The 115,343-nt window shown below is 47.9% G+C and carries 114 protein-coding genes, 1 tRNA gene, 2 pseudogenes and 2 riboswitches (2 of these 119 only partly in view); of the genes and pseudogenes, 37 read left to right on the top strand and 80 right to left on the bottom strand.

Annotated elements, in window-relative coordinates:
• From M1D71_RS07015 to M1D71_RS07005, 3 genes and pseudogenes are all read right to left on the bottom strand, one after another.
• Nucleotides 1–717 carry the 5' portion of a B12-binding domain-containing radical SAM protein gene (locus M1D71_RS07015; protein WP_458125826.1) on the bottom strand. It extends 1,326 nt beyond the left edge of the window, so the window shows 717 of its 2,043 coding nt (coding positions 1–717); it begins with the start codon at nt 715–717; the stop codon falls past the left edge of the window.
• Nucleotides 718–1,363: 646 nt separating this feature from the next.
• Nucleotides 1,364–3,244, bottom strand: coding sequence for a DNA helicase RecQ (recQ, locus tag M1D71_RS07010; protein WP_145320258.1), 1,881 nt, complete (start codon nt 3,242–3,244; stop codon nt 1,364–1,366).
• 308 nt (nt 3,245–3,552) lie between these two features.
• Nucleotides 3,553–4,365, bottom strand: a pseudogene (locus M1D71_RS07005) (Rpn family recombination-promoting nuclease/putative transposase).
• 329 nt (nt 4,366–4,694) lie between these two features.
• Here M1D71_RS07005 and M1D71_RS07000 point away from each other — a divergent pair.
• The gene (locus tag M1D71_RS07000; RefSeq protein ID WP_458125825.1) at nt 4,695–5,216 is read left to right on the top strand and encodes a DUF5412 family protein; all 522 of its coding nucleotides are present in this window, start codon (nt 4,695–4,697) and stop codon (nt 5,214–5,216) included.
• Between the two features lie 202 nt (nt 5,217–5,418).
• Here M1D71_RS07000 and M1D71_RS06995 read toward each other — a convergent pair whose 3' ends face one another.
• From M1D71_RS06995 to M1D71_RS06975, 5 genes are read right to left on the bottom strand one after another with little or no spacing between them, the layout of a single operon-like run.
• Nucleotides 5,419–6,549, bottom strand: a complete 1,131-nt coding sequence (locus tag M1D71_RS06995) for a glycosyltransferase (RefSeq protein ID WP_458125824.1) — start codon at nt 6,547–6,549, stop codon at nt 5,419–5,421.
• A gap of 58 nt (nt 6,550–6,607) precedes the next feature.
• Nucleotides 6,608–7,354, bottom strand: a complete 747-nt coding sequence (locus tag M1D71_RS06990; protein ID WP_458125823.1) for a class I SAM-dependent methyltransferase — start codon at nt 7,352–7,354, stop codon at nt 6,608–6,610.
• Nucleotides 7,341–8,744: a nucleotide sugar dehydrogenase gene (locus M1D71_RS06985; RefSeq protein ID WP_458125822.1), complete on the bottom strand. Its 1,404-nt coding sequence runs from the start codon at nt 8,742–8,744 to the stop codon at nt 7,341–7,343. Before M1D71_RS06985 ends, M1D71_RS06990 begins: the two co-directional genes overlap by 14 nt.
• Before the next feature lie 34 nt (nt 8,745–8,778).
• Nucleotides 8,779–9,768 carry a polysaccharide biosynthesis protein gene (locus tag M1D71_RS06980; protein ID WP_458125821.1) on the bottom strand — a complete coding sequence of 330 codons (990 nt, stop codon included), beginning with the start codon at nt 9,766–9,768 and terminating at the stop codon, nt 8,779–8,781.
• 18 nt (nt 9,769–9,786) lie between these two features.
• Nucleotides 9,787–10,476, bottom strand: coding sequence for a glycosyltransferase (locus tag M1D71_RS06975; RefSeq protein WP_458125820.1), 690 nt, complete (start codon nt 10,474–10,476; stop codon nt 9,787–9,789).
• A 318-nt stretch (nt 10,477–10,794) separates the two neighbouring features.
• On the opposite strand from M1D71_RS06975, the gene M1D71_RS06970 reads away from it, so the two are divergent.
• Entirely contained in the window at nt 10,795–11,505 is a 711-nt protein-coding gene (locus tag M1D71_RS06970; protein ID WP_458125819.1) for a GT-D fold domain-containing glycosyltransferase, read from the top strand.
• 109 nt (nt 11,506–11,614) lie between these two features.
• On the opposite strand, the gene M1D71_RS06965 is transcribed toward M1D71_RS06970, so the two are convergent.
• Nucleotides 11,615–12,016 (bottom strand): hypothetical protein, encoded by a 402-nt coding sequence (locus tag M1D71_RS06965; protein ID WP_458125818.1) that lies wholly within the window; start codon nt 12,014–12,016, stop codon nt 11,615–11,617.
• 191 nt (nt 12,017–12,207) lie between these two features.
• Here M1D71_RS06965 and M1D71_RS06960 point away from each other — a divergent pair, with 191 nt between their 5' ends.
• The 13 genes and pseudogenes from M1D71_RS06960 (at nt 12,208) to M1D71_RS06900 (ending at nt 22,437) form a co-directional block, all read left to right on the top strand.
• Entirely contained in the window at nt 12,208–13,356 is a 1,149-nt protein-coding gene (locus M1D71_RS06960; RefSeq protein WP_458125817.1) for an RluA family pseudouridine synthase, read from the top strand.
• Nucleotides 13,357–13,404: 48 nt separating this feature from the next.
• On the top strand, nt 13,405–13,983 hold the full coding sequence (locus M1D71_RS06955; protein ID WP_458127194.1) for a DUF1273 domain-containing protein: 579 nt from the start codon (nt 13,405–13,407) through the stop codon (nt 13,981–13,983).
• Nucleotides 13,984–14,112: 129 nt separating this feature from the next.
• Nucleotides 14,113–14,928, top strand: coding sequence for an adenosylmethionine decarboxylase (gene speD / locus M1D71_RS06950; protein WP_458125816.1), 816 nt, complete (start codon nt 14,113–14,115; stop codon nt 14,926–14,928).
• 188 nt (nt 14,929–15,116) lie between these two features.
• Nucleotides 15,117–15,527: a flagellar basal body rod protein FlgB gene (flgB, locus tag M1D71_RS06945; protein ID WP_458125815.1), complete on the top strand. Its 411-nt coding sequence runs from the start codon at nt 15,117–15,119 to the stop codon at nt 15,525–15,527.
• A 147-nt stretch (nt 15,528–15,674) separates the two neighbouring features.
• Nucleotides 15,675–16,115, top strand: a pseudogene (locus M1D71_RS06940) (GNAT family N-acetyltransferase); the annotation flags it as partial.
• A 207-nt stretch (nt 16,116–16,322) separates the two neighbouring features.
• Nucleotides 16,323–16,775, top strand: a complete 453-nt coding sequence (locus tag M1D71_RS06935; RefSeq protein WP_458127193.1) for an NUDIX domain-containing protein — start codon at nt 16,323–16,325, stop codon at nt 16,773–16,775.
• Nucleotides 16,776–16,901: 126 nt separating this feature from the next.
• The gene (locus M1D71_RS06930) at nt 16,902–17,423 is read left to right on the top strand and encodes an ankyrin repeat domain-containing protein (RefSeq protein WP_458125814.1); all 522 of its coding nucleotides are present in this window, start codon (nt 16,902–16,904) and stop codon (nt 17,421–17,423) included.
• Nucleotides 17,424–17,600: 177 nt separating this feature from the next.
• Nucleotides 17,601–18,116 (top strand): RNA polymerase sigma factor, encoded by a 516-nt coding sequence (locus M1D71_RS06925; RefSeq protein ID WP_458125813.1) that lies wholly within the window; start codon nt 17,601–17,603, stop codon nt 18,114–18,116.
• Nucleotides 18,113–19,450 carry a DUF4179 domain-containing protein gene (locus tag M1D71_RS06920; RefSeq protein ID WP_458125812.1) on the top strand — a complete coding sequence of 446 codons (1,338 nt, stop codon included), beginning with the start codon at nt 18,113–18,115 and terminating at the stop codon, nt 19,448–19,450. Before M1D71_RS06925 ends, M1D71_RS06920 begins: the two co-directional genes overlap by 4 nt.
• Nucleotides 19,451–19,548: 98 nt before the next feature.
• The gene (locus tag M1D71_RS06915) at nt 19,549–20,592 is read left to right on the top strand and encodes a S66 family peptidase (protein ID WP_458125811.1); all 1,044 of its coding nucleotides are present in this window, start codon (nt 19,549–19,551) and stop codon (nt 20,590–20,592) included.
• 64 nt (nt 20,593–20,656) lie between these two features.
• Nucleotides 20,657–20,962, top strand: a complete 306-nt coding sequence (locus tag M1D71_RS06910; protein WP_458125810.1) for a hypothetical protein — start codon at nt 20,657–20,659, stop codon at nt 20,960–20,962.
• Between the two features lie 236 nt (nt 20,963–21,198).
• Complete coding sequence (locus M1D71_RS06905; protein ID WP_458127192.1) at nt 21,199–21,960, top strand: threonine/serine exporter family protein; 762 nt, start codon at nt 21,199–21,201, stop codon at nt 21,958–21,960.
• An 18-nt stretch (nt 21,961–21,978) separates the two neighbouring features.
• Nucleotides 21,979–22,437, top strand: a complete 459-nt coding sequence (locus M1D71_RS06900; protein WP_458125809.1) for a threonine/serine exporter family protein — start codon at nt 21,979–21,981, stop codon at nt 22,435–22,437.
• 121 nt (nt 22,438–22,558) lie between these two features.
• Here the strand turns inward: M1D71_RS06900 and M1D71_RS06895 are convergent, their stop codons facing one another.
• The 11 genes from M1D71_RS06895 to M1D71_RS06845 all read right to left on the bottom strand — a co-directional run bounded on the left by M1D71_RS06895 (nt 22,559) and on the right by M1D71_RS06845 (nt 33,740).
• Complete coding sequence (locus M1D71_RS06895; protein WP_458125808.1) at nt 22,559–23,065, bottom strand: DUF2569 family protein; 507 nt, start codon at nt 23,063–23,065, stop codon at nt 22,559–22,561.
• Between the two features lie 48 nt (nt 23,066–23,113).
• Nucleotides 23,114–24,955: a transglycosylase domain-containing protein gene (locus M1D71_RS06890; protein WP_458125807.1), complete on the bottom strand. Its 1,842-nt coding sequence runs from the start codon at nt 24,953–24,955 to the stop codon at nt 23,114–23,116.
• Between the two features lie 20 nt (nt 24,956–24,975).
• Nucleotides 24,976–25,716 carry a hypothetical protein gene (locus tag M1D71_RS06885; protein WP_458125806.1) on the bottom strand — a complete coding sequence of 247 codons (741 nt, stop codon included), beginning with the start codon at nt 25,714–25,716 and terminating at the stop codon, nt 24,976–24,978.
• A 99-nt stretch (nt 25,717–25,815) separates the two neighbouring features.
• Nucleotides 25,816–26,949, bottom strand: a complete 1,134-nt coding sequence (locus M1D71_RS06880) for a sensor histidine kinase (RefSeq protein ID WP_458125805.1) — start codon at nt 26,947–26,949, stop codon at nt 25,816–25,818.
• Between the two features lie 54 nt (nt 26,950–27,003).
• Nucleotides 27,004–27,651, bottom strand: a complete 648-nt coding sequence (locus M1D71_RS06875) for a response regulator transcription factor (protein WP_458127191.1) — start codon at nt 27,649–27,651, stop codon at nt 27,004–27,006.
• 354 nt (nt 27,652–28,005) lie between these two features.
• A complete protein-coding gene (locus M1D71_RS06870) occupies nt 28,006–28,473 on the bottom strand; it encodes a DinB family protein (RefSeq protein ID WP_458125804.1) in 468 nt (155 codons plus the stop codon).
• 175 nt (nt 28,474–28,648) lie between these two features.
• On the bottom strand, nt 28,649–29,590 hold the full coding sequence (locus tag M1D71_RS06865) for a DUF1963 domain-containing protein (RefSeq protein ID WP_458125803.1): 942 nt from the start codon (nt 29,588–29,590) through the stop codon (nt 28,649–28,651).
• Between the two features lie 375 nt (nt 29,591–29,965).
• A complete protein-coding gene (locus M1D71_RS06860) occupies nt 29,966–31,255 on the bottom strand; it encodes an ammonium transporter (RefSeq protein WP_458125802.1) in 1,290 nt (429 codons plus the stop codon).
• Nucleotides 31,252–31,671 (bottom strand): hypothetical protein, encoded by a 420-nt coding sequence (locus M1D71_RS06855; RefSeq protein ID WP_458125801.1) that lies wholly within the window; start codon nt 31,669–31,671, stop codon nt 31,252–31,254. The genes M1D71_RS06860 and M1D71_RS06855 overlap by 4 nt, the downstream gene beginning before the upstream one ends.
• 367 nt (nt 31,672–32,038) lie before the next feature.
• Complete coding sequence (locus M1D71_RS06850; RefSeq protein WP_458125800.1) at nt 32,039–32,542, bottom strand: N-acetyltransferase family protein; 504 nt, start codon at nt 32,540–32,542, stop codon at nt 32,039–32,041.
• Nucleotides 32,543–32,639: 97 nt separating this feature from the next.
• Nucleotides 32,640–33,740 carry a peptidoglycan DD-metalloendopeptidase family protein gene (locus M1D71_RS06845; RefSeq protein WP_458125799.1) on the bottom strand — a complete coding sequence of 367 codons (1,101 nt, stop codon included), beginning with the start codon at nt 33,738–33,740 and terminating at the stop codon, nt 32,640–32,642.
• Between the two features lie 220 nt (nt 33,741–33,960).
• On the opposite strand from M1D71_RS06845, the gene M1D71_RS06840 reads away from it, so the two are divergent.
• From M1D71_RS06840 to thrS, 3 genes are all read left to right on the top strand, one after another.
• Nucleotides 33,961–34,722 carry a response regulator transcription factor gene (locus M1D71_RS06840; protein ID WP_458125798.1) on the top strand — a complete coding sequence of 254 codons (762 nt, stop codon included), beginning with the start codon at nt 33,961–33,963 and terminating at the stop codon, nt 34,720–34,722.
• Nucleotides 34,719–36,479 (top strand): sensor histidine kinase, encoded by a 1,761-nt coding sequence (locus M1D71_RS06835; protein ID WP_458125797.1) that lies wholly within the window; start codon nt 34,719–34,721, stop codon nt 36,477–36,479. The genes M1D71_RS06840 and M1D71_RS06835 overlap by 4 nt, the downstream gene beginning before the upstream one ends.
• Nucleotides 36,480–36,951: 472 nt before the next feature.
• Nucleotides 36,952–38,952: a threonine--tRNA ligase gene (gene thrS / locus M1D71_RS06830; protein WP_458125796.1), complete on the top strand. Its 2,001-nt coding sequence runs from the start codon at nt 36,952–36,954 to the stop codon at nt 38,950–38,952.
• Between the two features lie 12 nt (nt 38,953–38,964).
• Here the strand turns inward: thrS and M1D71_RS06825 are convergent, their stop codons facing one another.
• The gene (locus tag M1D71_RS06825) at nt 38,965–39,828 is read right to left on the bottom strand and encodes an SDR family oxidoreductase (protein ID WP_458125795.1); all 864 of its coding nucleotides are present in this window, start codon (nt 39,826–39,828) and stop codon (nt 38,965–38,967) included.
• 104 nt (nt 39,829–39,932) lie between these two features.
• Here M1D71_RS06825 and M1D71_RS06820 point away from each other — a divergent pair, with 104 nt between their 5' ends.
• Entirely contained in the window at nt 39,933–40,475 is a 543-nt protein-coding gene (locus M1D71_RS06820) for a hypothetical protein (protein WP_458125794.1), read from the top strand.
• Nucleotides 40,476–40,638: 163 nt separating this feature from the next.
• Here the strand turns inward: M1D71_RS06820 and M1D71_RS06815 are convergent, their stop codons facing one another.
• On the bottom strand, nt 40,639–41,844 hold the full coding sequence (locus M1D71_RS06815) for a PQQ-dependent sugar dehydrogenase (protein ID WP_458125793.1): 1,206 nt from the start codon (nt 41,842–41,844) through the stop codon (nt 40,639–40,641).
• A gap of 252 nt (nt 41,845–42,096) precedes the next feature.
• Between M1D71_RS06815 and M1D71_RS06810 the strand changes: the two genes are divergently transcribed.
• The gene (locus tag M1D71_RS06810; protein WP_458125792.1) at nt 42,097–43,185 is read left to right on the top strand and encodes a M24 family metallopeptidase; all 1,089 of its coding nucleotides are present in this window, start codon (nt 42,097–42,099) and stop codon (nt 43,183–43,185) included.
• A 292-nt stretch (nt 43,186–43,477) separates the two neighbouring features.
• Here the strand turns inward: M1D71_RS06810 and M1D71_RS06805 are convergent, their stop codons facing one another.
• From M1D71_RS06805 to M1D71_RS06795, 3 genes are all read right to left on the bottom strand, one after another.
• Nucleotides 43,478–43,831 carry a hypothetical protein gene (locus tag M1D71_RS06805; RefSeq protein ID WP_458125791.1) on the bottom strand — a complete coding sequence of 118 codons (354 nt, stop codon included), beginning with the start codon at nt 43,829–43,831 and terminating at the stop codon, nt 43,478–43,480.
• 205 nt (nt 43,832–44,036) lie between these two features.
• Complete coding sequence (locus M1D71_RS06800) at nt 44,037–44,720, bottom strand: queuosine precursor transporter (RefSeq protein WP_458125790.1); 684 nt, start codon at nt 44,718–44,720, stop codon at nt 44,037–44,039.
• Nucleotides 44,721–44,985: 265 nt separating this feature from the next.
• A complete protein-coding gene (locus tag M1D71_RS06795; protein WP_458125789.1) occupies nt 44,986–46,383 on the bottom strand; it encodes an L-cystine transporter in 1,398 nt (465 codons plus the stop codon).
• Between the two features lie 342 nt (nt 46,384–46,725).
• On the opposite strand from M1D71_RS06795, the gene M1D71_RS06790 reads away from it, so the two are divergent.
• Nucleotides 46,726–48,426, top strand: coding sequence for a methyl-accepting chemotaxis protein (locus tag M1D71_RS06790; RefSeq protein ID WP_458125788.1), 1,701 nt, complete (start codon nt 46,726–46,728; stop codon nt 48,424–48,426).
• A 159-nt stretch (nt 48,427–48,585) separates the two neighbouring features.
• Here the strand turns inward: M1D71_RS06790 and M1D71_RS06785 are convergent, their stop codons facing one another.
• The 11 genes from M1D71_RS06785 to cobD all read right to left on the bottom strand — a co-directional run bounded on the left by M1D71_RS06785 (nt 48,586) and on the right by cobD (nt 60,065).
• Nucleotides 48,586–50,130, bottom strand: coding sequence for a cobyric acid synthase (locus tag M1D71_RS06785; protein WP_458127190.1), 1,545 nt, complete (start codon nt 50,128–50,130; stop codon nt 48,586–48,588).
• 93 nt (nt 50,131–50,223) lie between these two features.
• A complete protein-coding gene (gene cobS / locus M1D71_RS06780) occupies nt 50,224–51,108 on the bottom strand; it encodes an adenosylcobinamide-GDP ribazoletransferase (protein WP_458125787.1) in 885 nt (294 codons plus the stop codon).
• Nucleotides 51,105–51,662 (bottom strand): bifunctional adenosylcobinamide kinase/adenosylcobinamide-phosphate guanylyltransferase, encoded by a 558-nt coding sequence (gene cobU, locus M1D71_RS06775; RefSeq protein ID WP_458125786.1) that lies wholly within the window; start codon nt 51,660–51,662, stop codon nt 51,105–51,107. Before cobU ends, cobS begins: the two co-directional genes overlap by 4 nt.
• Complete coding sequence (gene cobT / locus M1D71_RS06770; protein ID WP_458127189.1) at nt 51,659–52,816, bottom strand: nicotinate-nucleotide--dimethylbenzimidazole phosphoribosyltransferase; 1,158 nt, start codon at nt 52,814–52,816, stop codon at nt 51,659–51,661. The genes cobU and cobT overlap by 4 nt, the downstream gene beginning before the upstream one ends.
• 45 nt (nt 52,817–52,861) lie before the next feature.
• On the bottom strand, nt 52,862–53,665 hold the full coding sequence (locus M1D71_RS06765; protein WP_458125785.1) for an ABC transporter ATP-binding protein: 804 nt from the start codon (nt 53,663–53,665) through the stop codon (nt 52,862–52,864).
• The gene (locus M1D71_RS06760; RefSeq protein ID WP_458125784.1) at nt 53,662–54,708 is read right to left on the bottom strand and encodes a FecCD family ABC transporter permease; all 1,047 of its coding nucleotides are present in this window, start codon (nt 54,706–54,708) and stop codon (nt 53,662–53,664) included. Before M1D71_RS06760 ends, M1D71_RS06765 begins: the two co-directional genes overlap by 4 nt.
• Nucleotides 54,705–55,703: an ABC transporter substrate-binding protein gene (locus M1D71_RS06755; RefSeq protein ID WP_458125783.1), complete on the bottom strand. Its 999-nt coding sequence runs from the start codon at nt 55,701–55,703 to the stop codon at nt 54,705–54,707. The genes M1D71_RS06760 and M1D71_RS06755 overlap by 4 nt, the downstream gene beginning before the upstream one ends.
• Nucleotides 55,704–56,147: 444 nt before the next feature.
• Nucleotides 56,148–56,294: riboswitch (cobalamin riboswitch) on the bottom strand.
• A 139-nt stretch (nt 56,295–56,433) separates the two neighbouring features.
• Nucleotides 56,434–57,093: a histidine phosphatase family protein gene (locus M1D71_RS06750; protein ID WP_458125782.1), complete on the bottom strand. Its 660-nt coding sequence runs from the start codon at nt 57,091–57,093 to the stop codon at nt 56,434–56,436.
• Nucleotides 57,084–58,064, bottom strand: coding sequence for an adenosylcobinamide-phosphate synthase CbiB (gene cbiB, locus M1D71_RS06745; protein WP_458127188.1), 981 nt, complete (start codon nt 58,062–58,064; stop codon nt 57,084–57,086). The genes M1D71_RS06750 and cbiB overlap by 10 nt, the downstream gene beginning before the upstream one ends.
• 44 nt (nt 58,065–58,108) lie before the next feature.
• Nucleotides 58,109–58,930, bottom strand: coding sequence for an adenosylcobinamide amidohydrolase (locus tag M1D71_RS06740; protein ID WP_458125781.1), 822 nt, complete (start codon nt 58,928–58,930; stop codon nt 58,109–58,111).
• The gene (gene cobD / locus M1D71_RS06735) at nt 58,911–60,065 is read right to left on the bottom strand and encodes a threonine-phosphate decarboxylase CobD (RefSeq protein WP_458125780.1); all 1,155 of its coding nucleotides are present in this window, start codon (nt 60,063–60,065) and stop codon (nt 58,911–58,913) included. Before cobD ends, M1D71_RS06740 begins: the two co-directional genes overlap by 20 nt.
• A 219-nt stretch (nt 60,066–60,284) precedes the next feature.
• On the opposite strand from cobD, the gene M1D71_RS06730 reads away from it, so the two are divergent.
• Together M1D71_RS06730 and M1D71_RS06725 are read left to right on the top strand one after the other, a co-directional pair.
• Nucleotides 60,285–61,289 carry a lipoate--protein ligase gene (locus tag M1D71_RS06730; protein ID WP_458125779.1) on the top strand — a complete coding sequence of 335 codons (1,005 nt, stop codon included), beginning with the start codon at nt 60,285–60,287 and terminating at the stop codon, nt 61,287–61,289.
• A 281-nt stretch (nt 61,290–61,570) separates the two neighbouring features.
• On the top strand, nt 61,571–62,374 hold the full coding sequence (locus M1D71_RS06725) for a Cof-type HAD-IIB family hydrolase (RefSeq protein ID WP_145320352.1): 804 nt from the start codon (nt 61,571–61,573) through the stop codon (nt 62,372–62,374).
• Nucleotides 62,375–62,521: 147 nt separating this feature from the next.
• Here the strand turns inward: M1D71_RS06725 and M1D71_RS06720 are convergent, their stop codons facing one another.
• Nucleotides 62,522–62,833, bottom strand: a complete 312-nt coding sequence (locus M1D71_RS06720; protein ID WP_458125778.1) for a hypothetical protein — start codon at nt 62,831–62,833, stop codon at nt 62,522–62,524.
• A gap of 36 nt (nt 62,834–62,869) precedes the next feature.
• Nucleotides 62,870–63,808: a DMT family transporter gene (locus M1D71_RS06715; RefSeq protein ID WP_458125777.1), complete on the bottom strand. Its 939-nt coding sequence runs from the start codon at nt 63,806–63,808 to the stop codon at nt 62,870–62,872.
• A 119-nt stretch (nt 63,809–63,927) separates the two neighbouring features.
• On the opposite strand from M1D71_RS06715, the gene M1D71_RS06710 reads away from it, so the two are divergent.
• Nucleotides 63,928–65,349, top strand: a complete 1,422-nt coding sequence (locus M1D71_RS06710; protein WP_458125776.1) for an aminotransferase-like domain-containing protein — start codon at nt 63,928–63,930, stop codon at nt 65,347–65,349.
• Between the two features lie 133 nt (nt 65,350–65,482).
• Here the strand turns inward: M1D71_RS06710 and M1D71_RS06705 are convergent, their stop codons facing one another.
• From M1D71_RS06705 to cysT, 11 genes are all read right to left on the bottom strand, one after another.
• Complete coding sequence (locus M1D71_RS06705; protein ID WP_458125775.1) at nt 65,483–66,109, bottom strand: ABC-2 transporter permease; 627 nt, start codon at nt 66,107–66,109, stop codon at nt 65,483–65,485.
• Nucleotides 66,102–66,968, bottom strand: coding sequence for an ABC transporter ATP-binding protein (locus tag M1D71_RS06700; protein ID WP_458125774.1), 867 nt, complete (start codon nt 66,966–66,968; stop codon nt 66,102–66,104). The genes M1D71_RS06705 and M1D71_RS06700 overlap by 8 nt, the downstream gene beginning before the upstream one ends.
• Before the next feature lie 5 nt (nt 66,969–66,973).
• Nucleotides 66,974–67,348, bottom strand: a complete 375-nt coding sequence (locus tag M1D71_RS06695) for a GntR family transcriptional regulator (protein WP_339185364.1) — start codon at nt 67,346–67,348, stop codon at nt 66,974–66,976.
• Nucleotides 67,349–67,572: 224 nt separating this feature from the next.
• Nucleotides 67,573–68,154, bottom strand: a complete 582-nt coding sequence (gene clpP / locus M1D71_RS06690; protein ID WP_036610761.1) for an ATP-dependent Clp endopeptidase proteolytic subunit ClpP — start codon at nt 68,152–68,154, stop codon at nt 67,573–67,575.
• A gap of 18 nt (nt 68,155–68,172) precedes the next feature.
• The gene (locus tag M1D71_RS06685; RefSeq protein WP_458125773.1) at nt 68,173–69,045 is read right to left on the bottom strand and encodes an RNA polymerase sigma factor; all 873 of its coding nucleotides are present in this window, start codon (nt 69,043–69,045) and stop codon (nt 68,173–68,175) included.
• 99 nt (nt 69,046–69,144) lie between these two features.
• A complete protein-coding gene (locus tag M1D71_RS06680; protein WP_458125772.1) occupies nt 69,145–69,969 on the bottom strand; it encodes an MBL fold metallo-hydrolase in 825 nt (274 codons plus the stop codon).
• 109 nt (nt 69,970–70,078) lie between these two features.
• The gene (locus tag M1D71_RS06675) at nt 70,079–70,525 is read right to left on the bottom strand and encodes a hypothetical protein (protein WP_458125771.1); all 447 of its coding nucleotides are present in this window, start codon (nt 70,523–70,525) and stop codon (nt 70,079–70,081) included.
• 157 nt (nt 70,526–70,682) lie between these two features.
• On the bottom strand, nt 70,683–71,747 hold the full coding sequence (locus M1D71_RS06670; RefSeq protein ID WP_458125770.1) for a sulfate ABC transporter substrate-binding protein: 1,065 nt from the start codon (nt 71,745–71,747) through the stop codon (nt 70,683–70,685).
• A 24-nt stretch (nt 71,748–71,771) separates the two neighbouring features.
• A complete protein-coding gene (locus M1D71_RS06665) occupies nt 71,772–72,836 on the bottom strand; it encodes a sulfate/molybdate ABC transporter ATP-binding protein (RefSeq protein ID WP_458125769.1) in 1,065 nt (354 codons plus the stop codon).
• A 1-nt stretch (nt 72,837) separates the two neighbouring features.
• The gene (locus tag M1D71_RS06660; protein ID WP_145320371.1) at nt 72,838–73,635 is read right to left on the bottom strand and encodes a sulfate ABC transporter permease subunit; all 798 of its coding nucleotides are present in this window, start codon (nt 73,633–73,635) and stop codon (nt 72,838–72,840) included.
• Nucleotides 73,632–74,447 carry a sulfate ABC transporter permease subunit CysT gene (gene cysT / locus M1D71_RS06655; protein ID WP_458125768.1) on the bottom strand — a complete coding sequence of 272 codons (816 nt, stop codon included), beginning with the start codon at nt 74,445–74,447 and terminating at the stop codon, nt 73,632–73,634. Before cysT ends, M1D71_RS06660 begins: the two co-directional genes overlap by 4 nt.
• A 350-nt stretch (nt 74,448–74,797) precedes the next feature.
• Between cysT and M1D71_RS06650 the strand changes: the two genes are divergently transcribed.
• Entirely contained in the window at nt 74,798–75,199 is a 402-nt protein-coding gene (locus M1D71_RS06650) for a secondary thiamine-phosphate synthase enzyme YjbQ (protein WP_145320375.1), read from the top strand.
• 195 nt (nt 75,200–75,394) lie between these two features.
• Here the strand turns inward: M1D71_RS06650 and M1D71_RS06645 are convergent, their stop codons facing one another.
• The 5 genes from M1D71_RS06645 to tkt all read right to left on the bottom strand — a co-directional run bounded on the left by M1D71_RS06645 (nt 75,395) and on the right by tkt (nt 80,877).
• Nucleotides 75,395–75,997: a TetR/AcrR family transcriptional regulator gene (locus M1D71_RS06645; protein ID WP_458125767.1), complete on the bottom strand. Its 603-nt coding sequence runs from the start codon at nt 75,995–75,997 to the stop codon at nt 75,395–75,397.
• 5 nt (nt 75,998–76,002) lie between these two features.
• Nucleotides 76,003–76,635, bottom strand: a complete 633-nt coding sequence (locus M1D71_RS06640) for a YigZ family protein (RefSeq protein ID WP_458125766.1) — start codon at nt 76,633–76,635, stop codon at nt 76,003–76,005.
• 193 nt (nt 76,636–76,828) lie between these two features.
• Nucleotides 76,829–78,184 (bottom strand): glucose-6-phosphate isomerase, encoded by a 1,356-nt coding sequence (locus tag M1D71_RS06635; RefSeq protein ID WP_017689982.1) that lies wholly within the window; start codon nt 78,182–78,184, stop codon nt 76,829–76,831.
• A gap of 182 nt (nt 78,185–78,366) precedes the next feature.
• The gene (gene ppnP, locus M1D71_RS06630) at nt 78,367–78,684 is read right to left on the bottom strand and encodes a pyrimidine/purine nucleoside phosphorylase (protein ID WP_017689983.1); all 318 of its coding nucleotides are present in this window, start codon (nt 78,682–78,684) and stop codon (nt 78,367–78,369) included.
• 150 nt (nt 78,685–78,834) lie between these two features.
• Nucleotides 78,835–80,877, bottom strand: a complete 2,043-nt coding sequence (gene tkt, locus M1D71_RS06625; RefSeq protein WP_062833145.1) for a transketolase — start codon at nt 80,875–80,877, stop codon at nt 78,835–78,837.
• Nucleotides 80,878–81,305: 428 nt separating this feature from the next.
• On the opposite strand from tkt, the gene M1D71_RS06620 reads away from it, so the two are divergent.
• Entirely contained in the window at nt 81,306–81,782 is a 477-nt protein-coding gene (locus M1D71_RS06620; protein WP_458125765.1) for a hypothetical protein, read from the top strand.
• 74 nt (nt 81,783–81,856) lie between these two features.
• Here M1D71_RS06620 and purU read toward each other — a convergent pair whose 3' ends face one another.
• Both purU and M1D71_RS06610 read right to left on the bottom strand, forming a co-directional pair.
• Nucleotides 81,857–82,750, bottom strand: coding sequence for a formyltetrahydrofolate deformylase (purU, locus tag M1D71_RS06615; RefSeq protein WP_017689986.1), 894 nt, complete (start codon nt 82,748–82,750; stop codon nt 81,857–81,859).
• Nucleotides 82,751–82,793: 43 nt separating this feature from the next.
• On the bottom strand, nt 82,794–83,900 hold the full coding sequence (locus M1D71_RS06610) for a deoxyribonuclease IV (RefSeq protein WP_458125764.1): 1,107 nt from the start codon (nt 83,898–83,900) through the stop codon (nt 82,794–82,796).
• A gap of 170 nt (nt 83,901–84,070) precedes the next feature.
• Between M1D71_RS06610 and M1D71_RS06605 the strand changes: the two genes are divergently transcribed.
• Nucleotides 84,071–84,538, top strand: coding sequence for a DUF2621 domain-containing protein (locus M1D71_RS06605; RefSeq protein WP_145320381.1), 468 nt, complete (start codon nt 84,071–84,073; stop codon nt 84,536–84,538).
• A gap of 260 nt (nt 84,539–84,798) precedes the next feature.
• The gene (locus tag M1D71_RS06600; RefSeq protein WP_458125763.1) at nt 84,799–85,710 is read left to right on the top strand and encodes a TIGR01777 family oxidoreductase; all 912 of its coding nucleotides are present in this window, start codon (nt 84,799–84,801) and stop codon (nt 85,708–85,710) included.
• A 24-nt stretch (nt 85,711–85,734) separates the two neighbouring features.
• Here M1D71_RS06600 and M1D71_RS06595 read toward each other — a convergent pair whose 3' ends face one another.
• The 16 genes from M1D71_RS06595 to M1D71_RS06520 form a co-directional block, all read right to left on the bottom strand.
• Nucleotides 85,735–87,516 (bottom strand): DUF6382 domain-containing protein, encoded by a 1,782-nt coding sequence (locus M1D71_RS06595; protein ID WP_458125762.1) that lies wholly within the window; start codon nt 87,514–87,516, stop codon nt 85,735–85,737.
• 205 nt (nt 87,517–87,721) lie between these two features.
• Complete coding sequence (locus M1D71_RS06590) at nt 87,722–88,237, bottom strand: A24 family peptidase (protein ID WP_458127187.1); 516 nt, start codon at nt 88,235–88,237, stop codon at nt 87,722–87,724.
• Between the two features lie 11 nt (nt 88,238–88,248).
• Nucleotides 88,249–89,280 carry a pilus assembly protein gene (locus M1D71_RS06585; protein ID WP_458127186.1) on the bottom strand — a complete coding sequence of 344 codons (1,032 nt, stop codon included), beginning with the start codon at nt 89,278–89,280 and terminating at the stop codon, nt 88,249–88,251.
• A 29-nt stretch (nt 89,281–89,309) separates the two neighbouring features.
• The gene (locus M1D71_RS06580) at nt 89,310–91,535 is read right to left on the bottom strand and encodes a hypothetical protein (RefSeq protein ID WP_458125761.1); all 2,226 of its coding nucleotides are present in this window, start codon (nt 91,533–91,535) and stop codon (nt 89,310–89,312) included.
• Complete coding sequence (locus M1D71_RS06575) at nt 91,516–92,193, bottom strand: TadE/TadG family type IV pilus assembly protein (RefSeq protein WP_458125760.1); 678 nt, start codon at nt 92,191–92,193, stop codon at nt 91,516–91,518. The genes M1D71_RS06580 and M1D71_RS06575 overlap by 20 nt, the downstream gene beginning before the upstream one ends.
• Nucleotides 92,174–92,365, bottom strand: coding sequence for a Flp1 family type IVb pilin (locus M1D71_RS06570; RefSeq protein ID WP_336759555.1), 192 nt, complete (start codon nt 92,363–92,365; stop codon nt 92,174–92,176). The genes M1D71_RS06575 and M1D71_RS06570 overlap by 20 nt, the downstream gene beginning before the upstream one ends.
• A gap of 11 nt (nt 92,366–92,376) precedes the next feature.
• On the bottom strand, nt 92,377–93,246 hold the full coding sequence (locus M1D71_RS06565) for a type II secretion system F family protein (RefSeq protein WP_458125759.1): 870 nt from the start codon (nt 93,244–93,246) through the stop codon (nt 92,377–92,379).
• 12 nt (nt 93,247–93,258) lie between these two features.
• The gene (locus M1D71_RS06560) at nt 93,259–94,023 is read right to left on the bottom strand and encodes a type II secretion system F family protein (protein ID WP_458125758.1); all 765 of its coding nucleotides are present in this window, start codon (nt 94,021–94,023) and stop codon (nt 93,259–93,261) included.
• A 19-nt stretch (nt 94,024–94,042) separates the two neighbouring features.
• Nucleotides 94,043–95,347 carry a CpaF family protein gene (locus M1D71_RS06555; protein ID WP_458127185.1) on the bottom strand — a complete coding sequence of 435 codons (1,305 nt, stop codon included), beginning with the start codon at nt 95,345–95,347 and terminating at the stop codon, nt 94,043–94,045.
• A complete protein-coding gene (locus tag M1D71_RS06550; protein ID WP_458125757.1) occupies nt 95,344–96,564 on the bottom strand; it encodes a nucleotide-binding protein in 1,221 nt (406 codons plus the stop codon). The genes M1D71_RS06555 and M1D71_RS06550 overlap by 4 nt, the downstream gene beginning before the upstream one ends.
• A 163-nt stretch (nt 96,565–96,727) precedes the next feature.
• The gene (locus M1D71_RS06545) at nt 96,728–97,111 is read right to left on the bottom strand and encodes a VOC family protein (protein WP_062833131.1); all 384 of its coding nucleotides are present in this window, start codon (nt 97,109–97,111) and stop codon (nt 96,728–96,730) included.
• A 210-nt stretch (nt 97,112–97,321) separates the two neighbouring features.
• Complete coding sequence (locus tag M1D71_RS06540) at nt 97,322–98,185, bottom strand: DUF6612 family protein (protein ID WP_458125756.1); 864 nt, start codon at nt 98,183–98,185, stop codon at nt 97,322–97,324.
• 61 nt (nt 98,186–98,246) lie between these two features.
• Nucleotides 98,247–98,669, bottom strand: a complete 423-nt coding sequence (locus M1D71_RS06535) for a thiol-disulfide oxidoreductase DCC family protein (RefSeq protein WP_315938237.1) — start codon at nt 98,667–98,669, stop codon at nt 98,247–98,249.
• Between the two features lie 139 nt (nt 98,670–98,808).
• Nucleotides 98,809–99,087: a hypothetical protein gene (locus M1D71_RS06530; RefSeq protein ID WP_458125755.1), complete on the bottom strand. Its 279-nt coding sequence runs from the start codon at nt 99,085–99,087 to the stop codon at nt 98,809–98,811.
• A gap of 99 nt (nt 99,088–99,186) precedes the next feature.
• Nucleotides 99,187–99,432, bottom strand: a complete 246-nt coding sequence (locus M1D71_RS06525) for a zinc ribbon domain-containing protein (RefSeq protein WP_458125754.1) — start codon at nt 99,430–99,432, stop codon at nt 99,187–99,189.
• A 211-nt stretch (nt 99,433–99,643) separates the two neighbouring features.
• Nucleotides 99,644–100,063, bottom strand: a complete 420-nt coding sequence (locus M1D71_RS06520; protein ID WP_458125753.1) for an organic hydroperoxide resistance protein — start codon at nt 100,061–100,063, stop codon at nt 99,644–99,646.
• 400 nt (nt 100,064–100,463) lie between these two features.
• On the opposite strand from M1D71_RS06520, the gene M1D71_RS06515 reads away from it, so the two are divergent.
• Entirely contained in the window at nt 100,464–101,759 is a 1,296-nt protein-coding gene (locus tag M1D71_RS06515; RefSeq protein WP_458127184.1) for an Nramp family divalent metal transporter, read from the top strand.
• 123 nt (nt 101,760–101,882) lie between these two features.
• Nucleotides 101,883–103,444, top strand: a protein-coding gene (locus tag M1D71_RS06510; protein WP_458125752.1) for an IS3 family transposase whose coding sequence is annotated in 2 segments (ribosomal slippage) — nt 101,883–102,519 and nt 102,519–103,444 — 1,563 coding nt in all. Because the reading frame shifts where the segments join, the coding sequence is not laid out codon by codon here.
• A gap of 123 nt (nt 103,445–103,567) precedes the next feature.
• Here the strand turns inward: M1D71_RS06510 and M1D71_RS06505 are convergent.
• The gene (locus tag M1D71_RS06505; RefSeq protein ID WP_458125751.1) at nt 103,568–104,251 is read right to left on the bottom strand and encodes an HAD family hydrolase; all 684 of its coding nucleotides are present in this window, start codon (nt 104,249–104,251) and stop codon (nt 103,568–103,570) included.
• Nucleotides 104,252–104,398: 147 nt separating this feature from the next.
• Complete coding sequence (locus M1D71_RS06500) at nt 104,399–104,797, bottom strand: HAD family hydrolase (RefSeq protein ID WP_235193755.1); 399 nt, start codon at nt 104,795–104,797, stop codon at nt 104,399–104,401.
• 115 nt (nt 104,798–104,912) lie between these two features.
• A riboswitch (cyclic di-AMP (ydaO/yuaA leader) is annotated at nt 104,913–105,088 on the bottom strand.
• Nucleotides 105,089–105,458: 370 nt separating this feature from the next.
• Between M1D71_RS06500 and M1D71_RS06495 the strand changes: the two genes are divergently transcribed.
• Nucleotides 105,459–105,938 carry a glutathione peroxidase gene (locus M1D71_RS06495; protein ID WP_458125750.1) on the top strand — a complete coding sequence of 160 codons (480 nt, stop codon included), beginning with the start codon at nt 105,459–105,461 and terminating at the stop codon, nt 105,936–105,938.
• 145 nt (nt 105,939–106,083) lie between these two features.
• Here the strand turns inward: M1D71_RS06495 and M1D71_RS06490 are convergent.
• Nucleotides 106,084–106,166: transfer RNA gene (locus M1D71_RS06490), tRNA-Leu, on the bottom strand.
• Nucleotides 106,167–106,603: 437 nt separating this feature from the next.
• On the opposite strand from M1D71_RS06490, the gene M1D71_RS06485 reads away from it, so the two are divergent.
• From M1D71_RS06485 to M1D71_RS06475, 3 genes are all read left to right on the top strand, one after another.
• Entirely contained in the window at nt 106,604–107,305 is a 702-nt protein-coding gene (locus tag M1D71_RS06485) for an urease accessory protein UreF (RefSeq protein ID WP_458125749.1), read from the top strand.
• A gap of 266 nt (nt 107,306–107,571) precedes the next feature.
• A complete protein-coding gene (locus M1D71_RS06480; RefSeq protein ID WP_145320414.1) occupies nt 107,572–107,775 on the top strand; it encodes an XRE family transcriptional regulator in 204 nt (67 codons plus the stop codon).
• Between the two features lie 27 nt (nt 107,776–107,802).
• Complete coding sequence (locus M1D71_RS06475; RefSeq protein ID WP_458125748.1) at nt 107,803–108,438, top strand: hypothetical protein; 636 nt, start codon at nt 107,803–107,805, stop codon at nt 108,436–108,438.
• Between the two features lie 31 nt (nt 108,439–108,469).
• On the opposite strand, the gene urtE is transcribed toward M1D71_RS06475, so the two are convergent.
• From urtE to urtA, 5 genes are all read right to left on the bottom strand, one after another.
• On the bottom strand, nt 108,470–109,165 hold the full coding sequence (urtE, locus tag M1D71_RS06470) for an urea ABC transporter ATP-binding subunit UrtE (RefSeq protein WP_458125747.1): 696 nt from the start codon (nt 109,163–109,165) through the stop codon (nt 108,470–108,472).
• The gene (urtD, locus tag M1D71_RS06465; RefSeq protein ID WP_458125746.1) at nt 109,143–109,952 is read right to left on the bottom strand and encodes an urea ABC transporter ATP-binding protein UrtD; all 810 of its coding nucleotides are present in this window, start codon (nt 109,950–109,952) and stop codon (nt 109,143–109,145) included. The genes urtE and urtD overlap by 23 nt, the downstream gene beginning before the upstream one ends.
• Complete coding sequence (urtC, locus tag M1D71_RS06460) at nt 109,915–111,006, bottom strand: urea ABC transporter permease subunit UrtC (protein ID WP_145320422.1); 1,092 nt, start codon at nt 111,004–111,006, stop codon at nt 109,915–109,917. Before urtC ends, urtD begins: the two co-directional genes overlap by 38 nt.
• Before the next feature lie 21 nt (nt 111,007–111,027).
• Nucleotides 111,028–111,933, bottom strand: coding sequence for an urea ABC transporter permease subunit UrtB (gene urtB, locus M1D71_RS06455; protein ID WP_036610830.1), 906 nt, complete (start codon nt 111,931–111,933; stop codon nt 111,028–111,030).
• A 183-nt stretch (nt 111,934–112,116) separates the two neighbouring features.
• On the bottom strand, nt 112,117–113,367 hold the full coding sequence (gene urtA, locus M1D71_RS06450) for an urea ABC transporter substrate-binding protein (protein WP_458125745.1): 1,251 nt from the start codon (nt 113,365–113,367) through the stop codon (nt 112,117–112,119).
• A 261-nt stretch (nt 113,368–113,628) separates the two neighbouring features.
• Between urtA and M1D71_RS06445 the strand changes: the two genes are divergently transcribed.
• The 3 genes in view from M1D71_RS06445 to ureC are tightly spaced (at most 17 nt apart) and all read left to right on the top strand, a layout consistent with a single transcriptional unit that may run on beyond the window.
• Entirely contained in the window at nt 113,629–113,931 is a 303-nt protein-coding gene (locus M1D71_RS06445) for an urease subunit gamma (RefSeq protein WP_062833121.1), read from the top strand.
• A gap of 17 nt (nt 113,932–113,948) precedes the next feature.
• The gene (locus tag M1D71_RS06440; protein WP_458125744.1) at nt 113,949–114,338 is read left to right on the top strand and encodes an urease subunit beta; all 390 of its coding nucleotides are present in this window, start codon (nt 113,949–113,951) and stop codon (nt 114,336–114,338) included.
• On the top strand, nt 114,335–115,343 hold the 5' portion of the coding sequence (gene ureC, locus M1D71_RS06435) for an urease subunit alpha (protein WP_145320427.1). 710 nt of this gene lie beyond the right edge of the window; the window shows 1,009 of its 1,719 coding nt (coding positions 1–1,009); it begins with the start codon at nt 114,335–114,337; the stop codon falls past the right edge of the window. Before M1D71_RS06440 ends, ureC begins: the two co-directional genes overlap by 4 nt.

Raw genomic sequence — 115,343 nt, 5'->3', positions numbered from 1 at the left:
AAGTGCATAATCCCGCTTGATGTTGAATGTCCGGTCCACAAACTTGATCAGCTTCGCACCCTTCTCAATCAGGTACAGAATGTCCGACTTCGTCCGCTCAATATCGTAATACCGCACGCCGACCTCGATACTGGACAGACAGAACTGACAACTGAACGGACAGCCCCGACTGGTCTCAAAATAAACAACCCGCTTCCCGAGATCCGGGATATCCTCTTCAAATCGATGCGGTGACGGCAGATCATTCAGATCCGCTTTCGGCCGTCCTGGCATGAGAATGACCTCTTCCCCTTTGCGATACGCCAGTCCATACACAAAGTGGAACTTCTTACTCCCCTGCAGCTCCGTCAAAAGCTGATGCAGCGTCTCTTCCCCTTCACCCATCACGATGTAATCGACATTGGGAATCCGGTTCATCCAATATTCCGTGTCATAGGACACTTCCGGCCCGCCCAGTAGAATTTTCACGTTCGGCATAACCTTTTTCAGATTATCAATGACCTTGATCGTCTCTTCAATGTTCCAGATGTAACACGAGAACCCAATCACGTCCGCGCCGCGCTGATAAAGATCAGACACAATATTCATCACCGGGTCCTTGATCGTATACTCCGCCAGGTCAATATCAAAATCCTTCTCACTGTACGCCTTCAGACACCGCAAGGCCAAGGAGGTATGGATGTACTTTGCATTTAATGTAGAAAGAATAACCTTCATGGTTCACAACCTTTGCCTGGACACCCAGACCATATTTTTTTGGTAAAAGGAAAGCTGCACAGCCATCCTACCTCGGACGCTGTTCATGCAAACCTCTCTAATGATAGCCATTCCATCTCTCATGGACATATCTAACTTTTGTCTTTCAAAGAGTGGACACTCTTTTCAAAAAGACATATACATCTCGCCACCCACAAACCACAACATACAGCACAAAATACATACAATTAAACTACATGTTGTGCAGTCTACAGTCGGCCATTTCTAACGCCCATGTCCACCTTTTGAAAGACAATCCACCGTCTTATGTCCACACCGTAAAGACACCATAATCAACTTCAAACTCAACTTCAACTTGTAAAAGACCTCATTCGCGTTCCATCCACGATTCGATATCCACTTCTTACTGCCTTGAGCTTTGAGGCTTTAGCCAAAAACCTGTGCCAGTCACTTTCCCCGTATCATGGACAAGTCATCGAATAGCACGAGGCATATCTATCAACTTTTTAATCAATTAAGCTTTACGAGTCATGAACTTCAAAGACCTGAAAGCGCGAATGTAACAACAATTCTTACTCCATTCCAACCAGCCAAACTCGCCCATAATTGATCATACTCACTCATACTTACTTATACCTTCTCATACCTACTCATACTCGTAAAAAGCATCATCATCCGTATCCACTTCCTCGCCCGATTGCTTCTGGAAAAACTCCAGGAACGGCAGTCCGTACTTGCGGTACTTGACCTCACCGACCCCTTTGATATCCAGCATGTCACGTTCCGTCTGCGGACATACCACACTCATCTCGCGCAGGGTCGCATCATTGAAAATAATATAAGACGGTACATGCTCTTTCGCCGCCAGATCACGACGGATCAGACGCAGCTGTTCGAATACCGTCTCATTCACCGCAGACGGCATCGCATCACGACCACGACGTCCGCCATAGTTCGTACCCGAAGCCGTCGCCGCTGTCTTGCGGACCACACGCTGCATCACTTCACGCTGGCCTTTAAGTACTTCCACCGCCAGGGGCTGCAAACGCACAACCGGATATTGTCCCTCGGACAGCATCAGATAGCCTTCGGATACCATCACGTTGATGATCTCTGAAATCTCACGCTCTGTCCGATTGCCCATCACACCATAGGTTGGCAGAGAGTTGAAGCCGTAATCGAGCACTTTTTTGGCACGAGAACCTTTGAGCACCGAAGCGACCAAGGATACACCATACCGTTCACGCATGCGATGAATACAGCTAAATATTTTCTGCGCATCTATCGTCATGTCTACTAGCTCGCGATCGTCCGTACAAGAACTGCAAGTGCCGCACGGTTTATCGTCATGCACCTCACCGAAATAATCCAGTTGCGCGCTACGCAGACAGCGAGTTGTATAACAGTAATCCACCATCTGTTGCAGCTTCCGGTAATCGTTCTGTTTGCGGTCGCCCTCCATTGGGTTCTGCTCAATCAGAAACTTCTGGGTGATAATGTCCTGTGCCCCGAATAGCAGAATACACTGGCTTGGCTCACCGTCCCGTCCCGCACGTCCAGCTTCCTGCACATATGCTTCCATGTTCTTCGGCATGCTGTTATGAATCACGTAACGCACGTTCGATTTATCAATCCCCATGCCGAACGCATTGGTCGCCACCATCACTCGGATATCATCGTACAAAAAAGCTTCCTGGCTCTGGGACCGTTCATCGTCCGTCATCCCGGCATGATAGCGTCCTGCGGGCAACCCCGCCTGCAACAAACGCTGATGCAGATCGTCCACGTCCTTACGGGTCGCGGCGTACACAATCCCCGGCTCGCTGGCATGCTCGCGCGCATAATTCAGGACAAAGTCCTTCTTGCTCTCGCCGCGCAGCACGCTAAACGCCAGATTATCCCGCCCAAGTCCGGTCACGTATGTCTGCGGGTCCTGCAAACGCAGCAGCCGCAGAATATCGCCCATAACCTCGGGCGTCGCTGTAGCCGTAAAGGCCGCAACCACAGGCCGTTCCGGCAAACTATCCACAAACGGCGCTACCGCGAGGTAGCTTGTTCGAAAATCATGCCCCCACTGAGATACACAGTGGGCCTCATCCACGGCAACGCAAGAGATCGGCAAATAGCCCATCTCCTCGCGGAACCAATCCAGCTCCAGTCGCTCAGGCGCGACATAGAGCAACTTCAGCTCACCGCGCTGCGCCGCGCGGATGCGATCATTCACTTCTTTGCCGCTAAGTGTACTATTAATATACGCGGCAGCAATTCCGGCGGTCGTCAACGCATCGACCTGGTCCTTCATTAATGAGATCAACGGGGAGACGACAAGCGTCAGTCCCGAATATAACAGAGCGGGGATCTGATAACAGATCGACTTACCGCCCCCAGTTGGCATAATGCCAAGCGTATCTTCGCGTTCCAGCAGGCTGGCTACGATCTTTTTCTGTCCCTCACGGAAGTCGGGGTAGCCATAATATTTTTGCAGGAGACCCTGCGCTTCTTCTAATGTAGGTGTTTGCACACTCATGTAAAGACTCCTTACTTATCACCGGTGTTCTTCCACCAGCTTGGTCCGATCCGATTCTGACATCCGAAAGCGGGCATATACCGCATCCTTGACAACAAAATGGCGTTCTCATGACTTGTCCGTCAAGCAAACGCCGCTCCCTTTAGTTTAACGGCCCAGCCCCGAATGAGCAACCGCGTTTTACTGTAAAACGTTTGAAGCTTCTTCACCAAAATAAAAACAACCGTCCTGCCCTAGTTGGACAAAACGATTGCATTAATCTTGACAAACCCTAAGCCATCCAGCACTGTTTTGTAATGGATGCGCTTCTAATCTTTCAACGCCTCAACTTCAGACACAGTTAGACCACTTGTTTTGGCAATCACTGAAACTTCAATCCCAAATGAGAGCATGTTTTTTGCAATCTCAATCGCCTTCTTTGTTCCCCTTCTACTAGTCCCTTTTCTATCCCCTTGGCTATTCCCTTTTCCGTAGCCCACTCAATCATGGAAGCTTCGTCATGCAAATACTTCTGCCGCTCTTCATACAGGCGACGCGCTTCCTGATCCTGACTGAGAAACTCCAGCGTATCCATCGCTTTTTTCAACGTAGGTTCATTCATTTGCAGCACCTCCCAATTGGATTTGTCAGCACCCTTCAAGAATAAAAGCCAGTTGATCAGCCCACCTTCCATCGGAACGCGTTGATCGTCCAGTTTGGACAGCTCCATGAAATGCACTTCAAGATCATCACTCAATTCAAGTCCAGTGTGGTCTTCCCTCAGGTGAAACACATTATGATAACGCTCATTCGCGATAAACGAGTAATTCAAAATATTTATGGTAACACACTTTTTCAATTCCTTGTATGTTTGACCTTCCTGTAGCTGACTCGAATAACGCTTACTCCAGTAGTATAGGGTACGCTTTTCGATATCATATTTATTAAATAACTGCATTTCAATGTTGATCAGCTTACCTTCAGCTGTTTTCGCCGTTGAGAAGTACGATCTCTGTCAGTGGCTGCTCACCCGACTCTGCAAACGTTCGGTTCAAGAACACAAGCAGGACATCTTTATTTTCCTCACTGCCAAAAATACGCTTGAAAACAAAATCGTTTCGAGGATCGAGCAAATCAGACATCTGACCATCAACTCCGTTTCTTTCTATTATACCATGCTTGTCGTAAGTAATTGCAGCATTAACCACCTTTATATATGTTAAACATTCCACAACAAACTATTAATTCCCCTTGCTTCTTGTAACCCTAAATTTGCTATCAATGCCGTCTTCCTCCATTATAATTTAGTACCTCTTTATTTAAGGGTTATTTTATTATTTGTTATTAATTAATAAATGCAGTGTGTTACCATTAATTAATGAATACCTTCAGGAGAAGACATTTGGCATATCAATATCTCCATTTCCTTATATTGTTCCTACCCAACACCTCTAAAGGAGGGCAATTTATTATGAAACAATATCCACATGCTATTGATTCTTCAAACATCTCACCACCAAAATCTTGGATACGTAGACACCCGATTTTCACTACATTTACATTATTGATTCTTACGCTGTTTACCGCCATATTTCTGTATTTTTGGCTCCGTCCATACTTCTCCACGTTTGACCGTTCTGAGAAAGGAGAATTGAGCTATTCCATGCCTTCACAGAATGGTGAGTATACTGCCGAGATTTATGGTGTGCCCTATGGTGGTGCGGCAGGCGGGGTTACGATGTGGGTCGATGTGAAGAAGACGAATGCCCCTGAGCACTCCACAGCCCAAACGATATACCGTGCCGAGCACCACGGAAATAACCATCTGGAATGGGAAAGTGAAAACACACTACGAATTGAAAACTGGAATGAATACATAGATGAGACTATTACTCTCAACATGGATGATGAAATATATGACGGCTGGGGCTGGGCCTGCCAAAGCTTACGTATGAAGGATCAATATGTACGATGCTTGGTTCCCATAAAATAATGCAACTTATCAGCTAACATGTAACCCTGATTGCATGGCTGATTATCGTGATGCGTAGTGCTCATTGCATCACGCATCAGTAGCTTCACGATACAAGTGAAGTATATATCATAAAGCAAGCCCCGCTCACCGACTTTCTCGGTCAAGCGGGGCTGCTCTTGTTCTACATATTATCGTTCCTCTTCTGTCCCAGTTTGTCTTCCTACTTACGAGGTGAAACCTCACCACGTTCTTCCCGCTCCTTCATCTCCTTGCGCACTACCACTTCCAGCTTCTGCCGATTGGCAAGCAGCCCCGGATCGTCTGGCAGATACTCCCGGGCTTTGTTGTTATGCAATAATGCCTGTTCCCAGTTGCCCAGATGCGCATAACATATGGATAGCCGGGCATGTGGTAGCCAGGTACGGCAGGCAACGGGCACCGGGCGCAGACCCGGATCGTGGCTGCTCACATCGACCGCCTGCATATACCAGTAGATCGCAGAGACGGGTTCCTGCCGTTCATGGAAGCAGGCTGCAATGGCGCAGCAGAAATCGGCATGCGGCAGATCATATTGGAATGACTTCAGCAATGCGCCGAGCTTACGGCCCGGCTCGCCAAGTCGTTCATGACATTCCGCCAGCCGCGCACAGGCAATCAGGCGATCCTCGCGGTAACCGCTTGGCTGCTCCAGCAGCTTCGCGTACCCGCGTGCCGCCGCCGCATAACGCTTGCGGTCATAACATTCGCCTGCATAATAGAACAGCAGGCGACCTTGGGCTACGCCCTCTTCGGCGATCCATTTGCGCAGAATGCGCACGTTTCGCGCCGAATGATGTCCCGCTTCGCGGCGGTGCGTGACGGCAATATCTGCCGTAATCACCTCGCCCCGCGGGAAGCTAAGCTGCTCGTGCAGCCGGCCATGCCAGCGGCACCCGGCATCCCGCTTGACCAGGCGAAGCCGTCGGTCCGTCACGAGTGGACTTCCCTCCGGGCCCTCGGCAAGCGTGTAGTTCAAGATCACAGCCGCCGTCTCCCCCTCAGACGGCAACTGCTTCTTCAACATCTCCAGCTTCGCCCGTTCCGCGGGCAGCAGCACATCATCCGCATCCAGCCACAGGATATACTCCTGCGTAGCTTTGGCGAATGACTCATTCCGCGCTGCGGCAAAGTCTTCCTTCCATTCATACGTGTATACCTGGTCGGTATACTGCGCAGCGATGTCCATCGTACGATCCGATGAACCGGTATCCACAATGACGATCTCGTCCGCGATGCCGGCAACCGAATCAAGACAGCGCGCCAGCGTGCGTTCCTCGTTCTTCACAATCATGCACAGACTGATGGTGATCACGTTTTGAGCCCCTTCCTGTCGTACGCGTATTGCGAAATGTCGATCTTGCAAGGTCCCCCTATCCTTCCCCGTTCTCCTGACGGCGAAGCCGTCTCACCTGCTCCACCGCACTGTCCAGTGCCTTCTTGCGCTGCTTCATTACGCGAAGATGCTGTTGTTCCACCTCGGCAAAATGGACATGATCCAGCTCCATCCACTCTTTCAGTTGATCCATGGTTGGCAAGACACGTAGCTGCACTTCCCGCCGCCTTCGTGCCACACAACATAGATATTTATGATGGACTTCCAGTTTCATGACTTCAAAATACGGCATCAGGCACATCGCCAGGTTACCAGCATAGAACGTCTGTTTATGATCATAGAATGGATGATATCCGTAAGGGACCGTTACCACCAGTGTTCCTTTCACATGCAGCAGGTGATATATCTGCAACAATAACGTCTCTGGATGGGCAAAATGCTCCAATACTTCCCCAAGTAATATAGTGTCAAAGGTCGTCCTGACTTTCCATTGCGTAATGTCCAGCATCCGAAAATCCACATTGCTCCGAACCGGCTTAGACTCTTTGGCAAGCTCGGCTTGTGCATACCGAATGCTTTCTTCCTCCAGGTCTACCCCCGTTACACGAAAACCTTCACGCGCCAGCAGAATGGAGGCAATACCCTGACTGCACCCGACATCCAAAATCCGCGTACCCTTCGCTTCACGGCACATCCAGTGGATACGGGTTCTTGTCGCTTCATGAGAATCTTCCGAATTAATCTCGCCATAATAGCGTTCACTCACTCGGTCATGATTCGCCATAGGTATCCCCCTTTTTTCCTTGCCGAACGGGCTGGCCCAGCACCACAATATTTCCCCCGTGGCATCCAGCAGTTGCGTTGCGTGTATCAAAAATCAGCTTCGCATGATCCGCCATCTCCTGATAATCGAATGCCGAATGATCCGTCGTGATGATCACCAGATCAGCCCATGTCCACAATTCCGGCGTAGCAGGCCGGGATTGAAGCAACGTACCGTCATCCTTGCGGAAGACAGGCACCATTGGATCAGTGAAAACGACTTCTGCACCCGCTGCGCTCAGCAGCCGGAAGACATCCAATGCTGGTGATTCGCGCAGGTCGTCGATGTCTTTTTTATAAGCCATACCCGCCAGAACAACGCGCGCTCCCCGAACAGATACACCATTCTTCTCCAGCAGCTCCGCTGCACGCTTCACCACTCTCTCTGGCATCTGCCGATTGGTTGCATCCGCCAGCTGGATGAATTGCAGCTCCGCTCCCTGACGGCTTGCAGCCCAGGACAGATAGATCGGATCGATTGGGATACAATGTCCGCCGATGCCGGGACCGGGATAGAATGGCATATAACCAAACGGCTTGGTCGCCGCCGCACCCAGCACCTCCCAGATGTTTACACCCATCTGTTCACAGGCCGGAGTCAACTCATTCACCAGTGCAATGTTCACACTGCGAAATGTATTTTCGAACAGTTTTGCCGTTTCCGCTACTGTTGTTGAACTGACCGGAACAACTTCGTTGAGGAATGAACCGTAGAACTGTGTGCCATAGGTCAGACAAGCGGGTGTGGAGCCGCCAATGATCTTCGGGGTATTTTTCACACCATAATGTACACTGCCCGGATCTACACGCTCTGGAGAATAACAGACATAGAACTGTTCTCCAGCTCGCCAGCCGTTTGCTGCTTCAATGGGTTGTTTCACGCGTTCCTCGGTCGTTCCTGGATAAGTCGTACTCTCCAATATGACGAGACTGCCCTCCAGCAGATAAGGAGTCATACCATCCACCGCTGCCGAGATATAAGAGATATCCGGCTGATGCTCGGCGGTCAGCGGAGTGGGTACACAGATGACAATCACATTCGCCTGCGCCACTGCTGCATAATCGTCACTTGCCGTGAACAATCCTGTCTGCATAAGCGACTGCAGGACATCATCTTCTATACCGATGACATACGAATGCCCGGCGTTCAGCTTGGCTATCTTGGAGGTATCGATATCAATCCCGTGGACCTGATAACCTGCCTGTGCCATCTCCACGGCCATGGGTAAACCAACATAACCGAGACCGATGATAACAGCCTTCAGGGAGCGGTCATTGATGTGTTGAAGTGTATTATGTTGCTGCGGCCCTTCTTTTCCTTCGTGCTGCTCGTGCTGATGTTTCTCTTCCATCTCTTCCACCTCCAAATGCTCCGCCTCCCTTCGATTAGTCGATATAGCCCCCTGCACGCAAGAAATTGGCAATCGCTGGCTTGTTCATCATGGCACTGTCCGAACGATACTCGGAGAAGTTCACACGAGGCAGGCTGCTGTACTGATCTGTCAGCCCCTTGTCCGGGTGCTCCGGCAGGATCACGTAATACTGCGCATCATATTGACGAGTGCGCGGTGCTTCAAAAGGCGAGATCAGCACTTCATGCAATTTCTCACCTGGACGTATGCCCGTCACCTTATAGTCGAAGGATGGACGGCCCGCCTGTTCCAACATGACGGAGGCCAGTTCCGTCATCTTGCAAGCCTTCATTTTCATCACAAACGTCTCCCCGCCCACAGCAGCCTCAGCTGCCTTAAGCAGTAGATGTATGGCCTCGGTGCGCGTCAGGAAAAAGCGGGTCATACCTTTGTCCGTAATGGTCAGGCTCTTGCCTTCATCAATCTGACGTCGGAATAAAGGCACCACGCTACCACTGGTTCCAAGCACATTGCCTCCACGAATGCAGACAAACCGCGTACCTTTACTCAGCCAATTGGCACGAATCATCATTTTCTCACCCAAGGCCTTCGTCATCCCGTATACGTTAATCGGATCTACCGCCTTATCGGTGGACACATCAATGACTTTCGGAACCTGCATGCGAATGGCAGCACGAATAATATTCTGCGTCCCGATTACATTCGTCTTGAACGCTTCATCCGGCTGATCCTCACATACTGGAACATGTTTTAATGCTGCCAGATGGAAGATTACATCCACACCTTTGCATGCTTCCTCCACAGCCTGGTAATCCCTTATATCCCCGATCATAAGGCGTAAACGCGGGTCATGATTGAATTCTCGCTGCATCGCAATCTGAGCATATTCGTTACGTGACAGGAGGCGAATCTCTGCCGGGTCCTGTTCTAGAAGCACCTCGGTCAACTTTTGTCCCCAGGAGCCGGTGCCCCCGGTAACCAGAATCGTTTGTCCTTTAATCATGCATATACCCCTCCCTGATCAGTTCATGAATTCGCGTAATACCTGTGCCATCTCATCTCGGCTTAACCGGTCTTTAGCTGGTACCTTTTTGACCGAAGTATTGCTCGAATGAATGATATTGACGTAATTACGCGGCGCCAGCAGTTCATGCGGCAGATCGATAACATTGCCGTGTGTGCCTCGGCCTGGAAGCTTCACCCGATACCCGGATGCATACTCCGCCGTCTTGTACAGGTAGACATAGAATTGCGGAGAACGATGGAACGTCGGTGCCATCTCGTTATTCACACTATCCCACAGATAACCGTTCTGATTAATCAGCGCCATCGTCTGCGGCTGTGGCTGCACGTCATATAGCTGCTGTACAAAGGTCCGGTGATAGAAGTCATCCGAATCCAGACGGGCAATATAGATGTGCTCCGTCCCTTCAGCAAATGCCAAAATCGCCCGTACACTCTCAATATGAGTTCCGAAACGAATGTTGGCTGGCAACGGCTCCTGTTCCGCGAGAATCTCCTGCATTAATTCTCCCGACTCCTTGGATAATTTCACCACTGTCAAGAAATCCTGATTCGTCTGAGCTTTCAGGCAGTGCAATGTAAATGTGCGAAAAATGCCCATCCGCCGCTCCAGCCATTCTCTCGTCAATCGCTGCGGGTCAAACCCATAATTGTTGAAATTAATCTCAATAACCACTTTCCTGGACATGACACTCCTCCTCATTTTTTCTGCCATCTGTGTTCAGCGAGTACAAATTATTTTCATAGATTCAACAGATGCTTCCATACGAAACACAACTTCAAACTGTCGGGTAGCTGACAGCCATCCGCGTTTCGCTTGCGAATCCTGCCCGCTCTATAAGGTATGAGATGTTGATAGAAGCGGTTCGAGACATATGCACTGGATTCTAACGAAATAGATTGATATACACCCGAAGATTCGCCCTACAGGTCGAACGTACAGGACGTTGTCGAGGCAGTAACATAGAATAGAGTAGTTGAATTTATAAGGAGGCCAAATCCTGCCATGAATCCGATTTATCTTGAAATCGATGGTGTGCTTAATCAACTTGAGTTGGCGCTCAAAGAAAAGCGTCCTTTCTCCCTTGTCCGTGTCGGCGATGGCGAGAATATTGTCATGTCCCAGGATGTGATCTGGACCACAAAACAGGTCCTTCAGGAACGCTGGGCCATCAAGGCCAATCGGGGTCAAAAAGGGGTTCATCTGCCCAACTTTGAGCTCAGGGATTTGATTGCCGCTTCCCTGCAACGGGCCAGTCTTGTAGGGGTGCTTCCACTAGGTGACCTTACAATCAGTGCTCCGGAATATCTCAAAAGACCGCTGACCGACATGTTGTTTGCTCATTTCGGTATCTCTCCAGCGCTCACTTGCCATGCCTGTGTAAATCGGGAATTGGCCCAGATGCCACGCTTTTGGGAAATGCTTGCAGGAAAGCGGGTACTACTTGTTACACGCGACATCGAGAAACTTCGTACCGCACTCGTACAGGAACCCTATCATCTGAACATTGCAGCTGCTCTTCCCTTCGATAGCTGGGATCAAATGAAGGAAACGCTGCAGTGGATTCAAACGAACCAGCATACCTTCGATGTGGCTCTCTTCTCCTGCGGGGTCAACGCTGTTGTACTTGCTGAGCGTACGGCAGCACTAGCGGGCAAAGTCGCCATCGACTTCGGCAAAGCCAACAATATCATTTTGAATGGCCGCCCCAACTGATCTGCAATCATCTCCCTGTACCCCCGATTATCATTGACATCACCTTCATAGGTTAGGACAGCAAAAATCCCGGACTCACTTGAGCCGGGATTCCTTATCTTTGACCGAACTAGTTTGTAGATGCAATACCATAGAATACTTCTGGTCCGGTTCGTGTAGCTGTGGAGACCCCCGAAATAAACGAAGAGTACACACTCTCCAGGGCCGGCGGGACGTTCAGATCCTGTGCCGTGAACGAATGGAATTCGACACCTTCACCTACAGTAGCTTCAGCCCGATAAATTACGTTCGCCGGAGTATATACGCTGCCACGTACGATCTCAACAACGAACGAATCCCCAGGTTCACCAATAACGCCAATCGTACCAGCGAAGGTAATAAGTGGATTGGAAACTCCCTGGGTCTGCAATCCAATAATGCCGAACAGTACCGGGGAATTTGAAATGGATACGCCGGGCAGTCCTGCAGTTGCTGAGTTCATCGAACTTCTCATATCTAGAAATGTTCCCATGAGTAAACACCTCCAATACTATAGGATACGTTATTCTATGAGTCTCCACCCTCCATTGATTGGATGAATAACAGATTCCATAAACCTATTTTTATTTATCTGCCGTTAATGGTATATTGAACTGCATAACGAAAAAGAACGGATCGTATGCACACAAGCGGTACAGGCTGTTCAAAAGGAGATTACTATTCATGAATAAACGCAAACGTCCAACGGGCAAGACATCGGCCTCGGCCAAAGGGAAATCATATGCCGGTTCATCTGCAGCACGTTCCGGCAAGTCTAACTTCTCATCTGCCAAAGCATCAGGTGCTTCCGCATCACGCAATACTGAGGAGAATAAGAAGCCAATAGCTGCGAAATCGTCGGGTGCACCCAAGAAAGCTGGAGGCAACAAACCCAAAAATGCCAGCGCATCCAAACGACCAGGCAATGCCTACTATCGCAAGCAGGAACCACCACGCCAGTACAAAGTAACTGAACCGGATGAACTGTTGAATTTCTTGCTGCAACATCTGAAATCGGGACGCAACGCGGTGAAGTCCATTCTGGGTCGCGGACAGGTATCGGTGGATCAGAAGGTCGTAACGAAGTTTAATGAGGCGCTGACGCCAGGTCAGATTGTATACATCCGTAAAGAGGGTGCTGTAGCTGCTCCTTCCTTAACAGGCATTAACATTTTGCATGAAGACGATGACATCATTGTGATCCGCAAAGAGGCGGGACTGTTGTCCATTGCCGCTGACAAGACAGATGACCTCACGGCTTATCGCCAACTGACAGAGCATGTGCGTCGCACCAATCCGCTGAACCGGATTTTTGTCGTCCATCGTCTGGATCGAGATACGTCGGGTGTCATGATGTTTGCCAAAAGTGAAGAGGTACAACAGAAGCTGCAAAACAACTGGAAAGAAAATGTACAAGACCGCGTCTACGTTGCCCTTGTTGAAGGTTCGGTAGCAAAAGAAGAAGGTACCATCTCCTCCTGGCTGAAGGAAACCAAAACGCTGAAAATGTACTCCAGCTCTCGTCCCAATGACGGACAACATGCGATTACACATTACAAACGTCTGAAGTCGAACCGCGAGTTCTCCCTGCTGGAAGTGCGTCTGGAGACAGGCCGTAAAAATCAGATTCGTGTGCATATGGAAGATCTCGGGCATCCTATTGCTGGTGACAGAAAATACGGCGCACGCACAAGAGACCTTGGGCGTCTCGGACTTCATGCACGCATACTCTCGTTTATTCATCCGACAACCGATGAACTGATGTCATTCGAGACGGATATTCCGAAGCCATTCCTGTACCCTTTCCGTGCAGAAACTCCACCCGCGAAATAACTGCATCTTATAGAATCGACTGATCATGTCTGAAAGGAGGAACGGACACTGAAAAACTTGTTAATTACCGGTTACCGTGCACATGAACTGCAGATTTTTGGACAGAAGCATGAAGGTATTCCTTTTATCAAGAAGGCCATTGCCTCCCGCCTCACGCCTCTTGTCGAGGATGGTCTGGAATGGGTACTTACACCGGGACAATACGGCGTGGACCTGTGGGCCTGCGAAGTGGTGATTGATCTGAAGAAGCTGTACCCTCATCTGAAACTGTCGATCATCACTGCCTTTCAGAACCCTGAGGAGCAATGGAAAGAAGACAAGCAGGAGTATTACCGTTCCATCCTCTCGGGTGTGGACTATTACGGTGCGATTAGCAATCAACCCTATATTGGACCGTGGCAGTTCACTGCACGGGATGACCTGTTGCTGCGCAAAAGCGACGGGCTTCTGCTCGTCTATGATGAAGATGCCGGGGATGGTAGTCCCCGTTTTATCAAGGAAAAAGCCGTGAAGAAACTACAGAACGAGGACTATACAATCATCAGTGTGACTTCGGAAGATATCCAGTCTGTAGCCGAGGATGAACGCATGAACGATATTGGCTACGATGAGGACTCTCCCTTCTGACGTTTGCGTGGTGCGACCACGGTTGAGGGAGCCCAGAATGACGCACATATGTTTTTTTTCGAGGCAGGTTGGGTATAAGTAGTATTATAACTGCGATCATATGTCGTATGGGATAAGGGGACTGCAACCATGACAATTACGCCAGAGCAGCGCATTCAACTGCATGGATTTAACAACCTGACCAAGTCGCTAAGCTTCAATATGTACGATATCTGTTATACCAAAACCAAAGACGAACGCGAAGCTTACATTGAATATATTGATGAACAGTATAACGCCGCCCGGCTAGGCAAAATTCTGAACAACGTATCCGACATCATCGGAGCCCATGTGCTGAATGTTGCTCAGCAGGATTATGTGCCTCAAGGTGCGAGTGTGACGATGCTGGTCTCGGAAGGTCCAATCGTGGAGATCCCCGAGGAATCATTGGATGAATCACCTGGTCCGTTGCCTCATAACGTGGTCATGCAACTCGACAAAAGCCACATCACTGTGCACACCTATCCTGAATTTCATCCCAGTGAAGGCATCAGTACCTTCCGTGCCGACATCGATGTCTCCACCTGCGGTGAGATCTCTCCGCTCAAGGCACTGAATTATCTGATCCACTCGTTCGATACGGACATTATGACAATGGATTACCGGGTACGTGGATTCACGCGGGATACGAGCGGACGCAAGCTGTTCATTGACCATGAGATCGGCTCGATTCAGAATTATATTCCGGATGAGATCAAGAGTAGCTTCGATATGATTGACGTCAACGTCTATCAGGAGAATATTTTCCATACCAAGTGTAAACTGAGGGAATTTGATCTGGATAATTATCTGTTCGGATACACCAAGGATAAACTGAGTAAAAAGGAACAACAGGAAATTACGGAGTGGTTGAAGCTGGAGATGGATGAGATCTATTACGGCAAAAACATCAATCGTCCCTCTTAAGAGGTTGTTCAGCGATTTATTCATAAGGCAAGATTTTTTAAGACAAGCTATCATGAAGGTAAGGTCCTTCTTTTCAGAGGCACCTGCGTCATGTGCTTGTCTTTTTCTTTGATAAAGTTGACAGTGTACAACTTTATTTTTTATTATAGGAGTAACTGTATCATTTTGCAGTGAAGGAGACTGAGCCCGTGATCGAAACGAATACGACAAGACGTAACGAATCACTGTTACAAGCGCTGACTGCTCAGCACAATGCCATCACCAACAACATCGCCAATGCAGACACGCCTAACTACAAAAAGAAAACGGTAGAGTTTCAGGAAGAGCTTAGACGGATCGTGGAAAATGGCAAAACAGATCAGCTTGCCATGAAGCGGACTCATGAAAAACACTTCCCTATCAGTGATCCCCATTCTTCCATCGTACAGTACCGAATTGTCGAGAATAACGAAACAGCCATGAACAACAACAACAATAACGTTGACATTGACAAGGAAATGGCTAACCTCTCCGAGAATCAGCTTATGTATAACTACATGGTTGATCGGGTCAGTGGACACTACAAAAAAATGAAGAATTTACTGAATGATTTGAAATAATGAATGTACAGCAGCCCGCGATGGCTGCTTTTTTTTATCACTTTTCCCTGAGCGCCCCTTGTTTGATTCCATTTTTCGGTATCCTCTGCTGTTCGTAGTATAATGGGGAGAAACGAATGATTTCATAATGAACAAAAGAGGTGCAACATGGCTCCACGTCATTTAAATGGTTTTCAAGGTTCCAAAGTGAGGCTCGCGGCTCCATGCCCGGAAGATTGCATGCGTCTCTCCCGCTACACAGACGATTACGAATATTTGCGCAACATGGATACCGATATCGCTATTCCGTTAACGCCGGATGAGACAGGTTCCTCCTCTGTCCGCCGAGACAACGGTTTTGAATTTGCTTTACGTACGCTGGAGGGCAATCGATTCATTGGCTTTACCGCGCTCTACCGGATTGAATGGAACAATCGGTCTGCTCGTCTGGCGATTGGCATCGGCGAAGAAAATGATCGAGGTAAGGGATACGGCAGCGATGCCCTGGCTCTGATTCTTCGATATGGCTTCCACGAATTGAACCTGAACCGGATTGCGCTGGAAGTCATCGAATACAACGAAGCCGCTCGACGCGCGTACCAGAAGGCTGGATTTAAGGAAGAGGGTCGCCAGCGTTCTGCAGTTCTGCGAGATGGCATGCATTATGACCTGATCTCCATGAGTATCCTTGCAGAAGAATGGTCGGCTCAGACACATCTTCCATTGTCGTTCCAATCAACTCGTACTGCTGAAGCCGGGAAAATGGCAGTAGGTGGTCTATTACAGCGTCATGCAAACGAACAAACTGCGTTGTCCATGTCGGAGTTAAGCTCAGATCCAGTAGGCGTACCTGAGATTTCGCCCCGCATCGGCGTAGGCGCGGTCATCCTGAATGAACGGGGCGAAGTGCTTCTCGCCTGGCGGAATCGTCAGCCCGAACAGCATACCTGGAGTATTCCTGGCGGGAAAGTCGACCCCTATGAATCACTGGAAGCTGCTGTTATCCGTGAAATCAAGGAAGAAGTGGATCTGGATATCGCCATCGACAGACTGCTCTGCACGGCAGAGACCATCCAGCCGCAGCAGAAGGAACACTGGATATCGGTTCTCTATTCCACCAAGGTGATTGGCGGCCATGCTCGTAATCTGGAAGAAGGCGGAGCCATTGGTGAGATCGGATGGTTCCCACTCAATGATCTGCCCTCTCCACTCGCCTGTTTTGCCATACCTGGCCTGGAAGCTGTGAAGAAGCTATATCACCAGAATTAAGCATGGAGGTGCTTGCAAATCATGGAGATTCGTACCCAACATTCCGTAACGGGAAAACCCTCTATGAAACGGTGCTGAGGAGGAACGTCTGTAATTGAATTATCTCATCAGATGGAGGGTTTCATTATGAATCATGCAGAACAGATCAATCAACTATTTCAGGCTGCACAGGCTGGAGATGTGGTAATCATTACAGGCATTCTTGCATCCCACCCGGAACTCGCCCATACTGAAAATCAGGATGGGTTGACTCCGTTGGGATATGCCTCTCATTTTGGACAAGCAGGAGCAGTGCGTGTTCTTCTTGAGCACGGTGCCGATGTTAACGCCCTTTCCCATTCCCGTATTTCCTTTATTCCGTCCAACACTGCACTACATGCTGCTCTTGCCGGAGAACGTTCGCCAGAAGTTATCCGCCTTTTACTTGAACATGGGGCATCCACGAGCATTCTGGACAGTGATGGACAATATGTGCTGCACTCGGCAGCATTTCATACCGATCAGACCGAGCTTATTGAGAAGTTGCTCCAGCACGGGGCCGATCCAAACGCGGCGAACTCATCAGGCCAAACCGCACTGGACATTGCATTAGAACGTGGCAACACTTCTACAGCTACCTGCCTGCGATCAGCCGTTGCAGCTCAGTAGCAATAAAGATTAGATAAGCATGGGCAATAGATGAATAACCGCCAGAACTCTTTTTGGAGTACAAAAAGAAGGTCTGACGGTTATTTGTTGTTCGTCTACATTTTTTTTCAGAATATAAGAACCGTTTGACGCCTTACACGGTCTAATACTCAACAGATCCATGAAAGGAGGAGCCATGTGACCCCTACTCAGCTCACCATCGCCGCACAAAAAGGGGATGCCGAGGCTTTTGCAGCCTTAATGGAATTGCATCAGAGCAGACTGTACCGTATCGCCTATGCCTACCTGCACAATGAAGGCGATGCGCTCGAAGCGATTCAGGAATCAACCTTCAGGGCGTTCCGTAAACTCAAAAAATTAAAAGATCCCTCCTACTTCGGCACTTGGCTCATCCGCATACTACTCAACTACTGTGCAGACGAACGCAAACGAAAGAGTCGGTTCAGTCCCGTCACCGAGATTCATGAATCCAGTAGCTGGGATCGTCCTGCGGACCCCGATCTTGCTGCCGCCGTATCCACCCTTGACCGGGATTGCAAACAGATTATTATCCTGAGTTATTTCGAAGGTTTCTCCTTAACAGAAGTCGCCGAAATTCTAGAAATCCCAACCGGAACCGTAAAATCCCGATTACATCGGGCACTCGGACAACTCCGTGATCAACTTGAAACGAAAGGAGATGCATCCTCATGACGGATGAACATAAATCATTCGATGCATTGAAAGAACGGCTGAATGCTCGCAAGACGGAATACGAAACAATGCCTGTGCCCGATGCCGCGGCCTATCAGGCTGTGCAGTCCGGCATCCGCCAAGCTGCCCGTAAGCGCAAGTCCCGGCTGCGCTGGTATATGAGTTCCATCTCGGCAGCGGCCCTCATCCTGCTGTTTACCGGATGTATCCGTGTCTCTCCCGCCTTTGCGTCCTTCGTAGAGCATTTGCCTGGCATGGAAGGCATTGTGAGCATGATTCGTCAGGACAAAGGATTAATGATGGCTATCGACAAGTCCCTGTTACAGAAGGTTGGTGTAACCGACGAGCATGATGGTGCTTCCGTGACCATTGAAGGCATTATCACAGACGAGTCACGCATGGTTATTTTCTACACAATGAAAGGCATGAAAGATCCCGAGAAATTTAACTATGACATCGATTTGCTGGATGAGAACGGTAAAGATCTTCCTGTTGGATTTGGGTACTCTTCACCTAAACCGACCTCAGACGAGAATGTGTATGAAAATATGATTGATGTCATCTTCACGGATGGAACCTCTCCTCCCGAAGAGCTGAGCGTTGTGTTTAAGCCAAGAGATATCGCCAGTTCCGAAGAGTGGAAAATGACGTTCCCGGTACACAAAAATCTTACCAAAGGCATGAAAAAAGTCATTCCCGTGAATCAGACGTTAACGGTGGATGGGCAGCGTATTGATGTGAAACAGGCTACTCTGTACCCAACCCGTCTTGTACTTGATGTAAATTTTGATCCAAAGAATACCAAGAAGGTATTTGGCCTCAGCGATCTTCAACTGGTCGACGAACAAGGTCGTGCGTGGAGAACAGATACCACGACAGGTGAGGATGAGCGATCTATTTACTTTGAAAGCATGTACTTCTCCATACCGAAAAAGCTCACATTACAAGGATCTGGCTTCTCCGGATTGGATAAAGATGAATTGGATCTTGTTCTTGATCTACAATCACGTCAGATTACAGGTGGCCCCCCTGGATTGAAGATGGTTGGCAGCAAGGTTGAAGGCAAAGATCTAATTATTGACTTCTCTGTTGCTGGCAGTATGGACGGCGGATTCGTTCTCGCTTTCGGAAAAGTTACAGACAGTGCAGGGAAGTCATATGAAGTTCCTGGCTTCAGTTGGAGTAGCGGGGAAGGGACAGATGATAGTCATTCCATTGTTTCCTCTACTGTCGAAAATGGAGCCCAGATGAATGGGAAAATACAGATGCAAATCTCTACCTATCCAATGAAAGTTAACTTGCCCTTCTCATTGGATATTCCTGTGAACCGTTAATCTTACGTCAGCAGGCTGTGTTTATCGCGGATATTCTATATAATGGAAACATTCGTGAAGATGAGCAAAGATGTTAACAGGGAAGGGTGTGTTTAGACATGAATCAACGTACCATTCGTTATCCACAGCCACTCTCGCAAGGGGGTATTGTCGGTGTGGCAGCACCATCCAGCGGTGTAGGCGAATCCCTGCACCATTATCTTGAAGAGAGTAAACGCAATATGGAGCGCATGGGCTTTGTCGTACAAGAAAGCCCTTCGCTCCGTCACAACACCAAATGTGTGAGTGCCTCCAAAGAGGATCGCGCCGAAGAGATGAATGCTTTTTTCCGTGACCCTAGTATTCAGGCCATCATTCCTCCCTGGGGAGGGGAGTTCCTCATGGATATCCTTCCCCTTCTCGACTGGGAAGCCTTGAGAACATTACCGCCCAAATGGGTCATGGGTTATTCGGATATCAGTACCTTTTTATTCGCATATACCCTGATCACCGGAACAGCATCAGCGCATGGCACCAATTATGTGGATCTTAGATCAGACGCCCTCGATCCCGTGACTGCGCGCTGGATTGATGTGTTACAGACCAAATACGGCGGACAGATCACACAAACGTCTTCCACACATTACCAATCTGAATGGAAACCGGATCTACCTGGATTCAATTTGGATACACCCTCCCACTGGAAACAGCTCGGGCAACCGGAGGATATAGACACCTCGGTATCGTTCTCCGGTCGGCTGATCGGCGGCTGCATGGATACGATCTCCAGTCTGATTGGCACGCCGTATGCACCTGTTGCATCCTATGTGGAGCAATACTGTGCAGTCGAAGGTACCATCTGGTATCTGGAGAGCTGTGCGATGAACGCAGGGGATATCTACCGTCTTCTGTGGCAGATGAAACAGGCAGGCTGGTTTGCTGGTGTGAAAGGCTTCATGATCGGACGACCTGCGGGTTATTCCGATACAGAGGATTTCAATTTCACCGATGCCCTCTCCTCTGCACTGAGGAACCTGGATGTCCCTGTACTGTACGATGTGGATCTTGGTCATCTTCCGCCTCAGTTAACCTTTGTGAATGGAGCACTGGGCAAAGTGGCTTATGAAAATGGACGCGGGAGCCTTGAGATGGCGTTCGTGTAATCACCTTTTGTAGGCAGATGCATACCTTGAAGTAAGAACTTATTTTGAGGAAGGGTTGTGCATCATGTCTGAATCCACATCCACGCCGTCCACGCGTGTCGTGTATCAAGCCAATCAACCGATGCTTCAATCCGTGCAAAGTGTGCGGAATATGCTTCATCATACAGCTCGGCAGCATGTAGGCAAGAAGGTACAAGTGCAGAATATCGATGGGCAGGTATGGGAAGGCGTCATTATTAGTGCAGACCGGGGAATTCTGTATCTCCAGGTTACCCCGATGCATGGATATCCTGAAGCACGTGCCTTGTTTGGACCGACGATTTTGCCGCTTGTGCTGTATGAATTGTTGGTTATTACACTGTTGATGTAGCTGGTATCATGCCACGATATCCGAACCCACTTCAAGAAGCTTCGCTCCGGTGACCTTCAGGTCTTGGAACGAAGCTTTTTTATCGCCATGGTGCTAGTGCGGTATGATTCCTTGCGAGCGTGTGAAATATGATACAATGGTGTCGGCACCACGCCTTATCTCATATGAAACGGAGCTTGATCCGGTTGGAATACATACGTCATGATTCATCACCTGTATCGCAGACCGAGACGGGTATGATTGATAACACCCCTACTGAACAATCCCGCGTGATTGCAATCTGTCTGCTCGCAGGCAAAATCATGCTGCAAAGCGGTGGTGAGACCTACCGTGTGGAAGATACGATGAAACGTATGGCCGCAGCGCTGGGATTACCCCATTCACACAGTTATGTTGTGCCAACAGGTATCTTCTTCTCTGTCGATGCAACGGAACCCGCAAAGCTGATTCGCATTTCTGAGCGTACGACGGATCTGGACAAGGTATCCGAAGTGAACGCGGTCTCCCGGCGCATCGGACAAGGGGAACTATCCGTTCAGGAAGCCCATGACCTGTTGGTACAGATTGAAGGCAAGCCCTCCTCCTATTCAACGACTGTGCAGCTTGGAGCTGCGGCGTTATCCAGCGGTTGTTTTACTATTATGTTCGGTGGGGGCTGGAGCGACTTTCTTCCGGCGTTGATCTGCGGTGGCATAGGTTATGCAGCCGTTATTGCTTTTCACCGGTTGGTACGGGTCAAATTCTTTGCTGAGCTTACGGCGGCCTTCGTCATTGGCTTGCTCGCTTTTTTCCTGGTCTACATGGGAGCAGGACATGAACGGGACAAAATCATTATTGGTTCGGTTATGCCACTGGTACCGGGATTGTTAATTACCAATGCTGTACGCGACCTGATGGCCGGGCATCTGGTATCCGGATTATCCAAGGGAGCCGAGGCCTTTCTGACTGCCTTTGCCATAGGTACCGGCATTGCGGTTGTATTTTCACTTTTTATGTAAGACGGAGGAATGCAGGATATGCTCCATTTTATTGAACAAGCCTTGACTAGCTTTGTCGCTTCAGCCGCGTTCGGGATCATCTTCAACGCACCACGGCGCATGCTGCTCCACGGTGGATTTGTCGGCATGATCGGCTGGATTATCTATGTCGTGTTCGAATATGCAGCAGATGCGGTTCCTGCTACACTTGCAGCGACTATAGCCGTAGGTGTCATCAGCCAGGTATTCTCTCGCATGTTTCGTGCACCTGTCATCATCTTCAGCGTTGCAGGCATCATTCCTCTGGTTCCTGGTGGACTGGCTTACAATGCGATGCGAAGTTTTGTGCAAAATGACTACAGTGCAGCCATGGAGATGGCCGCCAAAGCACTCATGCTATCCGGTGCCATTGCCGTAGGCCTTGTGTTATCCGAGGTATTGAATCAGATGATACGCCGAATTCCCGCCTCGATACGGACAAAATCATCATCGAAATGATCGTTCTTCTCATATATTCAACACGCAAAAGGCCCGTTAGGCATACAGGATGAACTCTTGTATACTAACGGGCCTTCCGTATCGCTTTCCTATTGAGCGATAATCTACTCATCGAAATCTGTTAATTTATGAATGTATTTTTAACCCGCACTGATCTCAGAAAATACGGAATGAAGATACAGCAAGTCAGAATTGATCGTACGATCAAATAAAAAGCTGGTGTTGCATCAAGTACATGCTGTTCTCTTGGGATCTCACTTCGTGCAATCAGAATCCATGTCACAATGCCTATGATAACATTCATAATATACATCACCATCATCATGCGCGGAAACTGACTCTTCCTTGTATATAAAAGAACGAGATTCACGATAACGATCACTAAAAGAATGATGCTGCTAATGAAGCCAAACCATAGGAGTGGGCGTATCACCTCAGTGTATATCTGCTTATCAACACCCCGGCCTCCTTCCCATCTGGCCGGGTCCATAATGACATTTACCCGTGACACATCCGAGATAAGAAACACCAGCGAGAACCAAAGACTAATCTGAATCAAAATAAGCCATCCGCCTAATCCCGAGATGCCAGGCAGCTCTCCATCCAATTTCATGTGTCTGTTGTCCATTTCATCCTCCTCGTGCCATTGTCCACTACTCGATTACTCGTAGTAAGTCTATCGCATCGCGCGTTTCATTACCGTTGCGAACAACTCCGCTGCAACACCACTTCCTGACCTCATATAATGTTCTGCATCCGTGTGATCAAATCCCATCCAGACCGCCGCTGTCCAGTTACTCGTATAGCCCACAAACCACAGATCCCGATTGGCCTCTCTTCCCACACCAGGTAATGCAGCCTGTGTTGTTCCCGTTTTCCCTGCTACCTTGTGTTGACCCAGTTGTGCCCGGCTTCCGGTCCCCTGACTGACTACACTTTGAAGCATTCTGGTCATGGCATTCGCCGTGCTAGAGGAGATTACCTGCTTATTTTCTGACTTGTGAGCAAATATTGTACGTCCTTGTGAATCTGTAATCTTGCGTATCAGGTGGGCCGAATTCAACTTGCCATTATTCGCAAACACTGTATAGGCCTGCGCCATCTTCATTGGAGACACCCCCTGATGCACACCTCCCAAGGCAATCGAGAGGTTTAGATCTTCTTTCCCCAGTTCAATACCGATTCGTGCTGCAAATTGATGTGCGTAGTTCAGTCCGGTCTCATGAAGCAGCCATACGGCTGGGGCGTTGACGGACTTTTGCAGGGCTTGGGACATAGATATTGAACCGCTGTATCGTCCACCAAGATTGCTTGGCTGATAGTTGCCATAACTCATGCGTTTATCGGGTAGTATGCTCTCTGATGTAAACTTCCCCGACTCCAACGCAGGGCCATATGCAATAATCGGTTTAAAAGAAGAGCCTGGCTGCCTTGCATCCATAATCGCCCGGTTGATGCCTCCTTTCAAGGGATTACGTCCACCCATCATCGCTTTCACTTCACCGTTGTGCTGGTCGATAATAACCATACTTGCCTGAACCTTCTCGTCTTGGCGATCATCGGGGAATCGGGTAGCGTCTGCAAATGTTTCTTCCATAGCCAGTTGCGCTTGTTGGTCCAACCCGGTTTGAATAACCCAACCTGCCGATTGAATCTCTGCTTCACTCTTGCCTGTGAGCCGAGAAGCCTCCTGAATCACAGCATCCACAGCAGACACATATGAGGGCTCGCTCAAGCCCGGTGAAGTTGCTTCATTCAACATGGTTTCAGGCGGCGTGTAATCGACGCTACGGGCTTCGAGCATCTGTTTTCGCGTAATCAATCCCTGTTCATGCATTAGACCAAGAACAACAGCACGCCTCTGTTTGGAAAGGTCATGATGATCCACCGGATTGTATATGGATGGGCCTTTCGGAATACCAGCCAATGTGGCGATCTGCCATAGCTCCAACTGGTACATATCCTTGATTCCAAAGTAGCGCCAAGCTGCCGCCTTCACACCATACTGCTGGCGTCCCATGTAGATCTGATTCAGATACATTTCCAGAATTTCATCCTTGCTGTACTTCTTCTCAAGGGCCATCGCAATCGACATCTCATTCACCTTTCGACTCAACGTTTTATCCCCACTCAAGTACAGATTTCTTGCCAGTTGCTGCGTGATGGAACTTCCTCCCTGACTCAGATTCATATGTATAATGTCTTGCACAATGGCTCTGCCGAGACCGATGAAATCCAGTCCATCATGGTTGTAGAAACGTCGATCTTCTGTAGCCAAAAATGCCATTTTCAATAAATCCGGCATGGCGTTCAGGTCAGCATATTCTGAATACCCTTTGGTCTGCGTATGCAACCTCGAAATTTCGGTCCCCTCTGTATTCGTAATAATGGTTGAAGAGGCCACCTGCATGGCCTCTGGACGATTGCGAAGCATTCCTTCGCCATAAGTAATTAGATAGAGATAGAAAAGGGTCAACATCAAAACTACAACCACTGCTGCATCAAAAATGTAATACATCCATCTCTTACTCCCGTGCTTCAACATTCAGGCTCCTTGTCTACCCGTTCAATTGAAACTCCGCGTCCCTGTCCATTCCGTTGTGTAATCTCCAGAGCATGTTGAAGCAGCAATGTCTGTTCATACGCCAACTTGACCCAGTGCTGAACTTCCACCTCGTCTTGGCAGCGCCCTTGGATGATCTCATCCAGAGAGGAACGGACACCGTAGAGGGTAAGTTTTATCGGTAAGTCAATCTGTGTAGATATAGTTTGAGCGTTCTCCTTGTCTTCTTCCACATGCTGTCGAAGGTCGGGTTGCTCATGCTTAATAGACGCTCCCTGTATCTCTCTTCTCTCATGTTTCGGTTCTGATATGCTCCGCCCTTCCTCATTCAGGAGAATAGCAATCGCATTCAGATTGGCAGCAATTTGTCGTAGTTCACCACCACTTAAAACATCAATTCTTCCAGGATTGTGGCCCAATGCAAGTTCGGCTGTTCCGCGCGCAAGTTGACTGAGATCTTCCGCAATCTTCTGGGATCGAATCCAGAAAAAGATCGCAAACACGGCTCCGCCAATGAAGATGAAGAACGGCTTTGTTCCGATATGGTTGATTCCCCAGTTCATCATACGCGTTATCCATGCTGTATCAGGAAGGACGTGATTATGCGCAAATCGTAGCACGTGATAAACGACAAAAAGGAGCGCTGCGCTGAGTAACGCGCTTGCTCCTCCAATGTATATGTATCTGAGCCTTACAGTACTGAATCGGGACTTCATATTCGGTATCCTCCTCTATACAACAATATGGTAATAGAGGTAGCATATCGCATATTTCTTAATGAAGAAGTAGTTAACTTCTTACCAAATTCTTAATTATTACTCCTCTGAGTAATTACTTGACGGAGCAGCAATCGCAGGGAAGCGCGTAACAAAATCCGTTCTGCCATTTTCACTGTAGGCAACGATACTTCCTCGATGTAATTCAATCATCGATTTGGCAATCGCCAGGCCGAGACCCGTACCTCCCGTTTCACGGGAACGGGATTTATCGACACGATAGAATCGATCAAATAGATGTGGCAGATCTTGTGCCGGAATCGGTTCACCATAATTACTGATGCGCACTACAGCCTCTTTACCTTCAAGGGCCAGCCCAATCTCCATTAGTTTACCTTGCGAACCATACCGAATGGCATTGCTGAACAGATTCTCATATGCTCGTACAAGCTCCCCGGGAGCAGCCTGTATCCATAGTGGCTCTTGCCCGCCGATGATCCTGTAGGTCATGCCAGCATCCTCCAGCATGGGAGCAAACTCTTCAGCCAGCTGCATCAGAAACGAATTCAAGTTCAACACTTGCAAAGACAACGGAAGACTCCCACCACTCACACGCGTATATTCGAACAAGTCATCGATTAGCTTACGAAGAGTCAAGGATTTCTCATAGGCAATGCTAACGTAATAGCGCATCTCAAGTTCATCCTGATACCGATCCTTCTCAATGTACTCCAGAAATCCAAGAATGGAGGTTAGTGGTGTTCTCAGATCGTGTGATATGCCCGTAATCAGATCGTTTTTGGCAGCGACCGCACTACGCTCTTCTTGAAGCGAGAGCTGCAATTGTTCAGCCATCTGATTAATGCTAGCAGCGACCACTCCGAATTCATCTGAGGTCTTCACCTCGATGCGATGGGATAGCTCTCCTTTGGCAACTTCCTGAATTCCTGCCGTAATTTCATCCAGAACCCGCATCACCTTGCGAGAGAATAGGAAGAAAAACAGCACAAAACCAAAAAAGCCTACCACAATCATCAAAGGCACTGAACCGATATTATTCACCAACCACCTGATTCCTTGGGCTGGAATTGAATAATTCGGATACGTCTGCGCCTCCAAGATGGTCTGTCCCACCTGACTGCCCCCATACAAAATAACCGCAGTTAATATGCCGCTCAGCAGAAATGCATAGATAAATTTCCATCGGACTGTATTAATCAACTTAGCATTCATTTAGGAACTCCCTGCCTGTGTTCATATCACACGACATCCTGTAGATGTTCATGCTTATTGCGGTTTAATCATCTTGTAGCCCACACCCCATACCGTCTGAATGAACTTGGGATGTTTGCTGTCGAGTTCAATCTTCTCACGAATCTTGCGAATATGCACCATAACGGTATTGTTCGACTCCATGAATTCTTCTTTCCAGACTTGACGATAGATCTGTTCCATACTGAGTACTGAACCTTGGTGACGAGCCAGTAATTCGATAACTGCAAATTCACGCGGAGTCAGACGAACCGGCTGCTCATCCACCCAAACTTCATGTGTATCGGTATTAATGACCAGATCATCAATAATCCATTCGTGCTCCTTGTTCTCCCGACCTTCATTGAAAGTATGGTACCTGCGCAACTGAGACTTAGCCCGTGCAACCAGCTCAAGCGGGTTAAACGGCTTGGTCACATAATCATCAGCACCGATGCTTAGTCCTGTTATTTTATCCATATCCATGCTTTTGGCGGAGAGCATGATAATCGGCATTTTCTGCTCTTCCCGGATCTTCATACAAGCTTCGATTCCGTCCATGTTTGGCATCATGACATCCAGAATAATGAGATCGATCGATTCATTCTTTAATTGTTCCAACGCTTCGAGGCCATCACTCGCGGTGAGTATCCGGTAACCCTCGTTGCCAAAATAGATTTCCATCAGTTTGATAATCTCTTGCTCGTCATCCACAAGCAGAATGGTTGCTGGCTGTGCCACGGCATTATTCCTCTCTCTTCCACAATTGACTATCTATTTCAAAGTATACCATCGAGATGTGAGACTGCGAAAATCATCTGTCCGATGCAATATGGAATGCTGACTTCCGAAGTGAATAAACCTAGCGAATTCCATATATTGTGCTGTTCAAGTCATAAACCTTTCGTGGTTTCACGTAAAGCTTGTAGTTTCATCGATCTATTTCTACTTTAACCCGCAGTATTCCTGCTACATGCTTATATGTATTCCATCCGTTCCTATCATTACCGTATGTCTCGTATACATAATACCTTATTTCTATTTAAAAAGAATTGATTTGGGTTCTTTGCCCGTCAGGGTTAGCATCGTATACAATTGTCCCCTGTGATGATACACATGCCCCATAATCTCAAGCAACCACTCCAGCCGACTATAGGAAGCTCCCCAGTATGAATCCGTCACATGCAGTAATTCTTCGGTATTAAACTGCCTGTAGCGTTGGTATAGATACATCTGGTTATCAATCAGAGCTTGCTTGATCTGACTGAGTGAATGAACCTGATTCTCTGCATAGAATAGAGCCATCTCTTCTTCCGATGCACCTTCCGATATATAAACATCCGCTCGGCAGATCACAGACAGATGGGACAGCAGTTCCCCAACAGGCCGTTTGCCCTCAATTGGAGTCAAAGCCAAATCTTCTTCTGACAGCTGATCACATATATCAATTAATGATGTTACTGCCACATCAATATGTTTGAATGCAGATTGAATCAACAGATACACTTCCTTTTTATCCCATTATACAGAACGTATGATCGGTTATCAACTATGATATTCCTCCTTATTATATAAACAAGCTACATACCAAATCTAACAATCTACGAACAAAAAAGTCCTTCCTCCTTCTTACAGACGGGATTCAGGACATTTTGTTGCTTATTTGATTTCAAATCTTCGCTCAACTGGAGTATAACGAACAATACGTTTGCCCGAATCGTCCAGCCTCCAGGTCAGACTTGCGAATGAAAAATTGCAATTCCCCGCAATCCCACCATTGGAAACCGATGGCGTCATGTGTATCTATCTTCAACAGCAGCAACGTATCGGATAGTTCCTGCCATGTCCGATCCTCATCACCGCCGTAATGCGAGGTGAGCTTCTTCTCACATTCCTGCTCGTTATAACCATACTCTTCTCCCAGCACGATCTGTAACAAGGCACGGTGCTCGGCATCCGGATGCTGCCCATCAGGGTATCCAAACATCCCACCCCAGTTCAATGTACTTGGATGATTCCAGTTCGATTCGAATTCAAGGTATCGGTCATACAGATCTATTTCCGCCTCAGTCTTATCGTTCTCAGGCTGCGAAGGCGAGAGCTCGTTCAGCGAATTAGCGTCTATATATGCATATGTAGGAAACTCAAGATTAGGCAGCACAGTCACCGAATGTGCAACAAAAGGAGCTCCATCCAGCGCGGTATTACCTTCTGGCTCTCGCCTTATCAGGTTATGAGAACTCGGCTCAAAGATCACACGATGCTCAATGGGACAAGCTGATTCATCCTTACCAACGAAAAAGTATAACATGCCCCGTTCAGGCAAAGTCCCGCGCCCATCATTCGGCGTATATGGTGATAAATCCACCAGGTTCAACTGGGCCAGGAAAGTCATTGGAACTCCTTCTTGTGTTACCGGCCACTCCATGCGACTTGGCATATCCGGATGTCCACCTACACGTGAGTTCCCTGTTCTGCGATATTCGTCTAGTGTGGATACATCGAGGCGAATTCCCCAGCGGCTTAAAGATAACAACAGATCTGCAGCGACTCCCAAACCATATTCCTCAAGTGTTTTACGGGCTTTTCTGGTCAGACGTTCACATTGTTCTGGCTTAATCATATAGATCCTCCCCTTCAGACACCTATGCTGAGACATATTCAGGTTCACCCCTGTATATTCTTCCGCCCTGACATCTTTCCCTGCTTCTATATAAATTGAACTTAAGAATATTTTACACTTATCACTCCGATGACAGAACAACCTTCCGATCGCTGTTATCCCCAGATTTTTTAGATTCACCCTTGCAAAGGTAAAAATCCGGGGATAAAGGCGAAGTGTATGCTTCCGAAGCAGCTTTCTTGCAGAAAGCTTTTAGCTCCGCTTCTTCAGGTTCTTCCTGTCCTCTACGTTCTCGTGTAAATGTGTAGTTCAATTTATATAGAAAAAAGAGACTGACACTCCTTGTCAGTCTACTTCCTTATCCTTTATTCCATTTCAACGATTCGGACCAGAGGACTTTTCCTGGTAAGCACGCATATGCTCCTCACCGTCCAGGAATTCATGAGCTTGATGGGCTGCCATCACACCATGATAGCTGATATCCAGACCCAGATCTTCCTCTTCCTCTGTCGAACGAACAGGTACAATTTTGCCAATCAGCTTCAAACCGATCCAAGTCATGGCGAATCCCCAGATGACCAGGGCTGTAAGGCCAAGTGCCTGAACACCCAGCAACCTCCAGCCGCCACCCATGAATAATCCACCATCCGTAGCGAACAGACCTACAGCAATCGTCCCCCACATGCCAGATGCAGCATGCACCGGGAACGCACCGACCGGATCATCAATCTGCCGACGGTCCAGCCAGTTGGTGGCAGCCATCATCAATAAACCGGATACCGCCCCAATGAATATGGCAGCTACATCGCCAACAAATGCACAGCCGGCTGTAATTCCGACCAGCCCCGCAAGCGAACCGTTAATGACCGATGGTGCATCCGAACGATTGAAGCGGAATAGCGTATACAACAGCGTAACTGCACCACCCGAAGCCGCGGATAACATCGTAACAATCGCTATGTGACCAATTCTTACATCCGTTGCGCTCAGCGTACTGCCAGCGTTGAAGCCAAACCAGCCAAACCATAGCAGAAATGCACCTACAGACGCCAGTGGCAGATTGCTTGGTAGTGCAATGGCACTTACACCAAGTGGCGTGTATTTGCCTTTACGCGGGCCAATGATAATCGCAGCAGCCAGTGCCGAGAATCCCCCGAGTGCATGGATGACAGCAGAACCGGCAAAGTCCTGCATCCCCAGCTGACTAAGCCAGCCACCGCCCCATGCCCAGTGTCCACCAATCGGATAGATGATCGCCGTCATCAATATGATATACAGAAGATAGGCACGGAAGTTGATGCGCTCTGCCACTGCTCCTGAGACGATGGAAATTACGGCAATGGTAAAGGCAGCCTGGAACAACCAGAATGTCTCCAGCGATACCGGTACGTCCAGATGGGACAAGTCACCATTCAGGAAGAAGCCCGTTACTCCGGCAAAACCGCCAACGTCCGAACCATACATCAGTCCAAAACCGATCGCATAAAATAGCAACGTTCCAATGGTGATGTCAGCAAAAACCTTCATAATAATGTTCACACTATTTTTATAACGTACAAATCCAGCCTCAAGCAGGGCGAATCCACCCTCCATTAATAATATCATGGCTGCACTCAGTACGACCCAGACCGTGTCAATCCCGGTGCTTAACGTCTCCAAAGTCATGCTTGTACATCCTCCGTTTCACTAAGCTGTCTGAGCTCACGGATTGTATCGGGCGCAAGCTCGATCTCGTCCCGCTCAATGCTGTCCGGATGCTTAATTCGTTCTGCGATCTGATCCAATTCACGTATGCGTCTACGAATCTGTTCCATCTTGCGAAAACGTTCCTTCACCTGAACCATATATTCCACCGCCTGATGGTGGGATGCAGGGCGTCCTGCAAACCATTTGCGTACGGTTGATAACGATTGATAAGCGACTTCTTCCGCTCGGCGCTTTTGTTCGAACTGTTCAATCTTCTGCTTGAGCGTTTCGATCTCATTTTCTTTTTTGACCTTCAGCCGTTCGATAAGGTACAATAAATCGGACGATGATATTTGCAATGCTGTATGGTGATACACCTCGTCGATTACTAACATATCATGTCAGGACTCCTTACATATCAAGTTACTTGTTACCGATTATAGTTTGCCGGGGTCTGCCCGTCAATCTTTTTTTGGAGGTGTTATCGTTTGAAAATGATCGTTCGTGGAGAACGGCTTTTTTTATTTCAAATTAACTGCATCTAACAAGGTTAATTGCTATAGTTATTCGCATTCAATCATTCAGTTCTCTACGCTCATAGAACAAGCAACCACATTCGGAGGATTATGCATCACCTTGGCGTATAAACACTATCTCCATTTCTCATAGAGAGCACTATATATTGGAATGCCAAAAAACCTCCAACCCTATCACTTCGGTTGGAGGTTTTTGATGTGTTAATCTCACGAATAAGAACGACACTTATATTTTTTTGCCCAAAATCGCCAGATCTCTATTCACACCATCCAGCACAGCCACTTCGGGATAATATCCCCACTGCTCAAAACCATGCTTGCGCAATAACCCCAGACTCGGTTCGTTATGTCCAAAGACAAATCCGAGAATCGTCGTAATGCCCAGCGCAGGACATGCCGCAAATACGGTATTGAGCAAACGTCCACCTGCCCCAATTCCTCGGCATTGCTGATCCACGTATACGCTAACTTCCACCGTTCCGTTATACGCAGGACGTCCATAGAACGAGCTTAGACTCGCCCATGCTACAACATGTCCTGCTTGCTTCATCACCCAGAGCGGACGATGATCCGGCGAATGCTCCTCGAACCACGGAACACGTTGCTCCACCGTTACCGGCTCCAAATCCGCCGTGACCATGCGGCTCTCAATGGTAGAGTTATATACCTCCACTATTCTCGGCAAGTCCTCCAGGCGCGCATATTCAATCTGCACATCTTCCAACTTCATCGCTACTCCTCCATCATTCCAGATCGAACCTCTAATTATAGAAGATATTATAACGGAGAAGAGAAGTTTTCGTCATCCCTAACATTCTGACAGAGCATTACTCTGAAAGTCCCTGAATGGTGTTCCCACGCGTTAACCGCTGGCTCTGGTCTGCCCAACGAATGTTGATTGAGCGAGATGTGAACAGATCCGGGCCATCCGATACCTGGAAATGCAGATGAGCTTCACTGGAGTTCCCCGAATTACCAAGTTCACCGATGAGGTCTCCTTGCTTGAGCTTATCTCCTTTTTTGACCGCAACACTACCTTCCTTGATATGTCCTGTGATGCTGTACTCCTCATTTCCATGGTCGATCACTACATAGTTACCCGCCGGTTCTTCCGGATTCATGACCCCCGGTACGTTGTCCGGAATGTCGTTCTTGATGTCGACGACAGTACCATCGGCAGCTGCATAGAGCGGTTCACCAAAAGCATAGTAGTTTTCATTTGACGTTGCATCACCTTGATAGCTTGATTTGTCTTTTGTGCGAACAATGTCCAGCGCATAGCGCTGCGTTTCATGCTCATAATGATAGTTGGAAAACACATCATGGCCTCCCCAGAATACATACCACTCGCCCTTCATGGGGAAATGAAACTCGGTTTTGGTGAATTTGCTGTCCGTATCCTCATAAGTTTCTAACGGCTGAATTAAGAGACCCTCAATCTGATTTTCTTCAGAAAAATAAACCTGAACACCTTTCGTTCCAGTTTGATCCTTCCAGCTGTGCTCGGTTAATTGATTCATTTCGGCATCTACCACTAGCTCCCAAGATTCCACACCCTCCAGAAACTGGTTAGCAGCTTCCTTGAATTGTTCCAACGTTAAGGCTTCCTTCAATTCCGGGGAAAACTGACTATAGATCGCCTCCTTCGAACCATTCATCAACGTATCTATGAAATTATCTGGTGTTACCATCGCACTCACCCCTGAACTTGAGTTCTGCTCCTGATCGGAGTTCTCGCTTGCTTCATTATTCGACGCCTGTTCGGCTGACTGCTGCTCCGCCTGGTCGGAAGTAATCGAGTTGCCATTGCCGCAAGCAGACAATACCACGCACGCTCCAAGGGTAATCGCAAGGACCTTCCAGCCCTTTCTATGCTGTAATTTCTGATGTGTATTGGGCTCTGATTTCAGATGACCTTCCCTGTTCATTCTCAACATCCCTTCTGTTAATCGTTATACGTTCCAGTTAAGTGTACAGAATGAGTCTTATCCTTCGTCTAACCCCAACTTACATGCAGTTAAACTCGCCATACCTTCTGAGGCCGCATAATTAAGATTCCGTTAAGATAGCTCGTACGCTATACAGCCCTCTTGGATGGTATGATTAGCAATAAACACAAAGGAAATATCAGGAGGTCATTTTTAAACTATGGATCATGTCTCATTACTGCTTGTGGATGATGAACAGGCTATTCTGCATATGCTCAAAACGGTCCTGCTCAAAGAACAGTTTCTCGATATTGACACCGTTACAACAGCCGAAGCAGCCCTTGAGGCTTGCAACAACAAGACATATCATTGTATCGTGCTCGACATCATGCTCCCTGGGAAAAGCGGACTGGAAATCTGCCCTTTTCTACGGCAGGTCACCGATGCACCCATCCTGTTTCTAACAGCCAAAACAACGGATTATGACAAATTAACCGGGTTCGCCGTCGGTGGCGACGATTATGTCTCCAAACCCTTTAATCCTCTAGAAGTGGTTGCTCGAATTAAATCATTACTGAAGCGTTATTTACCATCAAAAACAGTAAGCATCTCGGACCTCATCTCATCTAACGTAAATACGTCATTCCCTAGCATGCCGGAGGGTGTGTACGACTTTGGACGATTCCAGGTATTGGAATGGGCTGGTGAACTTCGAGTTGAAGGAGAATCCGTATCCTGTCCGGCACTTGTGTTTCAACTGCTGCTTTTTTTCTGCAAGCATCCCAATCGCATATTCACCAAATCAGATCTATATGAGCGGGTATGGGGCTCTGAAGCCATTCGTGATGACAATACCGTGATGGTTCATATTCACCGCATTCGGGAGCGCATTGAAGCCGACCCTCCCAATCCGGTGTTTCTCGTCAACGTCCGGGGTCTGGGTTACAAACTGATTCAACCGGAACATGTGTCGCGCCCATGAGTATTCGTCGCAGGTTAATGACCCGATTTATCGGGATGCTAGCCGGAGCCGTCGTTCTTATCATTCTGCTTGGTTCTTTAGCCACCTATTGGGTCGTGCAAAAGGTAAATGAAGTGAATCTGGTAGATGATTTTGCTACTAACGGTCTGGACCAATTAATTAATACAGCAGAGATCATGCCGGATGATTCCATCCGATATGACCCCGAATTGCTGAAGCAAGTGGATAAAAATCAAGGCTGGCTCCAAGTTCTGGATGAACAAGGTTACGCCATTGATGCATACCACACCCCGGCCGATGTCCCTACTCACTATAAGCCAGGAGAATTGATTGCATACTGGGAAAGTCAAAAGCCATTCCCTTATCAGATTGTCATGCTGATCCGGGAGAAGAACGGAAAGGATTTTACCTTGTTATATGGTGAGCGCAACCCGGCAAGGGTCCTAATAAATCAAATTCGTTCGGATCGAGGTCCCACCAGTGGAAAATTCGCTCTTCAACCTGAGCAACAGGAAGCCATTCGTGCCGCCAATGCCTACCTTCAAGTATTGGACCCGTCAGGACGTGAAATTTCCTCCTTCAACAAACCAGCCATGGACGTACCGACCGAATACACCATTCAGGAACTCGTTCTGCAAGTTCGCTATCCGAGTCGATCCGGCCTGTCTGTTGCAACGTGGTACGACGAACAGAATGAAACCACTTGGCTAATTAGCATTCCTAGTGACCCATCCGCTACCGGGAATCAGAACCCCTACAGTTTTATTCTGGAACCGGCATTGGTTATATTGATCGTGAGCATCATCATTCTGCTCATCTTGCTCGCCTTCTGGTATGCCAACCGCTTCGGATCGCCCATGCTGCATATGCTCCAATGGTTACAGCGTCTGGAGCGAGGACATTACGAGGAACCCACCGGAGCGTTAGGAATGCCTCGCAGCCAGCGTCGTAACGGAAAATGGAAACGGAAATATCACGTGTATGCTGAGGTGCTCCGCTCCATGCAAGCCTTGTCTCACACGTTGAAGCAAGATGAAGAACTTCGGAAACAGACCGATTCATTACGCGAGGAATGGATCGCCGGCATAACACATGATCTTAAGACGCCCCTATCCTCCATTCAGGGATACGCCCATATGCTTGAGGCAGACAAATATAGCTGGACCGAGGAAGAAGTCAGGGAATTCGCAGGCATAATGCTCGATAAATCCATGTATATGGACAGGCTTGTCAACGACCTTGCCATGACCTATCGATTACGCAGTGGAGGATATCAACCTGTGGTGGAAGAGACTGACGTAAATACGTTGCTTCGTGATCTGATTCAGCGCGCTGAACGGAACCCAGCATATGGGGAAGGTCGCATTATATTCCAAGCTTCCGAAGTACCAGTGTATGGCCTTGTGCATATTCCGTCATTTGAACGAATCGTGGATAATCTGACCGCCAATGCCCTTCTTCATAATCCACTGGATTCCACCCTGGTCGTTAGTGTTCATTCTGGTCAGCAGGCAGATCAATTCAGCATTCAGTTTGCCGATAATGGACGAGGCATGGACTCCGAGACGGTATGGAAGTTATTTGAACGATACTATCGCGGTACAGATACAGGTACATCGGATGTTGGATCAGGCCTGGGCATGGCGGTAACCAAAGGTTTGATCGAAGCCATGAAAGGTCGTATTAAGGTACAGTCCACGCCTGGTGAAGGAACGATCATTCGCTTAATATGGGATGGGGGATCCGAAGCTAAATAAAACGTTCCACTTGACCTTTCCATTTTCAGTCTATATAATCGACACTCAATAACACCTGTTCCCATATATTGATATTGAATGCAACACATTTCAGAATAATACTAATAATTTGATCTAACATATTTGGCGATGACCAGAGACAAGATTTCGATTGCGTGCTGCCCAGAGAGAGAGGGGATTGGTGAAACCTTCTTCAGCGAACGGACCGGAATTACCCCTCTGCAGCCGTGACCTCGAACCTCAGCATTTCGGACTTCCCTCGGATGTTCGGCATATTGCCAGTAGAGTTCACCGCCTGATCCCCGATAACGGATTCCAATGAGGGTTATGATGTTTCCTGTTCACGACGGCTGGTCGAGATCAGGGTGCACCATAACCAAATTAGGGTGGAACCACGAGCCAAGCGCACTCGTCCCTTTTCCGGGACGGGTGTTTTTTGCGCTTTCATTTCAAGAAATGGAGAGTGGTTCACATGAGCAAACAGGAAAACAGTAACTCAGCAATCAACAAATCAGGTAACGAAATTAACAACCAAGCAAATGATCTGCAACCATCCAGCCATTCCATTGAGGTCCGTCTGCAAGGTGGCGCGGTACGTTCCTACGAAGCAGGCATCACTGTAGGTGCGGTCGCCTCATCCATCAGCACAAGTCTGGGCAAACAGGCCATTGGCGGTATTGTAGATGGCAAGAACGTTGATCTGAAGTGGATGCTGGAACAGGATTGCGAACTTGTTATCGTTACTTTGGACAGTGCGGAAGGTCTATATCGTTATCGTCACAGCGCAGCACATGCGCTGGCACAGGCGCTCAAACGTATCTACGGTGCAGAACAAGTAAAACTAGGCATCGGCCCCGTCATTGAAGATGGATTCTATTACGATGTCGATCTGGAGCACGCCCTTTCCATCAGTGATCTGGCCGCCATTGAGCGGGAAATGAACAAAATCATTCAGGAGAATCATAAGATCAGTCGCCGGGTGGTTAACCGGGAGGAAGCCCTTCGTATATTCGGAGAAATCCAGGACCCGTACAAGCTTGAACTTATTCAGGATTTGCCAGAAGACGCTGAGCTTTCAATTTATGATCAAGGAGAGTTCTTCGATCTGTGTCGTGGTCCTCATCTTCCATCCACTGGTCGAATTAAAGCATTCAAGCTCCTGAATGTGGCTGGTGCGTACTGGCGGGGGAACTCGGATAATAAAATGCTGCAACGCATCTACGGCACTGCTTTTCCGAACAAAGCCCAACTGGATGAACATCTGCACATGCTCGAAGAAGCGAAGAAACGGGATCACCGTAAACTCGGCAAAGAGCTTGAGCTGTTCATGTTCTCCGAAGAAGCTCCCGGCATGCCCTTCTATCTGCCCAAAGGCATGACTGTTCGCACTGAACTGGAGCAATTCTCCCGTGAGCTGCAATTGCAAGAGGGATATCAGGAAGTCCGGACTCCTCTCATGATGAACAACCGGCTGTGGGAGCAATCCGGCCACTGGGAGCATTACAAGGACAACATGTATTTTTCGGAAGTAGACGATGCGACTTTTGCACTCAAACCGATGAACTGCCCCGGGCACATGCTGATCTTCAAAAATACACTCCATTCCTACCGTGAATTGCCGATTCGCATGATGGAATTCGGTCAGGTTCACCGTCATGAATTCTCAGGTGCCCTGAACGGCATGATGCGTGTGCGGACATTCTGCCAGGATGATGCTCATCTCTATGTCATGCCGGAACAGATCGAGGACGAGATCAATCAGGCGATCTCACTGATCGGACGTATGTACGATATCTTTGGATTCGAATATAAGATTGAGTTGTCCACTCGTCCGGAAGATTCCATGGGATCGGAAGAACTGTGGGATCAAGCGGAACGCGCATTGCAAAATGTTCTGGATCGTCGTGGCGTGGAATATCGCATTAACGAAGGAGACGGTGCCTTTTATGGGCCGAAAATTGACTTTCATATCCTCGATGCGCTGAAGCGTAGCTGGCAGTGCGGAACAATTCAGCTTGATTTTCAAATGCCAGAGAAGTTCGACCTTACTTATATTGGCGAAGATAGCCTGAAACACCGTCCGGTCGTAATCCACCGTGCCATCTACGGTTCCATCGATCGTTTCATCGGCATCCTGACTGAGCACTATGCAGGTGCGTTCCCACTCTGGCTCGCACCTGTGCAAGTGAAGCTGCTACCTGTATCGGATCATTACGCTGACTACGCACTTCAAGTACAAAGCCAGCTCCGGGCTGCAGGTATCCGGGTAGAAACAGATCTGCGCAGCGAGAAGCTCGGATACAAAATCCGTGAAGCCCAGATGGAAAAAGTACCATTTTCGCTCGTACTTGGTGAGAATGAGAAAAATGCCTCATCCGCCTCTGCCCGTGCATACGGTCAGGGAGATCAAGGCATCCAACCTATTGAAGCTTTTATTGAAATGATCCAACAAGCGGTGAAAACTAAAGTCTGATCCACATCCGCGTCACAACTTCTCGTCTGGCTTCAGTCCAGCCTGTTCTTCGCTCCATGTCCAGAAACGCTCAGCTGAAGCATCATCTACGGCATGTGTCTTCAGCTGCTGCTCTTTCTGTTTATAGAAGTAACGTCCGGTGATCCCGACGACTTCAGGACTTGTGGCCAGATAAACAGCCGTTCGCGCCCCTTCTTCAGGCGACAGGAAGAATGGAAGCTTGCCTACAAAAGCCATAATGCGTGTGCCGAAACCGGTATTGCGATCCACACCTATACTGGTTCCCACCGCACCAGGGTGCAGACAGTTCACCGTGACAGACGTACCTGACATTTTGCTAGCAAGTGCACGAGTGAATAGCACGTTAGCCAATTTGGATTGAGCATAGCTTTTGATCGGATTATAACCTTTGTGCAGATGTGGATCTTCGAAGTGAATCTTACCAGCTTTGTATGCACCAGACGACACGTTCACAATCCGCCCCTGCTTCGCAGCTTTCAGAGGTTCAATCAAAAGTAAAGTCAGCAGGAAATGCCCCAGATGATTAATGCCGATACTCTGCTCGAATCCGTCTGAGGTTTCCTTCCGCTTGACCATCACCACCCCTGCATTATTAACCAGAACGTCAAGGCTGTCATGGCGCTCGCGAAATGTTCGGGCAAACTGGCGTATGCTTTCGAGTGAACCAAGGTCACACAGCATCAATTCAATCGCAGAAGAGCCGGACTGACGCTCAGCTTCCTGAAGAGCCTCCTGCCCGCGCTTCTCACTGCGGCATGCCATAATTACGCTATATCCTTGTCTTGCAAGTTCAATGGTGGTTGCCAACCCCATACCTGAGTTAGCTCCTGTTACAATTGCTGTCTGATTGGACATGAGGTACTTCCCTTCTGAACCTGAGGTTCCGAAATTAGAGGCGCGACGGCGTACAATATGAGATAATGATAGGATCACATCTCGGTTTCCATGGGAGGACAAGTATGCTGACCAAAGAAGATTTTAAAAAAGTTAAAAGACAAGCCAAACTTGAAATCGCACTACTCGAACAGGAATATCAGGATATCTTGCAGAGCGTCGATTCTACGCTGTATGAAAAATACGGTATCTTGGACGACGAAGAAACACGTGAGCTCACCCGAAAACGCAAAAACCGAAGATATGCTTCACTCGTCATTGAACTATGCGCCATTATTGAACAAATGTTAAATCAACTGTACAGACACGTATATCAGAAAAAGTTTAATTCGACCCAGCTGATGAAAACTCCTGCCTACCGTGCACGTTCCAATATGGAGATTATTCAAGCCGAACTGAGTAAAGAATTCATTGCCCTGGAATCCGAAAAGGAACACTTTGCCGAAGCCCTTAGTCAAGTGTTTCAGACGAGAAACAAGCTTGTTCATGATAACTTCTCATTTGTCACCATCGTTAAAGATGGCAGTAATGAAGAAGAAACGTTCGAAGCATTACTCCATACCGTTAAAAAATATAGAAAACACTTGAAATATAACCGTCCTGAATAACAACAATCATCGCTTAAAAAGAAAAGGAGGTGTCCCATAAGTCATGAATTTGACGGGACAGCTCCTTTAATTAATTAAACACATACATTCTACATTTGCCACTAAACCTCTAATAAAGTGTGTCAGGTTCATTAGAAAATAGTAGGGAGTAAATCACCTCACCCTAACTCTCCGGAGTAAGTACAATCAATTTATCATCCCCATCTCGTGGCGATCCACGTCCATCCCGATTGTTCGTAAGCACGTACAACTTTCCGTCCTCACCCATACTCACATTGCGAATACGTCCCCACTCCTCTTCGAAAATAGGCTCCACCTGTTCTACCTTTGTGCCATCTTCCGAAAGAGTGATCTTCAGCAACTGCTCTCCACGCAGATTCGCGGCAATCAGCGATCCGGCCCATGGTCCTTCCTCGACAAAAGCTATACCGGACGGAGCCCATGTGTCATTCCCACTATGTGCAAGCGGAGCCTGATATGCGCCGTTGCCATCATCGTCTCCCTCTACTTCGGGCCAGCCATAATTCTCACCGGCTACAATCCGGTTAATCTCATCATGATTCCGCTGCCCATGCTCGGTAGAATAGAGATAGCCGTTGTCCGGGTTCCAGGCCAGTCCCTGTGCGTTACGGTGTCCCATACTGTATACAGGCGAATTCGGCCATGGGTTGTCAGCAGGGATCGATCCATCGAGACCAATCCGCAATATTTTACCCCCAAGGCTATCTTTGTTCTGGGACAGTTCCGGTTCATAGCGCTCACCTGTCGTGATATATAGCAACTTGTCCGGGCCGATCTTGATCCGCCCACCGTTATGATTCGTTCCGCCTGGAATATTACCAAGCAGCTCTTGATCTATGACGGCTTTCCCATCATTCACCTTCAAGCGTAACACCCGATTGGCAATGTCGTTGCCTTCCAGGTAGGAGTGGTACGCATACAGGTAACCGTTGTCCTCGAAGTCTGGATCTGCTGCAAGGCCCAACAGACCTCCTTCACCTTCTTCGTTAAAAGGAGCCGTGAATTCAATTAGTGGTTCAGAGGCAAGTTTGCCATCCTCAATGACCCGAATCGCACCGGGGCGTTCCGTTACAAACATCCGGCCATCAGGCACACTCACAATCTCCCATGGTGCATTCAGTCCTTCAACCAGAACGGACGCCTGATACGGAATAACCGCCTCTCCCTGGGCTCCACTCTCGCTTCCACTCGTACTGTTATTGCCTCCATTGGCTGTCTGCCCTGTTCCCTGTCCCTGAGACGTCTGCTCTGTTCCTCCTGAAGAGGGATCGCCTGAAGAGCATGACGCAGTTAACAATGCCACACTTAATAAAGAAGCATATAGTGGAACGGTTACTCGATTATTCATGTTTACATCTCCCTTCAAATATCATTTTTATCGTATACAATAAATAAGCTAAGCTTCATTGTGTTGTTCTCTATAATTATAGTGCTTTTATACATGTGTAAAGCGGTTTCGCCCTGTATTACCCTTCACATCCGTCACCTAAACGGAGAAATATGAGGATTCGGAGGACATGGAATTACTGCAGTTTGGAATTCCACTATAATCTTTTATAATAGGAAGATAGAAAGAATGGAAAGGTGGACATATACACTCATGAATCAAAACCCTTTATCTCGTCTTGAAGCCGGTCTGTCCGGGCAAGGGCTGGACGCCATGCTCATTACAGATCCGAAACATATCTACTATTTGACTGGATTCGCAAGCAATCCGCATGAACGTTTCCTTGGTCTGGTTCTGGCACGCGGCGAAGAACCTTTGTTAATCGTACCTGCGCTCGACGCTGATGCTGCCGCTGATGCTTCCTCGGTATCCAACATTGCCACTCACACGGATACGGATAATCCATACGCTTTGTTCGAACGTTATCAAGGGCGCTTGGGCCGAGTAGGTCTCGAAAAAGAATACGTGACGGTCTCACGTTATGAGCAACTGACCGCCGCACTGGGTGCTGCCAGCTTTGAAGATGTCGGCCCCTTGCTTCGCACATTGCGTGTCAAGAAAACGCCTGATGAGGTAGCCCGCATTCGCCATGCCATTCATCTGATCGAAGAAACACTGCGTCAAGGCCTCTCTCACGTTCGTACAGGCGTAACCGAGATCGAGCTTGTTGCCGAGATGGAGTATCAGATGAAGAAACTGGGCGCTGATGGCCCATCCTTTAACACCATGGTGCTCACGGGACCCAAAACAGGTCTGCCGCACGGTACACCAGGTGAACGAAAACTTCAACATGGTGACCTGTTGATGTTCGACATGGGTGTCTATGCTGGCGGATATGCTTCGGATATCACGCGTACATTCGCTTTTGGAGACATCTCACCTGAACTCAAAACCATCTATAACACCGTGCTCGCAGCGAACGAAGCTGCCATCCAAGTGGTGAAACCAGGCATTACCTGTGCGGAAGTGGATCGTGCAGCACGCCAGGTGACGGAAGAAGCGGGATACGGCGAACGCTTCATGCACAGAGTAGGCCATGGATTGGGTATCGACGTGCATGAGTATCCTTCTCTCCATGGAGAGAATATGGACATCCTGAATGAAGGTACCGTGTTCACGATTGAACCGGGCATATATACCGCAGCAGGCGGCGTCCGTATCGAGGATGATGTCATCGTAACTGAGACGGGTGTGGAAGTTCTGACGACATATCCCAAAGAACTGCAAATCCTTACCGACTAATGCAATTGGATCTATGTCAAAAACAGCCCAGATACATTGATGCTCAGCCGATATTTATGCATCATGAACTAAACTGCACGAAACTGTGCTGAACTGTATCTTCAAAATAATATACTCCTTTCGCGTACGCCTCAGGCCTGTATACAGAAAAAGTAGCAAGTACACACGCGAACGCAAAAATCCCGCAAATCCATGAATATCATGGGTTGCGGGATTGTAATTAATACGAAGCATATCCTAGATTACTCCGTCTGCATTCTACGTAATCTTATTCCTGCTCACTCATTTACCATTAACCAAACTCATGCGTGATATCCTGCCAAGACTCCAGCTGTGGCAGCTGTTGCTTCCCCCAGTAATCCAAAAACCATTGAATAATCCCAGTCGTATCTGTTGTGCTGCAGCTGTAATGCCGGAAACCGTCCTCGCCTTCCTGCAAACGAATCTCCGCCACCATTTGCTCTGGTTCCTCAAGCGCAGCAGCCTGCATATACATACTTTCCTCCACCAGCTCCGAAGGTTTAAGTACTACGTATTCATGCAATTCCAGATTGGAGATCAACTCCACCAATAACGAGGCATTAATGCTATCATTCTCGTAGGTTGTGCCATTGCTTTCCAGTGTATAATGCAGTGTAGAGTACATGTGCGATTCCCCTTTGTATGAAATCATTGTTGCTAATGTTACACGCTCATAACGACAGATCGTTTATATTATAACTTTTTCATAAAAATGTAAAAAGGATTTTTCTTGTTTCGGGTCTTTTTTCTATGAAAAACCCCCCTTGCAGAGTCCGAATTACAATTGACTGCGCAAAGGGTGATTTTAAGTGATACTCTTTGAATATTGTCTAAGCCTCATCCTTAAACTTAAAGCTACGTGCAGCATACAGAAACGGTGTTCCAACCGCAGTCAATACGAATTTGATGACGTAAGTGGTCAGGAAGATTTCCAGCCAGATGTCCCAAGGGTAGATGAACGCAAACGCGATCGTGCAAAATACCAGCGTATCCACGAAAGAACTGATAACGGAGCTACCATTCGTGCGTATCCATAACTGATTGCGTCCAGGTGCTACCTTGCGTAGCCAGCTGAACAATCGCACATCCAGGAACTGACTGATGAAATAAGCAGTCAGACTTCCCAGTGCCAGACGTGGCAGCAGACCGAACAACGTTTTCATCGAATCATGTGCAAAGTCCGTCGATGCCGGTTCAAAGAACAACACCATCTGCATCAGAACCGTTGTCATGATGAGCGTGAAGAATCCGAACCATACGGCCTTCCGCGCTTCACCCGATCCATACTTCTCATTGAGAAGGTCACTGGTCAGATACATGCTGACATACATCGTGTTGCCTAACGTCAGTACGATACCCATGATATCTATCGTTTTGGTCACCTGAATGTTGGCTATAACCGTAGCCACACCAATCCAGGCATAGAGACCTTTTTTACCGAACAAGCGGTAACACAGCAGGAAAAATCCATAAGTTACGAGAACGAAAACCGCTCCCCACCCTAAGTTAAACATAAATACATACACTGCCTTCCTAGTTTTGATTACGCGGGATGGTTACGAACCGCGGTTTGGCTCAGGGCCAAAACATGAATACTCTATCACATTTCTCGTCCCTTGAACAGCACTAAATAAGACCAAGCCTACCCGAGTGGCTACTTGAGTTATTGCGATTGTCGCAAAAAAGCCGCCTTTCGGATTCTCCGAAGGGCGGCTTTTTTCAGTTGAATTGTAGATGGCTTTGGCTCTTTATGGAAGCCTCTGCCTAATGCATTCTGTATTACGCCTGAACGGCTGAATCCAGTTCACGGCTCTGATCATTGAATGTGTCTTGATCGTTTTCTTTCAAAATTTTGCTGGTTACAAGTCCTGAAGTCATGGACCCGTTCACATTCAATGCTGTACGACCCATGTCGATCAGCGGTTCAACGGAGATCAGCAATCCTGCCAAAGCTACCGGCAAGTTCATAGTGGACAATACGATCAAGGAAGCGAAGGTTGCCCCGCCGCCCACTCCTGCTACGCCGAATGAACTGATCATGACCACGAGGATCAATGTCACAATGAAGTCCCAGCTCAGCGGATCGATGCCGACCGTTGGAGCAATCATCACCGCCAGCATGGCCGGATAGATCCCGGCGCAGCCGTTTTGCCCAATGGTAGCCCCAAAGCTTGCAGACAGATTCGCAATTCCATCCGATACCCCCAGCTTCTTCGTCTGTGTCTCCACGTTCAATGGAATAGCTGCCGCACTTGAACGGGACGTAAAGGCAAATACCAGTGTTGGCAGAACCTTTTTCAGATACGTAATCGGGTTGAAGCCAGAGAGCGAGATGATAATCAAGTGAATGATGAACATGACGAGCAGCGCCACGTAGGATGCGACAACGAATTTGATTAACTTCAGAATCTCATCCGGATTCGTGGTCGCTGTTACCTTCGTAATCAGGGCCAAGATACCGTATGGCGTCAACCGAAGTACCAATGTTACAATCCGCATAACCACCGCATATACCGCATTAACCATGCCTCGGAACGTTTCCGCCTGCTGTGGTTTTTTGCGATCCAGTCCAAGTACAGCTACACCGATGAACGCGGAGAAGATAACAACCGCCAATGTGGACGTACGACGTTCTCCTGTCATGTCTGCAAATGGATTCGAAGGAATAAATTCCAGCACCTGCTGTGGAATCGTCTGATCCTGTACATCAACGAGACGTTCCTCCATCTTCTGTCCTTGCGCAAGCTCACGGTCTCCACCCTCGATCTCAATCGAAGTCAGGTTGAAGCTGAGGCTCGTTACAATGCTGACCCCTGCCGCAATCGCCGTTGTAATCAACAGGATCGCAATAATGGAGACACTCATTTTACCGAGGTTTTGCTTGCCTTTCAGATTCATAATAGCCGAGATGATCGACACCATAATCAATGGAATCACGACCATTTGTAACAAACGAACATATCCTGAACCGACCAGATTAAACCAATCGACCGACTTCGTGATGACATCCGAACCGGATGTGTAGATCAATTGAAGAATTACACCGTACACAACCCCCATACCCAGACCCGCAAATACGCGTTTCGTAAAGGAAATGTGTTTCTTCTGCATCCAGTAGAGCACACCCAGCAACGCGAGTATGACCACTACATTCAAAATGACTAGAAAAGTATTCATTACTTTAAATCCTCCTCATATGTGTGCATAACCGGAATTTATCCGGCATTCTCTTCTTCGCTCAAAGCGATATTTTACAATATATCATATAACAAACTATTCTGGTAGGTATTAATTGATATTATGTAATATGCATGTAACAGATTCATCTATTTCTGAAAAAAATACATCAAATCGTGAAAATTGTTCTATTCAACCCCCGGTTAATTTTGTAATATAGGTATATCCGCTTATTCCCAAGTTTTCTCAACGTATAATTTAGGTCTTTCTTCATTGGTAGATAGGTCTTATGATTACGGAAAAGCGACAATGTTAATGAACATGACGTGAAAGGATGATCATATGTTTCGTAATCGCACCGTTGCCGGTAAAATCAGATGTACTTTGTTCCTCGTCTTGCTGGTTGCTTCCCTGTTGTTCAGTATCAGTTTTTACGCCGTATCGATGAATATTATTCAAAGTTACGTGCTCCCGCAGTTCGACAAAGTCCTAAACACGTCCATACAGGATATATACAAGAACACCTCTGCTTCTAAAATTCTACAGGTACAGAGCGGCGGAGCCGGTTCTGAAGGTGCTGCCATGACCGTGGAATCGTATCTGGCCGATAAAGCAAAAGAACATAATCTGGATGCAGCCTATATTGTTGCTATTCAAGATGGCTCAGCCAAAGTTGTTGTTGCCAACTCTTCCTCAGGCATGAAAGCCCAGGATGATATTAATGTAGAACCAGCAATGAATGCAGCCATTGTGAACAAAGAAATGGTCATCAGCGAGGTCTACTCCGATTCCTTTGGTGTACATAAAGCAGCCTTCATTCCAATTGCAGGAAGTAACATGATTATGGCTGTGAGCATGGATGCCCAGTTCATTCAGGACAAGATTACCCAGGTCTTCTGGTTATGTCTTGGAATTACAGCATTAGTGTTCGTGCTCGGATGGCTTATCTCAACTAGTATGATCAAAAGAGTTACCAAACCGATCATCAAGCTCGTTCAACATAGCAAACAAATATCCCAAGGTGATCTGACCGCTGAGCTAGAGATCAAAGGTAAAGATGAAATTGCCCAGCTTGCCGCAAGCTTCCAGACGATGACGCATAATCTGAAAGAAATGATCAGCCGTGCCTTGTCCACGTCCAATGAAGTGGTTGCCGGCTCCAATGACCTGCTTCAGCGGGTTGAATCGATGTCCGGTATGGTCCGTAGTTCCAGTCGCTCCGCAGAAGATGCAGAGAAAGGCAGCATTAGCATTGCCTCAAGCGCATCCGAGAACGCCAGAGCCATGGAAGAAATTACGCAGGGTATCATGCATATTGCTTCTTCTTCCGCTGAAGTGTCCGAGCAGATTAGTGAAGCAGCCAACGAGGCAGTTAACGGTAACCGACTGGCTCAGAATGCTGTTGAGCAGATGGAACGTGTTGGTCAGACCGCAAGCGAATCGCTGCGTTATGTTGAAACCATGAATGAACGTTCGGTAGCCATCGGCACCATTGTTGCTTCCATTTTTGAAATTACCAAACAGATTAACATGCTGTCACTCAATGCCTCCATTGAAGCAGCACGTGCCGGAGAGCACGGACGCGGATTCGCTGTCGTTGCTGGAGAAGTTCGCAAACTTGCCGAGCAATCCAAGACAGCCACCGAGGAAATTTCGGATTATCTGGGTACCATTCGTGAAGACGCTGAACGTTCGGTTGACGCCATGAATCGCGTAACCCAGGAGATTGGTTCAGGCACTAGTGTTGTTCAACAAGCAGGTTCAGCGTTCCAGCAACTGAATGAATTAATCCAAAACGTCAATCTGACGATCCAGACCGTCTCTGCTTCTACACAACAAGTATCCGCTGGTGCAGAAGAAGTGAGTGCGTCCGTTGAAGAAACGGCTCAGATTACGTCCAAATCTCGTGAGAGCATGCTACAGATTGCTTCAACAGCAGATCTTCAGCTCAGCGAGATGGATTCACATTCGAATACGGTTCGTCATCTGCATGAGCAAGCGGTAGAACTGCAATCCGCCATGAAGAATTTCAAAATAAACTAACAGGTATACCATTAACCCATTATGCAATACCCCCATGCCGCTAACATTCCGTTTCTAGAGAACGGGTTGTCAGACATGGGGGTATTCTTGTATAACATATGTGTTATAAGGATAATAAATGCTATTTCATAATCATTGCGTGAGCTGTACTGACATTGTTCACTCTGGTGCTTGAACACCCATAATCTCGTACACACGCTTCATATCCAATGCCGAACGCAATGATTCGGCTACCCGATCGAACTCCATTTCCTTACGTTCATGCGCATTATATGTCTCCCGAAGCGGAGGCAGTCCTTTTCCTGCGCGTAAGGCATTCAGCCACGAACGTCGGAATGGATCACTTTCAAATAAACCATGCAGATAGGTCCCCCACACACTGCCATCCACTGTGCCCCAGCCTTCATGGAATGGTTCACCACCTGGATGGGAGATTTCAAATAGTGCGGTTACACGTTCAGGCTCATGGCACTCCGTAACGCCCATATGAATCTCATATCCGTTAATGGGTAAAGGGGATACCTCCGCATCTGTTTCACCATACAGCCGGATCGGATTCTGAGGTTGCACTCGTCCGGAAGCCCTGACTGTCTGCTTGTTCTGAAGAAACGTTGTGGATAGAGGAAGCCAGCCCAGTCCCTTCGCTTCCTGGATCTGATTCGCCTCCACAGCAAACGGATCCTTCAAATGTCGTCCAAGCATCTGGTATCCGCCACATATCCCTACGAGCTGAACGTTCTCACGTTCGGTCTGGCTGGCAATCGCTTGCTCCAGTCCTGATTCACGCAGAAACGCCAGATCCCCTATGGTATCCTTCGTACCAGGTAGAAGAATGGCATCCGGACTGCCCAATTCTTCTGGCGAGGTCACATAACGCACATTCACATCCGGTTCACGGGAAAGTGCGTCAAAGTCTGTAAAGTTGGAAATTCTCGGATATCGGATCACCACCAGATCCAGCTCTGTCTTGCCGGATTTCCCATGACGCATGGAGTCCAGCACGACGGAATCCTCCGCTTCAATCTGAATATCTCTTATGTAAGGTAATACACCCAATACTGGAATGCCTGTCCGTTCTTCGAGCCAGTCGAGTCCCGGCTGCAACAGAGACAGATCGCCGCGAAACTTGTTGATGATAAACCCTTTCACTCGATCGACCTCATGTGGTTCTAGCAGCTCCAGTGTGCCGACAATAGAAGCAAATACGCCGCCCCGATCAATATCGGAGATCAGAATCACCGGTGCGTCCGCCCAACCTGCCAGATTCATGTTCACGATATCCCGGTCCTTCAGATTAATCTCCGCAGGACTGCCTGCTCCTTCCATCAGTACCACATCGTATGTGTCCCGCAACCGATTCAGCGCATCCATCACCGTCTGCTTTGCTTCAGGCAGGAACTTCTGCCGATAATCTGATGCACTCATCTGGGCAAAAGGCACACCATGTACCACGATCTGCGAATGCATGTCCCGCACCGGCTTGATCAGAATCGGATTCATATCCGTCGTCGCTTCAATACCGCAGGCTTCAGCCTGTGCTCCTTGGGCCCGGCCAATCTCCTTGCCGTCTTCTGTTACGTAGGAATTCAGTGCCATGTTCTGTGACTTGAACGGGGCTGGCTTGAAGCCATCCTGCTTGAATATACGGCACAGCGCCGTTGTAATCACGCTTTTCCCCACATCCGATGCCGTCCCTTGCAGCATAAGTACTGCCGCAGGTTGTTGTACAGGCGAATCTTCCACGCACCATCACCTCAGTCTCCTGTTATGTCTCACCTTACTCATTCCTTGCGTTTTTCATAGCCAAAAGAGTCCCTGAAGCACACTCAGCACCGTGAGCAAAGCTGCTTCCAGCAGCTCATTCATCGCTCCGTACGTGTCTCCTGTAAGTCCGCCCAGCCTTTCACTGATGCGTGCAGCAACGAATTTACCAATGATGTAACACGCAAAAGGTACAACAATAACAGCTGACACAGGATACAACCACCATGGCAATGTTCCCAGGCTACTCATCATGGCATCTGCGGTGCCTATATCCGGCCGAAATATCCATACAGCAGCAAACGTAATTACACCTGCAAGAAGGGTCAGCCCGACCGCAGAGCTGCGCGCACGTTGGACTTCCCTCCGCTCACCCAATCCTTTGAATAAGACTGCAAGTCCGTCATCTCCACGTGCATTCGGCCAGGCTGAGATGGCATACACCATGAACCAGCGACTCCAGATCATGGGCAGGATCAACAGCGCACCATACATCCAGTTACCACGTGCGATAAAATCTGCGATCAAGGCTGCTTTCATCATCAGCAGCAGGACGCAGGCGATCACGCCCATCGCTCCTACACGGCTGTCCTTCATGATTTCCAGCATCCGCTCACGGGTACGATAGCTGAGCAGTCCATCCGCCGTATCCATCCAGCCATCCAGATGAAGGCCTCCAGTGAGCCATACCCATAATGTTAAGGTTAATACGGCCGCGGGAAAGGCGGGAAGTACCGCACCCGTTAAGGCCCCTGCGAGCCAAACGCATAGTCCAATCGCTGCACCCACCAGCGGATAATACACGACACTTTCCCGCAGTAGCGGCGGGACGAAGTCAATCTGCGTTTTTACCGGAAATCGGGATAAAAATTGAAAAGCGGCCGCAGCCGCATGTTTACGTTGATGAGTGCGATCTGTCATAAACGATACTCCTTGCTTTTCAGCTCAATCGCAATGCCTACAGTCACCAGGAACACTTCACGGCATATGGCGGCAATCCGCTGATTTAATATGCCTGCCAGATCCCGATATTTTCTGCCGAGCGCATACTCTGGTACAATACCATCGCCCACTTCATTCGTGACAAGCACAAGCAGACCCGGGTACGACCTGATTGCTTCTACCAGTGCATCCATGTGATCTTGCAAAACCTGCTCTTCGTGTTCATGTGCAAGCAAAACATTGGTCAACCAGAGCGTCAGACAATCGACCAGAATCGTCGGTGCAGAAGTACCCGTATGGTCTCCTCCCATGCGTGTAATGAGTGCCGGTAATGCGAGTGGTTCCTCCAACGTGTGCCATAGATAACCTGATGCCTCGCGCTGATTCTGGTGCAGACTTATACGCTCGCGCATCTCATCATCATACGCCTGAGCCGTAGCCACATACCAAGCCTCTGAGGAACGCTGCATACAGAGACGCTCGGCAAATGAACTTTTACCACTACGCGCCCCACCCGTCACCAACACACTCATAGCGATACCTCTCCTTGAACCGTCGAAGCACCTGTAACATCAGAATCCGCTACATCACCCTTGCGTGCACCCGTGTCGACACCCGAAGCCTTATTCGTTCCATCGGATACTCCTGCACTTGCAAAAGTCGCCATCTCGTTCAAAAGTAGACAGGCTGCATCAATCAGATGAAGACTGAGCACACCTCCGGTTCCTTCACCCAGTCGCATATCCAGATCCAGCATCGGTTTCAGGTCGAGTTCGCGAAGCAGGGTTGCATGTCCACTTTCATGCGAGGTATGGGAAGCAATCATATAGGCTGCGCTCACGGGAACAAGCTGTCTTGCAATCAAGGCGGCAGCAGAGGAGATGAATCCATCCACGACAACAGGACGTCCGTTTGCAGCTGCAGCAAGAATTACACCCGTCAGTCCGGCAATCTCCAGGCCACCCACCTTGCAAAGTACGTCCAGTGCATCTTCCCTATTTGGGGAATTCACGCTAAGCGCCTGGCTAACCACGGCGGCTTTCCGCTGCAATCCCGCATCATCAATACCCGTTCCTCGCCCAACCGCTGAAGCTGGTGCGATCCCCGTTAATGCACACATCACCGCTGCACTTGCGGTTGTATTGCCAATCCCCATTTCCCCGGTAACGAACAATTGTGTTCCCTTTGCCACCTCTGCCGATACGACGTCAACCCCTGCAAGAATGGCTTGAATCGCTTCGTCGCGAGTCATTGCGGCACCCTTTGCCATGTTGGCCGTACCTTTACGAACTTTACGGGAAAGCAGGTCAGGATGTTCCAGATCGGCATTAACCCCGATATCCACACAGATTACATCGGCTCCGGCGTGGCGGGCAAGCACGTTAACTGCAGCCCCTCCAGCCAGGAAATTAAGGACCATCTGCGGCGTTACCTCGGCTGGGAAAGCACTGATACCTTCCGCCACCACGCCGTGATCTGCGGCCATGATAATGACGGCTCTGCGATCCAAATGTGGACGAGCCTTGCCAGTGATTCCTGCAAGACGAATAACCAGCTGTTCCAGCTTACCCAGACTCCCGGGTGGTTTCGTCAATGCATCCACATGTGCGGAGGCTTCCGCCGCAACTTCTTCATTAGGACCCACGATCCGACCCACTAACTGTTCCAACACCTGTTCATTATTCATACAGCCAGCACTTCCTTCTTCAAAATATGGGTTGCCCCGCTTCATTCATTCCTTCTCCCGCCGCAGCAAGAGCTGAGGTATTCCATTATCAGGATGAATCACCATCGCAGGTTTCACGCGAAAGATGTCCTGAATAATGTCCTCGGTCATCAAGGTGTGTGGGGTTCCATTCCCCACCACTTTGCCTTCTCGCAGCGCCAGAATGTGATCGCAGAACTGCGCAGCCAGATTCAGATCATGCAGCACAGCCACAATCGTAATTCGGTTCTTTTGCCGCCACGTCGATAATAACTCCATAAATTGCAATTGATATTTGATATCCAGAAACGTAGTGGGTTCATCCAGCAATAATAACCTGGGCTCCTGAGCCATGACCTTGGCAAGTGCCACCCGTTGTCGCTGTCCTCCACTTAGTGCATCCAATGGCCTTTCAGCCATATCCGTCAGTCCCAGCTCCTCCAGTACCCGGTCAACCACAGCCGCTCCATCTGCTGATTCTCGCCCAAGCCAATTCTGATATGGATAACGCCCCATCTCAACGATATCCCTCACAGGATAGGAAATTGCAGGCAAACCATCCTGTTGTAACACAGCGATCATGCGTGACAGATCTTTCCGACTGTATGAGGCAATATCCCGGCCATCAATATGTATACTGCCTGCGCTTGACTGTTCCGTACCGGCAAGGAGCTGGAGCAGGGTAGACTTGCCACTGCCATTTGGACCGACGACACCCCACCAGTCCCCCTCCGTAACCTGCCAGTCTACCGCGTCCAGGGCTTGATGACTGCCATACAATTTACCTGCCTCACTAACCGCGATCAGAGCTTCGCCCAAACCAGCAATCATGGCATCATCCCCTTCCGCAGTTTCTTATTCCGGTGTAGCAGATAAGCGAAGAATGGTGCACCTACAAATGCCGTCACCACACCGAGCGGAATTTCGGTCGGCGCCAGTAAAGATCGGGCGATCGTGTCTGCCCAGACCATGAAGATGGCCCCGCCAATAGCAGACAGAGGCACCAGCAATCGATAGTCAGGCCCCACAAGCAGCCGAAGAATATGCGGGATTACCAGTCCTACGAAGCCAATAACGCCGGATACGGAGACCGCTCCTGCGGTAAGCAGTGTTCCCACAGCAAGCACCGACAGCTTCAGCCGATCGACGCCAACCCCGATATGCGCAGCTTGACGTTCTCCGAGCGCCAGAACATTCAAGGAACGTGCCCGACTCCAGAGAAAGATCAGCCCGAGCAGAAAATACGGGAAAAGGATGGCCGTATACGACCACCCACGCAGAGCCAGACTTCCCATCGTCCAGTATATAATTTCATTAATGGTCTGTTTCGACATCGTCGACAGGAAGGAAACCACCGCTCCCAAGAAACTTTGCATCACTACACCAGCCAGAATCAGGCTATGCGTTGGTATTTTCCGTCCTTCACGAGCCAGTGACATGACAAACCATAATGTCAATACACCCGTCAAAAACGCCACCAGTGGCAACGTCCAGATTCCAATCAGTGCATACTGCAATCCGAAGAAAATCAGAAAGGCTGCACCCACCGAAGCACCGGATGATACGCCCAGGGTGAACGGGTCTGCCAGCGGGTTCCGAAGAACCCCCTGAAATCCCGCACCGGCAATCGCCAGCGATGCGCCCACGAGCACGGCAAGCAGTACACGTGGAAATCTGACTTTCCATATAATCTGTTCGGCTGCTGCACTCCAGTCGGGCGTGATCCAGTCTCCCACCCATGGCAAGTGATGAAGCAGGATACCCGCAATGTCACGAATAGGCAAGGAAACCGAACCGATGCCCGTGCAGATGAGCACGGTTAACACGAGCAGCGTGATCCCTGCCGATGCGTACACGGCCAGTTTTTTACTCATTGGAACAGGTCAGGATAGATCGCTTTGGCTACTTCTTTCAGACCTTCGGTTACTCGTGGTCCCGGACGGCTGAGCAGGTTCGCATCGAGGCCAATGACTGCATCGTTCTTCACAGCCGTAATTTGATCCCAGCCACTGCGAGCTTTAATGATTTGATCCAGTGTTTTGGAGTTATCATCAATGACATCATTCGCATACAGAATCACATCCGGGTTGGAGGCAATCACATTTTCTTCGTTGATCTGGTACCAGCCTTCTTTGTCCGAAGCAATATTGGTTCCTCCGGCTACCGTGATCAGTTCATCCATGAACTCACCTTTACCTACCGACCAACCTGGGGAGAACTCAACATATACATTTTCCTTCTCTTCCGGCTTAACTGCACTCACCGCTTCAGTTACATCAGTCACATCCTGTTTCATCTGTGTGATGATCTCTTGAGCTTTTTCTTGATGATCGGTGATTTTACCGAATGTTTCGATATTGTTCATTACATCATCGATCGATTTTGGATCGGTTTTGAAAATGGTAATGCCCAGATCACGCAGCTTCTTCACTGCATCTTCGCTCATCGAGATACCCGTGAATACGATATCGGCTTCTGCGGCAATGATGGATTCTTCATTCGGCTTGGATATACCACCCATTTTCGCTTTGGTTGTTGCGGCTTCCGGATAATCATCGTAGTCGGATACCCCTACGATCTGCTCGTCCAATCCGAGTGCAAACAGGGACTCTGTTTCAGCTGGTGACACGGAAACAATTTTGGCTGGTGCCTGTTCAAATGTAAACGACTCACCCGTTGCATCGGTTACCGTGAGTGGATATTGTGTTTTGAGATCCGTTTGCGCTTGGCCTTGGGACTGCTCCTGTGCCGGTTGCTGTGAAGTACCTGTGCCCTCTTTTGTTGTTGCATTGCCACATCCGGCCAAAGCCAGTGCCAGTGCCGCTGCACTCAGCAGTGACGCTACGCTTTTCCAATTCTTGAAATTCATTCTGTTATTCTCCCCTTCTCTATTTGTGCTATTTTCTTGCATCATCCTTGAACTCTTACTACCCTTGCCTTGGTGTTCCTGTATAAGGTTTGAACTGCAATATTTACACGCTAACGGAGAGTGCAGAACCGATCTGAAGAAACGAAGTGTTCGCCTAAAGCTTTCTGAAAGAAAGCCACATCGGAAGCATAAGCTATCACCGGATTTTCCGTTTCAAAAAGGGAATCAAAAAATCTGGGGATAACAGCGATCGGAAGATGGTACTGCAATCGGAGTGACCTCGTGTAAAAGTTCGGTTCATCTTACATGAACAATAAAAAATCCCCAATCCTTACGTCTAGGATTAGGGATGACGTCTCGCATATGGCGATCTGTACATGTCCAACGTATTGTTGTGCATGCACATAGAACTGCCCGAAACGCTGTCCTTTCCTCGAAGGAACACCGGTTTGAACGTCCAGGGCAGGTAACCTGACTTACAGGAATTGTTCCTGATTTACAGTGGCGGGACCGTGCCGGACTTGCACCGGCTTCCCTATTTCACCCGTATGCCATCCATGACTATATTGAGCCATGAACCATTACTGCACGCACGCGGGACCCTTGGTCGCTGATATGGATTAACCATTCAAGTGAGCAATCTGCATTCATGTGCAGGCATTATTGCCTGTCACACGAAACTACAGTGCTGTCACACTTCTGTTGTGATTATAGGTTATATTGCACATCCTTACAACCCGATTCCCGGAAAAGCCACCCTCGTGCCAACCCACTGATCTCCATGTTGTTCCAGCCGTACCTGTATCGCTTGCCCCGGAATCACCTGCGTATCCCAGAATCCCAGATCGGCAATGAGACGAGATAATGCATACCGGATTACACCGCCGTGCGTAACAACAATAATCGTTGGCACGCCAGCCTCACGAGATTGCATCGACGAACAATCCCCCCATAAGCATTCTTGCAGAAATGAATCGATCCGCACAGTAAATGCCTGCCATGACTCCCCTTCTGGCGGGGTGACGTCCTGTGGAGCATCGATCCAATCCCGGTACTGTGGGTTGTTCTTGAGTTGATCGTACGTCAAGCCTTCCCATTGACCAAAATCAACCTCTCGCAGGCGCGGGTCCAGCTTGACCTGCTCCAATGGATAAGGCCTGATCTGTGCAAGCGTCTGCTGACAACGGAGCAGATCACTGCAATATACCGTATCCCACGAGACGTTGCTTAATTGCTCGCGTAGCGAAGCCAGTTCTCTTTCTGCATCCGGGAGCAAAGCGATATCGGTATGCCCCAGATATTTTTTTTCCACATTCCACGCGGTAGTACCATGACGTATAAACAGAATATTTCGCTGCTGTGATCCATTCAGCCCTACAGTTACTTCCATAGCAACGTACCTCCAGCAAGCCATATTCCCAGCGTCACCAGTGTACACAGGATTACAAAAGAACCCGCCGACCAGAACATGAGACGTGTCGTTCGCACGATATCCTCTGCTGCCATAGGACGTGTCGCCTCACCCATATAGGCACGAAAAGAAGCTATTCCGTGATACACGTTATGTCCCCCGAGTCTGATCCCCAGTGCTCCGGCCACCGCCGATTCGGGAAAACCACTGTTCGGACTTGGATGCAATCTGGCATCCCGGGTCACCATACGTGCTGCGCCTTTGGCATCCAGTTTCATGACCCATGCACCCACGATCAGAAGGATGGCGGTGAGCCGTGCGGGAATCCAGTTTGCCCAATCATCCAGACGGGCGGAAGCCCAGCCGAGATACAGATACTTCTCATTTTTATAACCAACCATGGAATCCAATGTATTCACGGCACGATAGGCCATCGCAAGTGGCGCGCCACCAATTAACGCATAGAACAAAGGGGACACGATGGCGTCCACAATATTCTCGGCTACCGTCTCCACCGTTCCTCGCACAACCTCCGGTTCATCCAAATGAGCTGTATCACGTCCAACAATCATGCCAAGTGAACGTCTTGCAGCAGGCCAATCCTTCTGAATTAGATGGCGATATACCTCCATGCCTGCATCCTTCAAGCCCTTGGAAGCAATCGTCGTCGCAATAAGCACGATTTCAGCTACTACCGCTACGACAGGATGAATGAGACCCAGCACATATACGAATGCCCAAGTGATTACAAACGCCCCACCCGCAATCAGCAGCGGAAATAATAGACCGGCCCTCTTCAGCCCGGAATCCGTGCTCACACGGGAACGAATACTACGCTCCAGCGCAGAGATCGCTTTCCCCATGCCTATAACAGGATGAGGAATCCAGCGTGGATCACCGATGCATCGATCAAGTATGTATGCCCCTATCATAATCCAGGCACCCGCCATTCCCGTCCAGAAGGGCCATGAGACAAGTTGTCCAATCTGAAATGTCATAACACCCTGTTCCTCTCTTTCCACTGCTGTCCGGCTTGCAGGCTTTCCGTGATCGTGTCATAGACCAACCTGCCAATGGCCGCACCAACAACCGTCGCCGTTCCTGCGTAAGCAATTAGCGGCTTGTGCTCGTCCACCTGACTCACCGCAAGTACAATAGCATCCGTTGTCGTCCCTGTGGCCAGCAGCCCGTTCTCCGAGTCCGAAACACCGAAATCAGCCAGCGCCGCCGCTTTGGCCTCTACCGCAGTCTGGACGACATTCACCATCGCTCCAGATGTCATGCGTCCGTTCAACCATAACATGACATTAATCGTGCCCGGGATGTAGGGCTTCATGAAATAAGATTGGGTTGTTGATTTTAAAGGTCTTACAGCAACAGTCTCGTTTCCCTCCGTATCAAATACGGTTCTTACGGAACCTGCCCGCGCAGCATTGGACACCCCGGCTGTTGTACAACACAGAACTCCGAATTCCTCACTGGCGTATTCCTGAATGGAGGTATGCTCCAGTCTAACCGCTGTCAACAGTCCCGCACATTGATTAAGTTGCTCTTGCCATTCATTCAGAGAACGTTCGATATCACAGGGTGGATCATCACAGCGATAATGCCGATCCACATAGATGTTAAATATCCGATCCAGTTCGAGCATCCCGCCGCCATACACCGCACTGGAAAGCGCACTTGCAACAGAAGGACTTGCAGCTCTGATATGTTGATCGTGTGCAGTAATCTTCAGCCCGGGCCACGAAGAGGAACGATATTCGTTCTCGTCCGCCTGTGCATTCTTGTAGTAATTATAAAACGCCAGTGTCATCGCACGTTCCCCCTGCTCCGATCATGTGTCGCTTGTGGTATGGCTGCTCCATTACACTTCCTAACACTTCGAGTAAGCGCTCGTTGGCCTCTGCATCCTTTACTGCCAAGCGAACATGTCGCTCACCAAGTCCTGGATACATGGCACAGCTACGGATCAGAATCCCACGCTTACCCAAAGCCGCCTGCATGGATGCCGCTGTCCAGGGCTCAGGCAGTTGGATCAGAATAAAATTGGCTTCTCCCGGCGTTACCACACAACCATATGACTCCAAACCTTCCGTTAAACGCGCGCGTTCCCGTACGATCTGTGCCAGCGTGTCCTGTTCGAATCGTTCTCCGCTGCGCAGACAGGCTTCACCTGCAATCAACGCCAATCCATTCACACTCCAGGTCACTTGTTTCTCCGTCATGGCACGAATCCATTCTGGACGTCCCAAGGCATACCCCAGACGCAGACCGGGAATGGCATAAAACTTCGTCATCGATCGGATGATGATCACCTGTGGATATTCATCCAGTCTGGGTGCAAGGGATTGCCGCCTTGATTCGGGTATGAAATCCATAAATGCCTCATCGATGACCAGGACAGTACCTGTTTTCTCTGCTTTGCGGGCAAGACGATGCAGTACCTCCACCGGGTACTGTACGCCATTCGGATTGTTCGGCTGACCGAGAAACAGCAGGTCTACCTGTTCCATCAGTCGTTCAATGTCCTCAGGTTCAGCACGCCACTCCAGCTCCTCACGTCCCTCCACATGCTGGACTTCCGCACCGAATTGTCGCGCTAAAGAACGATATTCTGAAAATCCGGGTTCCACTGTGCCGACCTTCTTCGGAGCAAGTCCGAGCAAGATTAGTGCCATGCTTTCGGCAGCGCCATTGCCCACCGAAATATGGTCCTGTGGCACACCCAAACGTTCACTGAGTAATGATTTGAACCCACGATGACCCGGATCAGGATAACGAAGAACCGACTGCAATCCTTGCTTCAAAGCCTCCAACACTTCCCTTGGCGGGCCCAATGGATTGATATTTGCGCTAAAGTCGAGAAAATCTGCAGCATTGCCTCCAAACCGGGATGCGGCCGTCTCCACGTCACCGCCATGTCCGAAAACTTCGATATAACCGGTCATTCTTCCGTCACCCTTTCTACATGTCCTTTTTATTATGGATGGCGTGGGAGGTACGGGTCAATCCCGTTTTAGGTGTGTTCCTTCCAATCCCGGCAAACTTGTCCTAATTCCTTTGTGTCCCATCCACAATTCGTTTACAATAGAGAAGGAATTTCAGTCTGTACAGCATCACTACATAAGGGATCTTAATCCCTCACATATATTAATGGAGGAATGACCATGCTGTTTGTTGATAACCAGGGCATTACAGATCCGTCTGTAAACCTCGCGATTGAGGAGTATATTCTGAAGCATCTGCCGATGGAGGATGACAGCTACCTGCTGTTCTATATCAATCGCCCGTCCATTATTATCGGAAAGCACCAGAATACCATTGAAGAGATTAACATCGAATATGTTCAGGATAACGGTGTACAGGTTGTCCGTCGTCTCTCGGGAGGCGGAGCAGTATATCACGACCTCGGCAACCTGAATTTTAGTTTTATTACAGCCGATGACGGTCAATCCTTCCACAACTTCCGCAAATTCACTCAGCCTGTGGTTGAAGCCTTGCAGGAACTTGGGGTTGATGCCGAACTAACCGGGCGTAACGATCTGCAAGTGGGAGAAAAGAAAATTTCGGGCAATGCCCAGTTCTCCACCCGCGGACGCATGTTCAGTCACGGAACATTGATGTTTAACCTGAATCTGGATCATGTACAGGCATCCCTGAACGTGAATCCCGAGAAATTCAAATCCAAAAGTACCAAATCCGTGCGCAGCCGGGTCGCCAACATTCGTGACCTGATCGACAGTTACCTGACGATTGAGCAATTCCGCGATGAGCTGTTGCGTCACATTTTCCGGATGGAGCCGCAAGACGTTCCGCAATATACACTCACAGAGAAAGACTGGGACAAAATCAAGGAAATCTCTGCCGAGCGTTATAGCAACTGGGACTGGAACTATGGTCTTTCTCCAGAAAGCAATGTGAAGCATACCCGCAAATTCCCTGTCGGCATTATTGACTTGCGCATGAACATCAAGGATGGACGAATTGAAGATATCAAAATCTTCGGCGACTTCTTCGGCGTAGGCGATGTGGCGGATATCGAAGATATGCTGCGCGGCAAGCGTTATGAGGAATCCGAGGTGCGGATTGCACTTGAGGGACTGGATGTAAAACACTACTTCGGCAACTTGGAGCTGGAAGAATTTATCGGCCTTGTTTTCCTGGAGGAGTAGGTTTTAGATGTAATCATAGGTTTAGAACGAAGTCTAACTTTACACGTTAACGGAGAAGACAGAATTCATCGGAAGAAGCGAAGCGTTCGCCTAAAGCTTTTTGAAAAAAAGCTACATCGGAAGCATACGCTTATCAACGGATTTCCCCTTGGGGGAATGGAATCAAAAAAATCCGGGGATAACAGCGATCGAAAGATGAATCTGTATTCGGAGTGGCCTCGTGTAAACCTTATTTTTTCGTTCGTTAGTATAGATACAGATAAAAAAGGAGAGAAACTCAGATGACCTACAAATTAATTGCAATCGATATTGATGACACTCTGATCAACGACAACAAGGAAGTTACCCCTGCTACGCAGACTGCACTGGAACAAGCGGTTGCCCATGGTGTAACTGTAACGCTGGCGACTGGACGTGCTTATGCTTCTGCACAAGCGCTTGCTCGTCAAACTGGTCTTAACGTGCCGATCATTACGTATCAAGGTGCATTGGTGAAAAACTTGCTGGACGAAAAAGTACTCTATGAGCGTTACGTTCCACAGGAGGCTTCCCGCAAATTGTACGACTATTGCCTGGAGAACAATCTCCACCTTCAAACGTATATCGATGACAAGTTGTATGCTCGTGAAGAAAACGACAAACTGCGTGATTATGCCAAATTGAACGGCACACAATATTACATCGAATCGGATTTCATCAAAGTAATTGAACAACAAACACCGAAACTGCTCATCATCGATGAGCCGGACTACTTGGATAAGGTTGCCGTTGACCTGCGTGAATTGCTTGGTCCACAAGTGCATATCACGAAGTCCAAACCTTACTTCTTGGAGATCATGCACAATGAAGGAACTAAAGGCCACGCCCTTACATTCCTCGCAGACCACTTTGGTCACCAATTGAGCGAGTGCATTGCCATTGGCGACTCATGGAATGACCATGAGATGCTCGAAGTTGCAGGACTTGGTGTAGCGATGGGCAACGCAATCCCTGCTCTTAAAGAGCTCGCTGATTACATTACGGCGAGCAATAACGAAGATGGCGTAAAAGAGGTTATCGAGAAGTTTGTATTGAACGCAGAGTAAGGTTCAAGCGAAGCATTTTCGCACAAAATGTGTTTTGATCAAAACACAAAAAACAACAGCCCTGCACAACGTTAACTCCTTGTGCAGGGCTGTTCTTATTTTCAAACCAATCAATATGCCACCCATATATTTTGCAATCACATTCGCCTAATCTCTTCTATTCCTGTACTTCTCTTCGAATTCCTGATCTCGTTCCCTGATCTCCTGCATCATCGTGCTTTTAGGAAGTTCAGAAACGAAAACAGTCAACAACAGCAACGCCCCCACGAGAAATAACAGGATGGCCAGCACATAACCAACCCAACCATGAGTCTCAGACACGGCTGCAAAATACTGCCCCCACGTATCAGACCAAACCATTACGTTTGGGATATATATAACGGTCGCAATATGGATTGCACCATACAGAAGAATGCCTGCAAATAACAATATTGCTCCAAGTTTTTGTCTGTTATCCATGTTCCTTCCTCATTCCTGTGCAGAATTACATATCACCTATTTTAACATAGATTTGGAAGTTTGAACCAATGGATTAGAACGCCTTTTTTTACCCATCCACCCCATCACTTTCTCGTTCATTGCCAGCAGACCTGTAACGACCAGTGCCACACCGATCCACGTAATCCAGCTGACATGTTCATTATAGACAACAGCACCCAGACCAACCGCAATCGGCGGGGAGATGTACAGCCATGTCGCCGGGAACAGCGGATTCGTGCGAGACATGATCCAGTAGAACAGGCTGTGACCAACCATCGAGCCAACTACCGTCAAATAAATCACGGACGAGATGGCAGGCACCCAATCCAGCGGTGACATATTCCAGGATTCTGTCACCGCTGAGAGCAAGGTTAACAACAGTCCTCCATACATCATCTGTACTGCGTTAATCGCTACGGGATTCGCTTCTTTGAACTGATTAATAACCTTCTTGGAGTATAGTGCGCCTGCTGAATAACACACTTCTCCCACCAGAACGGCAATACAGCCCCATAGCCATAGTGGACTTCCACCAATGGACACACCCGGCAGAACCACAAGTACCACTCCGGCAAAGCCGATCAGACATCCCATAATCATGCGTGCAGATGTTTTTTGTCGCAACAAAGCTGTCTGCATCAGCATAATCATGAGTGGACCTGTGGCTGACAAAATTGCGCCAACCCCCGAACTCACATATTGTTCAGCCCAATATAAGGTCGCAAATGTACCAAACGTCAGTCCTGCACCTGTAATGAGCATTTCTTTACGCCATAGCAGGGAAATATTGACCTTCCCCTTCATCCACATCCATGCAAACATCAAAGCCCCTGCAACGATAAAACGGAGTCCAGCGGACAGAAAAGGCGGCATGCCTGCCTCCACTCCAATTTTAATTGCCAGAAACGTTGTTCCAAATATAAGACACATTACGGTAAATGCGATCCCAACCATGCTAGCCCCTCCTTCATCTGTTCTCCATCATATAGCACTGTCTACAGAACAGAATGAACAAAACAGAACAGTTATCTTCCTTTGCTGTTACAATAGAGTTCAAAAGGAGCGTGAGCCGGGTGGGCAAAACCATGATGATGACAGATAACAGCCTGAAACTATATGAGCAAGTCATCCATTATCTCGTTGTTCGTATAGAAGCGGGAGAGTGGGCTGAACATGAAAAACTGCCATCTGTACGAAGCCTGTCCGAGCTACTCGGGGTACATCGTCTCACCGTTTTCAAAGCATATCAGGAGTTAAAGGAACGCGGAAATGTGTATGTAAAGGATAAGTCTGGCTATTATGTCAGTCCAGCGACCCCATTCTCTGTAACAGATCGGGCGGATGATCCTGCTGTGTCTGCTTGGCTGCATTGGGATTCACTAGCGCGGGTACAGTCTCTAGAAGCAGAATACCAGTTTTCCAAATCGTTAATCGATCCCTCTCTGCTGCCCAACCGGTATTGGGGAGAACTGATGCGTGATCTGCTGGATCAATATCCCCGTTTGCTCGGAACGTATTCCACGATTCAGGGAGATCTGGAATTGCGAAATGCGCTGGCAAGCCATCTAACGAAAAAAGAACGCTTCTATCTCTCCGCAGACGAAGTGCTCATTACTTCGGGGGCCCAGCAGGCCATTGATGTGATCTCCCGCAGCTTGGTCAAACCCGGTGATCGTGTTCTGATGGATAGGCCCACGTATGGGCCTGCAATGGAAATTTTCCGTAAACAAGGTGCTCGTCTGATCTTTACGGATATTCACTCGGAAGGGTATGATCTGGAGCAGATTGAGCATCTGATGAAAACGGAGAAACCACGCTTATTCTATACGACGCCAACTTTTCATAATCCAACCGGCATTAACGTTCCAGTAGAACAGCGCAAGCAGTTACCGGAACTTGCAGAACAGTATGGATGTTTTCTGCTCGAAGACGATAGTACCTACGACATCTTTTTTAAGGAGAAACCCCCTGCACCCATTTTCACCTATGACACCACCGGACACACTCTGTACATTCGCAGTTACAGCAAGTATGTTGCACCCGGGCTGCGGATTGCAGCCATCATATGCCGCCAGCGATTCATGCCAGGACTACAGGCTGTAAAATCACTGACAGATAACGGATCGCCCCTTCTGAACCAGAAGCTTTTTCTCCGTTATTTTCAGTCAGAACGCATGCATCAGCATCTGTCCAAACTGCGGACCGCCATTCAGCTACGGATGGAAGTAATGGAACAGTGTCTGCTGGAAACGGACTGGACGTGGACCCGGCCTGAGGGCGGACTCAACTTTTGGGCGGAGCTTCCTGAGGGCGTGGATACCGGAAGACTGCTTCACCGATGCATGGAGCAATCCGTTGCCTTTGTACCCGGAACCGTATTCGATTCTTCGGATGATTCAGCTAGCCGCAAGCTGCGTTTGTCCTTCTCTTATGCGCATGAGCAGCAGATTCGGGAAGGCATGAGCAGGCTCATTACGCTGGCAAAAGAAATGTAACGTTTGGATTCCCTGGAACTGACGTCACTCCAAAGAATATCAAGTGCAATTGCCCTCTCACCCTGCTACATCAAAAAAAGTCGCCTTGTGGCGACTTTACTGCTTATACGCTCTAACTGCACCCGCTCTCTGCTCAAAGGTCTTTTCTTGCAAACAAGCGAATGGTAATGAGATAGGACACAAAAAACAAACCTATAATGCCTACGGAAACCAACGTCATTGTCGTCGTCGTAATTATGCCGTTCTCGTTGGCCATACTCATGAAGTACGCAACGGGTTGCGCCAAAATAATCATGCAGACCATGAATATCGCATTGATGATACCAGCTCCCTTTTTGCTAAGTCCGTAGAAAAGAGGCATGTATATGGAAACTAACGCAAGCACCATGCCTAAGGAAATGACAATATCCCTAAGTGAATAATTCGGCTTGTTCAGTTCAGGATAGTTCAGGTTCACAAGCTCGTGAATTCCGTACGACGCGAACACCCCGAATAGCGCATAGACTATGGCAGACAGGTACTTTGCTTTTACAATCTGTTTGCGGCTAACGGGGAGTGTGACCAGAAAATTATGATTATGGTTCTTGATATCAATCATGGTTGCCATAATGATGGAACCAAATGCAGTATATATGCCTACAAAATACATCGACATTTCACTCTGCGGTATGAATGCGAGACTGAATACCACCAGGTATAATGCAATGATCCACAGTGAACTTTTCAGTACAATGAAGTCTTTACGAAGTAGGTTAAGCATATTTGCGTCCTCCCTTCGCCGTAAAATAAATGAGGTCTTCCAACGTAGGTCTTTGTAAAAGAGCAAACCTGCCAAATAACCGTTCGGCCTCAGCCTTATGATCCGACAAGGCTTCAAAACCAACGGCTGTCTCGCGTATTCCGATGAAATGTTTCCGAATGTCGGAATCAAGCAGATCCATATCCCCTTTTACAATCGTATACCTTTCAAGCACATCGTCTTTTGCCTCGTTGAACACCAGTTTTCCTTGATGAATAAACGTAATATAGTCTGCAATACGTTCCAGATCCGTCGTAATATGCGTCGAGAAAATAATGGACCTTGTCTCGTCCTGTATCATGTCTGCAAGCAGATCGAGCAGTTCCCGCCTAAACACAGGATCAAGTCCAGATGTCGGTTCATCCATGATCAGCAGATCCGCTTCATGCGACAAAGCTACGGCGAGAGAATACTTGATCTTCATGCCTTTGGACAGATCCTGGATTTTCTTTTTGGGAGACAATTCGAACTGATCCAAGTAGTCATTGAACGCTTTATTGTCCCATTTGGTGTAAAAAGGAGCGATCATTTGTGTCATCTCACGGATCGTTAGGTGCTCATAGTAAAAACATTCATCGGACACAATGCCGAGGCGTTGCTTGATATCAACTTCCTGATTGGGCATCTCGCTGCCCAATGTTTTGAGGTTCCCTTTATCGGGATGGATCAGACCCGTGATCATTTTGATCAGAGTACTCTTTCCCGCCCCATTCGGACCAATAAGTCCCGTGATATATCCTTTTTTCACATCCAGAGATATATTATCTACTTTAAATAAAGGATACGTTTTGGTTACATTACGTAACTCAATAGCGTTCATTATGCTTATTCCTCCTCAACCAACAATGTAAGATGATGGATTACATCCTGTGAACTCATGCCCAGTTCTTTGCTCTCACGAATCACTTCGAGCATCTTCTCTTCCAATTGTTTCATCCGCCGCTCCCGAATAAAGTCCTGATTGGCTCCGGATACGAAACTCCCTTTGCCTACAACTGAATCGATCAGTTTCTCTTTCTCCAGTTCTTCATAGACACGCTTGGTTGTAATGACACTGACCTGCAGATCCTTGGCAAGCTGACGAATGGAGGGGAGGCTATCTCCAGCGACCAATTCTCCGCTCAAAATGCTCTGTCTGATCTGGGTTAAAATCTGCATGTAGATCGGATCACTCGATGCGTTGGATATTAAAATGTTAATCTTTCCTCACCTCATTGATGTTACATCATTTTCAGTAGGTATATTGTATATATATAATATACACACTATACCTACCTATGGTCAATCTTTTTCACATTATTCTCATTTTGATTCGATCCATAGACACGGGCTAGCTAATCTGGACGACAAAAAGAGGACGTCAGTTTCCTGTTCGTCCTCTTGATTAACCAAGCCCGAAAAGTCACATGATCTCCCGGCTAATGTTATGTGCTGGATATTACCTTATCCACCAATCCATATTCGACTGCTTCAGCAGCAGTCAGGAAATAGTCTCGATCCGAGTCTTTCTCAATCCGCTCAATCGACTGTCCTGTATGGTCGGCTAACAGCTTGTTAAGACGTTGACGGTGTTGAATGATGCGGTTAGCATGAATCAACATATCCGACGCCTGCCCTCGCGTACCGCCATGCGGCTGATGGATCATGATCTCACTGTTGGGCAGAGCCATACGCTTGCCTTTTGTTCCACCCACCAGCAAGATCGTGCCAAAGCTCGCCGCCATACCTGTACAGATCGTAGAGATGTCCGGCTTCACAAATTGCATCGTGTCATAGATCGAGAATCCCGCAGTCACCGATCCACCAGGACTGTTAATGTACATCTGGATATCCTTCTCCGGGTCCTCTGCAGTCAAAAACAACAACTGGGCCACAATGGCATTCGCCATCTGATCCTCGATCTCCCCGGACACCATAATGATCCGGTCCTTGAGCAAACGTGAATAAATATCATAGCTCCGCTCTCCGCGAGCTGTCTGTTCCACTACATATGGCACTACATTCATGTGTGTCGCCTCCTCGGTTTAGGCAACCATGGTGACCGTGTATCCTCCTCCATACGACATCGAATTCGTTCCAGAAGTGGAGTACCCGTACATCATTGGCTGCATGGATGGAGACGGCAAAGCCTGCTGCAAAATCGTACCCGCCACAGCCATTGGATCATCGGTCTGATTCAGGCACAGATCAATGATTCGAGCTGTATCACCATTACGAAATGCCAGCAGATAGCTGCGCAGTTCCTCCCGATTGTTTGCCACTGTGCCTTCTTCATATTGCAATTCAGTGTCCGATTGTTCCAACTTGCGCCTCACTTCGGCTATGGCAGAGCGGGCTCGACTTAACGCTGCTTTCACTGCGCCTTCTGTCGTATCCAACATTTCCGCAGTCTCTGCCGCCTTGTAACCCATTAATTCACGTAATACATATATCGCTCGCTGCCACGGTGGTAGCTCATCTATTAGGAGTTGAACGGCAGATTCCAATTCCTCGAATTGCCTTTCTTCCTCTATTTCGTGCAGGAGTGGCTTCAAGCTGTCCAGTTTATAGGCCAATCTCTCACGCTGGCGTAAGATATCGATCCAGCTGTTGCGCGCAATACGGATCAGATAAGCTTCCCAGTTTATATCTTTGTTCATCCCGTAAGTGCCAACTACACTCGACGACAACACTTTGAGACAAGTCTCCTGAACCAGATCTTCCGTCTCTGGAACTGATTTCGTCAAAGATAAACAGTACGCATACAACGAACCCATCAGGTCGGGTAATACGGCATGGATGCTTCGGTTCAATTGATTTTGTCCAGCGTTGCCACCGGATTCAATATTGGATTTATCTTTTTTACCATCATCATGTGGTCTGTTGATTCTGCAATCCACGGACTTCACAAAGGCCATCTTGGGGGCCCCCCTTTGCTGGTTCCTGATTGATTTTGACTTACACTATGTAAACGAAAACCCCCTTGTAAAGGATACGCTCTTCTCAATTTATTTTTGTTACGCTTCGTCAAGTTGGGTTACAGATTCGTGTCCGTTATAAGGTTCAAGCGGCACCTTCATCCCGGTAAAGGCAATCGTAATACCTTGACCCAGATTATAATTCTGCCGTACATCGACGTCATGAGACATATGTGTAAAATAGGTATGACCTGGCTTCAGTTCCCGCAGCAGCTCCTGCGCCTCTCGCATATCGTACACGGAACGTGTCGAGAATTCCGCAAGCTCATGCACAAAGCTCGTTCCGAGCACCAGCAGATCCAGTCCGTGCAACGGCTCTTTCTCGGTTGCTTTCAGGTCAATGGCATCTGAACAGTACGCCCAGCTATACCCATCCCGTTCGAGTCGATACGCATAGGAATAACCGTTTTTACCGTGGCAGACCTTCCATGAATGCACCTTCCATCCTCCAAGCTGAATATCATCATCCGTTTCCAGAAAGTCCATATGACGACCCAACCAGGAAAACTGTCCCTGAATCGTAACAATCACTTCACGTGGTGCATATAAACGTCCCTTCACACCCAGCCAGCGGCACGCATCCGCCCATTCCGGCAATCCTCCAATATGGTCAAAATGCGCATGAGTGACAAGTAGCGTATGCACCATACGCAATCCCTGATCCTCCATCTGTGATCTCCAGTCTGGTCCGCAGTCAATCATGAACTGTTCATCTGCACCTTCGCCACCACCGTCAATCAGAACAGAAGAGCGTTTCCGTCTATTCTCTCCCGTAAGCCTCGCCTCTGTACATACATCGCAATCACAATACACACGTGGAACGCCCATCGCATCGCCAGTGCCCATAAATGTTAGCTGATCCAATCCGCATTCCCCCTGAATTAATGATATGTAAATTGTAATCGTCCACCCCTGTTTTTGCAAAAAAAAGACCATCCCGCTGCAGTTCTACACTGCAATTCGGGACAGTCTATTAAACCAGTGCTCGCAGTTTCAATGTCAGTTCCTGACCCGCAGGTACATCCTTCGAATCCGTAATGACCCAGTTCGACGCAAGCCGCTTCGCCAGCACCTCTGCCTGTTCCGGTTTCAATTGCAATCCGGTGACGATCCCTTCACCTACCGTGAAGTCTTTCTCCGGCTGTACTTTAAAAGCCTTTTCCAACCAGATTCCGAGTCCGCCACGCGTGTTAAAGGTAATCCGGTACCCTTCTTTTACTGCTGCTTCCAGATTTTCACCATGCTCGTCCGCATACGAGAAAAATTCGTTATATCGGTATTCCTCTTCAGATACGGCGTCAAAAGCGGAAACGTCTTTGGCTTGAATGGCTTTTAAAAGTTCTTCCTCAGGCATCCCCTTACCGCGGGCCTGCTCCAGTCGAATCGCTGTACTTTGGGATAATTTGATCTCTGAACTCATCCAACTCACACCTTCCTGCTAATACTATGTAACAATCATGATCTAGTATACCTCTATTATATCCCTTTGGCAGTAAAAAACCTCCATCTCTACTTCCATTGAAATGAAGGTTTAGTATCCACACGCCCGGTTACCTATTCGATTACATCAACAATGCTCATATTCCCGCGAGCACCTGATACCACACCCCGCGTTTGGAATACAACGTACTGCGTACCTCGTCCCATCCCCCTAGATAATTGATATCAAATAGTCCTTCTGGCGTTGGGAATGTCGACTCCGTCTGTGCAAATACATCTGGATCTACTGAACGAAAACCATGCTTGGCAAAAATGTGCTGTGCTTCTGGTGTACGCAGATATGCGACAAAAGCTTCTGCCAATTCTCGATTTCCATGTTTATCAGCATATTTATTCACCACGACTGCCGGGTTCTCAATCAGGATTGTATTCTTCGGAACGACGATGTCATAATCTACACCTTTGGCGATCCGGGCAAGCAATTCATTTTCATACGTGACAATTACATCACCGACTCCATACTCGAATGCCGCCATCGAAGAACGACCACTCTTGTCCAATGATTCCACGTTGCGATGTACCTGTTCGAGAAAAGCCTTGGCTGCGGCAGGATCTTTCTTACCCTCTTGCTCCTCCGACAGTTTCAATCCGGCACCGTAAATGGCATTAATATCCCATTGTGCGCCCCCGGATGTCTTTGGATTAGGGTAGAGCACCTTCACTCCAGGCTTGGTTAAGTCCTGGAAATCACGAATACCCAGCGGGTTGCCTGCTCTAGTACCCAGAACAACAATCGAACGGGTGATCATGCCGTCATTGGGGATCTGTTTCCAATCGGAGCTAACCAGATCAGCCTTGACCAGCTTGTCGATATCGCTCTCCATCGCGAGCAGGGCTACATCAGCCTCGAATCCACCAACGATGGCTCTTGCCTGTGTACCCGAAGCTTCATAGGATTCCTGAAAGTTAATCGTCTGTCCAGTCTTCGCTTTCCACTCCTCCTGGAATTTGGGCAACAACTCGCCTACAGCGTCTTTGGCTACACTATAAGCACCAATCACCAGTGTATTGGATGAATCGTTACCAGAGGGTTCGTTCTGTTCGCTTGACTCCTCCTGCGTGCTGCATCCAGCGGTCATGCAGACGAGCAGAAGCATGAGGGCAACATATAAAAGTATGACTTTCTTCTTCCTCGTCTGCATGGGCAGCCCCTTTCTTTCACTCGTCTAAATCATCACCGGCATCGGATCTTCCTTCAGTCGGTTCTCAACGACCCAACTGTTCGAATCATTGAACAGATAGGCACGATGCACAAGGACCCGAATTGGTTGGCCGATCTCCAATGTCGTTTTCTCCAGAGAACGATACGTAATTAACTTGTGACCCTGCACTTCCACCTCTACCATCCATTCACTTCCGCGGAAATGAAGATGTTTGACTGTACCTTTTTCCGTAGCAGACAGCATGGTGAACTCGTTTTTCAAACCGATCTCAATATATTCTGGTCGGATCAGCGCTCGTGTAGCTTCACCCTCAACCGCATGTTCGAAACCTTTCAGCTGTGAAGCATCCTCCACAACCGTTGACTCCCCGATAAATGTAGCGACAAAAGGTGTCTGCGGGTTTTTGTAGATATCCCAAGGTGTGCCTTTCTGTTCGAGACGCCCCTGACTGATGATCATGATTTCGTCCGCCACTTCAATCGCTTCATCCTGGTCATGCGTTACAAATATCGAAGTGATCCCTACACGCTCGATTAGCTCCCGCAACCATGAACGCAGTTCCTGACGGATCTTGGCATCAATGGCTGCGAACGGTTCATCCAGCAATAACAGCTGCGGCTCAGGAGCAAGTGCTCTGGCAAAAGCCACACGCTGACGCTGCCCACCAGACAGCTGATGTGGATAGCGCTGTTCGAAACCTTTTAACCCAGTCAGCTCAACGAGTTCCATAACCCGATCACGGATCTGGGCTTTTGGCGTCTTCTTGACCTTGAGTCCAAAGGCGATATTCTCAAATACCGTCATATGTTTGAACAAGGCATAGTTCTGGAATACGAATCCGATGCCCCGCTCCTGTGGAGGCAGATGGTTCACGACTTTTCCGTGAAAACGAATCTCTCCGGAACCCGGATTCTCCAGACCCGCAAGCATCCGCAGAATGGACGTCTTTCCGCCCCCGCTGGGTCCAAGCAGACCGATCAGATGGCCTTTGGCAATATCGAATGAGACATCTTTTACCGCATGAAAATCACCGAAATGTTTGTTCAAGTCACGGACTTCTACATGCATATCAATGCACTTCCTTTCGCTTCTTGGCCCATTCCATCATAAGCAGTAACCCGACGGAGAAGGTGACCAGCACCAATGCCACACCATTTGCGGCAGCAACATTAAAATTCTCTACATCCTGATACACCAGCGTTGTTGCTGTCTGCGTTTTGTTCATAATATTACCGGATACGACCAGCACTGCACCGAATTCCCCGAGTGAACGCGCAACCGTCAAGACAAGACCGTACACTACTGCCCAGCGGATCGAAGGCCAGGTCACACTCCAGAACGTTCTCCAACCGTAGGCGCCCAATGTGGATGCGGCTTCCTCTTGCTGTGAACCGAGTTCCTGCAGGACAGGCATGACCTCTCTGACCATCAGTGGAAAGGTAACAAATAACGTTGCGATCACCATACCCGGGAAGGCATAGACCACATTGAATCCAATTCCTTCAAAAAATGCGCCCATAATGCTGTTAGGTCCCAGCATCAAAACAATCATCAAGCCGCCAATGACAGGAGATACGGCATAAGGCAGGTCTACGATACTGTTCAGCAGCCCCTTTACCCGTTCACTCAGCCACCCGGCACGAACCAGATACAGGGCCATCATGATACCAAACAATGTATTTAACAGGGTGACCACCAGGACAACCAGCCCGGTCATCATCAAGGCATGTAGCGCCTCAGGACGCATCAGCCCTTTCAGGAATCCCCCTGCCCCGTCTTCAAATGCGCCAATAAAAATGCGTCCGAGCGGGATGATCAGCAGTACGATAAATACCGCAAACGTCAGTCCGATTAATAGTCTTCTCATCGTCTTCTCCCCCGCATCTGCACCAGATTGATCAGCCAGAGGATCAGGAAGGAGAGCGTCAGAAGTATTACGGATACAGCAGCGGCTCCCGTTGGATTATCACTTTCAATCTCCCCGTAGATAAATACGGAAGCAGTCAGTGTTCTTCCCGGAATGTTACCAGCCACCAGCACGACAGCCCCGAATTCAGCGAGTCCTCTGGAGAAAGCCAACATCCCCCCGCTGATCATGCCAGGAGCCATAGACGGCAGAATCACCTGCATGAACGTGCGAGCCTTGGATGCCCCCATCGTGTACGAGGCCTCTTCTTCGGAAGGATCAATTTCTTCAAGCAATGGTTGCACCGCACGGATCACAAACGGAAACGTGACAAAGGTCATCGCGATAACAATGGCAGGTTGATGAAACACAATCTCGAATCCCATCGATTCTGCCAATTTCCCGATGACACTGACCGGACCCAAAAGTAGCATAATCATTAAGCCGCCCACCGCTGTTGGCAGTGCAAACGGGAGGTCGACCAGGCTGTTGAGAAACGATCTGCCGACAAAGCGATACCGCGTCAGCACCCAGGCGATCATCGTGCCCAGCACCACATTAATCAACGTGGCTATCACGGCCAGCCGAATGGTCAGCAGTACGGCTTTCCACGCGATCGGATCCATAATGCTCTGAACAAAGTTACTCCATCCTTCGGAGAAGGAATTGACGTACACACCGATGATTGGAAGTACAATAAGTACGATAAAATATAACAATACGGTACTGCGAAATCCCCAAGTCCATCCTTTATGACGAAGAACGGTATTCATTGCTGCGTTCCCTCCCAGCCTCCGGCTATAGTTCCGGTCGGCAGTCTCCCTGCTTCAATACGACATTTTTCCTAAGTTGGATTATATTACTTTAATATTATTCCCATTAGTCTACTTGGTTTTTTGCTTTTCTGATACTTTACCAGTTTGCAGTGCTAATCGTCAATGCTTTTGTTGTATATTATTGGGCCTTATATGAGATCGATTAATAAAAATCTCTTCAGGTTATTTCTGTCCTCTCCGTTATGATGCGATTTGCTTTTTTCACCTTGCATATGTGGTTTGTTTGGTATGTAGTGGTTAAGGTACAATCGAGGGTAAGAAATGAGATGATAAGGAGCGATTCTAACATGTTATATACGAAGAACATATCCACTTCCACACGAGATGAAATGAAAGATATCACGCGGGACGTGAAGCAGGTTGTCCAGAGTAGCGGGGTGCAGAATGGGACAGTGCTCATCTATTGTCCTCATACGACAGCCGGTATTGCCATCAACGAAAATGCAGACCCGGATGTGAAACACGATGTATTGTTGCGTTTGGACGAAGTGTACCCTTGGGAGCACCCCGAGTATCGACACGCCGAAGGCAATACAGCCTCTCACCTCAAATCGATCACAACGGGGCCATCCCAGACGGTGATTATTCATGAGGGCAGGCTGCTGCTTGGCCGATGGCAAGGCATTTACTTTTGTGAATTCGATGGACCACGTGAGCGGGAGTACTTCCTCAAAATCATGGAAGGCTAGAGTCAGCCCAACAGAACAGACCTGACTTTAACTCAATTATCTTTGCAAACACAAACAGGCGGTCCACCCTCATTTCGGGTCGGAGCCGCCTGACTTGGTCTTTGGCGCATAATGACTTTCGCAAGACAACGTTATAAAGAATTAAAGTTATGACAAATCACCGCCCTGAAGTGTAGGGGTGCAACAATAGCGCCATTATTGGACGCCAGGCTGCTGACGCAGATTGCGGCACAGCACTTTGACATGAGATAGCGCAGACGATTCAATCTCCACAAACGTTAAACGGTCCTGAATGTAATAAGAAATGAATCCGTGCATAGCCAAAAATAGCGTACGCGGTACCCTTTGAATATCCTCTTCCGTACAGTTCTCTTCATTCATGTACTGCCTTATAATCGATGCAAACAATTCGAAACAACGTCCCTGTTCGGTACGACAATAAGACAACAGTTCTTCGTCCCTGATCATAAACATAATTTCGTATTGATATGGATTCTCCAGACCAAAGCGAATAAACTCCATCATAATGTGCTCTACCTTGCTCACATCATCACAAACCGGCCTGACCATGGCTTGCAGCAGCAAATGCCCCAGATGATTGAAATCTTCAACCACGATGGCATAGAACAGCTCTGCCTTTTCCTTAAAGTGATAATACAGCGACCCATGACTATAGCCCAGATGCTGGCCGATGCTTCGCATCGAAATGGCGCGGTATCCTTTGGTAATAAAAAGGTGCCTCGCCGCCTCCAGTATCCGCTCCCTCGACAACTCCTGTTCGACTGCTCTTCTAGCCATATATTTTATTCCCCTTCAATAAAATAAAGCCGCTGTCCCTCCGTGATCCGGGATTGCCCTTGCGTCAAATCCGTGATCCAGGCTACAAAAGCCTCGGTTTCACTATCCGGCGGAAGACAAGTCAACGTAACCTTATCGGTGAATCCAGTTTCACCTGTACGGACTTCCCGGCTTCTTAACTCATTTTCCACTTTACCCAGCCACGTATAATCCAGTTCAACAAACACTTCACGATGCAGCACGTTGGTAATGACTTCTCCGGCTTCAATGGCTGCTACAGCCCCGTCCGTATAAGCGCGAATTAACCCACCGGCTCCAAGCATTATTCCCCCGAAGTAGCGCGTAACCACAATCGCCACATTTTTTAATTTCTGATTTTTGATCACTTCAAGAATGGGTTTCCCTGCTGTTCCGCTTGGTTCCCCGTCATCAGATTGCTTCTGAATCTCATCCCGCTCCCCAATCATGTACGCAGAGCAGTTGTGAGTCGCATTCCAATGTTTTTTCTTGATCTCATCGATAAAGGCAACGGCCTCTTCCTCTGTCGTGACCGGCATAATATGACCGATAAATCGAGACTTTTTGATTACGATTTCCAGATTGCCCGGTCCTCGAACCGTGCGATAACGTTCAATCATTGCAAATCCAACTTTCTGATCTTTTCCTTAGTTCAGCTTTCCCCTTGTCCATTTTACAAGAAAGCAGTTCCCCGCGCGAACGCGGACGAACTGCCCTGGTTATCTACAGCCGGAGAATTCTGCATCTTACACGAACAGTAATTCCCCAATAGATTTATATTACCTTATTTAACTATATGAGCAGACCGATGAATTATTCGGAAAGTCTCGCTTCGAGCGCTGCTTTCTCTTCTTCAAAGCCTGGTTTACCCAACAATGCGAACATATTTTTCTTGTATGCTTCCACGCCTGGTTGGTCAAATGGATTGACGCCCAGCAGGTAGCCACTGATGCCGCATGCTTTTTCAAAGAAGTATACCAGATATCCGAAAGAATATGGAGTCATATCTGGAATGTTCACAATCAGGTTTGGCACTTGACCATCTGTATGTGCAAGCAGTGTTCCCTGGAACGCTTTTTTGTTAACAAAGTCCATGGTTTTGCCTTCAAGGAAGTTCAGTCCATCCAGATCGTCCGGATCGGATTTGATCGAGATATGCTCAGCCACTTCAGTAACCTGGATAACAGTTTCGAAGATATTCCGGCTACCTTCCTGGATGAATTGACCCATGGAGTGCAAGTCTGTAGAGAAATCAACGGATGCAGGATAGATCCCTTTGTAGTCTTTACCTTCACTCTCTCCGAACAGTTGTTTCCACCACTCGGACACGAAGTGCAGGGATGGCTCATAGTTTACAAGGATCTCTGTACCTTTACCTTTGCGATACAAGGCGTTACGAACAGCAGCATATTGATATGCTTCATTCTCAGCTACGTTCGGGTTGCTGTATTCTTTGGATGCGTCAGCCGCACCTTGCATCATTTCTTCGATGCTGATACCAGCTGCTGCGATTGGCAGCAAACCTACAGCCGTCAGAACGGAGTAACGTCCACCTACATCATCCGGGATAATGAAAGATTCGTATCCTTCTGCATTCGCCAGTTCTTTCAATGCACCGCGCGCTTTGTCTGTTGTAGCATAGATGCGTTTGCGAGCTTCTTCTTTACCATATTTCTCTTCCAAAGCTGCACGGAAGATACGGAATGCAATTGCCGGCTCTGTTGTTGTACCCGATTTGGAAATGACGTTGACGGAGAAATCTTTGCCTTCAACCAGATCCAGCAAGTGCGTTACATATGTGGAACTGATATTGTTTCCTGCAAAATAGATTTCAGGCGTTTTGCGTTTGTCTTTTGGCAGATTGTTATAGAACGAGTGTGTCAGCATTTCAATTGCTGCACGTGCACCCAGGTATGATCCACCAATACCGATAACGATCAGCACTTCGGAGTCACTTTGGATTTTGGCAGCTGCTTTTTGAATGCGGGCGAACTCTTCTTTGTCATAAGCCGTCGGCAGGTCAATCCAGCCCAGATAGTCGGAGCCTGTTCCTGTTCCGTTGTGAAGCTGTTCGTGAGCCAAACGAATCGGTTCAGCGAAATAGTCCACTTCGTGCTGATTTACAAATTGCAATGCCGTGCTATAGTCAAATGTCACTTTTTTTGCCATGATCTCAAAAACCTCCTGATTTCGGTTATATTTTTCCGTATTCCATTCTAAACAACTTGCCTTAAGGATACTTCAAATCCACGGGGCTGACAAGCTTGCAGCTCGAACTTTGTCGTTAGAATTCAAGAAGCAAAAAGGGTAAACCGAATCCGCGGGTTGCGGTTCTGCTTACCCTTCTTATGTTATTCCGCCGGGTACGAGCAGACGTAGTCAGTAACGCTGCGTATCTCCAGTTTAAATTTGGATTCGGCAGGCACGTGGAACGTAGCTTGGCCTTGAATCTCTTGCCACTCTTCTTCTCCGGGAAGCAATACTTTCAGATCTCCGGACAGAATCTCCATAATTTCACGGGAATCCGTACCGAACTCATAACTGCCTGGAAGCATGATGCCCAGAGTCACTTTGCTGCCATCCCCCAAAATAACCGTTCTGCTGGTTACCTGACCATCATAATAAATGTTGGCCTCTTTCACTACACTGACTTGATCGAATTGTGACATGCGTACCCGCTCCCCTGAAGTTAATGAAAACAAAAGGCAAAACAGATCAGGGCGATAACGAGTTACCGCCCATGCTCTGCGGAAATAACTTACTGCCATGGATCAGGACAGCATGAAGCTTTCCCGACCATAGCAGCGCTTATGAAGCTATTACAGCAATGCTTTTACGCGGCTAACCACGTTGTCCACTGTAAAGCCATATTCTTGGATAACACGGTCGCCAGGCGCGGATGCACCGAATGTGCTGATTCCGAGAATGTCACCTTGATCTCCAACATATTTCTCCCAGCCCATTGGATAAGCCATTTCAATCGCAAGACGAGCTTTAACATCCGGAAGAAGAACGGACTCTCTATAAGCTTTGTCTTGTTTCTCGAACAGATCCCAGCTTGGCATGCTGATTACGCGAACTTGGATGCCTTGTTCAGCAAGTGCTGCTTGAGCTTTAACAGCCAATTGCACTTCAGAACCTGTAGCGATGATTTGTGCTACCGCTTTGCCATCTTTTGCATCAGAGACAACATAAGCACCACGTTTCACGTTCTCACGTGAACCTTCAACCGTACCTTCCAGGATCGGCAGGTTTTGACGAGTGAGTACGAGTGCAACCGGGTTGCTCTTGTTCTCAAGCGCGTAAGCCCAAGCAGCCGAAGTTTCATTACCATCAGCCGGACGAATAACCGTCAGGTTAGGAATGATACGCAGGGATGCCAGTTGCTCGATTGGTTCGTGCGTAGGACCATCTTCACCGACAGCGATACTGTCGTGAGTCAGAACATACGTTACAGGCAGTCCCATCAGGGCAGCCAGACGAACAGCCGGACGCAGGTAATCGGTAAATACGAAGAACGTACCTCCGAATACTTTCACACCGCTGTGCAGTGCCATACCGTTCATTGCTCCAGCCATACCGAATTCACGGATACCGAAGTAGATGTTACGACCGGAGTAATCTTCAGGTGTGAAGTTCTCCAGGTTGTTCAAGTGAGTCATTGTGGAGCTTTCCAAGTCAGCAGATCCACCTGTCAGTTGTGGCACGTTGTGCGCCAGACCGTTCAGAGCGTTACCGGATGCTACACGAGTGGAAAGAGCTTTGTCTGTTGCTGCATATTTAGGAAGATCACGGTCCCAACCTTCTGGAAGGTCGCCGTTAATCGCTGTTTCGAATTGAGCTGCCAACTCAGGGAATGCTTTTTTGTACTCGGCAAATTTCTCGTCCCAAGCTTTGTTAGCAGAGATACCACGATCTTTCACTTGTGCAAAATGATCGCGAACTTCAGCTGGTACGTGGAAGTTTTCTTCATAAACCCATTTGTAATACTCTTTAGTCAATTTGGCTTCGTCTGCACCCAGTGGTGATCCGTGAGTACCGCCGTGGCCGCCTTTACCTTGTTTGTTCGGGCTACCATAACCGATAACCGTTTTAACTTCGATCAGTGTAGGACGCAGTGTATCTGCTTGACCTTCCTGAATGGCTTTTTCGATTGCAGGCAGATCGTTACCGTCTTCAACGCGCAGCACTTGCCAGCCATAAGCTTCAAAACGCTTCGCGATGCTTTCGGAAGAAGACAGATCCAATTTACCATCCAACGTGATGTCATTGGAGTCGAACAACATGATCAGTTTGCCCAGGTGCAAACGTCCAGCCAGGGAAGCTGATTCATGGGATACGCCTTCCATCAAGTCACCATCACCACAGATTGCGTAAGTGTAGTGGTCAACCACGTTGAATTTGTCTTTATTGTATGTTGCGCCCAATTGAGCTTCAGCCATCGCCATACCTACAGCCATTGCAATACCTTGACCCAGTGGGCCGGTTGTTGCATCAACACCTGCAGTATGTCCGAATTCCGGGTGACCCGGTGTTTTGCTTCCCCATTGACGGAACTGTTTCAGTTCTTCCATTGGAAGATCATATCCGCTCAGGTGCAGCAAGCTGTACAGCAACATGGAGCCGTGTCCTGCAGACAGGACAAAACGGTCCCGGTTAACCCAAGTTGGGTGGTCCGGGTTATGAGTCATCGTTTTTGCAAAAAGTTGGTACCCCATTGGAGCGGAGCCCATAGGCATACCCGGATGTCCGGAATTTGCCTTCTCAATTGCATCAATCGCCAAAGTACGTACGGTAGTAATCGACAGGTTGTCGATTGTAGTGTTCTCGTCCTTTTGAATCGCTTCGTTCTTGTCAGTCATGGTTTGTCCTCCTCATGTCTTTAGATAAGTCGGGTGCGCAAGCGAATCCCTCTCATCATACAAGCAAACCGAATTTCACAATAAGTGAATCCGCTTGAGTGTTTCATTTTGACTTATTCACTTTTGTATTGTATCACTTGGCGTGAAGCTTTTCCATAACCTTCTTTTAGAAGTTCTGAAAAATCGGTTGTTTGTGATGAATAATCCTTTGCCTATCAAGCAAAAATCGTACTGAACAAGGCACTTGAATCCAAAAACAGACTTAACGAGCCTCGCAAATCCATCGCATGAAGTATAACCTTTAACCTGAAAAAAATGCATTTTTTAGATATCAATCCTCAATTCACATATAATGTTCCTATATGGATTCGAAAATCGTGCTGCGGTTTACTACCAGTTGTACCCCAAAATAAAGGGAGGATGCATCTATGCCAGATCATATTGTTCACCCACCCACATCGATAAAGTACTCATTACCCTGGGTATCGGGTATTTTAACGGGAATTCTCTCGGGAGTTGTTCTGGGATTTTTCCTCAAAGTGATTCAGGCCTACACCGGCGAACAAGTATATACGCTGCTTCTGAATATCGATTTTGTGCCTGGTCTTCCACCAACCTTACCCGAATTCATTGAGTTTGTTTTACATCTGGTTGTGTCCGTTGTCATCGGCATCTTCTACCTGTGGTGGGTACGATATTCAGGCCACCCTATATTCAAAGGCATTTTGTTTGGTGCCGTCTCGTCCCTGCTCTATATCCCACTCTCTCAACTATCTTCGCGTGTGCCAGACCTGTACGATGTGTCAGCTATCCTCTACTGGATTGCAGGACATCTGCTGTTTGGTATTGTGCTTGGCTTGTGCGGAAAGTATATGAACGCGAAAAAAGCGACCCCCTTTTCGTAAACGAATGGGGGTCGCCTTTTTGTTAGTCTATTACGTGGTTCCGAATCAACCTTGCACAGTATTAAAGCGAGAACTTAAAATACGACGGTTTTATTTTCATGAACGAGAACACGGTCTTCGACATGCCATTTCACGGCACGTGCAAGCACAACACGCTCAATGGTACGTCCAATACGCTTCAGTTCAGTTACGTCATCTCCGTGGCTTACACGCTGCACATCCTGTTCAATAATCGGGCCGCCATCCAGTTCTTCCGTAACATAGTGCGCTGTCGCACCGATGATTTTGACACCACGGTTATACGCTTGAGCATATGGTTTACCACCCACAAATGCCGGAAGGAAGGAATGGTGGATATTAATAATTCGATTGCGGTAGTGCTCAATGAACATTGGAGAGATGATCTGCATGTAACGAGCCAGAATGATCACATCCACATCATTGCCGATGACGTCCAGCTGGCGCTGTTCCGCTTCTTTCTTCGTATCTGCTGTTACCGGAATATGATGATATGGAATGCCGAATGATTCTACATAGTCCTTCATGTCCAGATGGTTACTAACCACAAGAGCAATATCGGCATCCAGGTCGCCTGCCTGCCATTGCCATAACAATTCAACCAGGCAGTGATCTTCTTTGGATACAAAGATAGCCAGTTTCTTCTTGCGGCTGACCGCAGATAACGTCCATTCCATTTGGAAACGGCTTGCCACTTCTGCAAAATCAGCTTCCAGTTTCGGCAAATTGACCAACAATTGCGGAAGATCGAACTCAATCCGCATAAAGAACATGCCGCCAGCAGGGTCCATTGTGTATTGGTCCGACTGTACAATGTTTGCACCATGCTGGTGCAAGAAGTGAGACACGGCAGCAACAATTCCTGGACCATCCGGACAGGAAATGAGCATGCGCGCGCGATCGGCGCGGTTTTTAGAATCAGGGCGTACTTGTTTAGCATGGATCTCCATCGGGTTATTCTTCCTCCTTCAATTAAGCCATGACCTGCGGGGGTTAACCCGCAAGCCAGGCAATCAAGCGATGATTCAGTTGTTCTTCATTCAAATGAGGGAACAATGCAGCTTCTGTCACCATGTCATAGAGACGTTCCAGCGGTTCACGCGGATCAGCCTTTTTGGCTTTGGCATCATTTTTGAGCAATGTCCATACATCCAGAATATACGAACGGGACTCAATCTCTTTACTTTTGAAAAAGTGTTGCAGCTGTTCTACTTCTGTCAGGAATTCCTGGCCGAATCGACCGGCAACATCCCCACGCAGCAGCGCAATCTCCACCTCATACATTGGACGCTGTGTCTTGGCCTCTTTGCCAATCCAAGGAGTCTCCAGGATAAATGGACGCCCTTGAAGTTTCTCATGGTTAACGATGCGGTTAATCGCCTCAAAGCCAATCCAGCCAGAGCCAATCGGTGTATGACGGTCCTTGTGCGCACCCACAGCATTCTTACTATCATTAATATGCATTACGGCAATGCGGTCAAGTCCTACCGTACGATCGAATTGTTCAAGTACACCGTCAAAATCATTAACGATATCGTATCCGGCATCATGAATGTGGCATGTATCCATACACACAGTCAGGCGCTCGTTATACGTTACTTTCTCGATAATCTGAGCGATCTCTTCGAAACTGCGACCCATCTCCGTACCTTTGCCAGCCATGGTCTCCAGAGCAATGTTCACATCCGTCTCTTTCACACCCTCCAGCACTTCATTCAACCCTTCTGCGATCCGTCCGATCCCATAGTGAGCATCTTTGTCTGTGAATGCGCCGGGATGCAATACGATGTTCTTCACACCGATGGCATGTGTACGACGAATCTCTTCCTGAAGGAAATCTACAGCCAGTCTGTACGTACTATCTTTGTATGAGCCAAGATTAATAATGTACGGTGCATGGACAACAATATCTTCCATTCCACCTGCTTGCATGGCAAGCTTGCCTTCCTCAATATACATGGATTCAATTGGCTTGCGACGTGTATTCTGTGGTGCACCCGTATATATCATAAACGAACTGGAACCGTACGAGGACGCTTCCTTCGTTGCACTCAATAATCCCTTGTCCGAAAAGGACACGTGGGAGCCGATTTTCAGCATTATTGATCCCCCTTATTCTGAATTATCCCTTATTCTAACGCGATTATCGAAATAAATCTAGAAATGCGCTATAATTCGGGATAGAGGCTATTTTTGACAGCTAATATGTGGAACATGGGTAGGCGGAATCCGTCTTTCCGTGAAAATCAATGAACCGAGGTGACTCCGCAATGATTTTCGACTCCTACGTGATGATACTGACGAGCAGTTCCCCCAGCAATTGGTTTATGAATACGATCGCATTCTGGACTTTTTTATTACTTGGCAGCATGTGTGTCGGTGGATTTTTTATGATGCGCAAGTTTTTGAAAGTGCTACCAAAAGCAGACGGAAAGTCCAAACTGGATTGGCAGAATTATTGGGTTGAAGCCAGCCGTCACTTATGGACAGATGAAGCCAAGGCTTTTTTGGATCAACTCGTGGAGCCTGTACCTGGGCCATTTCGTGACATAGCCAAACATTCCATCGCTGCAGAGATCGGTAAAATTGCAGTTGAAGACAACGCCACGGAAGTATCGAGAGATCACTGCATCAAAGGATACATTATAGCCACACCGAAGCGGGATAATAAGTTTTTGGTGAAATTCTTGGAGAAAAACAAAATCGATTATTCCCCTTATCAACATTTGATCAAATAAAATAACAAGATGAGTTAAGCCCTATATCGAATTGGTTAATTAAGATACATCAGCACCAGCACCCTTGTATCATTTGTTACAGGATCGCTTGGTCTATGAGATCTTCATTGAAACGTACTTGGGATTTAGGCGAAAGGCTCATATTACAAGCTCCGTCAGGTAAGTCGTTCCCAACAGGCATTGCTTACCGACCGGGGCTGTTTGTCGATTCACGGATACATGTCAGCGCAGTGAAAATTACAGAGAGGATGTTCATCATTATGAAAATTGCCATTTGTGGAGGTACTGGGTTTGTGGGAGGAGCTCTTGTGGATTATTGGCTGCAAGCCGGACACCACGTGAAAATCATCACACGCAAACTTCCTGACTTGCATAATCCAAGCAAGAATCTTACATATATATCATGGGAACAAGTCGAAGAGCACCCTCAACTACTTGAAGGCATGGACGCTCTCGTCAATCTTGCCGGAGAAACGTTGAACCAACGATGGACAACCAAGGCAAAGCTGGAGATCGTACAATCCAGGGTAACAACGGTTGCCCGGGTAGCCCGTTTGGTGGATTCACTGCAACAAAAGCCCGAAGTCGTCGTTCAGGCTTCTGCCATGGCCATCTATGGAACCTCCCCTACCGAAACCTTTAATGAGAGTAGTCCGCAAAAGTCAATGAATTTCCCATCCCGGGTCTCAGAACAATGGGAAATAGCTGCAGATGCCATCAAACATGTCAGACTCGTCAAAATCAGGGTTAGCCTGGTTCTTGGCCATAAAAAAGGAGCCTTTCCATTGATGAAACTCCCTTATATGCTGGGTGTTGGCGGCAAGATAGGCAGTGGCAAGCAATGGACCAGCTGGATTCACATTATGGATATCGTAAGGCTGATTGAATTTAGCATTCAAAATAAACAAGTGTCCGGTCCGGTCAATGCTTCCTCACCGAATCCGGTTACCAATGATGAATTTGGTCGTACGGTCGGCAAGGTCTATCATCGCCCTCACTGGTTCCCCGTACCCAGCTTCATGATTAAAACCTTGGTCGGAGAACTATCCGTTGTCGTGCTTCAGGGGCAGAGAGTCATTCCGCAAAAAGCACTCGACCACGGATTCCAGTTCACCTTCCCAACATTAACCCAGGCTCTTGAAGATCTGAAGCACCGTGGCTTATCCGACTGATCGAACCACGGATTGAACTGTGGCTTATCCAACCGACCGATAGGTGTAAACAGATTCCGCCAGGGTGAATGTATCTCCATCCGCCAATGGATACTCCTTGTAAGGAGCAAGAATATTGCCCTGAAGAACGGTTCCATTGACGGAACCCAAGTCCTTAATCACATAGCCCGATTTGTTCCGGCTCAATTCCACATGAGCACGGGACACGCCGGTTGCTGTGTCTACCCACTGAACCATGTCTGCTGATCTTCCGATTACAAAAGATGCGCCTTGAACATCCATTCGTTCATGTTGATCACTGCTTCCCGATCTTCGCTCAAGATAAAATGACGGCACTATAGGGCCAGCCCCAGTAACTTTGCCTCCAGTCAGATTTTGCAAGTTCACGGTTGCTTCCGCAACTGTATCATGTCGAATTAATTCCGAAGTTGAAGCTGCAACTTGCGCCTGGCCTTGTACAAACGGTGGTTCGGAAGGTTCAGTTGTCATGTGCAGATTTTGAAAACGGGAACGCTCCATTGCTTCTGAAGCTGATTCAGCAACTTGGTTTATACGTTCCTCCGGCTTATCAGCTGCATTCCAGCGCCAACTTTCCTGAAATAGTTCCTCTTCATCTTCAGTTTTCTTCCCTTTGTTTTTACCCAGGCTGAATGAAAAAGAATGTTTATTCTCTGAGCCATTCTGAGGGTTCCCCTTGCGCTTCCACGACCATCCTGCCACGCCAAGCAAGCCTAGACTAAGTACCGCGGATAGAATCATCTGTGTCTGTCCAGGTTGCTCCATGTATATGAATCTCCATACCAATGCCATGGCAACCATGCAGCCCAGTATGATATAGGTTACTTTGGAAGATCCGGACTTCTCCTCCACTTCCATGTCAGCATGCTCTAGCGAATGATATGGGTCACCCAATACCTGATCCACGATGCTTGAGTCCTCCAATGAAGAATGTCCAGATGAGCGTCTGCCTGTAAAGGTTCGTGACCTCAGCGGAATGTCTTCAACCCCGGGAGCACTCATTTTCTGCTGTTGACGGAAATTTAGTGGTGAATCCACAGAACCATTTTGAATGGGACCACTGTACTGATACTGATATGGCCCGGAATTACCAGCAAAAGGGTTACTATCTCGCTCGGAAATCGACGAATGTGAGGCACCTCTTGCCCTTGGATCATCGCCCGCTTCCGAGTTTCTGGACGAGAGGAATGCTGCGCTTCCTCCACTCTCTTGCTCGTCAGCGTATAACTCCAGCAGTAGCTCTCGTAATTGTCTAATATCCCAGCGTTCATTCTCGCATAACTGCAGAACACGCTGAATGCCTACTCCCTGCAGTTCCTGTACATGGGCCATCAGCCTGATTACCAGCTCACGGAATTGCTGAGGCGTCGAATCATCTTCATCCTTATCCATGATCGGTACATATACCATCCCAAGCTCACCCTGTTCGAATGAACCATTGATGAACAAGTACTCCTCCTGAATCAATAATTTACGAGGTTCCAGCATATATTGTCGGCATTCCGTGAAGGCATCTGCCAGTTGGAACAACAGACCATACAGAACACGCAATTGGATTTTGCTTGACTTTAACATTTGAGATAACATCTTGTAGCCCGATATGTCGTACTGCAAAGTTACATTTCGATCCACTTCCCGAATATGAACAGGCAGAAGTCGCGGGATCTGATTGGAGGACAACATCCCCATCTGCACCCGGCTCAATTCCTCCATTCGTAACCCTTCTGCTTTTTCCAAAACCATGAACGCTCCGCCATTACGAATAAAATCTCTCGTTAATCCATACATGCCAATCCTCTCTTTCCATTGCTGTATAGGTTCAACTAAAGAATGTTTACACTGAAACTTCGATGACGGAACAACCTTCCGATCGCTGTTCTCGTATAAAAAGTTTAGTTGATATGAGTTGAGTTACAATACGCTACACTTTTCCACTCCAATCGCAGTTCCATCTTCGGTCGCTGTTATCCTAACGTTTTCCAGACTCCTGATATCAAGGGAAAAGTGCGGGGATAAGGACCGTGATATACGCAGGTAACACCGCCAGCATAAATGGAAACTTCAATGTCTTCTCCTTGTTCACCAGCTTGAGCGAACCAAGCATGAAGAACCCTGCAAGATTGCCTGCCATGCCTCGAATCCGTTTCGCTGAGTTCTTACGGAACAGAAGAATCACTAAACCAACGGCTCCCGCATACAAAACCGAATAAATAATCACATGAATGCCAAAAGCAAGTCCCGTCCATACACCAATACCACCAAACAATTTCACATCTCCTGCTCCTACCGCTCCAATCGCATACATCAGGAACAAGATACCAAAACCAGCTGCAAATCCGGCGGCTGAGAACAAGAAGCCATTCCATCCTCCCCATATGATATGGGCTAGTACGCCAGCTACAGTCACAGGTAAAGTCAATCGATTGGGAATTTTCATGAAACGAATATCTGTAATAAAAGCAGCAACAACGTATATGCCACAGGCAATGAAAAACCACTCCACCTCCATCATCTCCTTTCTTATTTTCTGGAGGCCACGTTGAACGAAGTCTCCGTTTTGGCACCATCCGCAGTCTCGACCACAAAACTCCATGAACCTTCTGTTGTCCGGGTACCGACAAACCAATTCCATTCAATGATTCCATTCTCATCTGCGGTGGCCCAGCCGATGTGCTTCGCAGAGCTTTCACCTGACTTGTAAAATATCGTTAAGTTGGCTGTCGCTCCTGGTTCTACCTTCACCTTGATCGTTGCATTGTTGCCTATGTAAGCCGGGTCAGGCTTCAACAGTACTGTTGCGGAGCCCGCAGTATGCCCGTCTCCTCCGCTGCCATCAGCTCCTTCTCCTGTATCTCCAATCCATATCCGTTCTGCCGCAGCAGCCTGAATCCGTAGCGGTTTGCTAAGGAAGGGTACCTTTATCGGCAATTCATAACTCAGTTCAAGCCGAAAATATGGATTCGTTTTGTTCTTGAGATCAGGTATGGAAACACCATTCACATGAACACGTTCCATATCCAGCAGGGTTGACTCGATAAATGGTTCAAGCAGCGGTTTTACTGTGGGATCAAGGACGGTTTCTAACACGGAGGTTTTGATCTCCTGTAAGGGCTGTTCACCACTGATCGCTGCTGATCGTACCCAATCACTTAATGGCTCAGGCAGTGAAGAAGCATATCCTTCTGCCCATTCCGTCAAAGACAGCTCCGGTATCTTCCAGCCCCCTCCGGAGCCTTCACCGCCTGCAGAATCAGAAGGCGTGAACACAAGAGATACCGGATATATTTTCGTTGATAACTGCTTTACCGCTTCCCCCGCCGTGCTCTGTAGTGCTGTAGAGACTAGAGTCATCTGCACAATGAAAATGAGAAACATGATAAAGAACAGAAAGACAGGCAAAACCAGTGAGGCTTCCAGAACCATGCTGCCCTGTTCCTTTTTCGGAAAACACATCTGCATCTTCAAACACTTCAAACGTGCCATTTTGGTTATTCCTGTTAAACGAATCTGTAATTGTGCGTTTTCTTTTTCATATCGTTGCTGCTTATCCATAATCCCTCCACCGAAACGATCCCGATCATTCAATAGGAATAATCCGCCTTCCGCTCAATGAAAAATCGCCCACCTTCAACCTGATCCGCACTCCCCATAACTGCACCTATGCTTCTAACCACCCCTGGCAGAAACCACAGTTTGACGCTACTTCGCATATTACCTGAAGCATACGTCTGTTTCTCATCTGGATTTACGCCGGTATTCAATCGAATCAGAGCCAGCATTCTAGACATTTTAAGTTCATTGTTGCTATGCATTAAGAGGAACAATCGCAGATGATCCCTGTACGTCAATTTGACTTTGATATACTTGGACAATTCCACACTTCCTTCTTTCGCCAATTTCACCATATCGGCAATGGCGTTTGTAATTCCGTGCAAGATGGCTGCCGATAACACCAGAAGTGGATTCCCCAGCTTGCTATGCTCAATTAACCCTTCTGCCGTCCGAATAGCCAGCCGCATCCCAAAGATCTCCGCATATGCCGCAGCAATGTTACCCGAAGGATTATGAAACCCGTATACGATATACTCCAGTTCCTGATTCTCCAATTTGAAGACATCACCGGCATCTCCACCTTCAGTCCAGGTAAATAACTGACCAAAATCCATGGAGTTAAAATAGGCAAGGGCATACTCATTCTGAAACAATTCATCGCCAAGGCTATCCAGCAGACCCGACATCCCGCCGAACAAACTGTCCATTCCCTTCATGGCATCCCCACCAGAGTCATAGGGATCAGCAGCAATCTCTGCCTTTTTGGCTTCCTCACGACTAGCCTCGTTAAAAGCAATATTAGCGTTGTAATACTCCTCCAGCTGTTTGAAAGCGTCCATGGAACCAGAACTTCCTTTTTCAATCTGTGACAAGATCCGTTTAACTTCCTTCAACTTCCCTTTGGATTCTTTGTCATTTGCTTTGCGCTGGGCATCCGAACCTCGACCACTCTCCAGCTGTTGCTTACTCTGGAGGATGAGGTTGGCAGGACCATTACGCACATAGGTATCCATATAACGTTCCGTAATCTGACTTGCCTGTCTGACCGCGGGTTTAATCGGAACCCCACTCATGCCCGTAACGTTGCGGAGCTGAGTATTCAACTCCATGTTGTCTCTTCTGACGTTAGAGAAGTCCGAATTTTGTGAATCCACACGTGCCTTCAACTGATCAAATAGGCCATCTGCCCTCACAAGTTCAGAAGCGAGGGAACGTGTGCTTTTGGCTTCACTCCCTGATCCTGTAGATGCAGGACTGGTTCCAGGCAGATTTGAGTTTCCCACGTTGTCATAGCTGGCATTCTGTGAACGGTTCTCCCCCTCTGCAATCACACGTTTCATTTCCTCATTCATCTTGCGCGCTTCTTCGATCTTGGACTGCGCTTCGTCCAGCTTCGTTTGATGGGCCTGTAACGCGGGCTGTATGATCATGCTGATGCCTGTCACCACATTACTCACACCCGTCCGATAACGCGCCAGTTCCAATATGTATTGTTGCTCTCTGAACGGAAGTCCCTCATCTGCTCGTTTCTTGTTTAGATAATCTGCATAACGTGCCGCTGCTTCGGCAGCTGTCTCTGGTGTTTCTTCCAACATTTCTTCATAGATGGCCTGTGAAGGCGGGTTCATGATCAACTTCGGAAGATTCTTCAGCTTCTCCGCAGATTCCGTCTGATTAGCAATGGCCTCGTCTAGTAATTCTTCACGCTTGTCATATAATTTCTGTAATTTTTTCAGCAAGTCTACCGTGTGCGCGGCTTCCTTCATCTCGTCCGACATCGGTTTGAAACGATTGATCACTTCAAGGGTAAAATCAACCGGAGCCCGATACTTCATATCCTCCTGAATCTGGCGATTAAATATATCGTATCTTCCCAGTTCACGCTCCATGCTGAGCGAAGTTGTATCCCACTGGATATCCAGAATAGGGAATCCATCTTTCACGGATGAAGACTTCACACTATCATTCAACACTTTAGCCATAATCGCATCCCCACTGCTGTCACCATACCCGAATAAACCATACTCCCGGAGTGATGTATCATAGGCCGACATGACGGATCTCATTGCAGCATGTGTCATTCGTTCGGTCTGCACTTTGAATGCCGCTATACGAGCGTAATCAATAAATATAGCTACAAACATATAGACTCCAGCCAATATTAATATCAAAAAAAGGGTTACAGCCCCCGACTCACCGTCTTTTTTCCTAAACAGATCTGCCCTCCTCCTTTGTTCACTTTTTGCTTTTGCCAAAATGCTGCACGACCTGTCCGGCTTCTGCAGCCGTAGTGGTCGCTGTTCCGCCCTTGCCTTTAAACTTGGCTGCGTAATAACGAACCAGATCTACCGTTCGAATGAATTCAACCGGTTCAACAACTGCGGATGATCCCTGAGTCTGCACACGGTTACCTGAATCGAACAAAAAAGACGGAAGAGGCAGAGAAATCACTTGATCCAGCTTGGTCGTTATCTTCCTCTGAGTCAGAGAATTCTGATATTCAATTGTTCCTTTCATGGCCGAAGATATATGTTGAACCGCTTGCGATAATTTCTGTTCCGAGAGACTTCCTCCCTCACCAGCAGGTACAGAAACGCTGACCTGATTATCCGCTCCCACCCAACCAAACAATGCGCCGAGCATACGATCATCCGTCAGTCTCCAGTACAGATTGTCATGTTCTCCAGCGACAAATTCACCAGTCATTGCCTGCTTGTGGCTGTTGTCCCAGCTATAAGCTGCACGTTCGGAAGCCGCATAGGCATGTTGATTCAGAAATGTCTTTTGATACATGTACATGGTAAAAAAGAGCAACAACACAAGAATAAACAGCACGACAGGGAAGATTAGGGAGGCTTCAACGGTGAAGCTCCCTTCTTCCTTCTTCAGCCTGTTAACCCGGGAAAAATTCATTACTTTTTGTATCCACTTTGCTAAGAAGTGACTTGATTAGTGCCGTTATTTGGTCTTTAAAAATCAAAGCAATAATGATAATAACCCCGATAATCAGAATCAGCTCCAATGTGCCGAGTCCGTCCTCTTCCTTCCAAAATGCATTTACCTTGTTTTTCAACACGTCCATCATCCCAATTCCTCCTACATATTCATCATCATAAAAGCAGGTGCCCCGATCATGACCACGATCGTAAAAAAGATTAGCACCATCGGAAACACCAGTTTGGAAGAAGCCTGTTCTCCCTTCGCCCGACTGACAGCCTTGCGTTTCTCCCACAACACATGTGACAGATCCCGCAGCGCCAATACAAAGTCACCTCCCCCACGCCGGAAATTCAGCAGTACCGTTGTTGTAAAAATCGTCACTTCCTGCACACCGCAGCGGCGGCTGAACTGTTCAAATGATTGTTGAAACGAATAACCGTTATTCCAATCTCCCACCGTCTTTCTGAGTTCGTTGTACAGCGGATGATTCCGTTCCCCCTGGCTTGTCACACAGTGAACGATGGCACGTTGCACGGTCTCGCCTGCGCCAACCAGCAGAACAATCCGGTTCAGCAGCTCAGGCAGCTCCATAAGGATATCCTGATCTCTGCGCTGCACCTTCGTATTGAGGTCTTTATAGAGTGCAAAAGGTAAAGCGATTCCTAGCGCGAGTCCACCCACCATGCCTCCGATGCCCATATCTCCAACAAGTGTTAACAGACAACCTACCAGTAACATGAGCCACGTGTAGGTCAGCATTTCAGCGCAATAGAGCATTGTTTTCTCCCCACTGTGCTGTATGCCATACATTTTTTGAATGGCATGTTGCATCCGAAACATGAGCACAGGCAATCTACGCCCAATTTCAAACTTTTCCAGTATAAACAGGAAAGGACCATGCAGTTTCTTCAGTCGCAATCCTTCCATATCCAGCTTGCGCAGATGCCGATAGGTCTGCCCCCGGGTTCGATCCAGCACCAGCCATCCCGCTCCGAGCATCCCTCCGACTATCATGGGAAGCAGCATCGTTTCAGCCCCTTATACTTTGATATCCATAATGCGAGTAATCCACAGATAACAGCAGGCGAGTACTGCCAAGGCACCACTAGAGATAAGGTATCCCATCCCGCTATATAACGGCTCCATAAAATCCTTGGCGGTCAGATTCAGAAATATCAGAAAAATAAACGGAGCTGCAAACATCACCTTTGATTCGAACTTTTTCTGTGATACCGCTACCATAATATCCTGTTGAATGTCGAGCTTCTCACCAATCACCGCAGATGTACGACGCACAACCTCAACCAGGTCCCCGCCAGTTCGTTTGCACGTAATAAACACGTCTGCAAAATTCGTAATATCCTCAATCTGCGCTCGATCCGAAAAATCCTGTAGCGCCTCTTCAATCGGTTGTCCATACTCCAACCGTGTCCGCAATATCGTGAACTCACGAATCAGGTCGGTATCCGCTTCCGGGTTCAACATTCGCAAATCCTCCACCGATTCCTTGAATCCATTCTCCACTGATTTTCCTGCAGCCAGTGCAGAAGACAATGCATATAATGCTTGCTTAAAATGTAAACTGAGCGTCATTCTTCTTCGTTCCAGCAGTACCTTAGTCCAGTGTTTTGGTATCCATATGCAGCCTGCAGCCAGCATCGCTCCCGCCAACCAGTGGTGATAGAACAGAAGTCCGACTCCAAAGAACAGCAGACCACTAATCAGCATAGAGACCATTCGTTGTCTCCGGGAAAGCGTATATACGGTGTAATCCGTCAACATCTGTCTGGTTTCACCCAACATTAATCACCTTCCAATAACTTTAATTCACGTTGTTATCTGATGAATCCGATTCAATATTATATTTTCCTATGTATTCATTCAGCCATTCCCCGAGCCCAGCCATCTGAATTTTGTCGATCTGATTCAACTTTCCAACCTGTACTAACCCGCCAATAATTTTGCCTTCCCTCTCTTCATGTTCCTGGAAACGAAACAGTGGATTCAGCAAGACCTCACCGTCCTGCGTACCGATCACTTCACTGATCTCTGTCACCCGCCGTGAACGGTCCCTTAGTCGAGATAAATGTACAAATATATCGATTGCCGAACTAATCTGCTGTCGTACAACCGCAATGGGAAGATCCGCACCACTGAGCACCATCGTTTCGAGTCTGCTGATCATATCTGAGATGGTATTGGCATGCCCTGTAGACAAGCTTCCATCGTGCCCTGTGTTCATGGCTTGTAACATATCCAGTGCTTCTGCGCCCCTTACTTCACCAATCACAATCCGGTTCGGACGCATCCGTAAGGAGGACTTGATCAGATCCCGAATAGATATCTGCCCTTTGCCCTCGGTATTCGCATTCCGAGTCTCCAGTGACACCAGATTCGGTACCGTTACAATCTGTAACTCAGCCGAATCTTCAATTGTAATAATCCGCTCATCGGCAGGGATGAACTGGGATAGTGCATTCAGAAAGGTCGTTTTCCCGGAACCAGTACCACCTCCAATGAAGATGTTGTATTTGCTCCGTACCAACTGTTGCAGCAGTTCTGCAGCTTCTTCATGCAGGGCTCCCTTTTCAATCAGATCAGACATCTTCATCGGCTCACTCGGGAATTTACGAATGGTCATCGTGGGGCCTTTCAGAGCAATGGGAGGCAATACGATATTGACCCGTGAACCATCCTTTAACCGGGCATCCACGATCGGAGAAGACTCATTCACAATCCGGTTCACCCCGGACACAATCATCTGAATGATGTCCTCCAGGCGTTCCTTGGACTCAAATTCAAGGGTGACCTGACTGACCTCACCTTCTTGCTCCACAAAAATCTCCTTATGACTATTGATCATAATTTCTGTAATATCGGGATGATCCACGAGTGGCTGCAGAATATCCAATCCCCGAAAGGAGTCAAATAATCGCTGTACCAGTGTATGACGCTCCCCGGAGGTCAGATCATCCAGCTTCGGATCACTGAGAACTTTGCGTTCTATCCCTTGCCATAGTTCATCGTCTCCTGCGGAAGAGGTCAAATCGAGGCCAGCCCTGACCTCCCTGCGCATAATCTGGAACTGTTCTTCACGATCCAGTATTCGATTGGATGAATCCGTCATAACGCCCACCGATCCTGCTTCTGAATTCGCCCCGTCTGCTTCAATTCTTCTTCTCCATCTTGTACCAGCATGGCACATAATTTTTTCACTTCCCGCTGGAAGATCGGAGAACTAAGCATGACTTCTTCCTGACTAAGCTGCTTCCATGAAGGGATATATGGCAACACTGCATCCAGATGCAGATCAGATCGCGGAAGTGCATTAACGACATTGTCCCGATATTTATTGACCACGAAGCATGAACGATCCAACACGTTCTCGTACACATCTGGCTTGGTACGCTCGACATGCTGTAACCACTGTCCCCACCGATGCATGGCAGTTACATCATCTTCAACTAACCAGACAAAGGCATCTGCTGCATCGAACACCCCTTCGCTGCGTCCATCCCAGCCCGAATCACCATCGAGAATGAGTACGTCATATTGTCCGCATTCGGTCAAATAACGAAGCAGATTCGACGTATCTTCACGGGTCATCTGAAGCATTTCCTTCCGATTCGATAACGGCCAGAATACATCAGACTTCAGCGCTTCGTGCCGAATCACATATCCATCCACAGCCTTGGATTGCACCTGTAACTGCTTGCCCGATTCCTTCCTGCCTACCTTCAGATCGTAAAGCAGGCGTGACAACCCCGTCTCCGCATCCGGGTTGCGTTGCCCACTTCTAGAAAGTCCCTTCTCCAGAAACGGGAGCGTGCTATCCAGTGTCTCCAGATTAAGATAGAGTACAGCATAACCTGCGAGCCCCAACTGCTTCGCCATGTGCAAGGACACTGCCGTTTTGCCACTCCCACCCGAAGCGGACACTACACCGATGGAGAGAGTCTCCTGCCCCGGACGATGCATTTTCTTGCGGCGCGGCTGCCGGCAAGCATTCATCACAGCCTCCAGTAACGTTGGCAAGGGTTGATATTTCATCAGCCGCTTCGTCTCGTCCACCTCATCCAGCCCTTCACTCAGCATTAGCCAAGGTACACCCGATGCTTCTCCACCGTTGCTCAGCCAGTTGTTCAGAAATTCCGGTTCCGCAACAACCAGATCCGGCATCTCCCGACCTTCCTGCTGCTCGTTCATGTGATCTCTGAACGAATCCCATTGGGAGAAGGCCGTAAAACGCACTTGGGAACCTGACGAACTTCCCTGTACATAATCAAGCCAGGCACTAATGTAATCTCTGTCTTTGGAAACCAATACTGCCTTCAGTACAATCAATTTCTCCTTCCCTCCCTGCAAAAAAAAGCACAAAAAAGCACCGTCCAATAACCGCATGAACATGCAGTATATGGACGGTGCTTCCGTCACGTGCTATGAATGTATGGATAATATAGCATACAATTTCTGGTGGAGCAAGGGATTTATTCTAACCCTTTTTACCTTAAGAGTGATACGGTGAATCGAACTCAATGATGTTACGGTCAGGATCAAGTACAAAAATCTGTGCGAATCCAGCCACACTGTCAGGTCTCGCTTCATACTCAATTCCCTGCTGCTCCAGCCAAGCTATAGTCCCTGAATAACTGGTGACCCAGATCGCAAAGTGACCGTCTGTTGTATCAATACCAGCCTCGCGCAGCGTGTGACCCTCCGGGTGTTGGAGCAGATGAAGTTGCTGACTTCCGATAGCGTACCATGTGCCTGTGGAGCGAAAAGCAGGACGCTCAATCTCCTGCATTCCGAGCAACCCCGAATAGAACTTTTTCGCGATTTCCAGATCACGTACAGCCAGACTAACGTGGTGGATGTGTGCATATTCAATCATGTTTGATATCCCCTCCCTAATTATACATGACTATACTATATCACCTTGAACCCTGACCATATCCCCGCCAAAAAGAAAAGCACCTCTGATTCTAATCCGGTAAACCTCTCGGCTCACACAGATCTAGTTCAGAGGTGCCCTGCAAACGACATGCATCAATGCTCGCTTACCGCATTAATCATCTTCAACATAAGCTTTGGCATAACCAAATTATTTTGCGCTATCCAATGCTTCTTGTGGAATCTTGATCTCTTCCACTTGATCGTGGTTAGAAAATGCACTGGTCATCTTCATGTCCATCGTCATTTTCTGTCCATTCTGTTCCATCTCCATGACCATGGTTACGTCCGTACTTGCAGGCAGGTAGGTTTCTTTGTTGATCATATATTTCATCTTCATGCTAGTAATATTCATCTGATCAAGCATGGCTTGCATCTGGGCATCCGATCCGTTTTGCTCCATTACGGCTTTGGCCAGTTCCTTCACGTTATCACCGGATACGTCAGCGTTAATCACATAATTGTCGCCTTCTTCAGTCACTTCAGTATCTTCTTCGATCTTTTTGAATTGCTCCAATTCACCTTCGGGATTCATGCTTGCTTTCATCTGCTCAATCAATTCAGTCGTTTGAGCTTCAGGAATCGCAACCCATTGATCTCCAACTTGGGAGTAGATTTTGTCCGAAGTGATATACTGCTTCACGTTCTGAGCTTCTTGTCCCGACATTTCCATATTCATCTCTTGATAGATCATCATTGGATCTTTGATAATATCCATCTTGAGCGATGTTTTAACCTGTTGATCCTGGGACTGTTCACCAGCATCCAGTTTCAGATTCTGATCAATGTTTGCTTCAGTTGTGAAGCTTTTTATGTCTTTCGTAGCTGCATTGGTTTTGGTAATCAATTCGTCCAGGGTAGGGATCTTTGTCTCCTGCTCTGCAGGTGTATTGCCCTCGTTAGTCGTTTCGTTGTTAGTCGCTGGCGGCGTTGCCGTATTATCTGTGTCGTTACCGCATGCTGCCAAGCTTACTGCTAATAATGCCCCGATAAATAATGTAGTCCACTTCTTCAAGTTGTTGTCCTCCCAAATTAGATATGATCTATTGTCATTACCCAATTATTTCCGTTATTAATCACAAAAATCGATCTTTGATCTCTGGGGTAGGCAACATGCACGCTTCGTCCTTGCCAAACCAGCGATAACGGTTACGCGCAACCCAGTTGTAGACTGCATTACGAATAAATTTCGGAACGATAATAAAAACATATAACAACGGATAAGGAAACTTCAGACCTTTGGCCAATCGCAGCGCGGCGGTCGAACGTGTATAGTATTTTCCATTTTCGATCAGCACAAAGGTGTCCATACTGTCTGTCGACAGATTGCCTTTCTCCAGCAATTCCTTGGCTACATCGGATTGGAGCGAAGCAAAATGATATTTCCCTTCCGGGTCACGCTTGATAATCCACTTGGTTAATCCCTGACAGAAGTGGCAGACGCCATCCACCAGTACGATGGGATGTCCCTGATGCACATCCGTTTGATTTGCTGTCATATTGGCTGCCCCCTATTGTTACGGTTAGAGTAACTTACCCACTCTGAGCCATCTTGTTCACTAATGCCATATTTTATTTATAGGAAATAAAAAGAAAAAGAGCGCAGGCATTGTGCCCACGCTCGTATCTGTCCGACAATTACTCCGTAACTGCCTTATCCATCCATTGGTCATCGATCATCTGTTGATGCAGGTCAGTTGCCCATTGGTCCATACATTTGCAAATGAAATCTTTGCGACATACTGGACAAGGCGTTTTCTGCAGACGGCTGATAGTGGTCATTTTCCATTCCGGAGAACGGGAGTAGAATACACGGCATTTTGTACCGTCTACCAATTTCATTTTAAATTCATACAATCCGTCTTCCTTGTTACCATAAGCTAATTCTAAATCTGCAATACGCGGTCTATAAGACATGGATATCACCTGTTTAATTCAAATTTGGTTCATGCAATGACACTACTCAGTACTAAGTCATATTAAAGAAAATTCAGTTCAATGTCAACTCACGCATGTCTACCCGCCAAACAGAATATCCAGAATTGTCCCCACCTGCCCCTGTTTTTTCCCTTTCAAGACATCCGGATCGAAAATTTCAACATACCCGCAGGAGGAACAGGCCACGAACAGGTAGTGGTTATGCTGGATATCAAACATTTTGCTCAGGCCTGCTCCTGACATCGAAACTTCCTTAATGTTACAATCCGTCCCCCTGCATTTCGTACATACAAATCGCCGCTCAATCATCTCTTCAATACTCATCTTTGTTCCCCCTTTAAGGAATGTGTAGCATCAAGTGGGATTGCAATTATGTAAAATAGTACGATATCTGATATCTAATCTCCTGCATCATGTTCATGTATTATAACCATCACAAAACCCTGCCGATTGCCAGCAGGGCTCTGTATTTGAACATCAGGTATCCAGGATACCCTGCTCTATAACTTCTCCCGTTACTACCGGGAGTCAGGTCTTAGACTACGTTTAATACAACATCAATGTTGCCGCGTGTTGCTTTGGAATACGGACAGAAATCATGTGCCTTGCGGGCCAGATCCTCTGCTTGAGTGTGATCCACACCAGGCATGCTCACGTCCAGACGAACAGACAGCTGGAAACCGTCATCCGCAGGGTCTTTACCAATGGATACGTTACTTGTAACGACCACATTCTCCAATTTCACACCTGCTTTACGTGCTACATTGGCAAGGGCACTTTCATAACATGCTCCATATCCAGCGGCAAAGAGTTGCTCAGGGTTGGTACCTTCACCACCGGAACCACCAAGCTCTTTTGGCATTTTCAGATCATGCTTGAGCACGCCATCCGAAGAAGTCACCGAACCTGTACGTCCACCTTTTACTGTCGCTACTGCTGTATATAAAGCTTCCATTAAGAATCTCTCCCTTATCCATATAGTTTTAACTGCCTTCATTTCAATTTAAACTTCTGGCTCATTTTGAAACGCATTTTATATCTTTATCAGCTTTTACATCTTTATCATTTTAATGCATATTAGCTTCCATCGCTGTATTTTTCCTGAGGTTGGGTAATGTACGAAAGGGCATTTTTAAGCTTCATTCGAAATTTTGTCCTGATACACAAAAGTTGCACTAGACAAAAATAATTGAAGGAGTACAATGTAACAATAAACATAAAAATTTAGATATATCATGAGCGGTTCGTCCCGCATCAATATTTCAAAATCAATAATTTTAAAGTCAGGTGATTATCGTATGAGTAAAAAAAATCCGTTCAACGCGCCTTCAAGTGAATCATTGTCTACTGCGGGCATGGCCCCTTCTCTTGGAGAAGCACATAGCTCGATGAAAGTCCCGCAGAATGTTGCATGGTGGAAGAAATTCCTCGCTTTTGTAGGCCCAGGGTACCTCGTTGCCGTAGGTTACATGGACCCCGGCAACTGGGCAACAGATATCGTAGGCGGTTCACAGTTTGGGTATACCTTGTTATCCGTCATCCTGCTCTCGAACCTGATGGCCGTTGTACTTCAATCATTGGCTGGCAAGCTCGGAATTGTCACTGGACGGGATCTGGCTCAAGCCTGTCGCGAACGCTTCAGCATGCCTGTCGTCATGATGTTATGGATTCTGTGTGAGCTTGCCATTGCAGCCACCGATCTGGCAGAAGTCATTGGTTCTGCCATCGCGTTAAAGCTGTTATTTAACATTCCTATGTTATACGGCGTTATCATCACCGCAGTCGATGTACTATTGATCCTTGTACTGCAGAACAAAGGCTTCCGCGCTCTGGAAACTCTCGTCATTGTGCTGATGGCGACCATTGCCCTCTGTTTCGGCATCGACCTGTTTCTAGCGAAGCCGGATATGGGCGGCGTTCTCCATGGTTTTGTACCCAATGTCGAGATTTTGCAAAACCCGGCCATGCTCTATATCGCCATCGGTATTATCGGAGCAACCGTGATGCCGCATAATCTATACCTGCATTCTTCCATAGTACAGACCCGTCAGATCGAACAGACACCGCAGGGTAAAAAAGAAGCCATTCGGTACTCGACCATGGATTCTACAATCGCGCTGACACTGGCTCTGTTCATCAATGCGGCCATTCTGATTGTATCTGCCGCTGTATTCCACAGTGCCGGCATGACGCAGGTTGCGGAGATCGCTGATGCCTATCATCTGCTGACACCTCTATTAGGTACTACTGTTGCAAGTATCCTTTTCGGTGTGGCGCTGTTGGCATCAGGTCAGAACTCTACTCTTACAGGTACACTCGCTGGGCAGATTGTCATGGAAGGTTTCCTGAATATTCGAATTCCAGCATGGCTGCGTAGACTGGTCACACGTCTGATCGCCATCATCCCTGCTGTAATTGTTACAGCCATCGCAGGAGAACATGGCACAGAAGAACTGCTCATTTTGAGCCAGGTCGTGCTGTCTCTTCAATTACCTTTTGCTGTCATCCCCCTGGTGATGTTCACGAGTGATAAAAAAAGCATGGGTGCATTCGCCAACAAATTATGGCTCAAAATCATCTCATGGGTCATTGCCGCTATTATCGTTGTGCTAAATGTATATCTGATCATTCAGACGATCCGGTTGTTCTAATCTCATTCTAAATGACTAAATATTAAAAAGGCTGATCGACTCCGGTATTCTATACCTGATATGCTCCCCATATAGTAGACAGGTGAAATAATAAAAGCCTGTTACTGTATGGGGAGTGTTTTTATGGAACAAAAGAAGTTTACGGCACTTGAAAAATTGAATATTCTGCAAGAAATTGAATGTGGTGAACTTGGTTTAAAAGCTGTGGCTCAAAAGTACGGATTATCCAAAACATCTGTGGTCAAGTGGCGAAGCCGTTATCAGTTGTACGGTTACGAGGGCCTGGAAGTCCGTTCCCGTAATCAAAAGTATTCAGCAGAGCTCAAACGCCAAGCGGTCCATGATTATTTGGAAGGAGGATTATCGCAATATCAAATCATCGACAAGTATAAAATTGCAAGTCGAACCCAACTCGCCAACTGGATTAAGAAGTATAATGGTCTTAGCATCAGCTTAACCGCTGCTCATTCAGGAGGAACCAGGGCGATGACCAAAGGACGCGTAACCACTTGGCAGGAACGGATCGATATCGTGCTATATTGTCTGGCAAATGGACAAGACTACACCCAGGCCGCAGGCCGTTTTCACGTTTCATACCAACAAGTATATAGCTGGGTAAAGAAATACGAAGCAAGCGGCGAAGAGGCGCTACGAGACGGCAGAGGACGTACCAAATCAGCTGAAGCACTCACGGAGGCAGATCGCCACAGACTTGCTATGCAAAAATTAGAGTACGAGAATGCGCGGCTGCGTGCGGAGAATGCTTTTCTAAAAAAGTTAGAGGAACTCGAAAGGAGGAGGCGTTAAGTCACATTCGTCAGGAGAACATCTACCTGGCTATTCAAGTTGTTCGGCAAGAGGAGTCCTGTTCCCTTCAGCTTTTGTGTGAAATCGCAGGAATTCCGCGGTCCAGCTACTATAAATGGTTGAATCGAAAACCCAGTTCACGGGAGACCGACAATGCGAAACTTACACAGGCCATGCTCCTTCTCTATGAGAAGGTGGAGCGAACCTTTGGGTATCGCCAATTAACGCTGCATTTACGCAGGCAAATGGACAGCAATATTAACGCGAAGCGAGTATACCGTCTGATGAAGCTCCAGGGCATCCAGTCTGTCACCCGAAAAAAGAGGAAGAAGTACATAGGCTCTACCCCTCAGCAGGTTGCGGAGAATATACTGAATCGTAAATTTGAGGCGGAAATGCCAAACCAAAAATGGGTAACCGACGTAACGGAATTCAAGTACGGCAACGGGAAGAAGGCCTATTTAAGCGCAATTAAGGATCTGCACGACAAGTCTATTGTTGCTTATGTCTTAGGACATTCTAATAACAATCCGCTGGTCTTAAAGACGCTGGAATTGGCTTTAAAAGCTGCTCCAGCAAGCCGTCCCTTGCTTCATAGTGACCGCGGTTTCCAGTACACTTCTTTACGTTTTAAGGAGATGTTGGACGAAGCGAAACTCACACAAAGTATGTCTCGGGTAGGCCGTTGCATTGATAACGGACCCATGGAATCCTTTTGGGGGACGCTCAAATGTGAGAAGTATTACTTGCATACCTACGGGACCTTTGAAGAACTCCAAAAAGACATTGATGATTACATACAATTTTACAATTACGAACGGTTACAGGCAAAACTAAACGGCCTCAGTCCCAATGAATTCAGGACCAAGGCCGCTTAACCATCTTTTATTTTTTGTACTGTCTACTTGACGGGGTGCAGTTCAACCCAAGTTGATCAGCCTTTATTGTTGCTATACAGCAACGTGTTTTCATTTATAGTAGAATCTCTCGTACGCAATCATCTAATCCTGGTTTGGCACCAATAACGGCAGGAGCTTATCCAATGAATCAACAGTCCAATCTGCACGTTCGTCATCCGATAGTTCCGGCTGGAATCTCCCGTAACCCTGCATAATCCGTATCGTACGCATGCCCAGCTTCCGAGCAGGAATAATGTCGTTATCGATCCGATCCCCGATCATGACGGCTTCCTCTGGTTCACAACCGGCCTGCTTCAAGGCTACAGCGTATAACTCAGGGTCTGGCTTGGACACCCCTTCTTCAGCCGAACAGGCCAGAACATCAACATACTTCCGCAACCCGTAGCTCTCCAGTCTCTCTTCCGTTCCAGGACTTTGATTGGCAATAATGCCAATGCGATAATGCTTCGACAAGTGCCCAAGAACCGAATCCGCTGAAGGAAAAGGACGTTCAAGATCTTTTTGAAACTTCAGCTTGTCCTGAATCTGTTTTTGGTGCTTCTCGTCTCCAATGAATGTGCGAATAGCCACTCTCATAGGCCATTGCTCATAATTCTGGTAACAGTTCGTGAACAGTTCTCGTACCGCCTCAATCTGCACCGGATACCCCAAAGCGCATGCTTCACGGACGAACTGTCCGATAATATCATCAACCGGCTCCCATTCGTCCACCAGCGTATCTCCAACATCAAAAAACAACCACTTTATTCCACCTACATCCGGCACGCCAATTCCTCCTTGAACTACCTCTAAAAACCATAAAAAAGAAGACCCACCATCAAGCATGAGTCTCCTCAAATTTCCGTTTATTGATATATTCAATTATAACAGGCCCCTTACACCGGAGCAATCACAAGCTATCAAGCTAGCGCACTAACCATTCAGGAGAAAGCCGACTTCCCCATTGAGTGAATATACAATTCGGTCTGCGCCCATCCCCCGATAGATGCCCTTTGGATGACTCTGTTCCGTAATGACGCACAGGGACTTCGATGTCCATGAACGGCAGATTTGCAAATAACGACAGGTCAGATTCAGGCTGTTTTCGAAAATAAACACATTGCCTACGCTGCCCTGCGGCAAAAACCATTTTTGAGCTGCAGCCGTGTTCATGCGAATGACATGCTCTACCCCGATTCTACGGAGTCTACGCTCTTCCCCTGCACTGTTGGTTAGAACGGCAAACGGCATTTTTTTGTACATCAGCAATTTGATAAATTTGCGTCCTGCTTCATTTGGAGCAGTCACTAAGATCATCTCAGTATCCATCATTCGTTCCTCCCTTGGCGTGAAAAGACAACAAAAAAGAAGCGTGGGGGACCAAGGCCTCCCGAACGCTTCTTAAATAATCCATGGCGAAAACACCATGAACCAGCGTACGGCTTGTTGCCTCTCCCTTTAACGCTTACGAGGTTAGCTGACGGATTCGGGCGCGAGAGTCGCCCTATTTCCGGCTGTCACCGGAAAATTCACCCCATGAATGCCCACTGTCCTGGACAGCGCATTCCGTTGGTTCCCCCGTTTCCCACTCATCAAAGAATGGAAACTCAGCGATTAAAACATCGTTCGTATATCTTAAAGTAAGATCGAGCGATATTATCGTTTGTTTCGTTTTTCAAGTACAATTTAATTTAAATTGAAATTACGTTATGAATCATACACCCGCGCCATGACGGTGTAAAGTCCGCACAGATCACCGAATCGGCAGATTTTCGCCAATACCCATACATAATAGCGCTTACAACAAGGTTATACTCTATCTATCTCTTCAAGTCTATCTAATTCTCACTCTGACGAAAATCACATCGCAATTCATTCACGTATTCTGCACAACTTGCCTGTTTTGATTCTTTTAACACCATATTAGTTTTGTATTATTTAATTGCAACCAATATAATAAGGGGTATAAGATTATATAATGGAGGCGATTTAGATGACAATCTACGATTACAAAGTGAATACTCTTCGCGGTCAAGAAGTTGAAATGTCCGACTACCGTGACAAAGTGCTACTGATTGTGAATACGGCTAGCTCATGTGGCCTCACTCCTCAATTCAAAGGCCTGCAAGAACTGCAAGACAAGTTTCAGGATGCTCCGTTTGAAGTTCTGGGTTTTCCAAGCAACCAATTTGCACAGGAAAAAGGCTCTTCGGACGACATTGCAGAGTTCTGTCAGATGAATTATGGCGTGAGCTTCCCTATGTTCGAGAAAATTGATGTGAACGGCTCAAGCGCTCATCCTCTCTTCCAGCATCTAAGCAAGGAAGCTCCTGGCCTGCTCGGCTCCAAAGCAATCAAATGGAATTTCACCAAATTCCTTGTGGATCAGAACGGACAGGTACTGAAACGTTATGCTCCCAAAACAACACCCGACAAGATTGAAGAAGATATCAAGAACTTGCTTCAAAAATAATACATAGGCCACCCGTAACCAGAAGGTAAGCACGATCGCCCCGGGTAATGGAGGGCCTTTTTCCTGACTTGAGGTTCTACTGGTCGAAAAGACAAAAAAAGAAGCTTTCCAATAAAGGAAAGCTTCTTCTTAATCGTTCATATGATGCGGTCGAGAGGACTCGAACCTCCACGGGCATACGCCCACTACCCCCTCAAGATAGCGTGTCTGCCATTCCACCACGACCGCATGTCGTAAATAATCGGCAACAGAATTGATTATACCGGGTTTAGATCTAAAAGTAAAGTATTTTTTAATGCTTCTTTTTCAGCCAGGCATTTTCCTCAAAAATCGCATATTCTCGTCATGTTTAGTCATGAACTGCATATCATTAGTTTTGATCCCCTCTTTTCCGGATAGAGCCGATCTGTGTAATCATTTATATATAGTAATATATAATCTTCCCCTATACCCTGTGAATACCTAACTTAAAATGATACATTAAATAACACAATATATGATTTATCATTTTTAGAACAATAAATTCCAAGGATTCTATTGACAAAAAGCGGACATTTATGGGAAGATAACTATCATATAGTTCGGATTTTCAAACACAAAGCAAACAAAAAGGAATATAAATGTTACTTTAAGTGACATTTAACGAACACAGGAGGCGAATGATTGTGAACCGTGGGAATAAGCTGCTCGATTATGTCAATCTGCTTGATTCCTCTATTCAGGTTGGAGGGTTCACCCATTCCTTCGGCATGGATATCCATATCAAGGAGGGTACCATTCGTAATGCTGAAGATCTCGAATCATTCATGCGTTGTCAGTTGCATCCCAGTATCGTTCGTCTTGAAGGCATGGCCATCAAAGGCATCTATACCGCAGCAGATCACAAGGATACATGGCGGATAGCTCTGATCGACAAGCTCGTCCATGTTCAGCGAACTCCTGGAGAACTCAGAGAACAAGCTGCTGTTATGGGTAAACGATTGATCAGACTTGCACGCGCTCTGCACCCCTGGATTGATCTCAGCCAGCTCGAACAGATCTTCGCCAAATATGATTCAGTTGGCTGCCTCTCCACTGTTCACGCCTGGATTAACCACCACCTCGATATCCCGGTCGAGGAGGCGGTCCTTGGTTATCTTCATTCAGCCATGAATGCCTGCATAACCGAAGCCTCCAAAGTCATTCCCCTGAACAACGATACTACCAAAGATCTGATGGTCCGCCTGGCCGCAGATTTGGAGAATGAATGGAATACCGTCAGCGCCTCGGCTGCGGATGGACTGGCACAGCCAACCTCGATGTCCATGAAATCATTTTTTCCCAGTTTCCATATGCTTGGAGCTGGACTTCATGCCTACAGGGCCTAATCCTTTTTCTCCTCAGCTCCACTTCCCTTCATTAGGACAAACAAAAAAACACGCGGCAACCTCCTTGCCGACGTGTTTTTTGTCATTTTATTTGTTTATTTAACGCATTTACGCCATTTAACATCACAAAATACACTTTTTTCCGTCTTTTTTAATTGTTAGATGACGCATTTACGTATATAATAAAATATACAGCTCGCATTTCTATATATTCTACATGAAGAAAGGGCGACTGAATACTACATTCTAATCAGGGGTGAACCCTTTTGAACAAGAAAAAACCAGTGACTCCGTTCGGATGGGCCATCAAACGACGGCTAACCGAGCTTCAAGTGGACCAGAAGACCTTTTGTGAACAGTACGGTATCCCGCCCTATCGTTTGTCCAATCTCATTCACGGCACACGCAAAGCAACCCGCTTCAGACATCTGGTCGCTGATATTTTGGATATTCCAGATGAACTGAGATAAGATTTCCGTCAAAGGAGGACCTCATTCATGAGACATGTTACATCCGACCTGGAAAGCCTTACGTTCCAATCCATACGTCACCAACTCATCATCATTGACCACCACTGGGTTATCCACAGCTGCAACCGCGCCTGGCAACAGGGACTGGGTCAATTTCCACCTAGCTCGGATGCGAACAATAATCATAGACATTACCTGCATCTGTTGGAAGCCTGGGCGTTACGAGGCAGGAATGCTGCAACGGCACTTGTAGCACAGAATTTGAAAGAACGCGGAACACCCTTTAATCGAAATCATACATATGACATCTGCGTGTATACGGTATATAACGAAGAACGGTGGTTCCGTGCGGATCTCACCCCTCTAGTTCATACCGAGCCCATTCCGGATACTCCTCTGGCTTTGATCGCACACGTGGATATTACCGAACAAAAAAAGACAGAACGCCAATTGAAGAAGGCCCTGTCTGAAGTGCGTACATTACGTGGACTGCTGCCTATTTGCGCCGTCTGCAAACAAATCAAGGATGAAGAAGAACATTGGAACTCCGTCGAAAGTTATCTAGAGAAGCATACCCACGCCGAATTCACCCATGATATCTGCCCGGAATGCATACGGCGATTATATCCGAAATACTCGAACATCCTGGACAAGCGCTCCTGAACCCTCTGTCCACCCGAAACCGCAGCTCCAGCTAAACGGACAGATGATGTTCAAACTGGGACATATCCAGTTCTTGCGGTGTCCCGTGCAGGGTAATGGTACCTTTGTCCATGATATAAATGTAATCTGCGGCATTGCGTACAAAATCAATACTCTGCTCCACCAGCAGAACAGAGAGATCCCCCTTCGCCTTGAGCTGCAAAATGACCTGCCGAATGTCCTCCACAATGGAAGGCTGGATACCTTCTGTCGGCTCATCAAGCAGCAACAACCCCGGACGCGAAGCCAGCGCCCGGGCGAACGCCAATTGCTGTTGCTGTCCACCACTCAGATCTCCACCCTGCCGTCCATACATCGTCGCAAGCACCGGGAACATCGCGAGCACATCCTCCGGGAACGTCTTTACACCTGGAGCACTTGTCTCGAGGCCAAGCAACAAGTTTTCTTTCACCGTAAGCTGCGGGAATATTTCCCGCCCTTGCGGTACATAACCAATCCCCGCCCTCGCCCGCTTGGCTGGGTCCAAAGCGGATAACTCCTGATTTTTCCACTGAATATTGCCCTTGCGTGTTTTCAGTAGCCCCATTAATGTCTTCATCAACGTCGTTTTACCTACACCATTACGACCCATCAGACACACCACCTGTCCAGGCTCTACCTCCAGACTCACACCTCGAAGCACATTACTTTCCCCGTAGCCGGATTCAATTCGTTGCAGCGACAGCATGGTCATCCCTCCTTTTGCCCAGATACACTTCCGCTACCTTCGGATCTGCCTGTACTTCAGCCATCGTACCTTCCTTCAGCAGTTTCCCTTCATGCATCACCGTCACCTTCGCGGCGAACTCTCGCACAAATTCCATATCATGCTCCACCACCACAACCGAGCGCTCACGTGCAATCTCTTGCAGAAGCCGTCCAGTCTTGTGAGTTTCTTCATCCGTCATGCCTGCGGCTGGTTCGTCCAGTAACAACACACGCGGCTCCTGCAGAAGCAACATGCCGATCTCCAACCACTGTTTCTCCCCATGCGATAAGGCTCCTGCACGGGTGTTAATACGATCTTGCAAACCAACCTGGAGGATAACAACCTCCATGGCAGTACTCATCTTCCCATATCTCCGAATACCGATGGCCTGCAGAGGAGAACGGCGAGTCTCCGCCGCCAGCGTCAGATTCTCCTGTACCGTCAGACCCGCAAAGATCGATGGTGCCTGGAATTTGCGTCCCACACCTTTGCGAACAATCTGGTGCTCCTTCAGTCGTGTTAATTCCGTACCATCCGCCATCTTCACCGAGCCAGACATGGGTTTTGTTTTGCCGCATATCACATCCAGCATCGTCGTTTTCCCTGCACCATTGGGTCCGATCAGAAAATGCAGGTCATGTTCATGCAGCTTCAGATTCATGCCTTTGACAGCAACGAACCCACCAAAGGCCACCGTAATGTCCTCGGCTACCAACACCGCTGATTCCTCAGTAGACTTTAGGTTTTTCCCGAGTGACTTGGACATGCGCACTCTCTCCTCTCCGCTTCAACAAGCGAACGACATGACGATACACCCCTACAATACCATTAGGCATAAACAAGACTACCGTTACAAAGAGCCCACCGATGACGAATAGCCATCCTTCGGGGTAAGCCTCGCTTATGCCTGTTTTGGCTGCATTCAGTACCACCGCTCCGATGACCGCTCCAATAAGCGTACCGCGACCACCCAATGCAACCCACAAGACCATCTCAATGGAAGGCACAATCCCCATCATCGATGGCGAGATAATACCGACCTGAAGAACAAACAGCATGCCCGCAATGCCTGCAAGCGCACCGGAAAAAGCAAAAGCCAGCGTTTTATATCCTGCCGGATCATATCCGAGGAAGCGCACCCGATTCTCTCCATCGCGCGCAGCTTCGAGTACCTGCCCAAACCGGCTATTCACCATTCGACGACACAACACATAAGCGATCACCAGAACAGCAAGCGTTATATAGTAGAGAGCAATCGTCGTTCCTGCGGAATGAAGTGTAAAACCAAAGATTGAATTATACCCGGTAATGCCATTCGTTCCGCCCGTCCACTCCTGTTTACCAACAAACAATGTCACCGTAATGAGAACCAAGGCTTGTGTCAGAATGGTAAAATACACACCGGTGATCCGGTTACGGAACGTAAACCACCCCAGAGCAAAGGCAAGCAATGCCGGAAGGGCTATCCCCAAGAGCAGAGCCATCGGGAAAGAGCGAAAGGGTTCCCAGAACCAGGGCAGACCGCTGAGACCACTCCATCCCATGAAATCAGGAAGAGTTGCTCCACTGGCCTGAAGCTTCAGATACATCGCCATCGCGTACCCACCCAGACCGAAGAACACCCCATGTCCAAGACTCAGCACACCCCCATAACCCCAGATCAGATCGAGACCGATGGCCAGGATCGCCAGCGCCAAAAACTTGGCTAACAGACTCAGACGAAACTCCGTGGAGATTAGTGGAGCAAGACACATCATAATCAGTACAACTGCCCAGATGATCCTCATTTTCAAACTGCCAGTCTTGAGTAAAGCGGACATGAACTAACCCCCTTCTTCACGTTAATCGAGACTCCGTGTGCGCATCGCGACCAAGCCGCGTGGTTTCCATTGCAGGAAAGCAACGATACATACGAACACGAGCACCTTGCCAATGGAGGCCGAGGTATAGGTTTCGAACAGCGTATTGAACATGCCGATCCCCAGTGCACCGCACACGGTTCCGACCAATTTCCCCACGCCACCCAGAACAACGACCATGAACGCATCCACAATATAATACGTACCAAGCGAAGGACCAATCGGACCAATGAGCGTTAACGCACAACCAGCGATTCCGGCGATTCCGGAACCAATGGCAAAGGTCATGCCATCCACACGCCGGGTCGAAATCCCAAGACACCCCGCCATGCTCCGATTCTGCATCACAGCCCTCATTCGTCTTCCGGAAGATGTTCGATAGATATAGAGATACATGCACAGCAGCACAACCGCAACCAATGCGATAATGAAAATTCGCTTGTACGGAAATACAATGCCATCCGAGATCGCCAATCCCCCATTGAGCCAAGCTGGACTGGATACCCCCACATTCGGTGCTCCGAATATCGTACGGGCCAGTTGCTGCAACATCATTCCTACGCCCCATGTCGCAAGCAGACTATCAAGCGGCCTGCCATACAGATGCCTGATCAGCACCACTTCAAGCAACCAGCCAATCAGAGCAGCTACAATGAACGCAATTGGCAGAGCCACAACAAAGTAGGCACCAAACCACGCGGCCGGAGCATAGGACATGAACAGATTTTGTGTTACATACGTTGCATATGCACCGATCATGATCAGTTCACCGTGAGCCATATTGATGACATTCATCAGCCCAAACGTTACCGCAAGCCCCAATGCTATCAACAGCAGAATCGAACTGATACTCAGACCATTGAACATCTGCAGGATAAACATATCCATCGCTATCCCCTCCTCCATACCGTGACTCTCGATATTTCAATTGACTTCAATTCGCACCGTCCCACACTTCACGTTACAGTAACGCTTTACCGCAATACCGTAAGAGGATGTGTTATCACACCCTCGTCTATGATTCAGTTGCTTTGAAGCGAGTTGCCTGTGTCTATTTGCGAGGTTTCTGTGTTATTTGGCGCTAAGGGAAGCTCCCCATTCATACGTTTTCAGATAAGGGTCCGGCTTGACAGGCGCACCCGAATTCCACAATTCCTTGAACTGCCCATCCTCCTGCACCTCACCGATCCGTACGGTTTTGTAGATATGCTGATTCTCTCCATCCACGGTTACCTTACCTTCAGGAGCATCAAACTCCAGACCCTTGGCAGCCGCCTTCACCTTCTCCACGTCGGTTGATCCCGCTTTTTCCACCGCTGCCTTCCAGAGATAAACCGCCACATATCCCGCTTCAATCGGATCTGCTGTCACTCGATCAGCACCATATTTTTCTTTATACTTGGCAACAAATGTTACATTTTCAGGCGTATCCGTTGTCTGATAATAATTCCACGAAGCCAGATGCCCCTTCAAAACGTCTGCGCCGATACCACGGATTTCTTCCTCCGCCACACTAACCGACAGGGTTGTCATCTGATCGGAGGAAATTCCAGCATCCTTCAATTGTTTGAAGAAGGCTACATTACTGTCTCCGTTCAGCGTATTGTATACAATATCCGGCTTTGCAGCCTTGATTTTGCTAATGATGGTACTGTAATCGGTATGTCCCAGCGGTGTATATTCCTCACCCACCACTTCGCCGCCCTCTGCCGCGAGTTGCGCCTTAATGACCTGGTTGGCCGTTTTCGGGAATACATAGTCTGATCCAAGCAGATAAAACGTCTTGCCCCTGTTCTCCAGTAACCAGGTTACGGATGGAACGATCTGCTGATTCGTTGTTGCTCCTGTATAAAAAATGTTTGGCGATGATTCCAATCCTTCATATTGCACCGGGTAAAACAATAGACCCTTGTTCTGTTCGAACACCGGGAGCATAGCCTTCCGACTTGCAGAGGTCCATCCACCAAATACAGCAGCGACCTTATCCTGTTGTAGCAACTTTCCAGCCTTCTCTGCAAAAGTAGGCCAATCCGAAGCACCATCCTCCACTACAGGCTCAATCTGTTTACCCAGAACTCCACCCGCGGCGTTGATCTCTTCAATAGCAAGCATCTCGGCATCCTTAACGGATACCTCACTGATCGCCATCGTTCCGCTGAGGGAGTGAAGAATGCCCACTTTAATCGTATCCCCGGAGGCAGCCGGCTCTCCTGTACCACCTGAACCCGACGCTTCAGGCGGCGCAGCGCCATCCACACATCCTGTCATCACAATGACCGCACCGAGCAAAATACTCCATAACTTGACCGACCTCTTCTTCAATAGCCTACACTCCCTTTTTTTAGTCTATTGACGAACATTAAGGTCATTCACATCCGAAATGTTCGTTAATCCAAATTATGGAGCGTCACACTCTTCATGTCAATATAGCTTACATAATTTTATTTCATGCCTACTCGTTTCATGCATAGTGCTAATAAGCTTTGAATCTTATTGACAAAGGATTCACCCTGTGTGAGTATATTTAACACATAACATGATCCATGAACATATCAGATATTATAAGCGAAAGGTCGGATTGCCTTGCACTGGACTGAGCAGGAAAAGGAAAAACTCCTGATTACCGTGGCCGCTAACCTCGCCCGCGAACGAAGAGCACGCGGACTTAAGTTGAATGTCCCCGAAGCCATCGCCTTGTTAACCTCCGAACTTATGGAGCGGGCACGGGATGGAATGAGTGTTGCCGAATTAATGAGATACGGAGGCACCATCCTGACACGTGAAGACTGTATGGATGGTGTTGCCGATATGATTCCTGAAGTACAGGTAGAAGCCACATTTCCTGACGGTACGAAACTGGTTACCGTACATGAACCTATACGCTGAGAAAGGCAGGAGAAGCCATGATTCCTGGTGAATACCGCTTGAAGCCAGATGACGACATCATCTGTCATCCGGATCGTTCAACCCTACGCCTGATTGTCCTTAACCGCGGCGACCGTCCCGTCCAGGTCGGCTCTCACGTTCACTTCTATGAAGTTAATGCAGCACTGGACTTCGATCGCACTTCAGCTTTCGGACATCGCCTGCACATTCCGGCAGGCACCGCAGTACGCTTCGAACCCGGTGAAGAGAAACCTGTCGATCTCACGACCTTTGGCGGCAAACGCCAGATTCACGGGTTCAACGGATTAACCGAAGGCCCTGCGGATCAAGCTCCTGATCCGCAGAAACTGGAGGCATTCCTGAAGACGTTCTCCCCTCCCGTACAAGATGGAGGTGAGCCTTCATGAAACGAATGAGCCGCGAACAATACGCGTCGATGTTCGGACCCACAACCGGTGATGCCGTAAGACTTGCGGATACCGAACTATGGGCAGAGATTGAACATGATTATGCCGTATATGGAGATGAGAGCAAGTTCGGGGGTGGCAAGGTTATCCGCGACGGGATGGGCCAGTCCACCTCTGCTCTGCGAAGTGACGGCACGCCTGATACTGTTATCACCAACGCCATCATTATCGATCATTGGGGTATTGTAAAAGCGGATATCGGCATTCGGGATGGTCACATCTGCGCCATTGGCAAATCCGGCAACCCGGATACAATGGATGGTGTGCATCCCGCACTGGTCATCGGTGCTTCCACGGAGATTATTGCTGGGGAAGGCATGATTGTTACTGCCGGCGGCATTGATACCCATATTCATTTCATCTGCCCACAGCAGATTCAGACCGCATTATCCTCAGGGGTAACGACCATGATCGGCGGCGGAACAGGACCGGCAACAGGTACCAAAGCCACCACCTGCACCCCAGGAGCCTGGCACATCCACCGGATGCTGGAATCCGCAGAGGCTTTTCCCATGAACATCGGTTACCTCGGTAAAGGTAACAGTTCCAGTACCCCACCTTTAATTGAACAGATTGAAGCTGGTGTAATCGGCCTGAAGCTGCATGAGGATTGGGGTACTACCCCGAGCGCTATCGATGCCTGCCTGACTGCCGCCGGAGAACATGACGTTCAAGTCGCTATCCATACCGATACGCTGAACGAAACCGGATTTCTCGAAAACACACTGGCAGCAATCAACGGCCGAACGATCCACACGTACCACACAGAAGGCGCTGGTGGCGGACACGCACCGGATATTATCCGGGCCGCTGGGGAGTCCTACGTCATCCCCTCATCAACTAATCCAACACGACCCTACACACGCAACACTGTAGAAGAGCATCTCGATATGTTGATGGTTTGTCACCATCTGGACCCATCCATCCCGGAAGATGTGGCTTTTG

The sequence above is a fragment of the Paenibacillus sp. Z3-2 genome, from assembly GCF_054161325.1.
Note: the sequence above shows the minus strand (reverse complement) of the source record. Positions and strands in the feature narration are given on the sequence as shown.

Bases quoted from the DNA above. Each gene is read 5' to 3' on its own strand.
- recQ (WP_145320258.1), bottom strand. From the start codon at position 3,244: ATGAGTGTGCAAACACCTACATTAGAAGAAGCGCAGGGTCTCCTGCAA.
- M1D71_RS07000 (WP_458125825.1), top strand. From the start codon at position 4,695: ATGAAACAATATCCACATGCTATTGATTCTTCAAACATCTCACCACCA.
- M1D71_RS06990 (WP_458125823.1), bottom strand. From the start codon at position 7,354: ATGGCGAATCATGACCGAGTGAGTGAACGCTATTATGGCGAGATTAAT.
- M1D71_RS06985 (WP_458125822.1), bottom strand. From the start codon at position 8,744: ATGGAAGAGAAACATCAGCACGAGCAGCACGAAGGAAAAGAAGGGCCG.
- M1D71_RS06980 (WP_458125821.1), bottom strand. From the start codon at position 9,768: ATGATTAAAGGACAAACGATTCTGGTTACCGGGGGCACCGGCTCCTGG.
- M1D71_RS06975 (WP_458125820.1), bottom strand. From the start codon at position 10,476: ATGTCCAGGAAAGTGGTTATTGAGATTAATTTCAACAATTATGGGTTT.
- M1D71_RS06970 (WP_458125819.1), top strand. From the start codon at position 10,795: ATGAATCCGATTTATCTTGAAATCGATGGTGTGCTTAATCAACTTGAG.
- M1D71_RS06965 (WP_458125818.1), bottom strand. From the start codon at position 12,016: ATGGGAACATTTCTAGATATGAGAAGTTCGATGAACTCAGCAACTGCA.
- M1D71_RS06960 (WP_458125817.1), top strand. From the start codon at position 12,208: ATGAATAAACGCAAACGTCCAACGGGCAAGACATCGGCCTCGGCCAAA.
- speD (WP_458125816.1), top strand. From the start codon at position 14,113: ATGACAATTACGCCAGAGCAGCGCATTCAACTGCATGGATTTAACAAC.
- M1D71_RS06935 (WP_458127193.1), top strand. From the start codon at position 16,323: ATGTCGGAGTTAAGCTCAGATCCAGTAGGCGTACCTGAGATTTCGCCC.
- M1D71_RS06930 (WP_458125814.1), top strand. From the start codon at position 16,902: ATGAATCATGCAGAACAGATCAATCAACTATTTCAGGCTGCACAGGCT.
- M1D71_RS06920 (WP_458125812.1), top strand. From the start codon at position 18,113: ATGACGGATGAACATAAATCATTCGATGCATTGAAAGAACGGCTGAAT.
- M1D71_RS06915 (WP_458125811.1), top strand. From the start codon at position 19,549: ATGAATCAACGTACCATTCGTTATCCACAGCCACTCTCGCAAGGGGGT.
- M1D71_RS06910 (WP_458125810.1), top strand. From the start codon at position 20,657: ATGTCTGAATCCACATCCACGCCGTCCACGCGTGTCGTGTATCAAGCC.
- M1D71_RS06905 (WP_458127192.1), top strand. From the start codon at position 21,199: ATGATTGATAACACCCCTACTGAACAATCCCGCGTGATTGCAATCTGT.
- M1D71_RS06900 (WP_458125809.1), top strand. From the start codon at position 21,979: ATGCTCCATTTTATTGAACAAGCCTTGACTAGCTTTGTCGCTTCAGCC.
- M1D71_RS06895 (WP_458125808.1), bottom strand. From the start codon at position 23,065: ATGGACAACAGACACATGAAATTGGATGGAGAGCTGCCTGGCATCTCG.
- M1D71_RS06890 (WP_458125807.1), bottom strand. From the start codon at position 24,955: ATGTATTACATTTTTGATGCAGCAGTGGTTGTAGTTTTGATGTTGACC.
- M1D71_RS06885 (WP_458125806.1), bottom strand. From the start codon at position 25,716: ATGAAGTCCCGATTCAGTACTGTAAGGCTCAGATACATATACATTGGA.
- M1D71_RS06880 (WP_458125805.1), bottom strand. From the start codon at position 26,949: ATGAATGCTAAGTTGATTAATACAGTCCGATGGAAATTTATCTATGCA.
- M1D71_RS06875 (WP_458127191.1), bottom strand. From the start codon at position 27,651: ATGGAAATCTATTTTGGCAACGAGGGTTACCGGATACTCACCGCGAGT.
- M1D71_RS06865 (WP_458125803.1), bottom strand. From the start codon at position 29,590: ATGATTAAGCCAGAACAATGTGAACGTCTGACCAGAAAAGCCCGTAAA.
- M1D71_RS06860 (WP_458125802.1), bottom strand. From the start codon at position 31,255: ATGACTTTGGAGACGTTAAGCACCGGGATTGACACGGTCTGGGTCGTA.
- M1D71_RS06855 (WP_458125801.1), bottom strand. From the start codon at position 31,671: ATGTTAGTAATCGACGAGGTGTATCACCATACAGCATTGCAAATATCA.
- M1D71_RS06850 (WP_458125800.1), bottom strand. From the start codon at position 32,542: ATGAAGTTGGAAGATGTGCAGATTGAATATGCGCGCCTGGAGGACTTG.
- M1D71_RS06845 (WP_458125799.1), bottom strand. From the start codon at position 33,740: ATGAACAGGGAAGGTCATCTGAAATCAGAGCCCAATACACATCAGAAA.
- M1D71_RS06840 (WP_458125798.1), top strand. From the start codon at position 33,961: ATGGATCATGTCTCATTACTGCTTGTGGATGATGAACAGGCTATTCTG.
- M1D71_RS06835 (WP_458125797.1), top strand. From the start codon at position 34,719: ATGAGTATTCGTCGCAGGTTAATGACCCGATTTATCGGGATGCTAGCC.
- thrS (WP_458125796.1), top strand. From the start codon at position 36,952: ATGAGCAAACAGGAAAACAGTAACTCAGCAATCAACAAATCAGGTAAC.
- M1D71_RS06825 (WP_458125795.1), bottom strand. From the start codon at position 39,828: ATGTCCAATCAGACAGCAATTGTAACAGGAGCTAACTCAGGTATGGGG.
- M1D71_RS06820 (WP_458125794.1), top strand. From the start codon at position 39,933: ATGCTGACCAAAGAAGATTTTAAAAAAGTTAAAAGACAAGCCAAACTT.
- M1D71_RS06815 (WP_458125793.1), bottom strand. From the start codon at position 41,844: ATGAATAATCGAGTAACCGTTCCACTATATGCTTCTTTATTAAGTGTG.
- M1D71_RS06810 (WP_458125792.1), top strand. From the start codon at position 42,097: ATGAATCAAAACCCTTTATCTCGTCTTGAAGCCGGTCTGTCCGGGCAA.
- M1D71_RS06805 (WP_458125791.1), bottom strand. From the start codon at position 43,831: ATGTACTCTACACTGCATTATACACTGGAAAGCAATGGCACAACCTAC.
- M1D71_RS06800 (WP_458125790.1), bottom strand. From the start codon at position 44,720: ATGTTTAACTTAGGGTGGGGAGCGGTTTTCGTTCTCGTAACTTATGGA.
- M1D71_RS06795 (WP_458125789.1), bottom strand. From the start codon at position 46,383: ATGAATACTTTTCTAGTCATTTTGAATGTAGTGGTCATACTCGCGTTG.
- M1D71_RS06790 (WP_458125788.1), top strand. From the start codon at position 46,726: ATGTTTCGTAATCGCACCGTTGCCGGTAAAATCAGATGTACTTTGTTC.
- M1D71_RS06785 (WP_458127190.1), bottom strand. From the start codon at position 50,130: ATGCTGCAAGGGACGGCATCGGATGTGGGGAAAAGCGTGATTACAACG.
- cobS (WP_458125787.1), bottom strand. From the start codon at position 51,108: ATGACAGATCGCACTCATCAACGTAAACATGCGGCTGCGGCCGCTTTT.
- cobU (WP_458125786.1), bottom strand. From the start codon at position 51,662: ATGAGTGTGTTGGTGACGGGTGGGGCGCGTAGTGGTAAAAGTTCATTT.
- cobT (WP_458127189.1), bottom strand. From the start codon at position 52,816: ATGAATAATGAACAGGTGTTGGAACAGTTAGTGGGTCGGATCGTGGGT.
- M1D71_RS06765 (WP_458125785.1), bottom strand. From the start codon at position 53,665: ATGATTGCTGGTTTGGGCGAAGCTCTGATCGCGGTTAGTGAGGCAGGT.
- M1D71_RS06760 (WP_458125784.1), bottom strand. From the start codon at position 54,708: ATGAGTAAAAAACTGGCCGTGTACGCATCGGCAGGGATCACGCTGCTC.
- M1D71_RS06755 (WP_458125783.1), bottom strand. From the start codon at position 55,703: ATGAATTTCAAGAATTGGAAAAGCGTAGCGTCACTGCTGAGTGCAGCG.
- M1D71_RS06750 (WP_458125782.1), bottom strand. From the start codon at position 57,093: ATGGAAGTAACTGTAGGGCTGAATGGATCACAGCAGCGAAATATTCTG.
- cbiB (WP_458127188.1), bottom strand. From the start codon at position 58,064: ATGGCGGGTGCCTGGATTATGATAGGGGCATACATACTTGATCGATGC.
- M1D71_RS06740 (WP_458125781.1), bottom strand. From the start codon at position 58,930: ATGACACTGGCGTTTTATAATTACTACAAGAATGCACAGGCGGACGAG.
- cobD (WP_458125780.1), bottom strand. From the start codon at position 60,065: ATGACCGGTTATATCGAAGTTTTCGGACATGGCGGTGACGTGGAGACG.
- M1D71_RS06730 (WP_458125779.1), top strand. From the start codon at position 60,285: ATGCTGTTTGTTGATAACCAGGGCATTACAGATCCGTCTGTAAACCTC.
- M1D71_RS06725 (WP_145320352.1), top strand. From the start codon at position 61,571: ATGACCTACAAATTAATTGCAATCGATATTGATGACACTCTGATCAAC.
- M1D71_RS06720 (WP_458125778.1), bottom strand. From the start codon at position 62,833: ATGGATAACAGACAAAAACTTGGAGCAATATTGTTATTTGCAGGCATT.
- M1D71_RS06715 (WP_458125777.1), bottom strand. From the start codon at position 63,808: ATGGTTGGGATCGCATTTACCGTAATGTGTCTTATATTTGGAACAACG.
- M1D71_RS06705 (WP_458125775.1), bottom strand. From the start codon at position 66,109: ATGCTTAACCTACTTCGTAAAGACTTCATTGTACTGAAAAGTTCACTG.
- M1D71_RS06700 (WP_458125774.1), bottom strand. From the start codon at position 66,968: ATGAACGCTATTGAGTTACGTAATGTAACCAAAACGTATCCTTTATTT.
- clpP (WP_036610761.1), bottom strand. From the start codon at position 68,154: ATGAATGTAGTGCCATATGTAGTGGAACAGACAGCTCGCGGAGAGCGG.
- M1D71_RS06685 (WP_458125773.1), bottom strand. From the start codon at position 69,045: ATGGCCTTTGTGAAGTCCGTGGATTGCAGAATCAACAGACCACATGAT.
- M1D71_RS06675 (WP_458125771.1), bottom strand. From the start codon at position 70,525: ATGAGTTCAGAGATCAAATTATCCCAAAGTACAGCGATTCGACTGGAG.
- M1D71_RS06670 (WP_458125770.1), bottom strand. From the start codon at position 71,747: ATGCAGACGAGGAAGAAGAAAGTCATACTTTTATATGTTGCCCTCATG.
- M1D71_RS06665 (WP_458125769.1), bottom strand. From the start codon at position 72,836: ATGCATGTAGAAGTCCGTGACTTGAACAAACATTTCGGTGATTTTCAT.
- M1D71_RS06660 (WP_145320371.1), bottom strand. From the start codon at position 73,635: ATGAGAAGACTATTAATCGGACTGACGTTTGCGGTATTTATCGTACTG.
- cysT (WP_458125768.1), bottom strand. From the start codon at position 74,447: ATGAATACCGTTCTTCGTCATAAAGGATGGACTTGGGGATTTCGCAGT.
- M1D71_RS06650 (WP_145320375.1), top strand. From the start codon at position 74,798: ATGTTATATACGAAGAACATATCCACTTCCACACGAGATGAAATGAAA.
- M1D71_RS06645 (WP_458125767.1), bottom strand. From the start codon at position 75,997: ATGGCTAGAAGAGCAGTCGAACAGGAGTTGTCGAGGGAGCGGATACTG.
- M1D71_RS06640 (WP_458125766.1), bottom strand. From the start codon at position 76,635: ATGATTGAACGTTATCGCACGGTTCGAGGACCGGGCAATCTGGAAATC.
- M1D71_RS06635 (WP_017689982.1), bottom strand. From the start codon at position 78,184: ATGGCAAAAAAAGTGACATTTGACTATAGCACGGCATTGCAATTTGTA.
- ppnP (WP_017689983.1), bottom strand. From the start codon at position 78,684: ATGTCACAATTCGATCAAGTCAGTGTAGTGAAAGAGGCCAACATTTAT.
- tkt (WP_062833145.1), bottom strand. From the start codon at position 80,877: ATGACTGACAAGAACGAAGCGATTCAAAAGGACGAGAACACTACAATC.
- M1D71_RS06620 (WP_458125765.1), top strand. From the start codon at position 81,306: ATGCCAGATCATATTGTTCACCCACCCACATCGATAAAGTACTCATTA.
- purU (WP_017689986.1), bottom strand. From the start codon at position 82,750: ATGGAGATCCATGCTAAACAAGTACGCCCTGATTCTAAAAACCGCGCC.
- M1D71_RS06610 (WP_458125764.1), bottom strand. From the start codon at position 83,900: ATGCTGAAAATCGGCTCCCACGTGTCCTTTTCGGACAAGGGATTATTG.
- M1D71_RS06605 (WP_145320381.1), top strand. From the start codon at position 84,071: ATGATTTTCGACTCCTACGTGATGATACTGACGAGCAGTTCCCCCAGC.
- M1D71_RS06600 (WP_458125763.1), top strand. From the start codon at position 84,799: ATGAAAATTGCCATTTGTGGAGGTACTGGGTTTGTGGGAGGAGCTCTT.
- M1D71_RS06595 (WP_458125762.1), bottom strand. From the start codon at position 87,516: ATGTATGGATTAACGAGAGATTTTATTCGTAATGGCGGAGCGTTCATG.
- M1D71_RS06590 (WP_458127187.1), bottom strand. From the start codon at position 88,237: ATGGAGGTGGAGTGGTTTTTCATTGCCTGTGGCATATACGTTGTTGCT.
- M1D71_RS06585 (WP_458127186.1), bottom strand. From the start codon at position 89,280: ATGGATAAGCAGCAACGATATGAAAAAGAAAACGCACAATTACAGATT.
- M1D71_RS06575 (WP_458125760.1), bottom strand. From the start codon at position 92,193: ATGAATTTTTCCCGGGTTAACAGGCTGAAGAAGGAAGAAGGGAGCTTC.
- M1D71_RS06570 (WP_336759555.1), bottom strand. From the start codon at position 92,365: ATGATGGACGTGTTGAAAAACAAGGTAAATGCATTTTGGAAGGAAGAG.
- M1D71_RS06565 (WP_458125759.1), bottom strand. From the start codon at position 93,246: ATGCTGCTTCCCATGATAGTCGGAGGGATGCTCGGAGCGGGATGGCTG.
- M1D71_RS06560 (WP_458125758.1), bottom strand. From the start codon at position 94,023: ATGTTGGGTGAAACCAGACAGATGTTGACGGATTACACCGTATATACG.
- M1D71_RS06555 (WP_458127185.1), bottom strand. From the start codon at position 95,347: ATGACGGATTCATCCAATCGAATACTGGATCGTGAAGAACAGTTCCAG.
- M1D71_RS06545 (WP_062833131.1), bottom strand. From the start codon at position 97,111: ATGATTGAATATGCACACATCCACCACGTTAGTCTGGCTGTACGTGAT.
- M1D71_RS06535 (WP_315938237.1), bottom strand. From the start codon at position 98,669: ATGACAGCAAATCAAACGGATGTGCATCAGGGACATCCCATCGTACTG.
- M1D71_RS06530 (WP_458125755.1), bottom strand. From the start codon at position 99,087: ATGTCTTATAGACCGCGTATTGCAGATTTAGAATTAGCTTATGGTAAC.
- M1D71_RS06525 (WP_458125754.1), bottom strand. From the start codon at position 99,432: ATGAGTATTGAAGAGATGATTGAGCGGCGATTTGTATGTACGAAATGC.
- M1D71_RS06520 (WP_458125753.1), bottom strand. From the start codon at position 100,063: ATGGAAGCTTTATATACAGCAGTAGCGACAGTAAAAGGTGGACGTACA.
- M1D71_RS06515 (WP_458127184.1), top strand. From the start codon at position 100,464: ATGGCCCCTTCTCTTGGAGAAGCACATAGCTCGATGAAAGTCCCGCAG.
- M1D71_RS06500 (WP_235193755.1), bottom strand. From the start codon at position 104,797: ATGATGGATACTGAGATGATCTTAGTGACTGCTCCAAATGAAGCAGGA.
- M1D71_RS06495 (WP_458125750.1), top strand. From the start codon at position 105,459: ATGACAATCTACGATTACAAAGTGAATACTCTTCGCGGTCAAGAAGTT.
- M1D71_RS06475 (WP_458125748.1), top strand. From the start codon at position 107,803: ATGAGACATGTTACATCCGACCTGGAAAGCCTTACGTTCCAATCCATA.
- urtE (WP_458125747.1), bottom strand. From the start codon at position 109,165: ATGCTGTCGCTGCAACGAATTGAATCCGGCTACGGGGAAAGTAATGTG.
- urtD (WP_458125746.1), bottom strand. From the start codon at position 109,952: ATGTCCAAGTCACTCGGGAAAAACCTAAAGTCTACTGAGGAATCAGCG.
- urtC (WP_145320422.1), bottom strand. From the start codon at position 111,006: ATGTCCGCTTTACTCAAGACTGGCAGTTTGAAAATGAGGATCATCTGG.
- urtB (WP_036610830.1), bottom strand. From the start codon at position 111,933: ATGGATATGTTTATCCTGCAGATGTTCAATGGTCTGAGTATCAGTTCG.
- M1D71_RS06440 (WP_458125744.1), top strand. From the start codon at position 113,949: ATGATTCCTGGTGAATACCGCTTGAAGCCAGATGACGACATCATCTGT.